This is a genomic window from Curtobacterium sp. UNCCL17, from assembly GCF_000686685.1.
Lineage (GTDB): Bacteria > Actinomycetota > Actinomycetes > Actinomycetales > Microbacteriaceae > Curtobacterium > Curtobacterium flaccumfaciens.
This window is the reverse complement of record NZ_JMLI01000022.1, coordinates 1-115,026: the sequence shown is the minus strand read 5'-3', so window position 1 is coordinate 115,026 and position 115,026 is coordinate 1. Positions and strand designations below refer to the sequence as shown.

Below are 115,026 nucleotides of genomic sequence, written 5' to 3'. Positions count from 1 at the left end.
CGGACCCGCTCGGCGGCGGCCACCGCCATGGCGTCGAGGGCGACGGTGTCGACCGTGCCGACGACGGCGGTCAGCCGGAGGTGCTCCGCACGGTCGACGGCCAGGTCGGCCGCGGCGTCGGCGAGCTGCTGGTCGGCCAGACGCGTGGCGTCGCCCGCGGACTCCACCGCCTGGATCGTCGGGTGGTCGTCCTGCGGCGCGGCCACCGACGGGTGCGCCGTCGATCCGCACACCGGGCAGGGGTCGCCGGGAGCCAGCGCGGCACCGAGCTCCCCGGCGAGCCCGGCGATCCGGCGCTCGCGCAGGGAGCGTTCGGCATCGAGCGCCTCGGTGGCCCGACGGCGGGCACCGGCCACGACGCGTTCGGCATCGGCGACGCGCCGCTCGGCGCGGTCGCGCGCGGCCAGGTCGGCGCGGAGCGACTGCACCCGGGCGACCTCGTGCGCGGCGGCGTCGGCGTCGGCAGCGGTCGTCGAGGCGGTCCGGGCGGCCTCGACGATCCGTGCTCGTTCCGACGGCCGGGATTCGAGCGCGGTGTCGAGGGCGGTGAGGTCGTCGGTGAGCCGCGATGCCGTCGTGGTGGCCTCGGCGATCGCGGTGCGCCTGGCATCCGCTTCGGCCTCGACCGCGACGAGGTGCCGGACGTCGGACAGGGCGTCGGTCAGCGTGTCGCGGCGCCGGGCGATCTGCTGTGCGTCGACGGCGCGGAGCGCGTGCTGGTCGCGCAACCGGGCTGCTGCCGCGGCGGTGTCGTCGGCCCGCACGGTCGCGGCGTCGAGGCCGTCGGCCACCGCGGCGACCCGGGCGGCACGCTCGGCCGTCGCGACCGCTGCTCGTGCCTGCTCGATCGCCGGGGCGTCGTCGTCGAGGAGCGCCCGCCGCCGCAGCAGCGCCGCTCGTCGCTCGAGGGCGGCCGCACGGGCCGCGACCGATCGTTCGTGGTCGGTCGCCACCGTCGCAGCGGCAGCCGCAGCCGTTCGGGCTGCCCCGGCGGCGTCGGCCGTGGCGCGGAGGGCCGCCACCGTACCGAGGACGACGGACTCGTCGGCCTCGGCGAGGTCGGCCGCCTGCGCGAACCGGGCCAGGGCGTCACGGACGCGGTCGTCGGCCCCCTCGACCTCGGCCTGCACGGCTCGGCGGCGAGCGGCGAGCTCGTCGGCGGTGCGGTCGTAGACCTGGGTGCCGAACAACGACTGCAGGAGCTTCCGGCGGTCTTCACCCGGGGAGCGGAGGAACCGTGCGAACTCGCCCTGGGGCAGCACCACGGTCTGCAGGAACTGCGCGCGGTCGAGCCCGACGATCCGGGCGATCTCGACCCCGACCTCGGGGATGCGGGACGACAGGGGTTCGCCGGCGACGTCGGTGGGCGCGGCGAGTCGGAACAGCTGCACGGACGCCTGCTGCTTCACCGTGCCGGTCCCCCGCTGCTTCGGGCGGTCGTACTGCGGGGTTCGCCGGACCCGGAACACGCCTGCACCGGTCTCGAACACGAGCTCGACGAACGGTTCGACCGCGGGGTCGGCGTGCTGGCTGTGCAGCCGGTCGGAGCTGGCGTCGGAACCGGCCAGTCCGCCGTACAGGGCGAACACGACGGCGTCGATGATCGTCGACTTGCCGGAACCGGTCGGCCCCTCGAGCAGGAAGACCCCGGACGCGGCCAGCGCTGCGAAGTCGATCGTCACGAGGTCGGGGTACGGCCCGATGGCGCGCAGTTCGAGTCGGTGCAGGTACATCAGCGGTCCCCCTCACGCTGCAGGGCGAGCACCGCGGCCTCGTACGCCTCGGTCAGCACCGCGCGTTCGTCGTCGTCGGGCAGCCCGCCGGTGGCGAAGGCCACGAAGTCGCCGGCGACCTCGACCGGGTCGGACGTCGCGGTGACGGCCCGCGCGGCGGTGGCGGCCGGCCGGTCCGCCGGTTCGTGCGTGATCGCCAGGGCGTGCGGGAAGTGGTCCTTCACGCGGGCGTACATGCGTTCCGGGTGCACGGTGTCGGTCACCGCGACGCGGACCCAGGCGTCGGCATCGGCCCGGAACTCCCCGGACTCGATGGCGTCGATGCTGCCCCGGACGTCGACGAGCCGCCGTGGCACCGGGGTCGGCACGAGCTCGACGGTGACGGCACCCGCCGCGTCGAGGTCGGCGATGGTCACGGACTTCCGCTGGTGCCGCTCGCCGAACGAGAACGCCAGCGGCGACCCGGCGTACCGGATCCGGTCGTCGTCGCCGACGCGCTGCGGGCCGTGCAGGTGCCCGAGGGCGACGTAGTCGAACCCGTCGAACACCGACTCGGCGACGCGGTCGACACCGCCGACGCGGATGTCCTGTTCGCTGTCGCTCGGGTCGGCGCCCCCGACGAAGGCGTGCGCGACGACGACGCTCCGGGTGCCGGCCCGCGTCTCGAGGTCGGCGCGGATCCGTTCGGTGGCGGCGTGCACGACGGCGTGGTGCGAGCGGGCGAGGGGCTCGTCGGGGACCGCCGCCAGGGCGTACCGCGTGAGGTCGGGGTGCAGGTACGGGATGCCGTACACGGCCACCGGGCCGTCGTCGTCGGTGACGAGCACCGGATCGGCCACGTGTGCGGGCTCGGCGAGGATGCGTACGCGCTGCCCCATCACGCCGGCCCCGAAGCCGAGCCGCGCGGCCGAGTCGTGGTTGCCCGGCGTGAGGACCACCGTCGTGATCTCGGCAAGGCGTTCCAGCGCGCGGGAGAGCATGCGGACGGCGTCCACCGGCGGGATCGCACGGTCGTAGACGTCGCCGGCGATGACGACGAGGTCGACCGCGCGCTCGCGGGCGAGGTCGACGAGCCAGTCGGTGAACGCCGCCTGGTGCTCGAGCAGGTCGGCACCCAGCAGTGTGCGGCCGAGGTGCCAGTCGCCGGTGTGCAGGATGCGCATGCGGCCACGGTAACGCCGGCCGGGGACATCCCCGGGCACCTCGCGGTGCCCTGTGGAGGACTCAGGCGGTCACGCAGCTCGCGGACGCCAGGCCCAGCACCGAGACGACCTTGACCCTGACCGTCGGTGTGCTCAGAGCGGTCCAGTTGTTGCCGAGGTTCGTGCGGAGGCGCAGCTCGTACGTCGTGCCGAGGTTGAGGAGTCCGGCGCCGGCGTATGGCATCGAACGGGCCCCGGCGGTGGTCGTGCTGGCCACCTGCATCGTCCCGTTCATCAGGTCGAACGACACCGGCACAATCGCGCCGTTGTCGTAGGTCCAGGCGATCGTCACCGTGTTCGACCCCGCCGGGGCGCAGGTGAGGGTGGGGACACCGGTCGCCGTGCCCGCCGTGAAGGTCGCGGTCGGTGCGACGGTGGTCCGTGACCACGGGGCCGCGTCCGCCGCTCCGGGCAGCAGGACGCCGGCCGCCGCCGCGAGCACGAGCACCGCGGCGCCCCCGCCGACGCGGCGCAGCCGCCGCACGCGACGTGCTCGTCGACGCAGCGCGCGACGGGTGAGGACGCTGGACGCAGCGGTCGGGAGGCTCGTGGCGGCGCCGTTCCGCGCCTCCAGGCCGTCGTCGGCACCGTCTGCCGGACCGGCGGCGTCGTCCGGACCGGCGGCGTCGTCCGGACCGGCCGCGTCGTCCGGACCACCGGCCGCGCCGTCGGTGTCGTCGTCGGCCTCGACGAGTCGCCGGAGCGACCCGTCGATCGTGCAGAGCGCGAGCACCGCGGTCAGGCCGAGCGCGAGCATCGCGACCAGGCCCCACTCCCCGGCGCTGATCCACCGGATCGGTGTCCCGATGAACGGGATGCGCAGGAAGGCGACCCCGTGCACGGCGGAGCGCTCGATCGGCGTGGAGTCCTGCTGGGGGTTGGCGTCGCCCTTCGTGACCATCGTGCCGCGGGGGCCGTCCTCGACGTAGCGGTGCATGCGCAGGTGGTCCGGCTGGTCCGGGTCGTCGGCGAGCAGGACCTTGCCCGTCGAGATCTCGCCCGAACCGACCGGACGCGAGACGACCACGTCACCGGGGACGATCCGCGGCTCCATCGAGCCCGTCATCACGGTGGTCGGCTGCCAGCCGATGAGCGCCGGCGCGGCCGCCCAGAGCGCGAGCCCGAGCAGCGTCGCGACCACGCCCCGGGCGAGGGTGGCGACGACGACGCGCCCCCAGTCGACGGCGTCACGGACCGCTGCGTGCGGTGCGGGACCACCGTGCACTGCGATGCTGCTCATGACTGCCTTCGACCGGGGGCGCGTTGCGGGGAGGGAACGGACGGGGCTGGTTCGGCCCCGGTCCCGGCTCAGCTGTTCTGGGCCTCCCAGGTGAAGCCGAGGGCTGCGGTGCCGCCCTGCACGGTGTTCGGAGCGGTGCTCGAGACCGTGTAGCTGACGCGGTAGACGCGCGTCTCGGACGCGGTGCCGGTCGGGGCCCAGCTGCCGACGCCGGTCGCGTAGTTGGTCGAGGCGGCGCCGAAGCCCGCGACGGTGCCGCTGTAGAGCGAGCCGCCGGTGGCGGCCGGGGTGAAGCCGGAGCAGGAGCCGAAGCCGCCGCCGGTGCCCTGCTCGATGGTCAGGTTGACGTTCGCGGCCAGGTCCTTCGTGGTCGAGACGTTCGTGCCGTAGAGCTTGACGGCCGAGGGCAGCGAACCGGTCGAGGTCACCGCGATGCAGTTCGCACCGGCCGAGCCGGGCTTCAGGTTGTTCGCCGTGAACAGCGCGGTGTTGTTGTCGTCGTCGGACAGGGCGACACTGCCGGCCGTCCAGTTGTTCGTCGGGTTGATGGTGGTCGAGGAGAACGCCGCGTACGAGGCCGTCGAGACGACGACCCCCGAGGCGACGAGGGCGGCGGGGATGGCGATCCAGGCGGCGAGGCGGGCAGCACGAGGCGTGACACGAGACATGGTTGGACTCCGTGAGGAAGAGATCTGATCGGTGGTTCGGACGGGCCCGCGGTGGTTGGTCGCGCTACGTGCCGAGGTGGTACGACGATCAAGCTACTTGGCGTTCAAGCAGCTCACAAGACCTGAGATGTCCCCACTGATGGGGGTATCTTGACGAGTGAGTTACTTGTTGACTGAAGTTCCCACCCTGTACCCGAGAAGAGCTCCCATGACGGACACCGACCCGGTCGTCCTCCCCCCGCATGCACCCGCCGTCCCCGCGGCGCGCGTCGCCCCCACGACGCCGCCGGCACCGATGTCGCCCGACGTCACGGCGCTCGACCCCGTCACCGCCGACACGGACCCCGACGCCGACCTGCCGCGACTGCTCACCGCCTTCCGGGTGCTCCAGATGCAGCACGCACGGGTCCTGCACCACGAGAGCACGATCCGCGGGCTGAACGCCACGGACACCCGCTTCGTGTTCTTCCTCAGCGCCGCCGGCGGCCACGGCGTGACCCCGAAGCAGGCCGGCGAGTACCTCGAGCTCACCACCGGGGCGATGACGTCGCTGATCGACCGACTCGAGAAGCACGGACACCTGGAACGTCGCCCGAACCCGGAGGACCGCCGGAGCGTGCTCCTGCACCTCACGCCGTCGGGCACGGCGGTCGCCCGCGAGGTCGGCGCCGTCTACTCCGACGCGTTCCGGCAGGTCGTCGCACCGTCCGACCGCGCCGTGGTCGCGGCCGCGTTCGAGGGGCTCGGTGCCGCCCTGGAGCGCCACCACCGCAGCACCGCCGTGTGACAGCGGGTGTCACGGCCCGCGCGTAGCGTGAGCGCCATGACCCCCTCTGAACTCCTCACCGAAGCGTTCTCCCGCGTCCCCGAGACGGTCGAGCGGGCCGTCGACGGGCTCTCCGAAGACCAGCTCGCGGCACGGCCGGCCGCCGGGGCGAACACCCTCGCGTGGCTCGCGTGGCACATCGCCCGCGGCCAGGACGTGCAGATCGCCGAGCTCGCCGGCTCCGAGCAGGTCTGGACGGCGGACGGCTGGTACGACCGGTTCGGGCTGCCGTTCCCGGCCGAGGCGCTCGGGTACGGCATGTCCCGCGACGACGTCGGGCGGGTGCGGGCCTCCGCCGAGCTGCTCACCGGGTACCTGCGCGCCGCGCACGAGCGCACGGTCGCGTACCTCGGCACGCTCGGTCCGGACGACCTCGACCCCGTCGTCGACGATGCGTGGGACCCGCCCGTCACGGCCGGCGCGCGACTCGTGAGCATCCTGGACGACTGCACGCAGCACGCCGGACAGGCCGGCTTCGTGCGCGGGCTGCTGTTCTTCAACCGCTGAGCGCGCGCGGCCGCGGTCGCGCCGCCGCTTCGTGAGCAGGAATGGTCGGGTCCGACGTCGCGACCCGACCATCGGTGCTCACCATGTGACGGACGGGAGGCCCGGTACCAGCTGGTACCGGGCCTCCCGTCCGTCACAAGGTGGGTCAGACCCCGGTGGCGCGGATCAGTGACGCCCCGCGGACAGCGCGTCGGCCAGGTGCGGGAGCTCGGTGCGGAACGACCACTGCACGGTGTTCCAGTCGTGTCCGCTCCCCGGGGCGAACGCGACGCTGGTGTCCGCGCCCGCTGCCCGTGCAGCGTCGGCGAGGACGCGAGCGTTGCGGCTGAACGCCCCGTCTGCCGACCCCGCGGTGAACCAGAACGCGTGCCCGTGCAGGTCGTCCGCCCGCATCTGCGCGATCGGACCGGCGGCCTTCCACGCGGTGATCGATCCGCCGAAGGCCCGGTCGGCGCTGTGCTGCGGGTTCTGGTCGATGGGCTGCAGCTCGCTGGACACCGCGAGCACGGCCCCGAACCGGTCGGGGTGCGCGGTGGCGAACTGCATCGCGCAGGTCGCCCCCTGCGAGAAGCCGGCGAGGCCCCACGCACGGCGGTCCGGGGTCACCGGGAGGTGCGCCGTCAGCCAGCGGGGCACGTCCTCGGTGACGTAGGTCGCTGCGTTGCCGAGGTCCGAATCGACGCACATCGTGTTCAGGCCGGGCGCGGAGAGCTGGTCGACGGAGACGACGATCGGCGCTCGGCCGTGGTGGGCTGCGGCGTACCCGTCGAGTGCGCTGCCCATCCGGCCGGCGGTGAACAGGTCGCTCGGAGCCCCCGGTTGGCCGGAGAAGGCGAGGACGACGGGCAGCGGCGCCGGATCCCTGACCAGGGCAGCGGGCGGGAGGTAGACGACGGCGGGCCGTGCGGGGAACCCCGATCGCTCCCCGGGGATCTCGACGGTGCGGACCTCGCCGGTCGTGGGCATGGTGGCGACGGGGGCTGCGGCGAGGTCGAGCTCCGGGAACGGGTCCGTCTGCACGACGGTGCCGAGCGTCGGGTACATCGCGAACTCGACGTTCACCCCGAGGGCGGACGCGAGCAGCGCGGTCGGCACGAGCAGCCCGGCGAGGACGCGGCGCCAGCGACGGCCCTGCACGAGTCCGACGACCGCCAGGGCCAGTGCAGCTGCGGCAACGACGAACCACATCCGGGTGACGGGGCTCAGCGCGACGCCGAACAGGTTCATCAGATCGCTGAGGACCCAGCACACGAGCAGCACCACCGCGGCGGCGACCACCGCGACGGCAGCGCGGACCCCGGCCCGTCGCCACGCGACGCGCGAACGCAGCGCCCCGAGCGCCGGCAGCAGGACGGCGAGACCGAGCACGGCGAACGCCACGTCCAGCGGGACGAGCTTGGACGGCGCCTGCAGCTGGGTGGCGAGCAGCCACTCGGTCGGACTCACTGCTCGGACACCACCCGCGTCGGAGCGGGCTCGCGCACGACCGAGCGGTGTGCCTGCCGCAGTGCCCAGAGGTGCTTCGGACGGAGGCCCGGTACGTACGCGCCGGCCAGGGCACGTGCGACCCGCGGCACGTGCAACGGCGTGGGGACCACGATCCAGAGCGCCTCGTGTCGGGCGCCGAACTTCTCCTTGAAGCGCTGGAGCGACCGGAACCCGTACACCGGCTCGAGGAGCCGGGCGACGAGGACCGATCCGAAGGACACGAGTGACGGTGCGCCGTCGTGGGCGGCGAGCGGCGTGCCGGAGAGGCTGATCATCCGCAGGCCTGCGTCGTGTGCCCGGATCGCGGTCCGGGCGATGAGGAACTCCATGACGCCCGGCATGCCGTCGTCGCCGCGGCGCATGACGTCGAGCGTGTAGCCGGCCAGCACGCCGTGCTCGTACACGGGCAGCCAACTCGTGACCGCGGTCACCTGCCCGTCGGCCGTCACCGCCAGCATGAGTCGGACGTCGGGGTCGTCGAGCTCGTGGAAGCCGCCCAGGGTGAACCCCATCTCCGGCAGTCTCCGGTCGCTCGCCCACCGCGTGCAGATCGCCTCGACCTCGGCACGGTGTTCGTCAGCCAGGGCGTCGAAGGTCGTCCACTCGTCGCGGACCCCCTCACGGTCCGCCCGGTTCGAGGCCGTCCGGAGGTCCTGCCGCTTCTTGCCGCGCAGGTCGAAGGTGGCGACGTCCAGCACCGACTCGACTCCCACGGGCAGCGCGGTCCACCCGTCGGCGGCGAGGATCTGCCGCACCGGGTCGTGCACGCTCGTGAACGCGGGCACCCAGCCGTTGCGGTCGCAGAAGGCCGTGAACGCGGACACGACCTCGGCGCGGTCCGCAGCGCTGCACGCCGGGTCCGACACGGTGAGTGCCACGTCCCCGCGGACCCGGTACGCCACGGCCCCACGTCCGTCCGGGTCCGTCCAGGTGGCGTTGCCGCGCCAGGTGCCCATGTGGCCGAGGGTTCCGGCATCGCCGTCGCGGAGCATCTCGACCAGGGCACCGCGGCCGTCGGTGGCGGCACGGAACCGCGAGCGGACGAGGCGTCCGCGGAGCGCCAGGACCGCCAGCAGCACCATCGCCGGCACGAGCCACGCGCCGAGCAGTGTGACCTGCCACTCGATCGCGTCCAGCCCGAGACCGCGCCACTGCACGGCGTCGTCGGTCATCGGTTCGATGAGGAACACATCGGCGAGGACGGCGGTCAGCGTCACGAGCACGCCGACGGCGAGCACGATGCCCGTCCGCCGGCCACGCTGCACGAGCCAGGCGGACACCAGCAGGAGGAGCCCGACGATGACGACCGCACGGTCGCTCATGGCGTCGGCGAACACCGAGAGCACGCCGTCCGGGTCCGGCACGACCGGGGTCACCAAGGTGCCCGCGCCGAGCGCGATGAGCGTCGCGACGACGCAGGTGCGTGCGCTGACGGTGTCACGCGCGGTCGGCGCGTCGCGACCGGAGGCCCGGCGCACCACGAACGAACCGGCTGCGGTGCCGAGCAGCGTCGCCAGGGCACGGGCGAGGTCCGATCCGTGGCCGGCGAAGAGCACGAGCGTGAGGACGACGGTCCAGAGCGCGGCTCGCGTACGCCACCGGTGCTGCGCGGGCATCGCTGCCGAAGCGGCACCGAGCAAGGCGGCGGCGACGATCGACGGGGCGAAGAGCGGCTGGCCGACCGCGAGTTCGGCGTGTGCCTCGCCGAGCGCTGACCCGATGCTGACGGTGAGCAGGGCTCCGAGGACGCCGAGCGCCGGGGCCACCACGCCGATGACCACCGTGCGGACGGAACCGAGGGACCGTTCGGCGAGCACCGTCGTCACGATCACGAGGACCATGGCGAGGCACGCGACGGGCGGGTGGTGCGGGAAGTCGGGCTCGGCGTGAGCGATCCGCGCGGTCACGAGGAGCGCGGTCGTCGCTGCGGCCACGGAGACGGAGACGGGGAACCGGCGGAGTCGTCCGACGAGCGCTGCGGGTGTCACGTGATCATTGCAGCGGTCCTGCTCGCCCGTGTCATCAGCCGGGGGCATGAGCACGGCGGCTCTGGGTCCTCCGAGAGGATGACCCGGGCGCAAGTGCGGTCTTCGGTCGCACCGTGTGACGGACGGGAGGCCCGGTACCAGCTGGTACCGGGCCTCCTGTCCGTCGTGGGGTCGCGACTAGCGCGCGGCGAGCTCCGACACGATGCCGTCACCGGGTGCGGCCTGCACCAGGTCCGCCTCGATCTCGGCGCGCTCGAGGATGCCCTCGATCTTGCGGATGCGGCCACGCGGGACGATGGTCACGACCGTGCCCTCCTTGCCGGCACGACCCGTGCGGCCGGAGCGGTGCATGTACGCCTTGTAGTCGTCCGGGGCGTCGGCCTGCACGACGAGCGAGACGTCGTCGACGTGGATGCCGCGGGCGGCGACGTCGGTGGCGACGAGCACGTTGACGCGGCCGCTCGTGAGCAGCTGCAGGTTGCGCGTGCGACGCGACTGGTTCAGGTCACCGTGGAGCGAGGTCGCGCGGATGCCGGCGTCCTCGAACTGGTCGGCCAGACGCTCGGCGTAGGCGCGGGTCCGGGCGAAGACGATGGTCTTGCCGTCGCCGGCGACCAGCTCCTCGAGGAGACGGTCCTTCTCGCGCTGCTCGACAACGAGGACACGGTGGTCGATGGTCGAGGACGCCTGGTCCTCACCCGCGACCTCGTGCACGCTCGGCTCGTGCAGGAACTGCTCGACGAGCGCCGCGACCTGGGTGTCGAGCGTCGCGCTGAACAGCAGCTTCTGCGCGCGGTTGCCCTGCGGGGTGACCTCGGCCGTGGCAGAGAGGATCTCCTGCACCGGCTCGAGGAACCCGAGGTCGCACATGTGGTCGGCCTCGTCGAGCACGGAGATGATGACCTCGCTGAGGTCGAGCTTCCCCTTGTTCATGAGGTCCTGCACACGACCGGGGGTGCCGACGATGATGTCGACGCCGCGCTCGAGCGCGCCCTCCTGACGGCCGTAGGGCACGCCGCCGTAGATCTGCGTCGTGAACAGGCCGACCGAACGGGCGATGGGCTGCACCGTGCGGTCGATCTGCAGGGCGAGCTCACGGGTCGGCGCGAGGATGAGCGCACGCGGGGCGCGGCCCATCTTGCGCTTGGTGCCGCCGCCGTGCTCCATCAGCTTCTCGACCAGCGGCGCACCGAAGGCGATGGTCTTGCCGGAGCCGGTGCGGCCACGACCGAGGACGTCCTTGCCGGCGAGCACGTCGGGGATCGTCGCCGCCTGGATCGGGAACGGGCTCGAGGCGCCGAGCTCCTGCAGGGCGCGGGAGATGTTGCCGCCGATGCCCAGGTCACCGAAGGTCACGCCCTCGACGTCGGCCGCGATGGTGGCCTCGGCCTGGAGCTTCTCGAGCTTGACGTCGTCGGCCGGCACGAACTTGCCGCGCTCGGGCTCGTCGAACGAGCGGCGCGGGGCACGGTCGGTGCGGTCGTCGCGGTCGAACTTGCGCGGGGCGCGGTCGTCACGGTCGAACTTGCGCGGGGCGCGGTCATCGCGATCGAACGAGCGACGCGGGCGGTCGTCGTTGTCACGACGGGGCGCACGGTCGTCGCGGTCGAACGAGCGACGCGGGCGGTCGTCGCGGTCGAAACGACGGGGACGGTCGTCGTTGTCACGACGGGGCGCACGGTCGTCGCGGTTGAAGCTGCGCGGAGCGCGGTCGTCGCGGTTGTAACGACGGGGCGCACGGTCGTCACGGTCGAACGAACGACGCGGACGGTCGTCGTTGTCCCGACGCGGGGCACGGTCATCGCGGTTGAAGCTGCGCGGGGCGCGGTCATCGCGGTCGAAGCGACGGGGCCGGTCATCGTTGTCACGACGGGGCGCGCGGTCGTCACGGTTGAAGCTGCGCGGTGCACGGTCATCGCGGTCGAAACGACGCGGGCGGTCGTCGTTGTCACGACGCGGTGCACGGTCGTCACGATCGAAGCGACGCGGGGCGCTGGGCCCCTGCGAGCCGGTTCCGGCGCGACGCGGAGCCTGCGGAGCGTCGGGACGGCCGTGCGAGTAGGGAGCGTCGCGGTTGTAGCCACGGCCGCCACGGTCGTCGCGGTCGGGGCGCCGCTGGCCGCCGCTGTCACGCGGCTCCCAGTTCGGACGGGCCGGACGCTCGCCCTGCGACGCACGGCCGCGACGCTCCTCGGCGTCCCAGCGCTGCTTCTGGCGCGGCTGCGAGGAGTCGGCGGCGCGGAACCCGCGGTGCTTGCTGCTGCGGGCGGCGGGGGTGCCGTTCGGGTGGCGGACGCGGTCGGAGGCGCGGTTGTCCGCGCCGCCCTTGTTGTACGGGGCCATGGCTGCTTTCTCGGGTGCGCAACGTACCGCAGCGCCCGACAGCGACATCGGCGGGGGCTGCTTGCGGAGAGGGGGTTCATCCCGTCGCGAGTCGACGTGATTCCAGCCCTCGAGCAACACACACCCAGCAGAATTTCCGTGATCACAATGTCACGACGTCGAAGGCCGACCGAGCGAGTCTACGCGAGCCGGTGCCCTGACGCCAGCCCCGCGCGGTCCGGCGGCGGCGTGCCGGGCGCGGGACGGGCCTCCAGGCCGGGGTCGTGCGCTCAGGACTCCGCGAGCCGACGACGCTGCTCGGCGACGTCGAAGTCCGCCTTCGGCCACGACAGGTGCATGTCCTCCAGCGCCCGGAGCAGGAGCTGCTGCACGGCGAGGCGGGCGTACCACTTGCGGTTCGCGGGAACGACGTACCAGGGAGCCTGCGGGGTCGACGTGCGGTCGAGGGCGATCTGGTACGCCTGCTGGTAGCGGTCCCAGAGCAGGCGATCGTCGATGTCGCCCGGGTTGAACTTCCAGTGCTTGTCGGGGCGGTCCAGCCGGTCGCCGAGGCGCTCGCGCTGTTCGTCCTTCGAGATGTGCAGCATGACCTTGACGATGGTCGTGCCGGCGGCGGCGAGGCCGTCCTCGAAGGCGGTGATCGCGCCGTACCGACGTTCGATCTCGTCCGGCGCGGCGAGCCCACGGACCCGCTGGGCGAGCACGTCCTCGTAGTGCGAGCGGTCGAACACGCCGAGCTGCCCGGCTGCGGGCAGCTGCTGCTCGATGCGCCAGAGGAAGTCGTGCTCGCGCTCCTCGGCCGTCGGGGCCTTGAAGCCGGCGTAGTGCACGCCGTTCGGGTCGACCGCACCGACGACGTGCGAGACGATGCCGCCCTTGCCCGCGGTGTCCATCGCCTGCAGCACGAGCAGCACCCGCCGCTCGTCGCCGGCGGTCGACGCCGCGTACAGGCGCTCCTGCAGGGCGGCGAGACGGGAGGCGCCGGCGGCGAGGGCTTCGAGGCCGTCGATCTTGCGGCCGGGGAAGCCCGGGGTGCCGTCCGGGTCCACCTGGTCGAGGCGGAACCCGGGTTCGACGCGGAGCAGTGGTTCGGGATCGGCGTTCCAGGCCTTGCGATTGCTCACGGGTCCTCCTGCGGTGCTCCGGTCGGCGGCTGCCGTGCTCATCCTCGCACTGCCGTCCTCCGCTCGGGTGACGTGGGCGGCTGCCGGTGCGGCTAGCGTGGACGTGATGAAGTCCGGCCGCCGCTCAGTGCTCGCGCTCGTCGCCGCGGTCGTGGCGCTCGGCGCGATGGCGTCCTGCAGCACGGACCCGGTCGGCGACGAGAACGCGACGGTGACCGCGGACAGCATCATCTACCCGCTGTCGCTGCGGTACCACGGCATCGACGTGGTGGCCGACGTGCCCTACGGCACCGATCCGTTGCAGCGCCTCGACGTGTGCCTGCCGGCCGACAGCGACCCCGCGACGACGGCGACCCCCACCGCGACGCCGTCCGCCTCGGCCGCCGCCGACCCCGATGCCCCAGCGGTCGGGGCCGCCACCGGACGCCCGGCGGTCCTGATGATCCACGGCGGCAGCTGGTCGCACGGCGACAAGGCGACCGCCGCCTACCGGTCCGTGTGCAAGTACCTGGCGTCCGAGGGCTTCGTGACGTTCAACGTCGACTACCGGCTGGCGCCGACCGACCCGTTCCCGGCCGGGCTCGACGACGTCCGCCGTGCGCTCGACTACGTGTTCCGTCCGGCGACGCTCGAGACCTACGACGTCGACTCCCAGCGCGTGGGCGTGTTCGGCGGCAGCGCCGGCGGCAACCTCGCCGCGATGCTCGCCGTCACCGACCACGACTCCGCCGCGTACGCCGACGGCGACCGGATCCGTGCCGTGGTCGACCTGAGCGGGCCGACGAACCTGACCACCCGGTCCACCGAGCCCGACGGGGTGTCGGCGGCCTTCCAGCGCAAGCAGCTGCTCTACCTGGGGTGCCGGTCGTACGCCAGGTGCCCGGCGGCCACCAGGGCGTCGCCGGAGTTCCAGGTCACCTCGGACACCGCGCCGTTCTTCATCGGGCACTCCACCGACGAGTTCATCCCGATGTGGGAGTCGCAGGAGTTCGCCGCGACACTCCGGTCCCACGACGTCCCGGTGACGTTCGTGGCGGTCGAGGGCACGGCGCACTCGATCGCCCAGCTCGACGAGGCGATGAGCCGCCGCGTGGTCACGTTCCTGCGGACGCAGCTGGGCTGACCGCGCCGGCCGACCGGCTGATCGCCTGACCGCGCAGGGCGTCCGACCGGCCGGCCGCGAAGGGCGTCCGACCGCGTGCCCCGGGTGGGTGCCACCCGGAGTCGGGACTGCCGCTGCCGCGCCCCCGGCCCCAGACTTCGGGGGTGACCGACACCTCGACCCGCCCTGCCCGCGCCGCTGCGACCCGCTGGGACCGCCCGGCGCTGCAGACGTTCGGGGAGCTGCTGCTCGGGCTGTCGTTCGTCGCCGCGGTGTCGTTCGGTGGGTACGCCTCGGTCACCGGGCAGCTGGCCGTCGTGTCGCAGGGCGCCGCCGTGGTGTTCCTCGTGACGCTGACCCTGGTGCTCGTGTCGTGGTTCCGGGCGGTCGAGCGCGAGGAGCGGACCGAGCGCGTCGTCGTCTCGCCCCTCGCCGCCATCGACGCCGAGTACCGCCGCTAGACCGCTTCGCCCGGCTCCGTCTGCCGCGCGGCCCGCCGATCCGCGCGGCGCTCTCGAGCCCGCTCGACCACGAAGTACAGCGCCGGCAGCACCACGAGCGTCAGCAGCGTCGAGGACACCAGGCCACCGATCACGACCAGGGCCAGCGGCTGCGAGATGAAGCCGGACTTGCCGGTCAGCCCGATCGCCATCGGCAGCAGCGCGAAGATCGTCGCCATCGCCGTCATCAGGATCGGACGGAGGCGTCGTGTGGCGCCCTCGATCAACGCCTCGCGCACCCGCAACCCGCGCCGTCGGTACTGGTTGACGAGGTCGATGAGCACGATCGCGTTCGTCACGACGATGCCGACGAGCATGAGCAGACCGATCAGCGACGCGACGCCGATCGGGACGCCCGACGCGATCTGCAGCAGGATCGCGCCCGTCGCCGCGAACGGCACCGACACGAGCAGCAGCAGCGGCTGGAGCAGGCTCCGGAACGTCGCGACCATGATCACGTAGACGATCAGCACGGCGACCAGCACTGCGAGCCCGAGCTGCGAGAACGCCGACGACTGGCTGGCGGCGACGCCACCGATCGAAGCGGTCGCACCCTTCGGCAGGTCGAGCTCGTCGACGGCGGTCGTGACGGACTGCACGGCCGCACCGAGGTTCGTGGCGTCCGGCGTCACGGTGATCGTGGCGGTGCGGGCCGCGTTCGTCGTGGTGACGGTGGTCGGCCCCTCGGACTCCTCGACCCTGGCGACGTCGGACAGCGGGACCGTGCCCGTGCTCGTCGGCACGTCGAGGGCACGGAGTGCACCGATGGTGGTCGGCGGCTCCGGGTCGGCGATGTAGACGTCGAGCGTCGCGTCGTCGATCTCGATGCTGCCGGTGTCCCGCGGCGAGACCGCTGCGGCGACGAGGCCACCCACCTGGGTCTCGGTCAGGCCGAGTGACGCGGCCTTCTGGCGGTCGACCCGGACGGCGAGGAACGGCTCCGCGGCAGACAGGTTGCTCGTGGCGCCCGTGGTGTCCGGGACCGACTGCATGGTCTTCAGCACCTGGCGCGACGCGGTCTCGAGCTGCGCCTGGGTCGGCGCGGTGACGTCGACCTCGATGTCGCTGCTGCCGCCGAACCCGCCGCCGGAGGACGCGATGGTGACCTCGCCGACGTTCTCGATCGACCCGATCGCCTTCCGGGCGTCGGCCTGGATCGTCGGCTGGTCGGCCTCGGCGTCGGTCGTGACGGCGTACTGCACCGAGGCGCTGCCGCCACCGCCGAACGCCGCCTGGATCGACTGGCCGCTCGTGCCGATGGTGGTCTGCACGGTCTCGACGCCGTCGACGTCCTGCAGCGCGCGCTCGACCTTGCGGGCGGACTCGGACTGGACGGCGAGGCTGGAGCCGGCCTTCAGGTCCTGCGTGACCGTGAAGGTGTTCTGCCCCGAGTCGCCGAGGTAGTTCGTGGTGACGAACGGCAGCGTGGCGACCGTTCCGCCGAGCACGATCACGGCGAGCAGGATGACGACGACCGGCTTCCGGACGACCCACCGGAGCACCGGCAGGTAGACGCGGCGCAGACGGTCCGCGGTGCCGGCGTCGTGCAGGTCGGCGGCGGAGGCGAGCGCACCCTCGGAGCGATCGTGCTCGACGTCGGGAGCCGACGGCGCTACGACCGCTTCCGCTTCCGCGTCCGCTGCCGTCGTCGCGTCGCCCGGCTTCGCCTTCGGCGGGCGCAGCCACCAGTACGCGAGCACCGGGACGATGGTGAGCGAGACGAACAGCGACGCGACGAGCGCCAGGGTGACGGTCACGGCGAACGGACGGAACAGCTCCCCCACGAGTTCGGCGACGAAGGCGACCGGCAGGAACACCGCGACGGTCGTCAGCGTCGACGCGGTGACCGCACCGGCGACCTCGCGCACGGCGTCCCGCACAGCACGGCCGCGGTCGACGCCGGGGAGCATGTGCCGCTTGATGTTCTCGATGACGACGATGGAGTCGTCGACCACGCGGCCGATCGCGATCGTGAGGGCCGCCAGCGTGATGATGTTGAGCGTGTACCCGGCGGCGCGCATGCCGATCGCGGCGAGGAGCACCGACGTCGGGATCGAGATCGCGGTGACGAGCGTGGAGCGCCACGACAGCAGGAACACCAGGATGACGATCACCGCGAAGGCGAGCCCGAGCAGGCCTTCCTCGGCCAGGGAGTCGATGGACTGCTGGATGTAGGGCGCCTGGTCGAAGACGACGGTGAAACGGGGGTCGCCCTCGATCTTGTCCTCGATGCCGGGCAGGGCGTCGCGCACGGTCTTGGAGACGTCGACGGTGTTGGCTTCCTGCGTCTTCGTGATCGAGATCGTCAGGGCCTGCTGGCCGTCCACGCGGCTGATCGAGGTGCGCGGCGACTCCGTGATGGCGACCTTCGCGACGTCGCCCAACGTGGTGTCGGTGGGAGTGGCCGCGGTCGTGGACCCGCCCGTCGCGGTGTCACCGGTCGCCCCGGTGCCGGTCGTACCGGTGCCGGTCGTACCCGTGCCGGTTCCGGTCGTGCCGGTGCCGGTCGCACCCGTACCGGTGGCACCCGCAGCCGTGCCGTCACCGGACGGTGTCGTCCCGGCGGCACCGGCGGCACCCGACCCGGACCCGTCCGAGCCCGACGAGCCCGAAGAGCCCGAAGAACTCGACGAACTCGTGAGCGGCAGGGCGCGGATGTCCTCGAGCGAAGCGATCCGCTCGCCCGTCTGCACCGACAGGGTCGAGCCGTCCTCGGTGATGGTGCCGCCGGGGATCAGGGTGCCGTTGTCGTCGAGCGCGTCCGAGATCGCCGTCTGGGTCAGGCCGCGGGCGGCGAGTTCGTCCTGGTTCGGCGTGATGACGACCCGACGACCCGGGTTGCCGAAGACGTCCGCCTGCCGCACACCGTCGAGCTTCTCGAGGTCGGGGATCGCCGAGGCCTGCAGCCGGTCGACGAGCTGCTCCTGGTTGCCGGACGCCGAGACCGCGACCTGCAGCACCGGCAGGTCGTCGAAGGACCCGGTGACGATCTGCGTCTGCACCGAGTCGGGCAGCGACAGCGCGTTCACCGCGGTCTGGATCTTGTCCTCGGCGCTGGCCAGGTTCGATCCGTACTGGAACGACGCCGACACCACGCTCTGCCCGGTAGACGAGGTCGCACTGGTCGACTCGAGGTCCGGGACGACCTGGATCGCCTGCTCGATCTTGGTCGAGACGTCGTTCGACACGACCTCGGGCGTGGCTCCGGGGTAGGCGCTGACGATCGCGACCTGCGGGAACTCGACGCTGGGGATCAGCTCCTGCTTGAGGCTCGAGAGCGCGATGCCGCCGAAGACCGCGACCACGATCGTGACGAGCGCGATGAGGGCCCGGTTGCGCAGGCTGAAGACCGAGAGGAGGTGCACGTCATCGATCCTCGCAGGACCGACCGACGAACGCTCGGCTGGCAGCCAGAACCCGCCGTCGGATCAGGACCGAGGGGCCAGGACCCACCGACGGATCAGAACCCGCCGAGCACCAGGTACGCCCCGAGCACCGCGACCGTCCCGACGACCCCGGTGCCGAGCGCCACCACGCGCGCAACGGGTGAACGGGTGCCGAGGACCCCGATGCCGAGGAGCACCACGCCGACGACGATCTCGACGACCCAGGTCACGTGCCCGGTCGTCGCGGCGACCTGCAGCAGCCCGCGGATCCCCTCACCGACGAGCACCGCGGCCGTCACACCGAGCGCCCCCGCGCGCCACCGGGCGTCGCGGGACCGCACCGCCACGGCGACCGCCCCGGCCAGCAGCCCGGCCGGCACCCCGAGCAGCACCCACGGGTTCGTGATCGACAGCACGTCCGGGAACCCACGCAGGACCGTCGTGGCCCAGTAACCGACGTGCATGAGCTCGAGGAGCACGACGCCGAGCACCATCGCGAGCGGCAGGGCGACCCGGCCCGCTCGTGCTCCCGCCGCCAGGCACAGCAGCGCGGCGACGAGGAACCACGGTCCGGCCGAGTTCGACACGGAGGCGAGTGCGGGCACCGCCTGCCCGAACGACGTCAGGACGCCGGCAAGGGCCGCCCCGCTCAGCGCGATGGTGACCCGCACCACGGCGGGGACCGGCGCGGGCGGGTCGACGGGCGTCGGCACGGCGGAGCGGGTTCCGGCGGACAGGGTCGCGTTCATGGCTCCAGCCTCGCCGGACCCCACCGCCGCCGCATCACCCCGAGGAGCGACAACCCCCGACCCGGCCTCACCCCAGAGGATGACACCGAGCCCCGGCGCACGACACCGAGCCCCGGCGCACGACACCGAGCCCGGCGGACGACACCGTGCCCGGACGACGCACCGCTCAGACCACCGCCGCCAACGACCCCCGCACCCCCGCCGGCTCGCCACCGACCCGCTCCCACGCACGCGACAGCACGTCGACCAACCGTCCCCGGTCGGCCGGGGCCATCGTGAACGGCACCCGCAGGAACCGCTCGAACCCGCCGTCCGGCCCGAACACCCCGCCCGAGGCCAGCACCACGCCCTCGGCCCGGGCGGCGAGCACGAGCGCGCTCGACACCGGCCGCCCGAGCCCGACCCACGTCGTCAACCCGCCCGCCGGCGCCGGGACGTCCCACTCCGGGAGCCGCGCCCGGAGCGCCCCCACGACCGCGTCGCGACCTTCACGCAGGGACGCACGCCGCGCCTCCAGGACGGCCGCCGTGCGCGGGACCAGCTCGCGCACGACCAGCTGGTCGAGCACGGGGGTGCCGAGGTCGCCCGTCGGGCGGGCGAGCAGCAGCCGCTGCAGCAGCGCCGGGTCGGCACGGATCCAGCCGATCCGCAGCCCGCCCCAGAAGACCTTGGCGGCGGAACCGATCATCACGACCGACGCCCCCGTCGGGTCCGCCGCTGCCAACGGCGGCGACGGCGAGCCGTCGATGCGGAGCTCCCCCATCGTCTCGTCGGCGATGACGGTCGTGCCGACCGATGCCGCGACCGACAGCAGGAGCTGGCGGGTCGATGCGGACATGGTCGCACCGGTCGGGTTGTGGAGCTCGGGCATGACGTACGCGACGGAGGGCGCGGTCCGACGCAGCGTCGTCTCGAGCGCGGCGGCGTCCCACCCCGTCCGCGCATCGACGGGGACGCCGACCAGGCGGCCGCCGGCTTCGCGGAAGGCCTCGTGCGCGTGCGGGTAGGTCGGGGACTCGACGAGGACGGCGTCGCCACGGCGGACGAGCACCCGCGCGAGCAGGGCGATCGCGTGCTGCGCGCCGATGGTGACGATGACCTGGGCGGGCTCGGTCGGCAGCCCGCGCTCGGTGTAGCGCGCGGCGATCGCGGCGCGGAGGCCGGGGTCGCCGACGGTGTCGTAGCCGATGCCGGCGAGCGCGGCGGGCACGTGCCGGACCGCCCGCTCGACCGCCTCGTCGATGCCGGGGGCCGCGTGCAGGGCCGCCTTGCGCAGGTCGAGCAGGTCCCCCTCGACGACCCCGCCCAGGCGTTCGGGGTCGGGCCGGCCGACCAGGTCACGGGGCAGGTGGACCACGCTGCCGGAGCCACGGACGGACACCAGGAACCCGTCGGAGCGCAGGCGGGCGTAGGCGTTCGCGACGGTGGTGCGTGAGACGCCGAGGGCTGCGGCCAGGCCGCGCTCGGCCGGCAGCCGGACACCCTGGGCGACCCGCCCGTCGATGACGAGGACCCGGAGGGCATCGGCGAGCGCCTCGTAGGCCGGCGCGTCGGTGCTCGCGCGCCAGTCGGTCAGCAGGTGGGCGGCGGCGCGGGCACTGATCAGGACAGGGGGCACGGGTCCACGGTAGCGCGATTGGCTCTCGACCAGCAGGCCAATCTGTCGGGACGATGGCCACATGCCCCGCCGCACCGCTCTCACCCTGCGCTTCGTCCAGCTCTTCGTCGGACTGTTCCTCTACGGCGCCTCGACCGCACTGCAGGTCCGAGCGGTGGTCGGCGTGAGCTCGTGGACCGTGCTGACCCAGGGGCTCGAGAACGTCGTGCCGTGGTCGTTCGGCGTCATCACGGTCGTGTCGAGCGGCGTCATCCTGCTGCTGTGGATCCCGCTGCGTCAGAAGCCGGGCATCGGGACGCTGCTGAACGCCCTGGCGATCGGGCCGAGTGCGGACCTGGTGCTCTGGCTGGTGCCGGAGCCGTCGGGGATCGTCGCCCGGATCGGGCTGTTCGCCGCGGGACTCGTGCTGCTCGCGATCGCGACGGCGTTCTACATCGGTGCGGGGTTCGGCACCGGGGCGCGGGACGGCCTGATGGTCGGGTTGCACCAGCGGCTCGGCTGGCCGATCTGGCTCGCACGGACCCTGGTCGAGGTCACCGTGGTGATCGTCGGGTGGGTCCTCGGCGGGGACGTCGGTGCCGGCACCGTCATCGCGGCGTTCGCGATCGGCCCGATGGTCCAGCCGCTCATGCCGCACTTCCGCCGGTTCCCGTGGAGCCCCGAGCGCACGGCCGCAGCGCGGGACGTCACTGCACCCGCCGTCACACCCGCCCTGGAGGCCCGCCCCACCCCCGCCACGCCCGCTTCGTGAGCAGGAATGGTCGGGTCCACGGCGCCGACCCGACCATTCCTGCTCACGATCGCCCGAGCGATCGCCCGGCGCTCGCCCGACGATCGACCGGCGATCGCCCGGCGATCGCGTGCGACCCCTTGCGGCCATGGGGAACGCGATATAGCGTGACCTCCACAGACGCGATACATCGCGAGTTTCAGGAGGCAACATGGCGCAGGAGAAGTGGCTCGTCGACGAGCCCAAGGTCATCGACACCGGCATCGTGCGCACCGTGCGTGTCGGCCTCGTGGGCGGGCAGGTGGACGTCGTCGCACACGACGAACCCACGGCCCGGGTCGAGATCCACAGCGTGTCCGGCAAGCAGATGCTCATCGAGGTCGACGGCGACACCCTCACCGTCGACCACCCCCAGGTCCGGTGGGACGACCCCATCGGGTTCCTGAAGTCCTTCCGCGGCAAGGCCCACGCCGACGTCAGCATCCTGGTCCCCCGCGACGCCGGCATCACGCTCGGTGTCGTCTCGGCCGGTGCGCTGCTGTCCGGCACGAACCGCGGAGCCACCCTCAACACGGTGTCCGGTGACCTGGTCGTCGACGGTGTCGCGGGCGACGTCACGGTCAACGCCGTCTCGGGCGCGACCACGATCCGCGACCTCGACGGTGCGCTCGCGGTGCACACCGTCTCCGGCGACGTCGTGGCCACCGGCGAGATCCCGCGGTTCCAGGCCGACGGTGTCTCGGCCGACGTCGTGCTCGACCTGCACGGGGTCCCCGAGTCCGCCCGCGTCAACACGGTGTCCGGCTCGGTGAGCGTCCGCCTGGCGGACGGCGTCGCCTACAAGTGCACGGTGAACACCGCGACCGGCAAGCTGCAGTTCGACGACGCCGAGATCCGCGGAGTGCGCGGTTCGTACGTCAAGCAGGGCGGCGAACTGTCCGGCCAGTGGCTCGACCTGCGGGTGAACTCCGTCTCCGGCGACATCGCGGTGCTGCACGCCCCGCCGGTCGCCGAGCCGGCACCCCCGACGACACCGACCACCCCGTCGACCACCCCGACGAACGAGAGCGAGGTGCCCGAATGAGCCCCGTCTTCGCCCACGGCCACCTGCGCCTCTACCTGCTCGTCCTGCTGGCCGACCACCCGATGCACGGCTACGAGCTCATCCAGGCACTCGGCGACCGCTTCGGCGGCACCTACGTACCGAGCGCCGGCACCGTGTACCCCCGGCTCGCGAAGCTCGAGGACGACGGCCTGGTCACCAAGACCGCCGACGGCCGCAAGACCGTCTACGCGATCACGGACGCCGGCCGTGCCGAGCTCGCGGCGCGTGCCGACGAGATCGCCGCGGTCGAGTCCGGCGTGAGCGACTCGGTGAAGTCGTTGGCCGACGGCGTGCGCGCCTCGGTCGGCGAGGCCATGCGCTCGCTCCGTGCCGACCTGGCCGCCGCCGCCGAGAGCCCGGCGACAGGTTCCGCCGAGGAGCCCGTGTCCGTGCCGTCGGACAGCGCCCGCGCCCTGCGCGAGCTCGAGATGGCCCTGTCGTCGTTCCGGCAGCAGGTGCGTGCGGACCTGCGCCGCCGGGCGACCCGCGGCACGCTCGGTGCGGACACCGTGACGCGTCTGCGTGACGGTCTGGAGGCCCTGCGCAAGTCGCTCTGACGGCCGACGGCCGACAGGCGGTCGCGACCACGGGCCTCCCGGCCGCCGTCCGCACCGACTGTCGGCCCGCCGCGTGCGCGGGGCTGCCGGCACCTCAGGAACCCGGCAGCCGCGTCGGCGGGAAGCCGGCGAACGCGTCGGCCGCCGCCAGGTCCTCCCCGTGCTCGACGCGCGCCACGGTGGTGCGCACGGCCGCGAGCTGCCGGGCCAGGCGGTCTCGTTCGTGCTCGAGCCACGTCAGGTGTGCCGTGAGCGCGGCGACGTCGTCACCCTCGTCGTCGAGCCGTCGCGCGATCTCGGGAAGTCCGAGTCCGAGCCCGCGCAGCAGCAGGATGCGCTGCAGTCGGACCAGCGCTCGGTCGTCGTAGCGCCGGAGCCCACCGGCGCCGACGGCCGTGGCCGGCAGCAGTCCGACGGCCTCGTAGTGCCGGAGGGTCCGACTCGAGACACCGGCGGAACGCGCCACCTCGGTGATGACGTGGGGAGCTTTCGCAGCTGGGTCGTCCGGGCCTGTCGATGCGCTCATGCTGGTGACTGTAGTGCTTGACGCTGCGTCAACCGCACGGGGTGCACGGCCCCCAGGGTGGAGCACCAGTGGGCAGCCGGGAATATGCGGCAGGCGAACCGTGTTGACTCGCGCCCGGAACTGAGTAGGTTTGCCGCTCGTGACGAACGAGATCCGGTCGTTGAAAGCACGACTGATCGGGGATCCCCTCCCCTCTGAGAAGCTCGAAGGACAGCTCCTCCCGAAGCACCTGGCCCTGCCGATCTTCGCGAGTGACCCGCTGTCCTCTGTCGCGTACGCGCCGCAGGAACTCCTGATGATCCTGCTGCTCGGCGGCATGGCCTTCCTGACGTTCGCGCCGTGGGTCGCCGCACTCGTCGTGCTGCTGCTCGTGGTCGTCGTCGCCTCGTACCGACAACTCATCAAGGCGTACCCGTCGGGTGGTGGCGACTACGAGGTGGCGCACCGGAACCTCGGCGAGAAGGCCGGGCTCGTCGTCGCGAGCGCGCTGCTCGTCGACTACGTGATGACGGTGGCCGTGTCGGTCGCCTCCGGTGTCGACAACATCATCTCGGCGCTCCCGATGCTCGACCACTTCCGCGTCGAGCTCGCCCTGCTGTTCGTCGTGCTGCTCGCCGCCGCGAACCTGCGGGGTGTGCGGGAGTCGAGCAAGGCCTTCGCGATCCCGACCTACCTGTTCGTGGCGAGCGTCTTCGTGATGGTCGTCACCGGGCTCGTCCGGGTCGCCGCCGGCAACGCCCCGGTCGCCGAGTCCGCGGCGTACACGGTGCAGAACGTCGAGCACACCACGCAGGCGGCGTTCATCCTGCTGCTCCTCCGCGCCTTCGCCTCGGGCTGCTCGGCCCTGACCGGCGTCGAGGCCATCGCGAACGGCGTGCAGGCGTTCCGCCGTCCGAAGATCAAGAACGCGCAGGCCACCCTGGTCGCGATGGGCGGCATCGCGATCGTCCTGTTCATCGGGCTCATCACCCTGGCGTTGGTGTCGCACGTGCACTACGCCGAGCGTGCCTGCGACCTGCAGGGCTTCGCGAACTGCGCCACCACGCCGCAGCGCTCGCTCATCGCGCAGATCGCGGCCGCGACCTTCGGCAACAACTCGGTGCTGTTCTTCGTGATCCAGGCGACGACGGCCGCGGTCCTGCTCCTCGCGGCGAACACGGCCTTCAACGGGTTCCCGCTGCTCGGCTCGATCCTGGCGCGCGACTCGTACGCTCCGAAGGCGCTCTCGACCCGCGGCGACCGGCTCATCTACTCGAACGGCGTCATCGTCCTGGCCCTGGTCGCCGCGGCGCTGCTCGTGGTCTACCGGGCGAACGTCACGAGCCTCATCCAGCTCTACATCATCGGTGTCTTCGTGTCGTTCACGCTCGGACAGACGGGCATGGTCGTGCACTGGACACGACTGCTGCGGGCCGATCGGGACCGGGACGGGGCGCCCGCCGCCGACGGCGAGCCACCCGTGAACCGCGGGCAGGTCGTCCGCTCCCGGACGATCAACGCCATCGGTGCGACCTTCACCCTCGTGGTGCTCGTCATCGTCACGATCACGAAGTTCACCCACGGCGCCTGGCTCGTGTTCCTGATCATGCCGGTGCTGTACGTGCTCATGCTCGGCGTGAACCGCTACTACCGCGACGTCTCGCACGAGATCGAGGCCGACGTCGAGACGAAGTTCGGCGCCACCGGCGACCACGCGATCGTCCTGGTGAACAAGCTGCAGAAGCCCGTGCTCAAGGCGCTCGACTACGCGGTCGCCGCGGAGCACGCGAGCATCGAGGCGGTGCACGTCGCGATCGACGACGCCGAGTCCCAGCGCCTGCGCGACCAGTGGGCGGAGTACGGCATCCAGGTGCCGCTGACGATCGTGCCGAGCCCGTACCGCGACATCTCGATGCCCCTGATCAAGTACATCAAGGCACACCGGGCCGAGCACGGCTCCGAGGTCGTCACCGTCTACACCCCGATCTTCATCGTCGGGCACTGGTGGGAGGGTCTGCTCCACAACCACCGCGGCCGCCGCATCCGCAAGAAGCTGCTGCTCGTGCACGGCGTCACCGTGGCCCTGGTGCCGTGGCTGCTCGACTCGTCCGAGCTGCTCTACGGCCGCCGTTCCCGCCCGCTGCCCGGCCAGGAGCGCCGCGGCGAGCCCATCCGGCCCCCGCTCCGCCGCCCCGCGCAGCCCGGTTCGTCGGCCGAGGCCGCGGCCTCGGCTTCGGCTTCGGCTTCGGCCGAGGACCGCCTGCTCCGGTCCGCCGAGCGCAACAGCATCCAGCCGCGCCGCGCGACCCGTCCGGCCGGCCCCGCCGAGGGCATCGACCCCGCGCTCTGCACGGGAGAGATCCACGCCCTCGTGCCCTCGCCGCCGCGACGGGGAGCCGACGAGTCGTAGCATGTGGCCCCATGACCATCAGTGACCTGCGGACGTTCGCCACGTTCGACGGACACGGCGGCAAGGTCTCGAAGCGCGTCGAGGTGCTCGACCACGAACCGCCGGCCGGCAGCCCGCTCGAAGGACTCGTCGCCGTGCGCGGCGAGCACCCCCTCGGCGCGCGCGACGAGCGCGCCGCCGACGAGTCCGCCGCGCTCTCCCGCGGCGTCCCGAGCGTCGGCTGGGTGGACCCGGCCGCGCTCCGCGACTGGTACCGCCCGGACCGCGTCGTCCTCACCCGGCTCGAGGCGCGACAGTCCGGCATCGAGCCCGGTGTCTACGCCGACTCCCGTGGGCACGGTCGCGTCCGGATCGACGGCCTGGAGGCTCACCTCGCCCCCGACGGTCGGCCCGCCTTCCGCGCACTGGCCGGCCCCACCGCCGAGCCCGTCGTCGACGTGCCGCTGCCGACCGACCAGGCCGTCCGCCTGGTGGCGGTGACCGCGGTCGACGAGGGACTCGAGGTCGTCACGGCCCCGGTGTCCCCGTTCCTGCAGCCCGGCGAACACCCGGAGTACGGCGACGACGTGGTGGGGCTGCCCCCACGTCCGGCGAGCGGGCACGTCCGGGTCACGGCGTCGGTGCTGCTCGACGGCGAGCTGCACGAGGTCGACCGGATCGACGAGCGTGCGGCGACCATCTGGATCCGGCGGGACGACCGCGTCGTGCCGATCGCCACGAGTGCCGTCGGGGCCGACCTGGTGCGGTACGCGGCGACAGCGGTCTGAGCCGCTTCGGTGCGTTTGCGTGCCGTCGTGCGCGCTGTGCCGTTGTGCGCGCTGTGCCGTTGTGCGCGCTGTGCCGGTGAGCCGCTTCGGGGGACGCCGCTGCTGCGTGTCGTGACGGGGGTGCGGCGTACCGTCGCGGACATGAGTGACGCAGACCGCGACCAGCAGCAGACCCCGGACGCACCGATCCAGGGCGAGACCCTCGGCGGCCCCCGACCCGACCCCTCCACCGACGCGAGCAAGGACCCCGAGCAGTGGGTCACCGGCGACGAGCCCATGACCGGACCGCAGCGCAGCTACCTCGACACCCTGGCCCGTGAAGCCGGCGAGGAACTCCCCGCCGACCTCACCAAGGCGCAGGCGTCGGAGCACATCGACCGCCTCCAGCAGCAGACCGGCCGCGGCGCCGATTCCTGAGAAGCGGTCCGCCCTTCGGCGGACCGCTGTCTGGGCATGCTCTGGGCATGTTCTGGCGAAGCGCGGTCAGTCCCCTGTTCGAGGACGATCGATGACGCGTCACCGGCTACCTTCGTGGCCATGCGAACGACATCGACCTCCATCGGCCTGACCGCGCTCCGCATCGTCCTCGGGGTGGTGTTCATCGCCCACGGCGCCCAGAAGTTCGCCCAGGGCATCCCCAACGTGGTGCAGGGCTTCTCGGGCATGGGCGTCCCCCTCGCCGAGGTCGCAGCCCCCCTCGTCGCCGGCCTCGAGCTCGTCGGCGGCATCCTGCTCGTGCTCGGCGTCGCGACCCGCGTCGTCGGCGTGCTGCTGGCCGTCGACATGGTCGTCGCCGGGTTCCTGGCCCACGGCACCGCCGGCTTTTACTCGCAGGACGGCGGGTTCGAGTACGTGCTCGTCCTCGCGGTGGCGTCCCTCGCCGTGGCGCTGACCGGGCCCGGCCGATTCTCGCTCGATGCCCTGGTGCTCAAGTCGTCGCGCCGTCGTCGTGGCGTCGAGGAGCCCCTGCCCGCCTGAGCCGCGCGCTTCGGCTCGTCCGGTGCGAGGTTCCGTCGCCCGTGCGAGCTCACGAGGCCCGCACCGGGAACGGAACCTCGCACCGTTCACGCGGCCCCTCGCACCGTGCGAGGGGCCGCAGCGTCGTCAGCCCGCCAGTGCGTCCATGACCTGGCGGGCGATGCGCCGTCCGGCCCGGTTCGCACCGATGGTCGATGCCTGGGGGCCGTAGCCGGCCAGGAACAACCGCGGCTCCTCGCCGGACCGGCCGTCCTCGACCACCACCCCGCCCGCCGTGGTCCGCAGGTGCAGCGGCGCGAGGTGCCGCAGGTCGGCGCGGAACCCCGTCGCCCAGATCACCGCGTCGGCGTGTACATGGGTGCCGTCCGCGGTCCACACGCCGGTCTCGTCCATCCGCGTGAACATCGGCTCGTCACGCAGCACGCCGCGGTCGATGCCGGCGCGGATCCGCCGCGACACCGGGACCCCGGTACCGCTGACGATGCTCGGCAGGACCTCGCCGGCGCGGGCGGCCCGGTCCTGTTCGTCGACGGCGGCCACCGCGGACTCGACGTCGAGCGACGCGGTCCCGGCCCAGACCATCGGGCGGCGGGTGAACCACCGCGTCGAACGGGCGACGCCGTCGAGTTCGAGCAGGAATCCGATCGCGCTCGTCCCACCGCCCACCACCACGACGTCCTGGCGGGTGAACTCGGTGGCGCTGCGGTACTCGGTCGTGTCGACCTGCCGCCCGCGGAACACGTCGCGCCCCGGGTACCACGGTACGAACGGGGTGCCCCACGTGCCGGACGCGTTCACCACGACCTCGGCACGGATGCGCGTGACGGCGCCGTCGGCGCTCCGGGTCGTGACGCACAGGCCGCCGTCCGCCGGAACGTCGCTCGCCACGCCGTCGTCGCCGTCGATGCGCGAGACGGACGTCACCGAGACCGGGCGCCGGACCCGCAGGTCGTAGTGCTGCTCGAAGCGTCGGTAGTACTCCCCGACGACGTCCCGCGCGGGTCGTGACCGGTCGGCGTCGTCGAACTCCAGGCCCATCGCGCGCATGCCGGGCAGGTCGTGCACACGGTGCGCCGACCCGAGCCGCAGCGCCTCCCACCGGAACTGCCACGCCCCACCGGTGCTCGGTGCGCGGTCGAGGATCACCAGGTCGCTGCCGGGGACGAGCCCGAGGCGACGCAGGTGGTATCCCACCGAGAGCCCCGCCTGCCCCGCACCGATCACCACCACGCGGGCGTGCTGGTCGACCGGGGTCTCGAGGGGTTCCGTCATCACTTCGATTCTGCTGTGCGGGCCAGCCGTCGCGCGACGTCCAGATCGAGGTACATGGTAGAGTGATCGGCAGATTTCAAACCACGAACCGTCTGGTTCCCCGAGTGATCCTCCGTCATTCGCCAGGACCGGACCAGAGCCGAACGAGGGGGTCACGCATGGGGCGCGGCCGTCAGAAGGCGAAGCACACCAAGGTCGCCCGTGAGCTGAAGTACTTCAGCCCGCAGACGAACTACGGTGCGCTCGAGCAGGAGCTCTCCGCCGGACAACACTCCGACGAGAACTACGTCGACCGTTGGGCGGACCAGTACGGTCCGGAACCGGCGGAAGACGAAGACGAGTTCGAGACCCAGGCAGACCAGAACAAGTCCGCCTGACCTCTCTCGCAGTCACGCCGCGCAGCCCTCGGGCAGCGCGGCGTTTCCGCGTGCCCGGACACGGGGCGCGCCCAGACACCGAGTGCGCCCGAGCACGCCTCGGCGCGCTCGGGTCCCCGGCCTCCAGTGGTCACGACTCACCGCGTGTATGACGCCGAGTGGTCACAAACCGTCGGTTGCAGGCCCGCCAAACGACGGTTCGTGACCACTCACGCACGCACCACGGGGAGTGCCGGCACACGCCACGCCGGCGGCAGGGGCCACCCGCACTCGCCACACTCCCGGTGCCACGACCCGTTGCCGCGCCCGTTGCCGCGCCCGGGTCCCCGGCCTCGAGTGGTCACGACTCACCGCGTGCATGACGCCGAGTGGTCAAGAACCGTCGGTTGCAAGCCCGCCAAACGACGATTCGTGACCACTCACCGCACGCACCACGGCGGGTCCCGGGACACCCCACGCCGGCGGCAGGGGCCACCCGCACTCGCCACACCGGTGCCACGCCCCGTTGCCGCGCCCGGGTCCCCGGTCTCGAGTGGTCACGACTCACCGCGTGCATGACGCCGAGTGGTCAAGAACCGTCGGTTGCAAGCCCGCCAAACGACGGTTCGTGACCACCCACCGCACGCACCACGGCAAGGCGCGGCCCGGCACGGCACGGCACGGCACGCCACGGCACGGCACCGAGCGGGTCAGCCCGCGTAGCTCCCGACGAGCCGGACCGCGCCGCCGTCGACACCCTTGGCGCCCTGCTCGAACCCGGTCAGGTCCCGCGCGGACGTGGCGATCGTGCCGACGGGCCACGTGGGCATGCCGGCGGCACCGAGCGAGGCGATGACCTCGGCAGCGGCCCCGGCCGAGACGACGGCGAACATGCCGATGCCCAGGTTCCAGGTGCCCTCGGTGTCCTCGATCGGGGTGCCGGCCATGTCGGCCAGGACCCGGAAGACCGGGAGCGGCTGCCAGGTGGAACGCTCGACCTCGACCCAGGAGCCGACGGGCAGCACGCGCGCCAGGTTCGCGGCGATGCCACCACCGGTCACGTGCGAGAGCGAGTGCACCGCGCCCGGGTGCTCCTCGAGCAGCGCCAGGAGCGGTGCGGTGTACAGGCGGGTCGGCTCGAGCAGGGCTTCGCCGACGGAGACCGCACCGCCGAAGCCGACGCCGCTCAGCTCGGGCAGCTGGTCCGTGAAGCCGACGCCTCGCGACGACAGGATGTGCCGCACGAGCGAGTAGCCGTTCGAGTGCAGGCCCGACGACTCGATCGCCAGGACCACGTCGCCGTCCTGCACCAGGTGCGCTCCGAGCTGCGCGTCGGCCTCGACGACACCCGTCGCCGCACCGGCCACGTCGTAGTCGTCCGGGCCGAGCAGCCCCGGGTGCTCGGCGGTCTCGCCGCCGACCAGGGCGGTGCCGGTCTCCGAGCAGCCGCGGGCGATGCCGGCGACGATGTCGGCGATCCGGCCGGGCACGACGCGACCGCAGGCGATGTAGTCGGTCATGAACAGCGGCTTCGCGCCGACCACGACGATGTCGTCGACGACCATGCCGACCAGGTCCTGCCCGATGGTGTCGTGCTTGTCGATCGCCTGCGCGATGGCGACCTTGGTGCCGACGCCGTCGGTCGAGGTCGCGAGCAACGGGTGTGAGAAGTCCTTCAGGAACGAGACGTCGTAGAGCCCGGCGAACCCGCCGACGCCACCGAGGACCGAGGCGTTGTGGGTGGCCGCGACCGCGGACTTCATCAGTTCGACGGCCAGGTCACCGGCAGCGGTGTCCACTCCGGCTTCGGCGTACGGGTTGGGCATGCGGAGTCCTTCGCGGTGACATGGCAGACTTGTTCGGTACCCCCCGATTCTACGGTCTGGAGCACACCCGCGAATGTGCGGCATCGTCGGCCTTGTTGCGCAGGGCCCCGCCAACCAATCCATCTACGACGCACTGCTCCTCCTGCAGCACCGCGGGCAGGACTCGACGGGCATCGCCACGGTCGAGGGTCACGTGCACCACATGCACAAGACCCGCGGCCACGTGCGTGAGGCGTTCCGGACCCGCGACATGCGTGCCCTCCTCGGCACCATGGGGCTCGGACACGTCCGCTACGCCACCAAGGGCGCCGCGACGAACGAGGAAGAGGCCCAGCCGTTCTACGTGAACGCGCCGTACGGCATCGTCCTCGTCCACAACGGCAACCTCACCAACACGCGGGAACTCACGCGTGAACTGTTCGACATCGACCGTCGCCACCTGAACACGACGAGCGACACCGAGCTCCTGGTGAACGTGCTGGCGCACGAGCTGCAGGGCCAGGTCCGCGGCGCGAACCTCGACCCGGGTCAGGTCTTCGACGCCGTCGAGCGCGTGCACGAGCGGGTCGAGGGCTCCTACGCCACGATCGCGACCATCGCCGGGCACGGGCTGCTGGCCTTCCGCGACCCGTTCGGCATCCGCCCGCTGATCCTCGGCCACAAGTTCGACGAGGCCGGGCAGCCGGAGTGGGTCGTCGCGAGCGAGTCGCTCGTGCTCGAGTCCGGCGGGTACGAGATCGTCCGCGACATCGCTCCGGGCGAGGCCGTCTTCATCGAGATGAACGGCCAGATGCACGCCCGCCAGTGCGCGAAGAACCCGCGCCTGGTGCCGTGCTCGTTCGAGTACGTCTACCTGGCACGTCCCGACTCGGTGATGAACGGCATCTCGGTCTACGACGCGCGTCTGCGCCTCGGCAACCGTCTCGCCGACACCATCGAGCAGTACGCGCCGACCGGTGACATCGACGTGGTCATGCCGATCCCGGACTCGAGCCGTCCGGCGGCCATGCAGGTCGCCCGAAAGCTCGGCATCGAGTACCGCGAGGGCTTCTACAAGAACCGCTACGTCGGCCGCACCTTCATCATGCCGGGGCAGGCGGAGCGCAAGCGTTCGGTGCGCCAGAAGCTCAACGCGATGTCGTCCGAGTTCAAGGGCAAGAACATCCTGATCGTCGACGACTCGATCGTCCGTGGCACCACGAGCCGCGAGATCGTCGAGATGGCCCGGGCCGCCGGCGCGAACGAGGTCACGTTCACGAGCGCCGCTCCTCCTGTCCGGTTCCCGCACGTCTACGGCATCAACATGCCGACGCGCGCGGAGCTCATCGCGCACGACCGGAAGATCCCGGAAATCAACCGCGTGCTCGGCAGCGACCACCTGATCTACCAGGAGGTCGGGGACATGCGCGACGCCATCATCGAGGGCTCGGACGTGACCGACCTCGAGATGAGCTGCTTCACGGGCGAGTACGTCACGGGCACCGTGAGCCCGGAGTACCTGTCCTGGGTCGAGGCCAACCAGCTCAGCTGAGTGGGGGTCGCGATCGCGACCACCAGACGGACGGGAGGCCCGGTGCCAGCTGGCACCGGGCCTCCAGTCCGTTGATCGGGAGCGGCTACGGCCGCTGGTCACCGTGGTCGTCGAGCTCACCGTCGACCGTCTCGGGCGGCAGTTCGACCTCGACGCGCTCCGCCGTCAGGCGGGCCGAACGCCGGGCGTAGACCCGGTCGAACACGACGGCGACGACCGCCCCGATGAAGGCGCCGATCGTGACGCCCCACAGGCTGAAGTAGCCGACCAGGCTGCCGAAGCTGGTCTGGTCCCGCTGACCGCCGAGGTTCATGGTGAGGGCGACCACGACGAGGGTCGCGAGGAATCCGAGCACGGCACCGCCGACGATGAACACGCCGAACTTCGGTGCACGGCGGATGGTGACCTCGTCGGGGCTGGCGACCGCGCTGGGAGCCGGCGCCGGCGTGGGGAGCGGCTGCTCGTCGGGTTGATCGGTGTTGCTCACCCGTCCATTGTCCCCCACTGTGGGACGTCCCGCGGCCTGTGCGCGGCGACCGATCCGGGAGAGGATGGTCGCTACTGGTCGGTATCCCAAGCGGAGGAGGTGTGTCGGATGCGCGAACGAACCGCACCCGCCCGCCGACGCCGACCGACCGCCCCCGCCCGCGTGGCCTGGCCCGTCGCACAGCGCGTCGAGGAGGACCGCGCCGTCGCCGTCGTGGCCGAGCACCGGTGGAGCGTCGCGCTCGTCGGTGCCCCCGGCATCGGCAAGAGCACCGCCGCGGCGAGGGTCACCGACCGCGTCGCCGGTCGCGACGGCACCGGCCGCACCGTCGTCGTGCCGATCACGGCGGTCGCCGCGAGCCGGTCGATGCCCTTCGGTGCCGTCGCCGAGCGCTTCGGCGAGCTGCCGGCGTCCATCTCGGAGCTGTCCGACGACACCGGTGCCGAACAGCGCCTCCGGGCGATCGAGGACCTCGTCGACCGCGACGTCCTGCTCCGCGTCGACGACGCCGACCACCTCGACGCGATCTCCGCGCGGTACGTCGCCTGGCTGGTCCGCCGGCAGGGCGCCCGGCTCGTCCTGACCTGCCGCGACTTCACGGCGCTCCCCGAGCCGCTCCGCGCGCTGTGGCAGGACGACCTGCTCGAGCGCATCGACCTGCAGCCCCTGGCGCTGCACGAAACCGCGGCGCTCGTCGCCGAGGCACTGGGCTCGCCGCTCGAGAACGCCTCGGCCGAGCGCGTCCACCGCGCCACCGCCGGCAACCCGCTGTACCTGCGCGAGGTGGTCCGCGCGGCACGGGTCTCCGGTGCCCTCGACCACACCGCGACCGGGTGGTACTGGCGCGGACGGGTGACCGCGTCGGACAGCCTCGCCGACATGTACCGCACGGAGCTCGGGTCGCTGCCGGAGGACCTGCGCGACGTCGTCGACATCGTCGCCCTCGCGGACCCGATCCCGCTCGCGCGCCTGCTCGGCCTGGTCACCGGCGGGGACGTCGACCGCGTCGTCGCGCTCGGCCTGGTCCGCATCGACTCGCTCGAGGACGGCGCCGCGGTCGTCCGGCCGTCACACCCGCTCGTCGGCGAGGTCATCCGGACCCTGGTGCCGGTGGCCCGGCGCACGGCACTCTTCGCGCGCGCCAACGCGTTCCGCACCGACCGGCCCGAGGGTGCACCGCCCGCCGCACGGCTGCGTGCCGCGCTGTGGTCGCTCGAGTGCGGGGTCCTGCCGTCGGTCGACCAGCTGCTCGACGCGGCGCAGGTCGCCGTGCGGCTGCAGGAGCACGAGAGCGGGATCGCCCTGGCCTCGGCAGCGCTCCGCACGACGCTCACCCCCACCGAACAGGTCGCGGCGCACTGTCTCCGCTCGCTGGCGTACTCGTACTCGGACGGCCGTGAAGCCGGCCGCGCCGACGCCGAAGCCGCCTGGGGCGCGGCGAAGCGGCACGTCGGCGACGTCACCGACGAGGCCGTCATCGAAGCGTGCGAGACCCTGGCGAACATCCGCCAGTTCCACGACGACGACGTCACGGCGGCGGTCGCCCTGACCGATGCCGCCGCGCGCCTGGTGGTGTCCGACGAGGCCGTCGAACGGCTGCGGCTGCTGCGGATGGCGCACCAGGGCTGGGGTGGGGACTTCGCCGAGGTCCGGGCCGAGATCGAGCGCAGCGGCATCGTGGACGCCCCGACGATGCCGATGTCGTTCCTCGCCGTCGCACCCTGCGCCGTGATGGCGCTGGCGACCGCCGGCCGACTGGACGACGCGTCCGCGCTCGGCCACCGCGCCCTGGCCACCGCCGTGGCGCACGTCGAGGCAGCGCCCTGGAGCGTGGGCGAGAACTCCTCCGTCCTGCACCAGGTGCAGATGTGGCGCGGCGACCTGGACGACCTGATCATCGAGGTGCCCGCCGGGCGGTCCAGCCCCTACCTGAAGTACGACTTCACGCTCGAGCTCATCGGCCAGGGCAACCTGGCGATCGCGCAGCGCCGCTGGGACGACGCCGTCGCAGCGTTCTCGGCGGCGTGCGAACGGTACGACATCGCCGACCACGGCGGGTTCGCGGCCTACCCCTGGGCACGTCTTGCCCTGGCGCACGCCTACGCAGGACGCCCGGAAGCAGCCTCGGGTGCACTCGAACGGGCACGGACCACCCCGCAGCGGGCGATGCGCATCACCGGCGAACAGGTCGCCGTGTCGATCGCCTGGACCGAGGCCGTGCTCGGCAACCCGGCCGGGCTGCAGCACGCTGACGAGATCATCGAACGCAGCACGGCCAACGGCTCGTGGACGCACGTGATGTACGGGTACGCCCTGCACCACGCGGTCGGCATGTCGCAGGGGCGCGACTCGACCGGCTCGCTCGAGCGGATGCGCGACGCCGCCACCCGCGTCGACGGACCACTCGCCGCCGCCGTGATCGAGTACGCCGACGCCGTTCGTGCCGACGACCGCACGCGGGTGATCGCGGCGCAGGGCGTGCTCGCGGCGCACGGGGTCTCGGTGGCCGCCGGGCGCTCGAAACCGCCGCTGACGAAGCGCGAGTACGAGGTCGCCGAGCTCGCGGCGCAGGGGCTGAGCAACCGGCGGATCGCGGAGTCCCTCGGGCTCTCGACGCGGACGATCGACGCGCACCTGTCCCGTGTCTTCGCGAAGTGGGACCTGCACGCGCGGTCGGAGCTCAGCGAGCTGCTCTGAGCTGCTCGGCGTTCGGCATCGGCTGTCGCACACGCAAGAACGTTGCGGATTGCAGCACGACGCGCCGCCACGATTGACACGTTGTGTGGAACATCGCGTACCTTGGTGCCTGTCGCCGGGTTCGGACCCGTTCGGGTCGGGTCCGAATCCCGGCGACTTCAAGCTTAGGAACCAGGTCGATGCGGGCGCATCGGTAGGCACTACCTAATTCGCGCGGGTCTCCTCCGCAGGCGCCTTCGGCGTGGGTGGGTCTGGTTCCTGCGGGTCTGGTTCCGGCGGGTCAGGCGCCGGGGCGGGCAGCCGGACCGGCAGGAACGCCGTCAGGTCGGCGCGCGAGCCCGAGGCGCTGACGCGCGACTGCGCGACCGCCTCGGCCCAGGTCAGCTCGCCCGACGCGAGCGCCAGCCACGTGGTCGCGTCGGTCTCGACCACGTTCGGCGGCGTGCCGCGGGTGTGCCGGGGTCCGGGCACGGCCTGGACGGCGGCGAACGGCGGCACCCGCACCTCGACGCTGTTGCCCGGCACCTCGTCCGCCAGGCACTGCAACGTCCACCGCACCGCGGTCGCGACGGCCGGACGGGCCGTCTCCCCACGACGCACCGCGGCCAGTGCCGCGCGCCCGTCGGCGTCCTCGATCCTCCTGGGTGGCATCTCCACAGGCTAGCCCTCGCATCGCGGGCGGCGAGTCGGGCTGGGTAGGGTGATCGGGTGCGAATCCTCGTCCTCGGTTCCGGTGCCCGCGAGCACGCGATCATCACGGCCCTCCTCGCTGAGCATGCGGGCCACGTCATCACGGCAGCGCCCGGCAACGCCGGCATCGCCGCCGACGTCGAGACCGTCTCCCTCGACCCCACCAACGGTGCGCTCGTCGCCGAGTACGCGATCGAGAACGACGTGGAACTCGTCGTCGTGGGCCCCGAGGCCCCGCTCATCGCCGGCGTGGCCGATCCGGTGCGCACCCGCGGCATCCCGGTGTTCGGGCCGGGCAAGGCCGCCGCGCAGCTCGAGGGCTCGAAGGCGTTCGCCAAGCGGATCATGGGAGAGGCCGGTGTGCCCACCGGGCGTCCGGTCTACGCCGGCACGGCAGACGAAGCCGTCGCCGCGATCGACGAGCTCGGTGCCCCGTACGTGGTCAAGGCCGACGGGCTCGCCGCCGGCAAGGGCGTGCTCGTGACCGACGACCGCCAGGCTGCGATCGACCACGCCACCTACTGGCTCCAGCACGGACACGTCGTGGTCGAGGAGTTCCTCGACGGCGAAGAGGTCTCGTTGTTCTTCCTGAGCGACGGGCACGACGTCCGCGCGCTCAGCCCCGCGCAGGACTACAAGCGCCTGGCCGACGGCGACCTCGGACCGAACACGGGCGGCATGGGCGCGTACTCGCCGCTGCCGTGGCTCGCCGAGCGCTGGCCGTCCGAGCAGGCCTTCGTCGACGAGGTCACCGAGCTCGTCGCGCTGCCGACCGTCCGCCGCCTCGAGCACGAGGGCACGCCCTTCGTCGGGCTCCTGTACTGCGGCCTCATCGTCACCGAGCAGGGCGTCCGCGTGATCGAGTTCAACGCGCGCTTCGGTGACCCGGAGACGCAGGTCGTGCTCCCCCGCCTGGCCGCGCCGCTCAGCGAACTCCTGCTGGCCGCCGCGACCGGGCAGCTCGGTGCCGTCCCCGCACCCGTGTTCCGCGACGAGGTCGCCGTGACCGTCGTCCTGGCGAGCGAGGGCTACCCGGAGAACCCGCAGACCGGTCGACCGATCACCGGCATCGACGACGCGAACGCCCGCGACGGCGTATCGGTCGCACACGCCGCCACCGGCGTCCTCGACGACACGCTCGTGGCCACCGGTGGCCGGGTGCTCAGCGTCGTGGCGACCGGGTCCGACTTCGGCCAGGCCCGCGAGCGCGCCTACGCCGGGCTCGGCGACATCACGCTCGACGGCGCGCAGTTCCGCACCGACATCGCCGCGAAGGTCGCGAAGTGACCGCCCCCGCGCCGATCGCCGGCTGGCGGCACGTCTCGTCCGGCAAGGTGCGCGAGCTCTACGTGCCCGAGGGCACCGCTGACCTGGCGAGCGCGTCCGAACTGCTGCTCGTCGCCTCGGACCGGGTCAGCGCGTACGACTTCGCCCTCGAGCCGCCGATCCCGGGCAAGGGCGAACTGCTGACCCGCCTGTCCCGGTTCTGGTTCACCCAGCTGAGCGACGTCCCGAACCACATCATCGGCCCCTCCTCCGGTGGCACCCCGGTGCCCGCCGAGGTCGAGGCACGGTCGATGCACGTCATGCCGCTCACGATGTTCCCCGTCGAGTGCGTCGTGCGCGGGTACCTGGTCGGCAGCGGCTGGGCCGAGTACCAGGAGACCGGCAGCGTGTGCGGCGTCGCGCTCCCCGCCGGGCTGTCCAACGGCGACCGCCTGCCGGAACCGATCTACACGCCGGCGTACAAGGCAGCCCAGGGCGAGCACGACGAGAACATCTCGTACGAGCAGACCGTCGACCTGGTCGGTGCCGAGACCGCCGCCACCCTGCGCGACCTCTCGCTGCACGTCTACACCGAGGCCGCGGCCATCGCCCTCGAGCGGGACGTCGTCATCGCGGACACCAAGTTCGAGTTCGGGCAGGACGCCACCGGCCGGATCCGCATCGCCGACGAGGTCCTGACGAGCGACTCCAGCCGCTACTGGGACGCCCGCTCGGCCGACCGCACCGACTCGTTCGACAAGCAGATCGTGCGGGACTGGCTCAGCGCGCACTGGGACCGCCAGGGCACGCCGCCGGTGCTCCCGGACGAGATCGTCGAGCGCACGGCTGCGCGCTACGCCGAGCTGATCGAGCGCCTCGGCGCCTGACGCTGCGCCCAGTCCGACGCGTAGCGAGGCGCGGCGCGTGGCGTGGCGTGGCCCGAACGGTCACGACACCCCGCTCAGCTCCGTCGAGCGGTCACGAACCGTCGGCTGAGGCCCCGCCAACCGACAGTTCGCGACCACTCCGCGGCCCACCCATGACACGTCGCGACCACTCGCCGCGCCGGTACCCGGTGCCACCCGAACGGTCACGACACCCCGCTCAGCTCCGTCGAACGGTCACGAACCGTCGGCCGAGGCCCCGCCAACCGACAGTTCGCGACCACCCGCCGGCCCACCCATGACACGTCGCGACCACCCGCCGCGCCGGTACCCGGTGCCACCCGAACGGTCACGACACCCCGCTCAGCTCCGTCGAACGGTCACGAACCGTCGGCCGAGGCCCCACCAACCGACAGTTCGCGACCACCCGCGGCCCACCCACGACACGTCACGACCACTCGACCGGCGAAGACCCGGCGACAGTTCTCGACCGGTCAGGCCCCGAGCGCCTCGCGCGCCACCACGACGACGGTCAGGTCATCGCCCGGGTCGTGCTCGGCGACGCGTGCGCGCACCCGCTGCAGGAACGTCTCGACGTCCGGGGACTCCCGGTACAGCGACCCGAGCTCGGACAGCGACGCGAGTGTGGAGTCCCAGAGCTCGAGCGCGCCGTCGGTCACGACGATGAGCACGTCACCGGGCCGGAGCACGAGCGAGCCGGCGGCGCGGGGCATCCCGGCGGGGTGCAGCCCGATCGGCAGGTCCGACGACCGCAGGATCCGCTCGGCGCCGTCGTCACGGAGCTGCAGCACGAGCCCGTGGCCGGCGTCGGCGAAGTCGAGGCGCCCGGTGGACGGGGTCAGCCGACCGTGGAACATCGTCGCGAAGGACTCGGCGCGGCTGAGCTCCGGGGCGACCTGCGCCTCGAGCTCGGCAACGGCGGTGCCCGGGTCCTGGTCGCCGCGGGCGAGCAAGCCTCCGCGGATGTTCGCGGCGAGGAGCCCGGCGGACATCCCCTTGCCCATGACGTCCGACACGGTCAGGTGGATCGAGTCCTCGCCGGAGCGGTGCCAGTCGTGGAAGTCGCCGGAGACGAGCCCGTGCGGGATCGACATCCCCGTGATCCGGTACCCGGGCACCTGCACCGCGGCCGGCTGCAGGCCGTTGAGCACGGTGCGCAGTCGGTCCTCGTCGGCTCCGGCCAGGAGCTCGCGCTCCGCCCAGATGCCGAGTTCCTGCAGCAGTTCGAGCTCGTCGGGGTCGAGGGTGCGGGGCTCGGGATCGATCAGGCAGAGGGTGCCGATCTTCAGGTCGTCGTCGCCGGCCCGGAGCCCGACACCGGCGTAGAACCGGACGTTCGGGTCACCGAGCACCATCGGCAGGTCCGCGTACCGGGCGTCCTCGCGGGCATCGGGGACCACCACCGGGCCCTGCTCGCCCAGGGTGCGTCCGCAGAACGTGTCCTGCAGCGGGATGACCGGGCCGAAGGCGGCGTCGCTCTGCTGCGACTTGATCGTCAGCGTGGTCTCGCCAGCCAGGTTGAGGAACGAGCCGGAGACCCCGAGGGCCTCGCGTGCGATCCGGGTGATCCGTTCGAACCGTTCCTCGACGCCGCCGTCGACCACGTCGAGTGCCGCGATCAGGGCCGCTCGCCGGACGGCATCGGCCCCGGTCGGCGCGGGCACGGACATCGCGGTTTCCGGCTGCATGCTCCCACGGTAACGCGCTGAACGGACAGGGCCTGGCCCCAGTCCGGAGGGCGCAGATCGTCGGGCGCGTCGGCGTACCCTGGTCGTCGTGCTCCGAGTCGTCCCCGCAACCGTCCTCGGCGTGGCCGCGCTCCTGGCCCTCGCCGGCTGTGGCGCCCACGACTCCACCGGCCAGGTGTCGGTCACGGTGTCGTCGAACGCCGCCGACCACCCCTACGAGGTCAAGGTGTTCGCCTCGACCGGCAAGCTCTCCGAGCACCAGCGGGTGTTCCCGGGCGGAACGGCCGACTTCGCGGGTGTTCCCCTCGGCCAGGTCACGGTCCGCGCCGGCGACCTCTGCCCGCAGACGACCAAGGTGTCCGACGGCACGGTCGCGACGGTCACCCTGACCACGACCGGCTGCTGACGCCGCCCGCCACCACGACGGACCGCTGACCCAGCGCGTCGCCCCGACGGGCCGCTGACCCTGCCCGTCACCCCGACGACGGGCCGCCGACCCCCTCCGCGACCAGGTGCTCGACCCGCGGCTCGCCCGCGACCTCGCGCACCGACTGCAGGGTCCGCGCGTCGTCCCCGGTCTGCCGGACCTCGTGCTGGTCGACGTGCTCCTGCCACGACCCCACCCGGAACGCCTCGACCCAGGCGTCCGGCCCGTTCGCCGCGTCCCGGTACAGGTTCCAGTCACGGGCACCGGTCCGCCGCCGGCTCCGCCCGAGCCGTCCGGCGCGCGCCCGGAACTCGTCGACCGCGTCCGCCGGGACCGTCCAGTGCAGCAGCACGAGGGTCTCCCCCGTCGCCGCGCCGTGGTCGTCCGGCACGAACACCTCGTCGCCGAACGGCATCGGCGTCACGGCGCGCTGCCGGTCGGTGAGCACCGGGAACCCGGACACGAGCAGCAGCGCGGCGCTGAGCGCGGTGACGACACCCGCTCCGGCGAGCACCCCCGTCACCCCGAGGGGCGTGGCGACGGCGCCGGCGAGCGCCGCACCGATGGCGGTGCAGCCGAAGAGCACGAGCTGGTAGGCGGCGAGCCCGCGGGTCCGGACCCAGGCGGGCAGGAACGCCTGAACGGTGCCGTTCAGCGTCGTCACCACGGCGATCCAGGCCACCCCGCCGACCAGCAGCGCGACGAGCACGACCGGCAGCACGGGGACGAGCGCGACGACCGCGGTGCAGACGCCGAACACCACCGAGGCGACCCCGACCGTGCGGCCGATGCCGAGCCGCGCGCGGACCGCCGGCATCAGGAACGCCCCGCCGACCGACCCGGTGCCGACTGCGGCGAGCAGCAGTCCGTACCCACCGGAGGACAGGCCGAGCGGGCCGTCGGCGACGAGCGGCAGGAGTGCCCACAGCGCGTTCGCGGGCACCATGAAGACGGCGAGCTGCACGAGCAGCCGGCGGACGACCGCCGCGTGCAGGACGTACCGCAGCCCGGCGCGGGTGGCGTCGATGAACGGCTCGGCCCGCGTCTCGGGGCGCTGGTACCCGCGCCAGGCGACGAGCACCACCAGGAAGAGCGCGAACGACAGCGCGTTGGCGGCGAACACGAACGGCACGCCGAGCTGCGCGATCACCACCCCGGCGAGCGCCGGTCCGATCGCCCGGGCGACGTTGACGCCGACGGAGCTGAGCGCCGCGGCGTCGGTGATCGCGGCGCGCGGCACGATCTCGGGCACGAGCGCCTGGTACGCGGGCAGCTGGAGCGCCGAGGCGGTACCGAGCAGGAACGTGACGGTGAGCAGGAGCGCCGGGGTCATGTCGCCGGTCGCTGTGAGCACGGTCATCACGACGCCGACGACCACCTGGAACGCCTGCACGCCGATGAGCAGCCGCCGCCGGTCGACGAACTCGCCGATCACCCCGGCGGGGATCCCGACGAGCAGCACCGGCAGGCTCGACGCGGTCTGCACGAGGGCGACGACGACGGGTGCGGCGTGCTCGTCGACGAGCAGCCACTGCGCGCCGACGGTCTGCATCCAGCTTCCGATGTTGCTCACGAGCACCGCGATCCACAGGGCGCGGAAGACCGGGATCGCGAGCGGCGCCAAGGCGCCGCCGCGGGGTGCGGGGGTGGTGCGTTCCGTGGTCACGTCGCCTCCTGGGGTGGAACGAGGACATCCTGGAGGCGCGGTGCGCGTCGGGCGCACGCCGCGCCTCCAGGGGTGGTCGCGTCAGGCGGCGGCGTCGGTCGCGCTGGTCGCGGCGACGGCGCGCTCGATGACGTCGGCGACGTCCTTCGGGTGGGTCTGCATGACGAGGTGCGGGGCGGCGAGCTCGGTCACGTCGGTGATGCCGGCGCGGGAGTAGCCGAAGCGCTCGACCTCGGGGTTGATGGTGTGGTCGTCGGACGAGACGATCGCCCACGCGGGGGTGGTCTTCCACGCGGCGGCGGAGGCCGGTTCACCGAAGGCGGCGCCGGACAGCGGGCGCTGCGAGACCGCCAGGACCTCGGCGACGCGCGGGTCCACCCCGGCGGCGAAGACCTGCGGGAACGCATCGATCGCGACGGAGACGTCGGTGCCGTCCTCGGCGCCGGCGACCGGGTACGGCGTGTACACCAGGTTCGCGGCGAGGTCGGAGTCGGGGAACCCGCCCTGCAGCTGCCCGAGGCTCTCGCCGACCTCGAGCACGTAGCCGGAGACGTAGACGAGTCCGACGACGTTCTCGGCCTCGCCGGCGACGGTGATCACGGCGCCGCCGTACGAGTGCCCGGCGAGGACGACCGGCCCGTCGACGTGCTCGACGACAGCGCGGATCGAGGCGGCGTCCTCGGCGAGGCTGCGGTTGTAGACCGGCGGGACGAGCACCGTGTGGCCGCGGTCGAGCAGCTCCCGGGTGACGGGCGCCCAGCTGGCGGAGTCGGCGAACGCGCCGTGGACGAGGACGATGGTGGGTGCAGCCATTGCGGGTCTCCTTCGTGACGAACGTCTGGGGTGGTGCGGGGACCGGGGGTCCCGGCGTCGTCACGCTAGGGCTGCGGGCGCTGCGCCGTCCTGTCCCTGTCGTTGCCCGTCACCCCCGACGACAGCGCGCGTCGACGCCCCGGGAGCGACGCGGGGTGCCCTCGGACGGCCGGACGCACCGTGCCGGGGTCCCCCTGCGGGGCGGAGGCACGGCGACGGGGTCCCCGCCAGGGCCCCCTTCTCCCCCCTGCTCCACTGCCCGGCCGGTTAGCGTGATCGCATGGAACACGAGGACGGCACGACGACGACGTCGGCCCAGGACTTCGTGGACGCGCTCGCCGAACCGATCGTGGTCTTCGACCGGCACCTCGACGTGGTGGCGGCGAACCGGCTCGCCGGGGCCCTGTCCGCGTCCCTCACCGTCGGTACGAACCTGGCGCGGTTCACCTTCCTGAACCCCTGGGTCGAGGACTCGGTCGACGGCTGGGAGGCCGAGGCGCACCGCACCGCCGCGATGCTCCGGGATTCGCTGGACGAGCACGACGCCGACGACCGGTTCCAGGAGCTGCTGGGCGAGCTGATGGCGCGGAGCACGACGTTCGCGACCGAGTGGGCCGGCGGCGCGGTGCGGCCGGCCCGACGCGGGGAGTCGACGTTCGAGAACCCGCTGGTGGGCAGGATCGACCTGCGGTGGGAGCAGCTGCGTCGGCTGGAGGACCCCGAGCACGTGCTCGTGGTGTGGACGGCAGCGGACGAGGAGTCCGCCGCGCGGCTCACGACGCTCCGGGGACTGCTCGACGAGGACGCGTCGACCGCCTGACCGGGAGCGCTGCGAGCGCGGCGACCGCTGCGACCGCTGCGACCGCAGCGACCGCAGCGACCGCAGCGACCGCAGCGACCGCAGCGACCGCCTCGCTACCCCACCGCGGTCTCGCCCGCGACCGGCTGCCGGCGGGCGGTGCCCTGCTGCACCTGCGCGGCGAGGTACGCGACGGCCGCGGCTGCGGGGGTGCCGGGGTCGGCCCAGAAGGTCACGAGCACGTGCGAGCTGCCCGGGATCGCGAGGTTCTGCCAGCGGAACTCGACCCAGCCGATCGGGTCGATCCAGTGCCGCGAGACCCCGGTGCGCTGCACGGCGACGTCGTGCCGCGCCCAGATGCGGGCGAAGTCCGGGTCCTCCAGGGTCAGGGTGCCGACGATCTCCTGCAGCCGGGGGTCCTCGGGTTCGGCGTGCAGCCGGAGCGCGGCGACGACCCGGTGTGCGGTGCGGTCCCACTCGGCCGCGTGCTGCCGGGACGCCTCGGAGAACATCTGCAGGACGAGGTTCGCGCCCGGCTCCATGTACCCGGGGCCGAGGGCGCTCGCCAGGGCGTTGGACAGGATGATGTCCTGGTTGCGGTCCATCACGAACGCCGGGGTGTGCGACCACTGCGCCAGGAGCGACCGGACCGAATCGTCGAGCCCCGGCGGCACGACCCCCTCGGGGCGGCGGCGTTCGGCGTGTGCGAGGCGACGCAGGTAGTCGACGGCCTCGTGGTCGAGCCGCAGGGCCCGGCCGAGCGCCACGAGCACCTGGTCGGACGGCTGGTGGTCACGGCCCCGTTCGAGCCGCAGGTAGTACTCGGGGCTGATGCCCGCGAGCCGTGCGACCTCTTCGCGGCGCAGGCCGTCCACTCGTCGTCCGGGCTCGCGGGTGAGGCCGACGTCCTCGGGCTGGACGAGTGCCCGACGGGCGCGGAGGTACTGCCCCAGTTCGGACCGTCGCGCATCCACGCGAGCAGGATAGCCGGAATCCGCAAAGAACGCGAGAACTACCGTTCTCTAGGTGTGCCGCCCCGCGCGATGGTCTGGTGCGGCTGCTCCCCGAACCGCTCCCGGTAGTGCGCCGCGAACCGCCCCAGGTGGGTGAACCGCCACCGCCGCGCGACCTCGCTGACGAGCAGCGCGCGGGACCCCGGCCGCCCCAGCTCCAGGTGCACCCGGTCGAGCCGGACCTCGCGCAGGTACTGCATGGGGGTGACGCCGAGACGACGGCGGAACAGGTCCTGCAGGCCGCGCTCGCTCAGGTCACAGGCCGCTGCGACGTCCGCCACCGTCAGCGTCCGGTCGGCGTGGTCGTGCACGAAGCCGATCGCCCGCCGCATCCGGTCCGCGACGTCCGATCGCGACCGGGCGAAGGTCGACAGGACGACGGTCGCGATCCGCCGGTTCAGGGCCGCACGGTCGTCGACGGGCAGGGCGGGGTCGAGGATGCGCCCGGAGGCCTCGCGCAGCAGTGCGCGCAGCGGTTCGAGTGCGGGATCGGCCGCGTCCGGCTGCCCGAACACCGAGGACTCCCCCGTGTCGCCGAGCAGCGACGGCGACAGGTGCAGCAGCGTCGTGGCGGTCGCGTCGGTCTCGAACCCGTACGCGACGGACGCCGAGAGCATCATCGGCCGCTCGGCACCGACCTCCCAGTGCTCGCCGTCGTCCGCGGTCAGGCTGGCCCGGCCGTCGGCGAGCCAGAACACGACGTGGTCGGGGCGCGGACCGATCGTCCCCGACCGCTTGCCCGGTGTCGCGATCCGGTGGATCGACAGGTCGTCGTCCCCGCCGGTCTCGTAGCGGAAGCCCTCGTCGTCCGCGGTCACGGCGTCGGGACCCGGTCCCACTCGTCGCCGTAGCGGGACAGCACCGACCACCGCGAGATCGGCCACGTGGTGACGAAGGCGCGTCCCACGACGTCGTCGACCGGCACGGTGCCGTGCACACGCGAGTCGGCGGAATCGTAGCGGTTGTCGCCCATCACCCAGATGCGCCCCTTCGGCACGGTGATCTCGAAGTCCTTCCCGGCGACACGGTCCGATCCGCGTTCGAGCACGACGTAGGGCTCGTCCACCGCGTGCCCGTTCACCGACAGGCGGCCCCGGGCGTCGCAGCACGACACCGTGTCGCCCGGCAGGCCGATGACGCGCTTGATGAGGTCGTCGCCCTGGCCCATGCCGAGCCAGCCGCCCGGGTCCTGGAACACCACGACGTCACCACGCTGCAGCGGGACGACCCCGGGCACGAGCTCGTTGACGAGCACCCGGTCCCCGACGAGCAGCGTGTTCTGCATCGAGGCCGAGGGGATGTAGAAGGATCGGACCAGGTACGCCTTCACCAGGAAGGACGCCAGCAGCGCCACGACGACGATGATGACGAGGTCGCGCAGGAACCGCAGACCGCCGCGCTTCGGCTCGCTCTCGGGCGCGGGTTCGGAGTCGGGTCCGGCGTCGGCGTGCGTGTCGCTCAATGCGTCAGCACCACCTTGACGAGACCGATCACGAACGCCACTGCGGCGAGCACGATCCCACCCCACAGCCCGAGGAACGTCGGCTGCTTCCCGCTGAACCGCTGCATGAACACGCCCACCAGCCCGATGCGCACCACCAGGATGACGGTCGCCGCGATCTGCGCCCACTCCGCCGGCAGCCACCCGATCCAGGCAGCCGCGTAGAGGACCGCCGGGATCAGGCCGGAGGTCGCGATCGGGTTGGCGTTCCGGACGATCGTCGCGACCGAGTCGCGGCGGGCAGCGCGGTCCGCAGCGGACTCCTCGCCGTCGTCGCCGAGCCCGTGTGCGACCAGGTGCGCGAGCACGTGCGCCAGGTAGGTCAGCACCGCGGTCGCCAGGACGGTCGCCACCGCGGCGCCGTGGTGGATCTGCTCCGGGTTCACCGCGATCGCGACGGCGAGCACCGTGATGTTGCCGTAGATGTACGACGACATCCGGTCGCGGACGTGCTCGAGCGGCAGGTCACGGGGGTCCGGGCGACCGCCGCGGGGTCCGCGCCCCGGTCGGGAGGGCCGTCGTGTGCGTGGCATCCGTCCATCTTGGCCCCCGTGGTCGGCCGTCCGCCGACAGGACACCGGATGCGATGGTCACACGGGTGGCCGGTTCCGGCAGACTGGGTGCCGATCGGCGCGACGGAGCGCCGGACAGGAGGCACGCATGACGTCCGCACGACCACTCGCCCTGGTGACCGGGGTGGGCCGCAGAGCCGGCATCGGCGCAGCGCTCGCCACCCGCCTGGCGACCGACGGCTGGGACCTCGCCATCTCGTGGTGGGGACCCTACGACGACCGCGTGAGCGGCGGGGCGGACCCGGACGGGGTCGAGTCGGTGGTGCAGGAGTGCGAGGCGGCGGGAGCACGGGTGACGCGCCTCCCGGTCGACCTGGAGGACCCGGAGCAGGCGGCCGCGCTCGTCGGCCGCGCCGAGACGGAAGCCGGCGCCCCCGTCACCGCACTCGTCATGTCGCACTGCGAGTCCGTCGACTCCGACCTGCGCACCACCACGGTCGAGTCGTGGGACCGCCACTTCGCCGTGAACGCCCGCGCACCGTTCCTGCTCGTACAGGCCTACGCGGTCGGGCTCGAGCGTGCCGGGGACGCCGCTCCGCGCGACCGACGTCGGATCGTCGCGCTGACGAGCGACCACATCGCGTACAACCTGCCGTACGGGGCGTCGAAGGGCGCGCTCGACCGGATCGTGTTCGGCGCCGCGAAGGAGCTCGGCAGCCTCGGCGTCAGCGCCAACGTGGTGAACCCGGGCCCGAACGACACCGGCTGGATGTCCGACGAGGTCAAGGGGTGGGCCGTCGAGGGCACCCCGCTCGGTCGGCTCGGACGCCCGTCGGACACCGCCGCGCTCGTCGGGTTCCTCTGCTCGGAGCAGGGCGCCTGGGTGAACGGGCAGCTGCTGAAGTCGGACGGCGGGATCTCGAACAGCGCCTAGGGCGTTCCATTTGGTTGACGCGTCACCGAATTGGTTGACGCGTCAACCAAACGGGCGCACACTAGGTGCATGCAAACGCACGAACTGCTCGCCGCCGACACCGGGATGGGCGCCGTCACGCTCCGCGTCGCCGACCTCGACGCGATGATCCGGTACTACCGCGACGGCGTGCGGCTGTCGCTGCTCTCCCAGGACGGCGGCGTCGCCGTGCTCGGCCGAGGCAGCACGCCGATCGTGGTCCTCGAGCACGCCCCCGCGATGCGGCACGCCGGCCCCCGCGAGGCCGGGCTGTTCCACACGGCGATCCTGTTCGACACCCGCGCCGACCTGGCAGCCGCGCTCTACTCAGTCGCCACCCAGTACCCGGCGGGCTTCACCGGCAGCGCCGACCACCTGGTGAGCAACGCGTTCTACTTCACCGACCCCGAGGGCAACGGCGTCGAGCTGTACTGGGACCGTGACCGCACCGAGTGGTCGTGGACGCACGGCATGGTCGACATGGACACGAAGTACGTCGACCCGAACGCGTTCCTGCAGTCCCACCTGACGCAGGAGGCCCTGGACACCGCCGCGGCACGCCCGGGCAAGGTCGGCCACGTGCACCTGTCCGTCGGCGACGTCGCCACCGCACGCTCCTTCTACGTGGACACCCTCGGCTTCGAGACCACCGCCGGCTTCGGCGAGGCACTGTTCGTCAGCGCCGGCGGCTACCACCACCACATGGCGATGAACACCTGGAACTCCCGCGGCGCCGGGCGGCGACAGCTCGCACTCGGCCTGGGGCTCGTGCGCATCGAGGTCCCCGCCGCCGACGACCTCGGTGCCCTGACCGAGCGCATACGGCACGGCGGCGTGGAGCTCGCCGACGACGGCCGGACCGTGGCGTTCGACGACCCCTGGGCGAACCGCATCGAGGTGACCACGCCCGGTCGCGGGTAACGCGTCGCGACACTTCGCGCTGACCGACACCTCACGCGCGCCCGGACCCGCGAGGTGTCGCGCAGCGCGAAACCTCACCACACCGGCCGCCGGACCGGCAGGATGGACCCGTGACTGACGACATCCGGTGGGAGGTGGTCGAGGAGAGCACGCTGTCGCTCCCCGACCACGAAGCGATCGCGGCGCTGCTCGGGCAGGCCTTCCCCGACTGGTCGCACTGGTACGTGGGCAGCCGGAGCTGGTCCGGCATGCAGCCGGAACGCCGGGTGCTCGCGCACGACGCCGACGGGGTCGTCCTGGCCCACGTCGGCATCCGCCGCATGTACATCTCCGTCGGCGGGCAGGATCTCCTGGTCGGCGACACCGGCCTGGTCGCCGTGTCGCCCCGACTGCAGGGCACCGGCGTCGGCCGCGAGCTGATGACCCGCACCGCCGCGGTCCTCGAGGGACTCCGCGTGCCCTTCGGGTTCCTCGGCGCGGGCGAGGACCGCATCCCCTTCTACGCGAAGCTCGGCTGGCACGAGTTCCCCGAGGCCGTCGGCACCTTCTCGGCGTTCACCGCCGAGGGCGCGGGCGTCAGCAACACCGAGCAGGGCGGCTGGATGGCGCTGCCGGTGGCAGCGCAGCTCGAGGACTGGCCGGACGGACCCATCTGGCTGAACGGCCAGCAGGTCTAGACGCAACGACCGACGGACAGGAGGCCCGGTACCAGCTGGTACCGGGCCTCCTGTCCGTCAGGTCGTCCAGCGGGGCTTACGCCTCGACCGCGACCTTCTCCGGGTCCTCGTTGGAGCCCGGCGCGCTCGGCGCGACCGCGGCGCGCACGCGCGCACCCAGGTCGGCGTCGACGTTCGTCCAGTAGGCGAACACGCGCTCACGCAGGTCGTCGCGCGTCACCTTCGAGACGTGACCGGCGATGTTGCCGACCAGGCGCTCACGGGCGGCGTCGTCCAGGACCTCACGGACGAGCGTGCCAGCCTGGCCGAAGTCGTCGTCCTCCGGGTGCAGGGTCGCGGCGGAACGCTGCAGCGCACCGTCGGACTCCCAGCCCGGGGCGTCGTCGGTCGCGTTCGGGTCGGCGTGCGCACCACCGAGCGAGTTCGGCGCGTACACCGGCACCTCGGACTTCTGGAAGTCGAAGCGCATGCCGCCGTCCTTCGAGTACGAGTGGACCTCGTTCTTCGGGGCGTTCACCGGGAGCTGCGCGTGGTTCGTGCCGACGCGGTAGCGGTGTGCGTCCGCGTAGCTGAAGATGCGCGCCAGGAGCATCTTGTCCGGGCTCGCCGCGATGCCGGGCACGAAGTTCGAGGGGGCGAAGGTCGCCTGCTCGATCTGCGCGAAGTAGTTCTCCGGGTTGCGGTTGAGCTCCATCGTGCCGACCTCGATGAGCGGGTAGTCCGCGTGCGGCCACACCTTCGTCAGGTCGAACGGGTTGAAGCGGTAGGTCGCGGCGTCCTCGTAGGGCATGACCTGCACCTTGAGGGTCCAGCGCGGGAAGTCCTGACGCTCGATTGCGGCGTGCAGGTCGCGGATGTGGAAGTCCGCGTCCTCGCCGGCGATGCGATCGGCGTCCTCCTGCGTCAGGGTCTTGTGGCCCTGCTCCGTGATGAAGTGGTACTTCACCCAGAAGCGCTCGCCCTCGGCGTTGATCCACTGGTAGGTGTGCGAGCCGAAGCCGTCCATCTCACGCCAGCTCGCCGGCAGGCCGCGGTCGCCCATCAGCCACGTGACCTGGTGCGCCGACTCGGGCGACAGGGTCCAGAAGTCCCACTGCATGTCGTGGTCGCGCAGGTGCGAACCCGGCAGGCGCTTCTGCGAGCGGATGAAGTCGGGGAACTTGATGCCGTCGCGGATGAAGAACACCGGGGTGTTGTTGCCGACGAGGTCGTAGTTGCCCTCTTCGGTGTAGAACTTCAGCGCGAAGCCGCGGGGGTCGCGCCAGGTGTCGGGGGAGCCCTGCTCGCCAGCGACGGAGGAGAAGCGGGCCAGCATCTCGGTCTGCTTGCCCGGCTGCAGGAACGCGGCACGGGTGAAGCGGGAGACGTCCTGCGTGACGGTGAAGGTACCGAAGGCGCCGCCGCCCTTGGCGTGCACGACCCGCTCCGGGACGCGCTCGCGGTTGAACTGGGCGAGCTTCTCGACCAGGTAGTGGTCGTGGAGCGCGAGGGGGCCGTCGGCCCCGACGCCCATCGAGTGCTCGTCGCTCGAGACGGGGGCGCCGCTGTTGGTCGTGGTGGTCGGGGTGCCGGTCGGCGTGTTCTGGTCGGACACGGTTCCTCCTGGAGGTGGGACGTTGGTTCGGTCAGGGGTGCTCGGGTGGTTCGGGGTCCGGCGCGTCGTGCGGCCGGTGCGGTGGGCGGTCGCCGTCAGGCGGGCGTGGGGGCGCTGGGTGCCTGCGCGCTCGCGTCGGGCGCGTCTGGGGCGTCGCGCTCTGCGTCGTCGCGCTCTGCGTCGTCGCGCTCTGCGCCGTCGCGCTCTGCCGCTGCGCAGCGTTCGCAGATGCCCCAGTAGGTGACCTCGGCGGTGGTGACCGCGAAGCCGTGGGTCTCGGACGGCGTCAGGCAGGGCGAGTGGCCGACCGCACAGTCGACGTCCTCGATCGCGCCGCACAGGGTGCAGACGATGTGGTGGTGGTTGTCACCGGTGCGGCGCTCGTACCGGGCAGGGCTGCCGGCCGGTTCGATGCGGCGGACGAGCCCGACGCCGGTCAGGGCGTTCAGCACGCCGTAGACGGCCTGGTGACTGGTGGTCGGCAGCTCCACGGCGAGCGCGGTGACGATGTCGTCCGCGGTGGCGTGCGGCATCGAGTCCGTCGCGCGGAGCACCGCGAGTCGTGGGGTCGTGACCCGGAGCCCCGAGGAACGGAGCAGATCGGCGTCGGCGTCCATGCTGAGCCTTTCTTTTGCAGGAATCAAGACAACGCGTTCACTGTACACGAGCTTCTGCTGCCGACCAGCGAGGACCCACATGCCGCTACCGGAATACGAAGTGTCACGATCCGGTCGCGATCAGCTGGGACGACCCTGGACCGACCGTTCTGCACGCTAACGTCCGGACATGTCCACGAGCCAGGGTCTGCCTGAACAGGCGAACAGCACCGCGGACGTCCGGGGGATCATCGCGAAGCGGGACCTGGTCGTCGACCTCATCCGGACGGCCTGCGTCGTCCTCGTCGTCATCGTGCACGTCACGATGGTCGGCGTCGCCGCCGATGACCAGGGGGTGCGGGTCACGAGCCCGCTGCAGGAACTCCCCTGGTACGTCGCCGCCACCTGGGTCGGGCAGGTGATGCCGCTGTTCTTCGTGGTCGGCGGGTTCGCGAGCGCCGTCGGCTGGCGCAGCACCGTCGCCCGTGGCGCGCCGAGCCCCGCCCGCGACTACCTGGCCACCCGCCTGGTGCGGCTGTTCCGGCCCGCGGTGCCGCTGTTCGTGTTCCTCGCGCTCGGGCTCGGGGTCGCCACGGCCGCTGGGACGCCGCCGGAACTCCTGGCCGAGGTCGCGTTCGGCATCGGTTCGCCGCTCTGGTTCCTGGCCGCCTACGGCATCACCCAGTGCTGCGTGCCCGTGATGATGCGCCTGCACGAGCGAGCACCGTGGGCCACCCTTGCCGTGCTGCTCGTGCTCGCCGGGGCGGTGGACGCCGTCCGTCTGGCCACCGGGGTCGCCGAGGTCGGGCTGCTGAACCTGGGCCCGGTGTGGCTCTTCGCGCAGCAGCTCGGCTTCCTGTGGGCCGACGGCTGGTTCGCTCGCCGGTCGAAGGTGCTCCTGCTCGGCATCGCCGTCGCCGCGTACGCCGTGCTCGTGCCGATGACCTCGGTCGGGCTCTGGGCACCGGACATGCTGCAGGACCTCAACCCGCCGATGCTCCCGCTGGCGTTCCTGGCGATCGCGCAGGCCTGCCTGGTCCAGCTCGTGCACGCTCCGCTCACCAGGCTCATGCGCACGCGGGCCGCACTCGGGGCCGTGTTCGTCCTCGGCCGCGACGGCATGACCATCTACCTGTGGCACCTGCCGCTGTTCATCGCGCTGAACGGCGTCGCCCTGCTCGTCGGGGTGCCGTTCCCGGCGCCGGGCTCCGGTCCGTGGTGGGCGTCGCGCATCGTCGCACTCGTGGTGGTGCTCGCCGTCGCGATCGGGGTGGCCAGGGCCCTGCGCTGGTTCGACCGGCCGCTCCCCCGGCTGCTGCCGTCGGCCGACCGTCCGTCGTGGCCGGTCGTCGCGTTCGCCGCGCTCTGCACGATCGGCCCGGCGTTCCTCGTGATGCAGCTGCACCTGTCGTTCGGCGTCGCGCTCGTCGGTGCCGTGGCCGTGCCGGTGGGCGTCTGGCTGCTGTCGCGGACCGTTCCGGCACGCGGGGTCGCCCGGATCTGAACCGGTTCTCACCGACGCGGGGCCACGACGGACCCCCGCCGGACGTCGGGCGGACGGAGGATGGTTCCGGCGGCGCGAAGGACGAGTCCGCCTGATCCCCAGGAGGCTCCCCACGCCGTCGACACCCGAGTTCTGGAGCACCTGGCGGTTCGATCCACTGGCGGCGGTGCTCCTCGTCGTCGCCGCGGTCGCCTACGGCCGGTGGGTCGTCGGCGCGGCTCGACGGGGTGCCCGGTGGCCGTGGTGGCGCACGCTCGCCTTCGCCACGGCGCTCGTGCTGTTCGGCGTCCTGCAGTTCGGCATCGTCGGCGTCGACGACGAGCGGTTGCGCTGGGCCTTCGTCCTGCGGGCCGCCCTGCTGTTCTTCGCGGTCCCCACCTTCGCCGCGCTCGGTGCGCCCGTCGCACTGCTCCGGATCGGAGGCCCGGCTCGCCTCGCGCAGGTCGCCGACGCGGTCATGGGGTCACGTCCGGTGCGCCTGCTCGGCAACGCGATCGTCGCGCCGCTGGTCGCGCTCGCGCTGTTCGCCGTCCTGCTCACCCCGTTCTCGGCGGTGATCCGGGAGTCCCCCGCGTGGGCCGCCGTCATCACCGTGGCCGTGCCGGCGCTCGGGTTCGGCCTGCTCGCGCCCCTGTCCGAGGTCGGCGTGCTCGTCTCGTCGACGTTCGCCACGGCCGAGTTCCTGCTGGCGTTCGTCGAGCTCGTCGTCGACGCGGTGCCCGGCATCGTGCTGCGGATCACGAACCACGTGCTCGACGGGTCCCTCGTGCCGGTGGTCGGGCGGGCCTGGTACCCGTCGCCGCTGCAGGACCAGCACCTGGCGGGCGACCTGCTGTGGTTCATCGCCGAGGTGGCGGACATCCCCGTGCTCGTCGCCCTGTTCATCCGGTGGCAGCGGACCGACCGCCGCGAGGCTCGGGCCGTCGACGCCCTGACCGACGAACAGATGGACGAGCTGACCCGAGCGCACCTGCAGCGCCGCCGCTGAGCGTCGTGATGTCCCGCGTTCCACTTCGTGAGCAGCAATGGTCGGGTACCCGAAGGCGACCCGACCATTCCTGCTCACGAAGTGCGCTCGTGCCCTACTTCGACGGGGCCCCCGCGGGCTCGGCGTCGGGCTGCGTGGTCACCGAGCCGGTCTGCTGCCAGGCGACGGTCTGCTTCGGCTTCGCCAGGAACAGCGCCGCGACGATGGCCACGATGAGCACGATCGCCGGCAGGTAGAGCGACTCACCCATGGCCTTGGAGAACGGCTCGAGCAGGAAGCCCGGCAGTGCGCCGACCTGCTGCTCCGCGCCACCGGCCGTGGCCCCACCGGACGACGCCGGGAAGTTCGCCGTGATCCGGGCCTCCATCAGGGCGGCGATGCCGGCGGAACCGAGCACGGCACCGATCTGGCGCGTGGTGTTGTAGACACCCGAGCCGGCACCGGCCAGCTTCGGCGGCAGGTTGCGTGTCGCCGAGACGGACAGCGGTCCCCACATGCAGGCGTTGGCGAGGCCGAGGAGCGCGCTCGGCAGGAGCACCCAGCCCCACTCGGCACCGCTCGACAGCAGGGCGCCGAACCAGAACAGGCCGACCGAGAAGCAGGCGAGCCCGAACGAGGCGACCCAGCGCGGGTTCCAGCGGTTCAGGTTCTTGCCGACGATCGGCGCGAGTGCGGCGGACAGCACGGCCTGCGGCACGAGGAGCAGTGCGGCCTGGGTCGGCGAGAAGCGCAGGACGTCCTGGGCCCACAGCATGATCGGCAGCGCGAACGAGGCGATCGCGACACCGACGGCGGTGATGGCGACGTTGGCCAGCGTGAAGTTGCGGTCCTTGAACAGGCCGAGCGGCAGCAGCGGCTCGCCCTTCTGCACGCCCTGCCAGACGACGAAGCCGGCGAGCACCACGAGGCCGACGATGATGAGCGACCACACCGAGATCGGGCCCGCGATGACGCCCCAGTCGTAGGTCTCGCCTTCCTGGATGCCGAAGACGAGCAGGAACAGGCCCGCTGCCGACAGGAAGATGCCGAGGTAGTCGAAGCGGTGTCCGTGACGCTCGAACGACGGCACGAAGCGCTGCGCGAGCACGAACGCCACGACACCGACGGGGACGTTCACGAAGAAGATCCACTCCCAGCCGAAGCCGTCGACGAGCAGGCCGCCCACGATCGGGCCGACGAGCGACGCGACACCGGCGACGGCGCCCCAGAGGCCCATGGCCGCGCCGCGGTTCTGCGGCGGGAAGATGCGCGTGATGACCGACATGGTCTGCGGGCTCATCATGGCGGCGCCGAGGCCCTGCACGACGCGGGCGACGATCAGCACCTCGATCGAGCCGGCCAGGCCGCACCACAGGCTGGCGAGCGTGAAGACCACGAGGCCGATCTGGTACATGACCTTCGGGCCGAAGCGGTCGCCGAGCCGGCCGGTGATGAGCAGCGGCACGGCGTAGGCGAGCAGGTAGGCGCTCGTCACCCAGATCACGGAGTTGATGTCCGCGTCGAGCTTCTGGGCGATGGTGGGGGTGGCGACCGACACGATGGTCGAGTCGACGAGGATCATGAAGAACCCGACGACGAGTGCCCACAGGGCAGGCCACGGCTTCTTCTCGGTCGTCCGCGGAGGCGTGACGGTGGTCATCGAGTGGTTTCCTTGCTGTTCGTGGTGGTGTCTGCGGACGCGACGGAGGCGTCCCAGGAGATGTGGCCGGCGGCGATCCGGTCGGCCGTGGCGGCGAGCCACTCGATCTGCGTCGTGAGCATGGCACGCACGTACGACACGTCGAGCCAGTACCGCTCGGGCAGGTCCTTCGCACGGACGACCCCGAGGATCTCGTCCGCCTCGTCGCGCTGGGCCCGGAGTGCGACGGCCCGCGCCCGGAGGGCGGACTCGGCCTCGTCGACCGACAGGTTCTCGATCTCGGCGACGGCCAGGTGGAAGACGGGGTACTCCTCGGCCGGTTCGGCGATCAGCCGGACGAGCCCGTCGTGCAGGGCCGTCCACCCGTCGTCCGTGATGGCGTAGGTGGTGCGTTCCGGACGGTTGCCCGCCCGGTCGGTCCCGACGACCTCGGCGAGGCCGAGCTCCACCAGGCGGCCGACCTGGTGGTACAGGGTGCCGGGCCGGACCTTGACGTTCCGGCCGTCCCGGCGGTGCGTCATCGTCTGGAACATCTCGTAGGGATGCGTCGGCCCCTCGGCCAGGAGCCCGAGCGCGGCGAACGCGAGTGGCGTGAGCGACGGCACACGTGCCTCCAGTCCGCTTGTTCGTTGTTGACTATTCGGCTTGGAATATACGCGTTGGAACAGACGTGAGCAAACGCACAGCAAGGGCCCGCCTGGAGGCCCGGGGCCGTCCCGGCGTGTCGCGCGCGCCCCGTAGACTGGTCGCGTCCCCCCACCCCTGAAGTGCTGGAGAGAACACGTGCCAACGATCGTCGTCGAGGTCATGCCCAAGGCCGAGATCCTCGACCCCCAGGGGAAGGCCGTGGGCAACGCCCTGGCCCGCCTCGGCAAGGCCGACCTGACCAACGTCCGCATCGGCAAGCGCTTCGAGGTGACCGTCGACGGCCCCGTCGACGACGCCAAGCTCGCCGAGGTCCGTGACATCGCGGCCGACGTCTTCTCGAACGCGGTCATCGAGGACGTCGTGTCCGTGACCGTCGAAGGCCAGTGACCCGGATGCGCATCGGCGTCATCACGTTCCCCGGCTCGCTCGACGACCGCGACGCCCAGCGCGCCGTCCGTCTCGCCGGCGCCGACCCCGTCGCCCTGTGGCACGGCGACCACGACCTGCAGGGCGTCGACGCCATCGTGCTGCCCGGAGGGTTCTCGTACGGCGACTACCTGCGTGCCGGCGCGATCGCCGCGAAGGCCCCGATCATGGCCGAGGTCATCGACGCCGCCGGCAAGGGCATGCCCGTGCTCGGCATCTGCAACGGTTTCCAGATGCTGGCCGAGGCCCGTCTGGTCCCCGGCGCGCACACCCGCAACGCGCACCAGCAGTTCATCCGCCGCGACCAGAAGCTCCGCGTCGAGACCACCGCGACCGCCTGGACCTCCGGCTTCAGCGCCCAGCAGGAGATCACCATCCCGCTGAAGAACGCCGATGGCCGCTTCGTCGCGGACGCCGACACCATCAAGCGCATCGAGGACAACGGCCAGGTCGTGTTCCGCTACGTCGGCGTGAACCCGAACGGCTCCATCGACGACATCGCCGGCGTCTCGAACGAGCGCGGCAACGTCGTCGGCCTGATGCCGCACCCCGAGCACGCGACCGAGGCCGGCTTCGGCCCGGACACCCCCGCTGCGATGGCCTCGGGCACCGACGGCCTGACCTTCTTCACCTCCGTGATCGAGCACGCGCTCGTCAAGTGACAGGGAACAACGACACCGTGACGACACCCGTTCGCCCGAAGCCCGACACCGTGCAGGACGCGGCAGCCACCCCCGACAAGGAGCAGCCGTACGACGCGCTGGGCCTGAAGCCGGACGAGTACGCCCGCATCAAGGAGATCCTCGGCCGCCGCCCCACCTCGGGCGAGCTGGCGATGTACTCGGTGATGTGGAGCGAGCACTGCTCCTACAAGTCCTCGAAGAACTACCTCCGTCAGTTCGGCAAGAAGGTCACGCCGGAGATGACGAAGAACCTGATGGTCGGCATGGGCGAGAACGCCGGTGTCGTCGACGTCGGCAACGGCTGGGCGGTGACCTTCAAGGTCGAGTCGCACAACCACCCGTCCTACGTCGAGCCCTACCAGGGCGCGGCCACCGGTGTCGGCGGCATCGTCCGCGACATCATCTCGATGGGCGCCCGCCCCGTCGCCGTGATGGACCAGCTCCGCTTCGGTGCGATCGACCACGAGGACACCGCACGCGTCGTGCACGGCGTCGTCGGCGGCATCTCGTTCTACGGCAACTGCCTCGGCCTGCCGAACATCGGCGGCGAGACCTACTTCGACCCGGTGTACCAGGGCAACCCGCTGGTCAACGCCCTCGCGGTCGGCGTGCTCCGCCACGAGGACCTGCACCTGGCGAACGCGTCCGGTGCCGGCAACAAGGTCGTCCTGTTCGGCGCCCGCACCGGTGGCGACGGCATCGGCGGCGCGTCGATCCTGGCGTCCGACACCTTCACCGAGGGTGGCCCGACCAAGCGTCCGGCCGTGCAGGTCGGCGACCCCTTCGCCGAGAAGGTCCTGATCGAGTGCTGCCTCGAGCTGTTCCAGAAGGACCTGGTCGAGGGCATCCAGGACCTCGGCGCCGCGGGCATCTCCTGCGCCACCTCGGAGCTCGCGAGCAACGGTGACGGCGGCATGCACATCTCGCTCGACGACGTCCTGCTCCGCGACCCCACGCTCACCGCCGAAGAGATCCTGATGTCGGAGAGCCAGGAGCGCATGATGGCGGTCGTCCGCCCCGACAAGCTCGATGAGTTCCTGAGCGTCGTCGGCAAGTGGGAGGTCGAGACCAGCGTGCTGGGCGAGGTCACCGGCACCGGCCGACTCGTCATCGACTGGCAGGGCCAGGAGATCGTGAACGTCGACCCGCGCACCGTCGCCGTCGACGGCCCGGTCTACGACCGCCCGGTCGCCTACCCGACCTGGATCGACGCGCTGCAGGCCGACACCGCCGCCTCGCTCGACCGACCCGCTGACGGCCCCGCGCTGAAGGCACAGTTCCTCAGCCTGCTCGGTTCGCCGAACCTGGCGTCGAAGAACTGGGTCACGAACCAGTACGACACCTACGTGCTCGGCAACACCGCGCTGTCCTTCCCCGACGACGGCGGCATGATCCGCGTCGACGAGGAAACGGGGCTCGGTGTCGCCATCGCCACCGACGCGAACGGCCGCTACTGCCAGCTCGACCCGAAGCAGGGTGCACGTCTGGCCCTGGCCGAGGCCTACCGCAACGTCGCCGTCACCGGTGCCGTCCCCGCCGCCGTCACCGACTGCCTGAACTTCGGCTCCCCCGAGAACCCGGAGGTCATGTGGCAGTTCTCCGAGGCGGTCGAGGGCCTGGCCGACGGCTGCATGGAGCTCGGCATCCCGGTCACCGGCGGCAACGTGTCGTTCTACAACCAGACCGGCTCGACCCCCATCCACCCGACGCCCGTCGTCGGCGTGCTCGGCATCATCGACGACGTCGCCAAGCGCGTGCCGTCGGGGTGGCAGGACGACGGCCACAACATCTACCTGCTCGGCACCACGAGCCTCGAGCTCGACGGTTCCGCGTGGGCCGGCACCGTGCACGGGCACCTGGGCGGGCGTCCGCCGGCGGTCGACCTCGAGCGCGAGAAGGCCCTCGCCGAGCTGCTGTACGCGGCGTCCGGCGAGCAGCTGCTCACCAGCGCGCACGACCTGGCGGACGGCGGCCTCGGCCAGTCCCTCGCCGAGTCGGTGCTCCGCTTCGGCATCGGCGCCCGCGTGGTCCTCGACGAGCTCGAGACCCGCGACGGCATCGACACCGCGACGGCCCTGTTCTCCGAGTCGACCGGTCGCGTGATCGTGACCGTCCGCCGCGAGGACGACGTGCGGTTCCAGGGCATGTGCGACGGCCGGGGCTTCCCGGTGCTGCGCATCGGCGTGACCGACGCGACGTCGAGCACGCTCGAGGTCCAGGGCGCGTTCGAGGCCACGGTCGACGAGCTGCGCGGCACCCACGCCGCGACGCTGCCGGCCCGTTTCGGCGACGTGATCGTCGAGGACGTCACCGAGGGGTACGTCGGCCGCGGGCCGCTCGACTCCGACGGTGCCTTCTCGCCGCGCACCGACGCCTAGGCCCGGCTCGCGGATGCCGATCGTCACCCTGCCCTTCGCCGAGCTCGTCGACCGGTTCGGCCCCGTGCCGGACGGCATCGAGCTGGACGTCTGGGACGTCGAGTCGCCGTACGGTCGCCCGGACGACGTCGCGATCACGTTCCTGCCGTTCTACTTCGAGGGGCGGCACCGCTGGCAGTTCGTGCACGACCTGCCCGAGCTCCAGCTGCTGCAGCTGCCGAGCGCCGGGTACGAGCACGCCGTCCCGCACGTGCCGGGTCACGCGCAGCTGGCGAACGGTCGCGGCATCCACGACGACGAGACCGCCGAGCTCGCGGTCGGTCTCGCGCTGACGTCGCTCCGTGAGATCTCGGCGTTCCAGGTCGACCGTGCCAACGGCGTCTGGGACGCCCGCGAGACCCGATCGCTCGCCGACCGCCGGGTGACCGTCGTCGGTTACGGGGCGATCGGGTCCGCGATCGCCACCCGGTTCGAGGCGTTCCGCACCGAGGTGACGGTGGTCGCCCGGACCGCTCGCGAGCAGGACGGCCGGCACGTGCACGCGTTCGGCGAGCTGCCCGAACTCGCCCCGGCGACCGACGTGCTCGTGCTCATCGCGCCGCTCACCGCCGAGACCGAACGCCTGGTCGACGCGGAGCTGCTCGGGGCACTGCCGGACGGCGCCCTCGTGGTGAACGTGGCGCGCGGCAAGGTCGTCGACACGGACGCCCTGGTCGCCGAGCTGCGGTCGGAGCGGCTCTTCGCGGCCCTCGACGTCACCGACCCGGAGCCCCTGCCCGCCGGACACCCGCTCTGGACGACGCCGAACACCGTGCTGACCCCGCACGTCGGCGGCAACACCGACCTGAGCGTGCCGCGGTCGATCGAACTCATGCGAAAGCAGGTCGCCGCCCTGGCCGAGGGTCGCCCGTTCGAGAACCTGATCGAGTTCTAGCCGGCTGGTCCCGGCGTCAGAGCGGGACGACGCAGCTCGGGGTGCCGACCGGGATCTGCGCGACGGCCTCGCCGGGCATGCCCTCGGCGTCGAGCGGCAGGACGGCAACGGCGTCGGACATCTGGTTCGCCACCAGGACGAACCCGGGCACCCGCGCGAAGTGCCGCGGCCAGACTCCACCGCAGGGCACCGACGCGACGACCGCGAGCCCGCCGTCACGTGCGTCGAGCACCACGAGCAGGTCGCGCCCGCGCACCGCCACGTACGCGCGGCCGGCCTCGTCGACCTCGATGTGGCTGAGCAGCGACTCCCCCACGGCACCGTCGAACGTGGGCACGGCAGCGATCGTCAGGAACGACCCGGAGTCGTCACGGCGCAGGCGGTGCACGTGCCCGTCGAGTTCACCGGCGACGAGCAGGTCACCGTCGATCCAAGCCATGTGCCTCGGGCCGGCGCCGGGTGTCACGTGGTGCACGCGGAGTGCCTCGATCGCGGGGACCCCGTCGGCCGACACCGCGACGCGGAACTCGTGCAGGGCATCGCCGCCGAGGTCGGCGACGAGCACCGTGCCGTCCGGGGTGGCGATCGACTGGTGGGCGTGCGGGCCGTCCTGGCGGTCGTCGTCAGGACCCGTGGCGTCGGGCAGCACGGCGACCGCGACGGCTTCGGCCGGCACGGAGCGCTGGTCAGCGTCCCCGTGCAGCACCACGCCGTCGCTGGCGGTCACCGAGGCGGCGTGCGACTCGGCCGGGGCGAGGGAGATCGCCGTGACCGTACCGGAGACGTAGTTCGTGACGACGAGCACGCCCGAGGGGTCGACCCGCACGTGGCACGGGGCGTCTCCGCCGGCGGGGGCGTCCCACAGGTGCTCGAGTGCGCCACCCTGCAGCCGGAAGGCCGACACGGCGCCGTCGTTCGTCTCGGAGACCGCGTAGACCCGGTCACCCGAGACGGCGAGGAACGAGGGGTCGTCGAGCACCGCGACGGTCCGGGGTGCCGGGACGGCTCCGATCGGTCCGGCGTCGACCAGCGAGATGCCCGTGGCGTTCCCGCCGCCGGTCGCCGTGTACGACCCGATGAGCAGCGACGGCAGCTCGGCGCTCATTCGTCGCGGCCCGCGATGCGCTCGTGGTGGTGGATGACCTCGGCGACGATGAAGTTGAGGAACTTCTCGGCGAAGGCAGGGTCGAGGTGGGAGTCGGCGGCGAGCGACCGGAGCCGTGCGACCTGGATCCGTTCGCGGTCCGGGTCGGCGGCCGGCATGCCCGACTCGGCCTTCAGGTGCCCCACGCGCTGCGTGTACTTGAAACGCTCCGCGAGCATGTGGATGACGGCGGCGTCGATGTTGTCGATGCTCTGCCGGATGCTCCGCAGTTCGGCGACGGCGCTCGCGTCGGCCTCGGTCGGGGTGACGTCGTCGTTCATGGTCCGAGCCTACTGGCGGACGTGCAGCAGAACCCGGCCCGCTGCTGCGAGAATGTGCACATGTCGGTCCTGCTGGTGATCTCGGGCGTCTGTGCGGTCCTCGCGGGCCTCATCCACGTGTACATCTTCTTCCTCGAATCGGTCATCTGGACCAGTCCGCAAGCGCGCCGGATCTTCGGCATCGCTTCCGAGACCGAAGCCGTGGCGACCCGCTCGCTCGCCTTCAACCAGGGCTTCTACAACCTGTTCCTGGCGATCGGGGCCATCCTCGGCGTCGTGCTCGTGCTGGCCGGCAACACCGTGAGCGGCTGGACCCTCGTGGTGTTCTCGACGGCGAGCATGCTCGGTGCCGCGGTGATCCTGCTCGGCTCGGGTCGCAAGTACGTCAACTCCGCGTTCAAGCAGGGCACGCTCCCCCTGATCGCGCTGCTCTTCGCGCTGCTGGGCTCCACCATCGGCGTCTAGCCCCGCTTCCCCTCCCCCGAACTGCGAAAGCGACAGGGTGCCACCGGACATCGGCGGCACCCTGTCGCTTTCGTGGTGCTGACCAGCGGAACCGGCCAGCAGCGACGACCAGCCCTAGCCGAGCTTCTCCTCGAACTGCGCCGGCAGCTTGTCGAGCGCCCACTCGATCGCGGCTGTGGTGCCCATCGAGAACGCCGACGAGACGTCCTTGTCGTCGAAGACGATCGCGTGCCCGGCCTCGACCGACGGCACCTTCTGGAACAGCTTGTTCGACGAGGCCTCTGACGCGTCGACGTAGATCGGCAGGATCAGCGTCAGGTCGGCGTCGAGCAGGTCGAGGTTCTCGTCGGACAGGTGCACGGAGAACTCCTTGCCGGCCTGTTCGTCGATGGCCTTCGGGATCTCGAAGCCCAGGTTCCGCATGAAGGTCGAACGGCTGTCGGTGGAGGCGTACGCCCCGAAGCCCTCGGAGCTGTACGCACCGACGACGGCGGTCTTGCCTTCGAAGTCCGGGTGCGCCTTGCGTGCGGCGGCGTAGGCGTCGTCGAGGCCGGAGAGCAGCTTCTTGCCCTCGGACTCCTTGCCGAGCGCCTTCGCGATCATGGTCGTCTGCTGCTCGGTCGAGGCGAGGTAGTTCGCGCCGCCCTTCGGGATCGCCACGGTCGGCGCGATCGCGGAGAGCTTGTCGTACCGCTCCTTGTCGCCCGAGGACTTCACGTCGAGGATGACGTCGGGGTTGAGCTTGAGGATGTCCTCGTAGCTCGGCTCGAGCGTCTGGATGATCTTCGGCGACTTGTCGTACGCACCCTTGAGCCACGGACCGACACCGTCGCCGCCGAAGGCGAGCCAGTCGCTCGCACCGACCGGCTGCACGCCGAGCTCGAGCGCGGTCTCGGCGTCGCCCCACCCGAGCGCGACGACGCGCTTCGGTGCCGACTCGATGGTGGTGGTGCCGAGGCCGGTCGTGATCGAGACCGGGAACGCGGCGTCGGACGACCCCGACGACGCCGAGTCGGTCGAGGAGCCGGAGCCGGACGCACAGCCGGCGAGGACGAGGGACGCTGCGACGACGGCGCCGGCTGCGGCGAGCACGCGTCGGAGACGCAAGGGAGAACGGTTCACGAAGGGTAGCCTAACCTAACGGGGTGCTCAGGAACACGGCTGGCTAGGCTGGGTGACCGTGGCGTTCACCGATCCAGGCCGCACGCACCTCGCGGTGCTCGGCTCCCCCATCGCGCACTCGCTCTCGCCCACGCTCCACGCAGCGGCCTACGATGCGCTCGACCTGCCCTTCACCTACGGGAGGCACGAGGTTGCGTCCGGCGAGCTCGCCGCGTTCGTCGCGGGGCTGGGTCCGGAATGGCGTGGCCTGAGCCTCACGATGCCGCTCAAGCGCGAGGTCCTGCCGCTGCTCGACCGCACCACCCCGCTCGTCGACGAACTCGGGGTCGCCAACACGGTCGCGTTCCGCCTCGAGGGCTCCACGCTCGTCCGAGCCGGCGCCAACACCGACGTGCAGGGGCTCGTCCGCCCGGTCGAGGCACTCGGACACCTGCCCGGCGAGGCCACGATCCTGGGCGGCGGAGCCACTGCGGCGAGCGCCCTGACCGCTGCCGTGCGGCTCGGGGCGTCGCTCGTCCGGGTGTTCGTCCGTGACCCCGCGAAGACGCGCGCGCTGGTCGACCTGGCCGTCCGGCTCGGGGTCACGCTCGAGGTGCACCCCCTGACCGAGCTCGCCGGCACGCACCACGGGTTCGTCCTCTCGACACTGCCTGGCGGCGCCGCCGACCCGCTCGAGTTCCGTCCGTCGGGGCCGGACGCCGTCCTGTTCGACGTCGCCTACGAACCGTGGCCCACCGTGGTCGCCAGCCGCTGGACCGACGCCGGGGGCCGCGTGCTGAACGGCCTCGACATGCTCACCGAGCAGGCGATCGGGCAGATCCGGTTCTTCCTGACCGGTGACGAGGACGAGCTGCTCCCCGACGAGGCCGGGGTCCGCCGGGCGATGCGCACCGCGGTCGACCTGCCCGCCGTGATCGGCAGCTAGCCGGCGCCGGCAACCCTCGATCAGCCGCGGGACCGCGCCTCGGCGTCGAGCAGCGCGACGGAGACGTCCCACAGCCGATCGGCCTGGTCAGGATCGAGTGCCCAGGGCAGCACGCCGTGCAGGCCGTCCTCGATCCGCTCCACCACCGCTGCTTCGTGGCAGTCCTCGAAGTACCGACCCGTGACCCCGTCGAGTTCCGGTGCGGTGGCGAGCAGGACCGAAGTCGCGGCTCCCTGCTCCGGGGACTTCACGGCGTCGGCCGCGGCGATCTTCGTGGCGGCCAGGACCTCCGGGTCCCAGTGCTTCTGCAGCCCGGTCCAGATCCCGCCGGGCATGAGGGCGTTCGCGGTGATGCCGTCGGCGGCCCACCGGCGGCTGGCAGCGACGGCGAACAGCACGTTGGCGGTCTTCGACTGCCCGTACGCGAGTCCGGGCTCGTAGCGACGCCGGCGGAAGAACAGGTCGTCGAACACGACGGGCGAACCACCGTGTCCGCTCGACGACACCGAGACGATCCGTGCCGAACCCGAGGCAGCCAAGGAGTCGTGCAGCCCGAGCGCGAGGGCGAAGTGCCCGAGGTGGTTGGTCGCGAAGTGTGACTCCCACCCGGCGGGCGTGTACGACTCGGGCGCGTCCATGATGCCCGCATTGGCGACGAGCACGTCGAGCGGCCCCGACCACGCTGCGGTGAAGGCCTCGACGGAAGCCGGACGGTCCAGGTGCAGCTCGACGACGGCCGGCGCTTCCGTCCCCGTCGTCCGGGCGATGTCGTCCGCCACCCGTCGGCCGGCATCGACGTCCCGCACCGCGAGCGTCACGCGCGCCCCGGCTCCGGCGAGCGCTCGGGAGGTCTCCACGCCGATGCCGGACGCAGCACCGGTGACGATCGCCGTGCGCCCCGACAGGTCGAGGCCGTCGACGACCTCGGCGGCCGTGGTCCGGTCGCCGAAGCGGGTGAGGTCACGTGCGGGCATGTGGGCTCCTGTCAGCTGGCGTGGTGCGCAGTCGTCAGGCGACCACGCCGTCCACGTAGAACCATCGTCCCTGCTCGCGGACGAAGTCGCTCGTCTCCTCGAGCGTGCCGCGCTCGTCGTCGGAACGCCACCACGCGCGGAACGTGACGGTGCCGTGGGAGTCGAACGGGCCTCCCGAGGTGGTCGCCAGCACGTCCAACCGGGTCCAGCGCTGGGTCGGGTCCAACTCGAGACCCGCGGGGCGGGTGCGCGGGTGCCAGGTGAGCAGCAGGTACTCCGGCAGGCCCAGCGCGAAGGCGCTGAAGCGGGAGCGCATGAGCCGTTCCGCGGTCGGCGCCACGGCCCCGGCATGCAGGGGGCCGCAGCACTCCCCGTAGGGGTTGCCGCTCAGGCAGGGGCAGCGCGTCGTGTCGGTGACCACCGGCCGAACGCTAGTCGACGATGGACAGCGTGACGGTGATGTTGCCGCGGGTGGCGTTCGAGTACGGGCAGATCTCGTGTGCACGCTCGGCCAGGCGCTGGCGCTGCTCCTGCGGGGCGTTCGGGGCGTAGACGTCGAGTTCGACCGCGAGACCGAAGGCGCCGTTGCCGGTGCCGCCGATGCCGACCTCGGCGGAGACCTCGGCGCCGGTGGTGTCGACCTCGAGCTCCTTGCCGGCGGCGTGCAGGGCACCGAGGAAGCACGCGGCGTACCCGGCGGCGAAGAGCTGCTCGGGGTTCGTGCCCTCGCCGCTGCCGCCCATCTCCTTGGGCGGGCGGGTGTCGAGGTCGAGCCGGTCGTCCTCGCTGCGGACGTGTCCGTCGCGGCCGCCTCCGGTGGCGTGGGCAGCGGCGGTGTAGACGATGTCGAGACTCATGGTCCGAGGTCACCGTGCTCGCCTGGACGAATCCTGAGCGGCAGCACCACGTCGCGGGTGCGGTGGCTCCGGGCGGGGAGCGCTCGGGCGTGTCCGGGTGGAGGCGGCGGAGGCGAGCGTCCGGGCACGCGGCACCCTCAGCAGGTAGACATGATGGATGTTCACGCTCGGGTGGCAGGTCTTCCGCCGGCACGTCACGGACGTGCTGGATCCGGCACGCGTCCGTCGCGCTGCCCGGTGGTCCGGGTTCGCGGCGGTCGTCGCGCTGGTCGGCATGGCCGTCCTGGAGGCGCGGGTCGACTGGACGGGGACCGCCCCGGTCCGCGGCGTGGTCGCGATGGTGCTGCTGACGCTCGGCGTCGGACTGCTCACCTTCGCGTGCATCCCGACGTGGCAGCCGCCGGACCCCTCGACCACGATCAACGGTCGGCAGGTGCGGCCCTCGTGGCAGCTCGCCGCGCGGGGCGCCACGCAGCTCTACGTGCAGCGTCGTCCGGTGCCGGTCCGGCCGGAGCACCGCGACGTCGTCCGCACCGACACGGTCCTGCTGCGGCGGGGGCTGATCGGCACGCTCGCCCGGGCCGCACCGTTGCTCGGTTCGGCTCTCGTTGCTGTCCTCGGGGTGTTCGTCCTCGGGCTCGCCACCTGGTTCCACGTGCTCTGGATCGCGGTCCACGCAATCGGGCTGTCGGAGTACGTCGTCCGCCTCGGCCGCTCCGAACGCGCCCGCCTGGCCGCCGAGTCCCTCGACCCGGTCCCGGAGACGCCCGCACCCGAGACCCCCGCCCGCCCCACTTCGTGAGCAGAAGCGGTCGAGTCGCTGTGGGGCACTCGACCATTCCTGCTCACGAAGCGTGAACGGCGCACCCCGACGCGCACCACTGTCGGCGGCGACGGGCACACTGGGCACATGTGTGGAAGGTTCGTCGTCTCCGACACCACGGCCGATCTGTTGCCCGAGCTCATGGGCGAGCTCGCCGCCCGGACCGAGCACGTCGACGAGGACACCGGCGAGGTGCACCCCGGCCTCGCCCCGAGCTGGAACGTCGCCCCGACCGACCCCGTGTACGCCGTCCGCCAGCGGCACGGCGAACGGGAGCTCCCGCAGATCAGCTGGGGCTTCGTGCCGAGCTGGGCGAAGGACTTCCAGAAGCAGCGCCCGAAGCCGATCAACGCCCGCATCGAGACGGTCGCGACGAGCGGCATGTTCAAGCGGGCCTTCGCCACGAACCGCTGCATCGTCCCGGCGCAGGGGTACTACGAGTGGGTGGTGCGCGAGGACGGCAAGGAACCCCACTTCGTGCACGAACCCGGCGGCGCCCTGGCGATGGCCGGCGTCGTGAGCGCCTGGCCCGACCCCACGAAGCCCGAGGGCGACCCGGACAAGTGGCGCCTGTCGCTCGCGATCATCACCCGTGACGCCCACGTCGCCCCGGGCGAGGTCCACGACCGCATGCCGGCGTTCCTGACGCCCGACGGCTACGACGACTGGCTCGGCGGCGACCTGCACGCCGACGACCTGCTGGCCCTGCTCGACCACGAGTCGCTGACGGTGGCCGCTGGCCTTGCGCAGTACGAGGTCTCCCGCACGGTGAACAGCGTGCGGAACGACGGACCGCAGCTCATCGCGCCCGTCGCGTAGGCGGCCGCGCCCCGCGCGCGGACAGGAGGCCCGGATCACCGCAGCGGGTCTGCTGCGGTGATCCGGGCCTCCAGTCCGGTGCCCGTTACGGACGTGCGCTGCGGCGGATGCCCGGCACGACGCGGACCGCGATCCGTCGCCGGGTCACCAGGAGCACGCCCGCCAGCATGAGCGCGAGTGCCGCGAGCCCGAGACCGACCAGTCCGGTCACGCCCGTGAAGGCGAGCTCGGTGCCGTGGACGAACGCGGCGAGCCCGGTCGGGAACGTGACCGTGACGGTCGCGGTGACCGTCTGACCCGCACTGTCGGTGATGGTGTAACCGACGAAGGTGGTTCCGGTGAAGCCGTCCTGCGGGGTGAAGACGACCCGGCCGTCGCGGATGGTCCACGTGCCCTGGTCGGCGACGACCACACGGTCGGTCGGTGTGCCGGACTCCGGGTGGAGCAGGTGCAGCGTGCCCGACTCGAACGTGGCGCCGCCGGTGGCGGAGTCGTTGTCGAGCGGATCCACGACGACACGGTGTCCGACGATCCCGGTGGCGGAGTCGTCGGTGGCGACCGCCGCGGCGACCACGGTCATGGTCGCGGTGGCGGTGGCCGTCTGCCCCGAGGCGTCCGTCACCGTGTAGGTGAAGGTGTCCGTGCCGGTGAAGCCGGCGGCCGGGGTGTAGACGTACGCGCCGTTCCGCTGGATCGTCACGGTGCCGTGGGCGGGCTTCCGGGCCGGGGCCGCGGTGAGGCCGGTGCCCTGGTCGTCGGCGAGCAGACCGTGGCGGGCGTCACGGGCGACGGGCGTGCCGGACACGGTGTGCCCGGTGTCGTCCGCTGCGGCGATGCCGACCGTGATCGTGACGGTGGCGTCGACCTGCTGCTCCATCGAGTCCTGCGCACGGTACGTGACGGTGTCGGTACCCGAGAAGCCCTTCGCCGGGGTGTAGACGAACGTGCCGTCGGCGGCGATGGAGGCCTTGCCGTGCCGGGCCTGACCCACCGCGACGACCGTCAGGGCGTCACCGTGGTCGTTGCCGAGCACGCCGTGGCCGGCGACCCGGACGGTCTTGCCGGCCGTGGTCGTCGTCTTGTCGTCCTTCGCGACCGGGGCGACGTCGATGATGACGCGCGCGAACGCCGCGGTGCCGTCGGAGTCGTTGGCCGAGTAGGTGAACCAGTCACGGCCGGACCAGTTCGACGTGGGCGTGTAGACGTACGAACCGTCCTTCTCGAGCGAGAGCTTCCCGTTGAACGGCTTCGTCTCCATGGCGGCCCAGAGCCCACGGCCGGAGTCGCCGACCAGCACGCCCCTGTCGGCGGACATGCGCATGCTGCGGTTCGTCGACATGGTGTGCCAGTGGTCGACCGCGGCGACGCCGACGACGACCGTGACCGTCGCGGTCGAGGTCCGTCCGGCGCCGTCGGTCACCGTGTACTCGAACGTGTCCGCACCGGAGAACCCCTTCGCCGGGGCGTAGACGAGCGAGCCGGGCTCGGTGCCCTCGGTCACGGTGCCGTGCTCGGCGCGGCCGTGCGCGGTGACGGCGAGGCCGGTGCCGCGGTCGTTGCCGGTCAGGGTCGCGCCGCTGATCGGCAGCGCGGTGTTCGCCGCGGTGCGCAGAGCGTCGGCGACCGCGGTCGGCGTGACGGTCACGGTGACGGTCGCCGTCGCGGTGCCGCCGGTCGGGTCGGTCACCGTGTAGGTGAACGTGTCCGTGCCGGAGAACCCGTCGGCGGGCGTGTACGTGACCGAGCTGGCGCCGGTCGCGCCGCTGTCGGTTCCGCCGGCCGTCGTGCTGCCGGTGATCGTGGCGGTGCCGTGGCCGGGCTTCGACACCGCGGTGACGGCCAGCTTCGTGCCCGAGTCGTTGCCGGTGACGGCGACGTCGACCGGGGTCGCGGCGCTCGTCGTCGCGGTGTCCGCTGCGGCCTTGGGGGCGACGACGATCGTGACGGTGCCCGTGGTGGTCGTGCCGGAGCCGTCGGTGACCGTGTAGTCGAACCCGTCCGGGCCGGAGTAGCCCGGCTCGGGCTTGTACGTGTACGAGCCGTCCTCGTCGACCGCGACCTCGCCGTGCGAGGGCTCCGTGTGGTCGGTGACCGCCAGGTCGGTGCCCTTCGCACCGTCGAGCAGGCCGGTGCCGGCCGGCACGGTGGTGGTGGCGTCGGCCTCGGCCGAGGTCGAACCGCCGCCGGCGACCGGGGTGACGGTGACCGTCAGGGTGCCGGTGTTCGTGGCGCCCGACGGGTCCGTCACCGTGTAGGTGACGGTGTCCGTGCCGGAGAAGCCGTCCTTCGGCGTGTACGTGATCGTGCCGTCGTCGTTGCGGGTCGCGGTGCCGTTCTTCCCGTCGGTGACGGACACGACGGTCAGGCCGGTGCCGTGGTCGTTGCCCGTCAGGGCGCCGGAGGTGACCGTGGTGCTGCCACCCGCCGCGACGGTGACGGTGTCGGGCTCCGTGCCGGGGCGGACCGTGACCGTGACGGTGCCGGTGGTGGTGCGGCCGGCGGGGTCCGTCGCCGTGTAGGTGAAGGTGTCCGTGCCCGAGAAGCCGTCCTTCGGCGTGTAGATGTACGAGCCGTTCGCCGCGAGCTCGACCGTGCCGTGTGCGGGCTGCTGGTCGACGGTCGCGGTCAGGCCGGTGCCCCGGTCGTTCGCGAGCACGCCGTCGCCCTTCGCGACGGTCAGCGTCGAGCCGGCCGTGGCGGTGGCGGTGTCGGCCGTGGCCCATGGGCCGACGACGACCGTGACCGTGCCGGTGGTGGAGCGGCTGGCGGCGTCGGTCACCGTGTAGGTGAAGGTGTCCGTGCCCGAGAAGCCGTCGGCCGGGGTGTAGACGACGCGGCCGGTGGCGCGGTCGAGCGTGACGGTGCCGCGGGCGGCGCCGGTCTCGCCGGTGCCGGCGCCGGTGCCGGTGCCGGTGCCGGTGCCGTTGCCGGCGGCCCCGCCTGGGGTCACGTCGGTCACGGTCAGCCCCGTGCCCCGGTCGTTGCCGGTCAGGGTGGCGGCGTCGATCGTCAGCGCCTCGTCGGCCCGGGTCGACACCGTGTCGGCGGTCGCGACGGGTCGCACGGTGATCGTGACGGTCGCCGCACCGGTGGTGACACCGCTGCCGTCGGTCACCGTGTAGGTGAACGAGTCGGGGCCGGACGCGCCGACGGTGGGCGTGTACTCGACCGAGCCGTCCGCTGCGACGACGGCCGTGCCGTGGGACGGACCGGTGACGATCGTGGTCTCGAGGTCCGAGCCACGGTCGTTGCCCTGCACGTCGATCGTCAACGGGGTGCCGGAGTCGGTCGACGCGGTGTCGGCGCCGATGGTCGGGTTGACCGTGATGGTGACGGTCGCGGTGCTCGGCGAGCCGGAGCCGTCGACGGCCGTGTAGGTGAACGCGTCGGGGCCGGAGTACCCGTCGGTCGGTGTGTAGGTGAACGTGCCGGTGGCCTTGTCGAGCGTCAGCGCACCGTGCGAGGGGGACGTGTTCGACGCCACGGTGAGCCCGGTGCCGGAGTCGTTGCCGAGCACACCGGTCGCCCGGGTGCCGGCGGTGGCCGTGCCACCCGCGGCGACCTTGACGGTGTCGTCCTGTGCGGCCGGAGCGACCTGCACGGTGACCGTGACGGTGTCGGTCCCGCCGCTGCCGTCGGTCACGGTGTACGTGAAGGAGTCGGTGCCGGAGAACCCGGGTGCCGGGGTGTACGAGTACGAGCCGTCCGGTCGCACCGTCGCCGAGCCGTGGGCGGGGGCGCTGCTGCCGGTGACCGTCAGGCCGGTGCCCAGGTCGTTGTCGAGCACGTTGCCGGTCGTCGTCGACCCGGCCGTCGCGGCGACGGCGTCGGCCGTCGCGGTGGGCAGCACGGTGAGCCGCACGGTCGCGGTGACGGTCTCGCCGGAGCCGTCCTTCGCCGTGTACGTGAACGAGTCCGGGCCGGAGTACCCCTTGTCGGCGCCGTAGGAGAACGACCCGTCGGGGCCGATCTTCACCAGACCGTGCGACGGCTGGCCGCTGCCGGTCAGGGTCAGGTCGGACCCGCGGTCGTTCGTCAGGACGCCGTCCGCGGCGTTCACCTTGAGCACGGTGCCCGCGTGCACGCTGTACGCGTCGTCGGAGCCCTTCGGCGCGACGGTGACGGTCACGGTGCTGGTCGAGGTCTGCCCGGAGGAGTCCTTCGCCGTGTACTGGAACGTGTCCGAGCCGGAGAACCCGCCGGCCGGGGTGTACGTGTACGAGCCGTCGGCGGCGACCGTGGCGGTGCCGTGCGCCGGCGTGGTGTTCGAGACGACGGACAGGCCGGTGCCGCGGTCGTTCGCGAGCACGCCCGAGGCGGCCGGCACCGAGAGCGCCGTGCCGGTGGGGGTCGTGGCGGTGTCGCTGCTGGTGGAGACGTGCGTGGCCTTCAGCGTGTTCGTGAAGGTGACCAGGACGTCCGTGCCGTCCGCGGTGGTGGCCGCCGGGAACGTGAAGGTCCCCGTGGTGCCGGTGCCGCTGGCGACGGTCGTGCCGGTCGTCTGGTCCACCGCCTTCCACGTGGTGTCGTAGTTCGCCGGGTCGGTGGTGCCCGCGGCGGTCTGCTTGACCGTGTACTCCTTGTTCGGCGTCGTCAGGACGGCGCCTGCCTTCTGCGCCTGCACGCCCGTGGCGGAACCGGTCGTGGTGCCGGAGACGCCCGCGGTCGCCGGGTCGATGCCGCCGCCGCTGATGGCCAGGGCGAACTGGTCGCCGCTGCTCCAGCGCTGGTCGACGCTCGCCGCACCCGTGACGGTGTCGGCGTAGTTGCAGCTCGCCAGGTCACTCGCGGCGTAGTTGCCGACGATGGGGAAGCTGCGGACCTCCTTGCCCGAGGTCGGGTCGAGCTGGTAGATCGTGGTCGTCGCGACGCTGTTGGTCGTCACGGTGTTCGAGACGTAGAGGTAGCCGTCGGACGAGAACGCGATGCCGGGGCTGTTCGTGCTCGCCGGCAGGGTCGCGATCTCGGTCGTGCTCATCGCCGTGGTGCCCGCGGTCGCCGGCACCTGGTCGACGTTGACGCGGTAGACCTTGTTCGCCGCGACGACGAAGAACAGGCCGCGCGAGCTGAACGCGAAGTCACCGTTGGCGTTCGCGGTGTCCGCGGCGTTGCGCTTCGTGAGCCCGTCGATCTGACCGACCTGGCCGAGGTACTTGCCCGTCGACGGGTCGTACGCGCCGAGCCACCCGGTGTTGTCGCCGTAGTAGTAGATCCCCGTCACCGGGTTGACCGCGCCCCGGATGACGGGGCGCGTCTTGTCCGTCGCGACCGGGTCCGATGCGACACCGGTCTTCGGGTCGAACTGCCGCAGGGTCGCGGTCTGGTTGTTCGACGCCGCGAACATCGAGACGCCCTCGCGCGAGATGCCGAGACCGTTGTTCGCGCCGGTGCCGAGGTTCGTGACGTCGGCGGTGGTGCCCCGCGAGGCCCCGGTGCTGATGTCGACCGCGACGACCTTGCCCGTGCCGTCGACCGCGTACAGCGTCTCCTGCGGGGTGCAGACCATGGCGCCGTCCTTCGTGGCGCTGACGGCCGAGGCCGGCGCAGCCGCGACGACCGCCGAGGTGGCGGTCAGCCCGGTGCCCACCAGGAGTGCCGCACCGAGCACGGCGACCGCGCGCAGGCCGGGTCGGCGGGTGGCAGGGGTGCCGGCAGGACGGTCGGGACCGTCGGTGGGCACAGCGGTGCCCGGGTTCGTACGCTGCATGATCACTTTCGGGTCGAGACGATGCGGGCACCGAAACCGACCGGAGGATCAGGGAGAACGGTCGTTGGCGCCAGGTTGATCCTGGCAGTTCCTCGGGTTCTGATGGGGACAACCGGGGTCCCCAATAGGGGGGACCACTCGTTCAGGGGCCACGCCGCGGCCCGGCACCTGACCGCGCCCGTCACGGTCCGATCGCGCCCCGGGCACACGGGAGAACCCCCGCCGGCAGGCCGGCGGGGGTTCGAGGATCAGGGAGCGATCAGCAGCGGATCAGGCGGTCGGACGGATGACGTCCGGCAGCAGCACGTGCAGGCGCTCGGCCAGGCGAGCCTTCGCCTCGTCGAGGGAACGGAAGTCCCCGACGTACTCACCGAAGGTGTCGGCGACGAAGAAGTGGCTGCCCTGACGGTCGACGGTGCCGCCGTAGTAGCCGCCGTAGTTCGCGACCCACAGGCCCGTGTCGGCCTGGGCCCACGAGATGCGGACGGGGGCTGCCTGCACGGGAGCGACGACCTGGGCCTCGATCTCGGCGATGACCTCGATCGTCTGGGTGTCCAGGGTCACCTCGGCCTGCTGGCGGTGGGCGACGGTCGTGCTCATGGTCCTGCTCCTTCGTGCTGTGCTGCGTGCTGGGTGGTGCGGGCGTCGCGGTCGACGCCGGTGATGTCGGTGTCCGCTGTCGTCACTCGACCGGCCGGATCACCGGCGGGAGCATGACGTGCAGCTGGTCCTCGAGCTTGGTCTGCGCCTCTTCGAGGGAGGAGAACTCGCCCACGACGAGCCCGAAGGTGTCGGAGGCCACGTAGCGGTCGTCGCGCTTGTCGACGCTGCCGCCGAAGTACCCGCCGTAGCCGGCGATCCACTCGCCCTGGTCCTCCTGCACCCAGGTGACCTTGGCGCGCTTGGGACGCGTCGAGAGCGCTGCATCGGCTTCGAGGATCGCGATGGTGTCCACGGTGTCGGTGTCGAGGGTGACCTCGGCCTGCGTCGCGTTGTTCACGGTGATGCTCATGTCGCTCTCCTTCACGATCCGGGGTACATCTGCTGACACCAGAACGCTACGAGAAGTGCCGAGGGGATCGCCAGCCAGGCCCGTCGATTCACGGGTTTCGTCAATGCCATCCATCGGGCAGCCCCGGATTTCCGGGCAGGTGCGTCGCACTTCCGGGGTACAGCGTCAGGATCGGGGTACTCGTTTTCCGGATCGCCGCGATCGGGGGACGAAATGGTGCGGACACCTGCCTGGAGGCGCGACTCGCTAGCGTCGGCACGTGACCTCCGACAAGCCCCGCGTCGACTACCGCGCCCCGGCCACCTGGCGCAGCCGTCGATTCGCGACGGGGCTGGCGATCGCCTACGGCGTCGCCCTGGCGCTCGTCGGGTTCTGGGGCTCCCCCGTCGACGCCGCAGGAGGCCCGTGGCTCACCCGCGCCCTCGCAGCCGCGCACCGTCACGGCCTGCCGGAGCGCATCGACTACGCCGCCGTCGAGTCCCTGGCGAACGTGGTCTACTTCGCGCCGCTCGGACTGCTCGTGGTGCTGCTCACCGGAGCGCGATGGTGGTGGGCCGCCATCGCCGCAGGGCTCGTCGTCAGCACGTGCATCGAGACCGGCCAGGCGCTGTTCCTGCCCGCCCGCACCGCGACCATCGACGACGTCGTCGCCAACGGCGTGGGGGCGGTCCTGGGGGCCGTGGCAGGGGTGCTGCTGCTCAGCCGGGCGGCACGGCGTCGCTGACAGCGGCCCCCGCGCACGACGAAGCCCCCGGAGCAGATGCTCCGGGGGCTTCGTTCAGTGCGTTGCGACTCAGACGGACTCGCGCTGGCGGCGGACCGAGCCGCGGACCAGCAGGAGGCCACCACCGAGGACGACGGCGCCGCCGGCAACCCAGATGGCGAGCATCGAGATCGTGGAGCCGGTGAAGGCGAGGGTGCCGTCGCCGGCACCAGCGGCCGGCGCAGCAGCGGCACCGTCAGCCGGAACGACCGTCAGGGCCGAGGTGGCGACGTTGCCCGAGGTGGCGCCGGTCGCGGTGAGCGAGTAGGTGCCCGAAGCGCCCTGCGGCAGGGTGACCGAGACCGAGGCGGCGCCGTTGGACGAAGCCGTGTAGGTCTTCGAGACCGTCGTGATGGGCAGCGCGCCCAGCGTGACGGCGCCAGCACCGGTGACCGAGACCGTAACGGTCTCGTTCGGCACGAACGAACCGGCGGCGAAGCCGACGACCGCGGTGCCACCGGCGATGGCCGGGCCGGAGACGCTGACGTTCGAGGCGGGCACGTAGCCTGCGGCGTTGGCGGCGGTCGGGATGGCAACGAACGCAGCAGCAGCCAGAACGACTGCAGCGATGATCTTCTTCATGGAGGAGTCCCCTAGTTGCTGATGGCTTCGCGCGGATGAAAGTGCGACCAGCCCCAGTTACTTGCAGGCGCGATTGCGAAGTTCGCTCAATCTACCGGGGATTCACAGCTCGTGACCAGCGGTTGTGTAACAGAGCGGTGAACACCCGGCGTCGACACCGCGTCGATCGGAGTGCGGCCCTGCCCGGACGGCCCCACCCACTCAATCCGGATTTTCGTGCTTTTGCCTGGTGAGAGCAGCGTTTGGAACTGTGCAACGGGGTGCTTTCCGTCCATCGCGGTCTGCGGCGACGCAGGCCGCTCATCCTGAGACGAGGTGACGTACACCCCCGAAGAGGGGGCGTACACGGCGACATTTGTCCGCACAGCGCCGCGTGCCACGCCGAACGCACCGGCACCCGTCACGTAGTCGGGCAGGGTCGTCGCGGCATCAGCGGGTGCCGCGTTCTTCAAGGTGACCTCGACCGTCCACGTCGGCCGGCCATCCTTCCGGCACACTTGACTACCAACGGAGACGGTCTTCTCGAGGTAGTAGTCCATCTTCGCCCCGGTCGCGTCGTTCAGGTAGACACCGAACTGCTGCGAGCTCGAGTCGCTGATCGGCAGCCCACCCGCGATGGCGGTCCCGACGAGCTCCGACTGCTCGTTCTTGTCGGCGCTCCAGAGCTTGACCCGTCCCTCGTCGACACCTGTCGTCAGCGCCGCGATGAACTGCTTGGGATCAAAGCCGCCCGCGGACACCTTCGTGAACACCGCGCTGGCTGCTGAAGCGAAGAACAGGTCCTGCACCGCAGGATCGGGGTACTTCGCGTACGCGTCGCTGAGCAGCAGCTGTACCGCATTGTCCGACGTCAGCCGGTCCCCCGTCGGCAGGTCGACCGGTCCGGTCGCCTTCAGGATGTAGCCGAGGGTCACGGGGTCGATCGACAGCACGCCGTCGACCCGCTGCCCGAACTGCCGCTTCCACATCTCCCGCGCCAGCTTCGCCGAGGTGTCGAATCGTGGCGTCAACGTGACGTCCTGGATGAACTCCCCGGTGATCGAGCCGTACAGGCCCTGCGTCTCCGTGGTCAGTGGCAGTACTGGTTTGTCGGTCTGCGGGAAGTCGGAGGTCGACGCCTGCTGACCCAGCGAGATCGCACCGTCCTTCGCCGTGATCATCGCAAGCGCTCCGGGGATGCCGCCGCCTGCGCGGAGCTCCGAGTTGTTCTGAAACATCACGAGGTAGTGTTTCGTGCCGCCCTCGCCGAGCATCGACGGCGCGAGCCGCACGACCTTGTTGGCCGAGTCGGCCTGCGCGGACGCAGACGACAGGGACGACCGGAGTTTGTTCACCGCGTCCGACACCGCCGACACCGTGTTGCTGGTGTCGATCTCCCCGGCGGAACGCGTGGCCGCCCTGAGCGTTGCCGTAGCCTTCGCGACGGCAGGCTGCGCCGCCACCAGCGGCTGGAGGTTGACCTTGCCGGCTTCCGGCTTGAAAGCGTCGACGTCGACGTCCCCGAGGACCCCTGCGACAGGTCGGACGGCGTCGCTGGCAACATCGTCGACCACCACAGCTATCTGTCGGACGGCGCGAAGGTTCCCGCCAACGAGCGGGGCGTGCTCGAAAGCCGCCCACACCGGATCGCTCGTCTTCGATCGCGCATCCGCGGCGCTCAATTCCAGATCGGTAGCAGTCTGCTGCGCTGCCTCAGAGTCGCCCTTCTCGAGCTGGGACCGGAGCGCCGAAACGTGGGCGACAGAGTCTTCAAGGTCCTGCTTGGCGATCATCCCGCGGATGGCGACCCACGCGATCGAGGCAATCACGAGCAAGACGAGGAAGAGGACGCCCCACAAGAACCACCGGGGACGGGAGCCCCAGAGTCGAGCAGCGCGTCGAGACTCGGGATCGTCCGACATGTGGTCAGCTTAGAGGCAGACCCGCTCAGAGCGACATCGGGGTGCCCCGGGGAGGAGAGAGCGTAATGGCTAGATCGATCAGGTCGGCTCTCAGGCTCGACGCCGAGCCGCTCGGCCTAGCGATGGCACGAATTGCCGAGCGCGTCGGACACAAGGCCAAAAGCCGGATTCTCGGCGCACAGGTCGGTGCCGACAAAGCGTACTTCGGACCACGCGCCGTGATTCGCGGGGCGAAACGAATCCGATTCGGGAAACGCTTCGCGAGCGGTCCAGACCTCTGGCTGGAAGCCGTCACCGAGTACGGTCTCAAGCGATACGAGCCCGTCATCCAAATTGGCGACAACGTCGCTCTCTCAGCACGCGTGCACATTTCCGCGATCGATCGCATCGTGCTCGGTGACGGTTGCCTCGTCGGTAGCGGCGTTTTCATTGCCGACCACAATCACGGCACCTACAGCGGCCACGGCCAATCGGTTCCCCAGGAGCCGCCAGCGCTGCGCGAACTCGGCGGCGGTGGGCCGGTCGTGATCGGCGCCAATGTCTGGATCGGGGACAATGCTGTTGTCATCGGACCCGTTCGCATCGGGGATGGCGCGGTCATCGGCGCTAACTCGGTCGTCACGCGGGATGTCGCTGCCGAGACGATCGTCGGTGGCGTCCCGGCGAAACCGCTTAAACGCTGGTCGGACTCAATCCGTTGGGAGCGGGTCTGACGAGAGTCCCGACTCGTTCTCGGACAAAAGGCGGCGCAGCAACCGGGCCTCGAGCAGCAGCGCAACCAGCTCTCCAGCACCAAAGCCGATAACCGCTCCTGCCGCGCCGAAGAAGAACGCCCCAATGAGTGTCAGCGGCATGCCGATGCTCGCGCCCAACACAGTAAATCGCGCCAACTGGCCTGCTGCCCCGAGGCCCAGCAAGCATACGAACCCGAACACCTGCGCGGCCACGAGCACAGCCAACAGGACGCCAAAAGCGGCAGCGACACCCGTCGGAATCTCGACCTGTCCGCCGCTGAGGAGGCCACCGAAAAGTGGGGCGAGCAACGCGAACAATGCACCACCGAACACCGCGATCAGTGTTCCAGCAAGGGCCGCCAGTCGCACCCGACGCAATCGCCCCGCGCCATCGACGGCCGGCACCCATCCCTGCAGATATTGCAAGACCGGCGAGAAGCCAGTGGTAGCGAAGCGCAGGAGCTTGTCGCCGAGCGAGTACGCCGGCAGGGCGGTAGGCGCGAACAGTGCCACGAGCACGGGGGGCAGGGCAGTGACCAGCGCAGAGACGCCAGACAACAACATTCCGTGAGATTGCGCGCTCAGCAATTCGATCGGGTTCTGGCGACTCCGACCTCTACTGCGGCGCGTTCCCCGAAGGTGAAGTCCCGTACCGACTATGCCGAGCAGTACTCCAACCAACTGCGCGGCGGGCAGGCTCCAGAGCGCCGCCCCGGACCACACCGCAAGCGCACCTGCTGCCGCACCGAGCACCCGTGGGATCGAGTCGAATGTGAAGAACGACCACGGCTGAGCAGTCCCGGTGAAAAACCATCCACTGAGAAGCCCAGTCAGACAGTAAGACAAGCAGTTGAGCGCCGACGGAAAGGACTCGGAGTTGACTGAGAAGATCGTGACCCCAACGGCGACCGCGCTGACCGGCAGTACGAGTACGCATCTCGCCCTGAACGACTCAGAGAAGATCCTCCGCCGTTCTGCGGCGTCTGCGGCTGCCACTTCAGTCGGCCCCGTTATCCCCCAGCCGAATCCGATCACGATAGCGCCAGAGGTCCCAACGGCCTGCGCTACCGCGAGACTCGCCCATGCATGGGGGCCGACAGCGGCGATGACGATTGGGATGGTCGTCAGCGTTACGAGCGCAGTGAGCGCCACGGAGAGCCCGTAGCCGCCAATCGTTCCAAGATGGCGAAGGTTGCTCACGGCCAGACGCCCCATCGCCTCGCTCTGCGCGCAAGCCTCATCGGCGAACGTTTCCTGCCTGGAGCAGCCGCTCTCGTAGTGCTGAGAACCCCGGCATCCGCTTCTTCACCAGCCCAAACTCGTCGGGCAGCGCGTACTTGGCGGCAAGCGACGCATCCCCGAGCGTCACGGCGATCCTGCCGATCGCCGCGCGACGCCTCCATCGCCGGAATACTTTGACTTCGCGAGGCAGGAACGGCGACGGTGCCCGCCGACCTTCGGGGAGATCAAGCAGGTACTTCCGATACGCACGTCTAGTCCGCTTGCTGATCCTCTCACCGCCCGCATCTCTGGAGAATCCGTACTCGGGAGTCGCGCCCAGCTCCGCCTCGGCCGACAGAACCGCCTCGGCATAGAGCCGACTCACCTGTCGGAGTGCCGGCAGTTCATCGCCGACGTTTCGTAGGTCCACAGACAGCCGAACACTGATGGCGTCGGGATCACGGGGGTTGAACCCGCTGAAGTGAAGCAACCGGAGTTCATGCCCCGACCTCTCCATGATGAACTTGCCGCCTTCTTCATCGAATCGTCGCTCGTGAAGATTCCACGGGCCGACGTTGTACCCGGAATGACGGAGTGTATGACCGTCGAAGTAGTTTGCTCCAATGTCCACCCACTTCTGGTCGACGAACACACCGAGGAGGGGATAGATCAGACACTCGCGCTCGAGGTGGGACCACCACCAGTCGAGGAACGGTACGGCGGATCGACCGACCGCGCAGAAACCGAGGTTGAAGACGCCTACGGTCAGGTCGTGGCCTTCGGTGATGTGGTCGACGGAACGAGGAATCGGCTCAAGGAAATGCGGTGTCAGTACGATCCCGTGCTTCGCGACGAGATCCGGCAACTCAACCAACGGCGAAACGATCATCATGTCAGGGTCGAGGTAAACGACGGTCTCTGCTTCCTGCAGCAGAGCTTTGAAAAAGAGCGGCTTCACCGACGTCGAGAACTCCACGACATCATAGATCGCAGCGAGCTCGAGGACCGCACGCTCAGAGAGTCCGAGAACTTCCGTCGTCGCAATCCGGAGACCAGGTCGACCAGCCTCCAGGTCGCGACGATCGCAATCGACCACGAGAATCACGAGCTCCTTGTCCGGTTCGACTCGGCGGACGCTGTCGTACAGCGCCAACGCTTGGGGCAGGTAATTTTCTGCTACGACCGTGCAGTAAATCGTAGAATTCATCAACGTGTATCTACCGTATTTCTCTAAGGGTTGGCACTCGTTGCCGCGACCCAGTGCCAACAGGTGCCCCGGTCAGTATTCGAGCAATAAACGCAGAAAGCGCGACGATCAACACCAAAAACACGATGTTTCCCGTATTGAAGAGATAGCCACGCCAGTATTCGAGGAAGCCATACGCCACAACACCAGACATGACAGCCACAACCGAATCGTACTGTCGGAAATGCTGGAAGAGCACAGCCGCCGCGGCAAGGACTAGAAGCGTGTAGACAAGACCCCACCAGCCCCACCGCGCGTAGACGTCCGCAAACGAGGAATTCGCGTTGAGGTTTGGCGCAATGTCCACCTGATAAGCGTAGAATCCCAGATCCAGGGCCGCAGATTTATCGCCCTTCGTGCTCTGCAAGAATGTTGGGAGAATCGACTGCAGCGCGTCCACTGGGGAGACGTCAATGGGGAAACGACCGTTACCAATCGCATCCGCCACGCCAACTGATACCTGACTCGGAGCCCCGACGTAGCTCAGAATCTGATACACATTCATCATGAAAGGATTCTCGACACCGAAGGCGCGGTAGTAATTTGCATTCCGCGTGAAATTGAAAACTGCGAGCACAAGAAAAAGTGAGACGATGCCAACGCCTGCCACGCCCAGCCGTAGCTTTCCGTGCGGCCTGCGGTGGTAGTAAAGAAAGACAAACACGGCAATCGCCATGATTAGGGAAAGTCTCGAACTCAGGAGAACCACTAGCAGGAGCATGATTACGTTAAGCGCCGCAAGCAACCAACTTGCCTTGTGCTCCAGCGCGAGGATGACCCCAACTGGAGCGGCAACAGTGACCGCATACCGCAAAGTTCCGACCGAAGATCCGTCGAGCAGCGCTTCCGAGAGCACATTGGCTTGCGCGGACTGCAGGGCCGCAAGGATCGAGGTCTCGCGCGCGATCAGGTAATACGCACCAACTACACCCAGCAGCGCGAAAAGAGTGAGAATCCGGTAGAAGACGAGTTCGAACTTCGGGTTTCTCTCGATTGCTAGCAGGACCGGTGACGCCTTCCAGCTTCGACCGACCGCTACCCCAAAGCTGATTGCGAGAACGCATCCTAGATACCAGCTAATGAGCACAAAGGCGGCGACCGGAGATAGCTCACTTCGGACTGCAAACCCGCGAAGGTATGTTCCTTCGCCAGGCACCAACCAAGCAACAAGACTTCCCAGGACCGGAACGAGCAGCAATATCCACGGCTGGAACAGCCGGTTCGGACGGATCATCAGTAGCCCACCAGCGTTGATTTCACGTTCTCTGCGACTGCATGCCACGTCCACGGCGGGGCAGCGTCGCTCCGCGGAGCGGACGAGACGCTACTCAATCGGGTGAGAGCGTCAGACCATCCATCCACGCTCTTCGCATCACGAACACTCACCCCGGTCCCTGCGCGAAGGATCTCCTCGACGCTCTCACAACCGGCCCAGAACGCTACCGGCCTGCCGCAAGCCACGGCCTCGGCGGCCGGGAGCCCGAACCCTTCGTGCGTCGACGGCATCAGGAGGCCGATTGCACCCCTGTAGATCGTGGCAAGAGCCTCGTCCCCGATGCCGCTGACCACACGGGCCCGACCTGTGAGACGCCGCGACGCGAGTAGTTGTTCGGCCGCAGAGCGGTCGGCGGTCACCATGACGAGTGAGAACTCCGGGCGAAGGGCGAGGGCGTCGACGATCACCTCAACGTTTTTATGCTCCCGGAGGTTCCCGACGTATACGAAGTAGTCGGTCAAATCCGTCCATCGCGGTCCTTCGGCGATGAACGCTTCGGATACGCCATTGCCCGCGTTCACCACCTCCACCGAGGTAGCGTCGAGCCATTCAACAATGTGTTGCTTCGACGTCTCCGAGACGGTGAAAACCTTTCCGGCCTTGCGAACGGCGGGCTTGACAATTCGGTCGTAGTAGAGCGTCTTGAGCGCCGATCCCTCGGATGGAACCTGTAAATGGATGAGGTCGTGGATGGTTAGCAGCTGCGTGGCGCGGGTGATGCCTGCGTTGAAACCAGGTGCGTATACGACATCGTTCCTCGACAGGCTCATACGCTTCGGGTTGACCGCGTCGATTGGTAGGGGCTTCCGAAGTCGATGTCCGAGATCGGTCCATTCGAGATCCAGGCGCGACACCACTTCACGTGAGTAGCGCCCGATTCCGTGCATTCCGATGCGGCTGGTGTCGACGTAGAGCGTCATGCTTCGGCTCCTGAATCGGTTGTTCCCATCCACGCCAGCAATCGAGCGCGGAAGGTGGCCTCCCCGAACTGTGTCTCGACCCGCTCGGGAACCGCTGTCATGTCTTTCGAGGCTGCCCGTTGGACAGCTTCTGCGAGGACCTGTGCATCGAGCGAATCGACGATGACGCCGCCGTCCACGAGTTCCACGCTCTCGCTCGCACCACCTTCTCGGTAGACGACGACCGGGGTGCCTGCGGCCATCGCCTCAACCGGCATGATCCCGAAGTCTTCGACAGCGGGAAAGACGAACACCGCAGCCCGTCGGTAGAGCTCGCGAAGGAGCGCGTCCGAAGGTCGGTGGACGAACGTCACCGTGACGTCGAGTTCCGCGGCCCGCACTTCGAGCTCGCCACGCGTTGGACCGCTTCCGGCAAGTACCACCGGACGACCAGCAGCAGCGCCTGCCTCGAGTACGAGGTCCAGGCGTTTATACGGCACGAATCGGGAGGCACCCAAGACAAATCCGGCCGGAAGCCCCGCGAGGAGTTCGGTTTCTCCGCCCGACAATCGCTCGCTGCCTGCCCGGATCCTGCTCACGTCGACTGGCGGGTATATGACAGTGGCCTCTTGTCCCCACACGTTTGCGATGCGCTGCTGGATGTACAGGCTGTTCGCGGCGTAGGCAGTGTCGGGCCGCACCGCTCGGAGGTCGAGCCAACGGAAGGCCGGTGCCAAGAGCTTCACGAGCGGGTTCGCGCCTCGGTTGTCCTGCTCTGGCGCCCATATGGTCCGGGCGGGAGTGTGAACGTAGACGAACGACCGGGGGCTGCGGGCCGACCGGCGGCGTCCCCCGATGTGGTGTGCGAAGACGTGCGAGCTGACCAGGACGAAGTCGTAACCATCGACACGGGCCCTCCGCCAGGCACCGGACATGAACGGGAGCGCCAGTGCCTTGCTCTTCCGAATCGGCGATCGCGCTAGCCACGTCTCGTGGATCTTGTGGCCCGAGAAGCGCTCCGGGGCATCGTTCCACAGGGTCACGACGTCGGCATCGGGGAACACACGGCCCATGGCCTCGGCGACGTTCTCTGAGCCCCCATGCGGCGCAATCCACTCGTGTGCAATAAGGCCTGCCATCAGTGCGCCTCGTTTCCAGGCGCCAACACCGCGCGCACGGTCTTCCACAGGATGACGAGATCGCCGGTCATCGACCAGTTCTCCACGTAGTAAAGGTCGAGACGGATCGCGTCCTCCCACCCGAGCGAAGATCGGCCGCCGACTTGCCACAGTCCGCTCATGCCTGGCTTCAGCAACAGACGCCGACGGGCGGCATCGTCGTAGAGGGCGACCTCGCCCTCGCGCTGCGGACGAGGGCCTACGAGGCTCATGGTGCCGAGGAGAACGTTGAACAGTTGAGGGAACTCATCGAGCGAGTGTTTCCGCAGGAAGTGCCCGATCGACGTCACACGAGGGTCGTTCTCAACCTTGAATAGAGGTTTGTCGGATGTGCCCTGCTGCGCCAGGAGCGCTGCGAGTTCATCATCGGCGTTCAGTCGCATCGATCTGAACTTGAGCATGTCGAACGGCTCGCCATTCTGCCCGACGCGCTCTTGTCGGTAGAAGACCGGCCCCGCGCTCGTCAGCTTGACCGAGAGCGCGAGGACAATCAGCACGGGTGAGAGCGCGGTGATGAGGGCCGCAGATCCGACGAGGTCGAACACGCGCTTCATGAAGTGCGTGGACCCTTCGTAACGCGGCATTTCGACATGGATGAGCGGCAGACCAGCGACTGGACGGGTGTGGATCCGTGGGCCATTGATCTGCGTCAAGCTCGGCGCCACGATCAGGTGCTGGCGGCCGCCCTCGAGACCCCAGCTCAGCTCACGGACGGCTTGCGCACCGAGCTCCTCGGAACTCGTGACGGCAACCGTGTCAGCACCAGTGGTGTTCAACGCCTGGAGCGCGTCCGGTATCCGGCCGACGATCGGGATGGTGGTACCTGCCACGGGCTCCCCAACGACACCGTCCGGCACGCACGCAGCGACAACCCGATAGCCCTCCTCCGGATGCCGTGCAAGTTCACCGGCGAGGTGCGCGACGCTCGGCGTCGAACCGACGAGTAGCACCCGCGCGGAGTAGCCACCGCCCTGACGTTGGGCGTTGAGCCACTGCCGCCAGATCCATCGGCTGAACATCAAGACGAGCGTTCCAAGCGGGAATGCGATGAATATGTACCCGCGAGCCAGATCGATCTTGAAGACGTAGGCGATGATCGCCACGAAGGCAAAGAGTCGGATCGAGGCGTCGACGATCCTGCGGTACTCGGCCGAGCCTGTGCCGATGTACCGGTGGTCTCGAGTGTCGTAGAGCGCGAGGACGATCAGCCACGCGGTGATGATCGCTACAGAGACCGCCGTGTAGCCGATAGCGAGGTCGGCGACGCTGCCACTGACCGCGACGCCCGCACTGTCGAGCCCGAACCATGCGATCTGCACGCCGAAGACCACCCAGACAAGCACGAGCACGTCGGAGATCACGAGACGTCGGGCGTAGCTCTTCGCCCACGGCACGGCAGCGGTGGACTGGCGGCTCGTGAGGGTCACCATGTCGCGCCGTCGTCCTTCGACACGAGTACATCATCGCCAGCCCAGAGCCATACCGCAGGAGCCGCACGAGCCACGGCGAGGGCACCCTCGATGTCGGCGTCGGTTGCACAGCCGACGACGGTGCTCTTCGTGGCTGGGGTAACGGCCACCGCGGCCATAGACCCGATCTCGACACCGGGGCACTCCGACGCTCCCACGCGAGCGAGAAGGTAGGAGTCGCCGTCGTCCGCCAGGGATCGCAGACCGGAAACAGGCACGCCGACCCATTCGCCCCCACCGGACCGCCACTGCACCGCGTTGGTGCAGACGATCGCTGTGGTGAACTTGCCTTGGTACGCCTGGGCTGGATCGGCGCAGGGGGACTCGACGATGCCGGTCGACAGTACGAGCCCAGCGGGTGCGATGCCAGCGCCGGCATCACCCGCAACTCCGGACTTCCAGGTCGCACCATCGTCGTCGGAGGTGCGCACAGCGGTCTCGCAGTCGTCACCGGTGCCGATGACGACGGAGACGCTCCTCGTGCCTGCGCGGAGCGCCAACACGGCTCCGGAACCAACCCCGACATCGACCGGAGCCCACGTTGTTCCACCGTCTGTGGTGTGCTGCAGCACCCCATCGGTGCCGCCACACACGCCGCTCGACGCCCGCCATGCCTCCAGGCTGTCCACTGCGGACAGCAGACGGCGGCCGGGCGTGGCCATCCGGGCGGGATCCGATGTGGCGGACGCGGACGGTTTCGCCGTGCTCGAAGCAGACGGTCGAGGCGTGCTGGAGAACGTCGGCACCGGGCCGGGCGTCCCGTTGGAGGCTGGCGCAGTACGTACCAGCGCCAGGGCGACGAGCAGCACGTCGACGATCACCAGGACCACGACGATCACGGCGACCCAGACGAGCGTGCGGCGCGAGAAGACGCTGCCGAGGCTTCGGGATCCTCGGCGGGCTCTCACGCGGCGACCACCGTCAACGCTCGGCTCCACGGAATGCGCCGATACGGCCGCGCTTAGGGGGCTTCGGCATGGGAGCGTCGTCGTCCTGCAGGCCGTAGCCGTACGCATAGCCGTAGCGGCCGTAGCCGTACGCGCCCGGCCCCTTTGTCGGCATCATCGTCATGACGAAACCAGCGATCGGAGCGCCGACGTTCTCGAGCGCGCTGACCGCGCCAGCGAGCTGCCCCTTATGCGTGTGGCCGGAGGCGACGGCGACGATCGCGCCGGAGGCCTTCTTCGCCAGGATCGCGGCGTCGGTGACGGGGAGCAGCGGCGGCGCGTCGAAGAGGACGTAGTCGAACTGTTGCTCAAGGCCCGCGATGAGGTCCTGCATTGCGCGAGAGCCGAGCAGCTCGGACGGGTTTGGCGGAATCTGACCGGCGGGCAGGACGACGAGGTTGCCGCGGCCCCACGGCACGGCGACGTCTTCGACGGTCGCGCGTCCGATGAGCACGTCGGTCAGGCCAGCGTTGCCCTCGAGGTCCATGTAGGTGGCGACCTTCGGGCGTCGCAGGTCGGCGTCGATGAGGATCACCCGGAAGCCGGCACTGTCCAGCGCGATGGCGAGGTTCGCGACGGTGGTGCTCTTGCCCTCCGACTGCACGGACGAGGTCATCACGAAGGTGCGCGAACCGGTGCCGAGGTCGAGGAACTGCAGGTTGGTGCGGAGGGTACGGAAGGACTCGGCCCGGGGACTGCGCGGGTCGACCTGCACGATGAGCGGTCGCTCCGACGCCTTGTTGTCGTACGCGATCCCGCCGACGACGGGCTTGTCGCTGATCTTCTCGACGTCGGACTCCGTGCGGATCCGGTTGTCGAGCGTCTCCCGCAGCACCGCGACACCGACCCCCAGCGCAAGGCCGACGAGCAGACCGAGGACGACGTTGACGGGCACGTTCGGGCTCACCGGTGCGTTCGGGACCTGGGCTTCCTTGACGCGGGTGAGCTTGACGGTGCTCGTGCCCTCGGCGTCGGTGGCCTCGATGTTCTGCACGACGTTGGTGAGGCTCTCCGAGGTCGCGTTCGCGATGTCGGCGGCCTGCTTCGCGCTCGTGTCGTTCACGGTGATCGAGATGAGCGTCGTGTTCAGCGGGGCGTCGGAGGTGACGATCTCGGCGAGTTCGTCCGACGTCATGTCGAGCTTGAGGCTCGAGATCACCGGCAGCAGCACGATCGGCGTCTCGACGAGGTTCGAGTAGGTCAGGACGCGCTGCTGCGTGAAGGTGTTGCCCTGCGCCAGGTCGCTCGCGCTGCCGCTGGTCTGCGTCGACACGAAGACCTGGGCGGAGGCCGAGTAGACCGGCTGCTTGAGCAGCGAGAACCCCGCGGCGGCCGCCACCCCGATCAGTGCCAGCACCAGGATGAAGACCCATCCCTTGCGCAAGACCGCGATGTAGTCGCGTAGCTCCACGCGGCATCCTTCCCCGAATGTCGCCGAGTCCTGCAGTCCCTGTCACAGGTCGAACGGGATCGTCCCGACGTTCGGCAAGGAAATAGTGCCACATGGATGAGTCTCGCTCGGGGTCGTCCGACGTCGAGTCTCGTTCTCAGTCCCGTACGGTGTCGACATGCACCCCGAACAGGACGCACCGGCAGCCACGCGCACGTCCCCAGCCGTTCGGGACATCCAGGTCGTCGTCCTCGGGCTCGTGGTCGCAGCCGTGCTCTCCAGGTTGGTGGCGAGCGTCGCCCGGATTGGGGGTGTTCCGTCTCCGCTGGTGCAGGTGCTCCTGGCCGACCTGGCCGTCTGGGTGCCGCTCGGGCTGGCCGTCGGGTGGATCGTCCGCCGGTCCTCGCCCGCCGCGCTCGTCCGCCGACTCGGCCTGGGCTGGGCGGATGCGATCGCCGCGGTCGGCATCGTGATCATCTGCCGAGGCCTCGATGCTGCGCTGTCGATCGCGTTCTTCGGGGCGACGGGGCTGGCCCCGCAGCTGACTCTCGGAACGCCTGACACCGTGCTGCTCGTGGTCTCGGCGATCGGGGTGTGCCTGGTGAGTCCGGTGCTCGAGGAGATCGTGTTCCGAGGGCTGCTGCAGCGTCGCCTGGCAGCCGAGCTGACCCCGCGGACACGGTTCCTCGCCGTCGTGGTGACGGCGTTGGCCTTCGCCGTCATGCACGTGGTGATCGGGAGCCCGGCATCGTCGGTCGCGGGTTTCGAGGTCTTCCTGACGACGTTCGTGTTGGGGCTGCTCACCGGCACGCTCGTCGCGATGACCGACCGCATCGGCGGCGCGATCCTGGCGCACGTGCTGTTCAACGCGGTCGCGGTCGTCGCCACCTGGCCGCGCTGAGCGGCCAGCGCTGCGTCCCCAGATGGGGTCAGGGGCGGTCGTTCGGCAGCCAGGACCACTAACCTGCACTGAGCATGACTCGCCCAACCAGCATCGTCGACAACCCTCTCGTCCGTCAGGCTCCGATCAGCGGCCTGTTGGCGCTGTCGGCGTTCCTGAGCGTCGTGATGCCGACGCTGGCGATCACCCAGCACCACCTGTTCGTCGCGAGCGTGGTCGGCGTGGTGGTCGCGACGCTGATGAGCGCGATCCCCACGCTCGTGCGCAGCGCGGCCTGGGTGGTGCCGGTCCTGCTCACCGTCGACTTCCTGACGATCGCACTGCTGCGTACCGGGACGGGCTCCGGCTCCTCGCTGTTCACCGCGATCGTGGTGCTCCCGGTGGTCTGGTGGGCGTCGCTCGAGAACCGTCGCACCGTGCTCTTCGCGATCGCGGGCATCGTGCTCGTGATCCTCGCGCCCTACGTCCTGACCCCGTCCGACGCGCCCGGCGCGAGTGAACTCGTCCGCCTGGGCATCCTCGTCGTCGTCTTCGGCACCGTCGCCGTCGTCGTGCACGAGCTCTCCCGTCGCTCGCGCCTGAACCTGCGGTCGGCCGAGGCACGTGAGGGCAAGGTCCGCGCCGAGATCGACCGGGCAGCGGCGGTGCAACGATCCCTGCTCCCGACGACGACCGGCCGCATCACCGAGGACGTCGTCGTCGCCGGTGCCTGCCTGCCGGCCCGGAGCGTCGGTGGCGACTTCTTCGACTGGTACCCGACGCCGACCGGGGTGGCGGTGAGCCTCGGCGACGTCATGGGCAAGGGCGTCGGCGCGGGGCTGATCGCGGCCGCGGTGCGCGCGACCCTGCGCAGCGCCCGGACCGTCGAGGACCCCGGCGAGGCGCTGAAGCGGGCCTCCGACGGGCTGACCGCCGAAGGTGTCGGGCCCGACCTCGCCTTCACCACGCTGTTCCACGCCCGGATCTCCGACGACGGCGCCCTCCAGTGGGCGGACGCCGGGCACGGGCTGAGCTTCGTCCTGCGCGCCGACGGGCACGTCGACCGGCTCCGGTCGGGCGACATGCCGCTCGGGCTCGGCATCCGCGAGGAGTGGGCGACGACCCAGGGCGCCCTCGAACCGGGTGACCTGCTCGTCTCGTTCAGCGACGGCGTGCTCGACCTGTACGACGACCTCGACGACACGATCGAGTCCGTCGCCGCCATCGCCCGCGCCGGCCGCGACCCGCACGCGGTCGTCCTCGCGCTGTCGGCCCGCGCCGACGAGGTGCCGCACGACGACGACGTCACGGTGATCGCGATCCGCCGGCAGCCCGTCGAGGTGGACACGGAGCGACCGCTCGCGATGCACGCCGACTGACGGCGCAGAACGAGTGCACGGCGACTGACGGCGTGGAACGAGCGCACGGCGACCGACGGCTCGGAACGAGCGCACGGCGACCGGCGGCGCTGAACGAACGCCGGCCTGCCGGGATTGGTACGCGCCGCCGCTCGAACCCGAATCGTGCGGCGACGCGTGCAGACGGTGAGCGTCTGCCCTCGGACGCCCTAGCGTCCTCGGTCTGTGGGGGCGGCCCGACGGGCCACCCGGAGGGTCAAGCGACCCGGTCGAGGTCCCAGAGGGGCGGCACGTACGCGCGGGACCAGCCCTCGCGCAGGCGGGTCACGGCGCGGTCGAAGGCCTCGAGCAGGTCCATCTCCGGCCGCACCATGGACTGCAGCTGCAGCCCCTCGTAGGTCGCGAGCAGCTGCTCCGAACCGCGCGCCGGCTCCATCGTGCCCGGCTCACGGCCGAGCAGGACGTCGCGCTCCAGGGCGTGCTGCACGAAGGCGTGGAACCGTCGCCACCGCACGTGCAGCATCGGTGCGAGCGGGTGCTCGGGCGACGCCGCGATGTTCAGCGTCGCCGTCAGGAACCGCATGAGCGACGGGTCGGCCACGTTCGCGGTGACGATCGCACGCAGGAACCGGATGGTGCCGTGCTGCTCGGCCAGGGGCATGAGCGGGACGGTGCGCTCCTCGTTCCACCGGTCGATGGTGGCGAGCAGCAGGCCGTCCCAGCTCGGGAACGTGCGGCCGACGACGTCGGTGTCCACACCGGCCGCAGCCGCGACGACCTCGGGAGTCACCTCGTGCAGCGGACGGGAACGCAACGCCGTGATCATCCCGTGGATGACCTCACCCCGCAGGGCGGTGTCGTCGGAGGTGGTGACCGGCGGCGTTTCGATGTGCATGCATACACTGCACCAGCCCGGAGCGACCGTGCACAGTCCCCCGAACGGGAACGCGCGTTCCCCGGACAGGCCCTACGGCTGGTCCGGCACTGTCACGATCCGGTTCTGGTACGCCCACACCACGGCCTGCAGCCGCGACCGCACCCCGAGCTTCGGCAGCATCCGCGCCAGGTGCGACTTGACGGTCGACACCTCGAGCACCAGGGCGGCCGCGATCTCCTCGTTCGACATCCCCTGCGCCAGCAACAGGAGCACCTCGCGCTCGCGGGCGGTCAGCACGCCGTCGGCCCGGTCGCCGGACACCGGTTGCAGGCTCCGCCGTGACACGAACTCCCGCAGCACCCGTCGGGTCAGTGCCTGGTCGAGCGTGCCGTTGCCGGCGGCGACCTGTCGCACGGCCTCGACGATGGTGTCCGGCTCGGCGTCCTTGAGCAGGAACCCGGAGGCACCGGCCTCGAGCGCCCCGAACACGTAGTCGTCCAGGTCGAACGTCGTCAGCATGAGCGCGGGGATCGCCGGATCGGCGTCCGGCGCACAGAAGATCCGGGCGAGTTCGATGCCGTTCATCACCGGCATCCGGATGTCCAGGCAGGCGACGTCGGGTCGCGTCTCGCGCGCCAGCGCGAGCGCCTCGCCACCGTCGGCGGCCACGCCGACCACCTCGATGTCCGGCTCCGCGCCGAGGAGCGCGGACACCCCGGCGCGGACCAGTGGCTGGTCGTCCGCGACCAGCACGCGGATCACGCGACCACCCCGGTGCCGTCGGCGGCCTGCGCGGGTGCGGCAGGTGCCTCCCGGCCGAGCGCCAGCTCCACCAGCCATCCGCCGGTCGCGGTCGGGCCGGTCTGGAGGCGCGCCCCGACCAGGTCCGCCCGCTCGCGCATCCCCCGCAGGCCGTTGCCGCCCGAGGGAGAGGTCCCCGCTGCCGGGACGGTGGCGGGTGCGTTCTCCACCCGGATCACCACCCGGGTCGCGTCACGGTCGTCGATGGTGACGGTGCACGGGGCGGACGGGGCGTGCAGGGCGGCGTTGGCGAGTGCCTCCTGGACGGTGCGGTAGGCGGCGAGCTGCGCGAGCGGGCCGACGCCGTCGGCCAGCGGGTGGTCACCCGGCAGCACGTCGAGCCGGACGTCACTGCGGAACCGCGCGCGTTCGGCCAGGTCGACGATGCCGGCGACCGTCTCGACGGCGCGCTCGGCTGGAGCGTCGTCGCGGAGCAGGCCGACCAGGCGGCGGAGGTCCTCGAGCACGGCGGTGCTCTGCTCCCGTACCTGGCGGGCGCCCTCGTGGGCACGCTCCGGGTCCGCGTCGATCTGCCGGTCGATGACGGCGGCCATCAGCGCGATGCCGGACAGGTGGTGCGCGGCGATGTCGTGGAGCTCACGGGCCATCGCGGCGCGTTCGCGGGACACCGCGGCGTCGACCAGGGCGTCCTGCTCACGGTTCACGGCGCTGGCCTCGGCGGTGCGGGCGACGCGGACCTCGCGGCGGGACTGCACCAGCAGGGTGACCAGCAGGGGCAGGCCGACGGCACCGATCGCCTGCAGCACGCCCTGCCCGAGCGACCCGGCCAGGCCCGTCGAGAAGTCCCCGCGGAACGCGCCACCGGCGACGGCGGACAACACCGCGCTGCCGGCGGCGACGAGCGCCCCGGCGACCAGGAGCGTCGGCCACAGGCGGGCCAGCGGGACACGGAGTGCGGCGAGGACGACGGCGACGACCACGGGCAGTGCGGTGAGGCCGAACACGTCGAACGACTCCGGGGCGAGCGCCGCGACCACCACCGGTAGGGCGGCGACCACGATCAGCACGGTGCGCGGTGCCCGACGGGCGGCGAGCAGGGCGGCCGACTGCACCACCAGGCCGCCGGCCAGGATGCTCCACGCCAGGGTGAACGGTGCGGGCGCCCGCAGCGCCAGGGCGGCACCGTCGGGCTCGAGGGCGTCCAGGGGCGGCAGACCGAGCAGCAGCCCGAGGGCGACGACGGCCGAGCCGAGGGCGACGACGACGTCGACGCGGCGGGCGCGCCGTGCTGCCGGCTCAGCCGGTGCGCGCAGCGCGTCGTGCTCAGCGGGTGCCATCGTTGGATCCTACGAGGCGGGCGTGGGTGGGGACCGGTGCGTCGAGGGGCAGGGCGCGTCGGGCGGGGTCGTAGCCCAGGCGGCCACGGGTCGCGACGAGGAGCACCGCGGCGGCGATCGTCGACATGATGGTCAGGCCGATCATCAGCGTGCCGGCGGTCATGCTCGGGTACATCTCGGGGAAGAGCGTCGAGATCGTGTTGTTCACGCCGACGTGCAGCAGCAGGGCCAGGGGCAGGCTCTCGCGGGTCTTGTTGAAGACCTGGATCATCACGACGTTGAAGGTGATGGTGAACAGGGCGAACACGACGGGCTCGCTCCAGTGCGCGTTCGGCCAGCCGCCCCAGTCGCTGAAGTACAGCGGCATGTGCCAGAGCGCCCAGATCGGGCCGAGGATCGCGGCGGCACCCAGGCCCCCGAAGCGGTGCTGCAGGCGGGGCAGGGCGAAGTCGCGCCAGCCGGGCTCCTCGCTCAGGCCGGTCGAGAACAGCTGGATGACCAGCCCGGGCACGAGCATGGCGAAGGCCAGGGCCGAGGGGGCCCGCACGTCACCACCGGCGAACGGCAGCGCGGACACGACGATCAGGGCCGGCACGACGACGAGCGCCAGCGCGTACCAGTACCAGGCGACCCGCCAGCGGAACAGCCGTCCGACCCAGCGGCGGAGGCCCGCGCGACCGTCGGCGACCGCGGTGACGATGAACGCGCTGCCCAGCGGGCCGAGGAGCGCCCCGGGCAGGACGCCCGTGAACTGAGCGCTGCCCAGGACCTCGGGGAAGTGGATGTCCCACACGCCCATGCCGTGCGGCGACAGGATGTACGGCACCCACGCGAGCCAGCTCAGGCCGAGTGCCATGGTGAAGAAGGACACGAGCGGGTGCCGGGCGATGAGGCCGCGGACACCCCCTCGGTCGCGGGCTGCGGTGCCGGCGGCGGGCCGGACTTCGGTGGTGTTCGTCATGTACACGACGCTAGGAACCAGCGCGCTCGGGGACGACCGGCTTCGGGATGCACCTGCGGGAGTTCCATCGAAGGATGCAAGAGCCGTTCGGGCCCTGGTTTCGCCTGGGTGATGAACACGCCGTCGTCATCGCTCAACGCCCCGTCGTGCTCGAGACGCCGCAGTATTCGGAGGCGTCTCATGCGCTCGGCGGCGTCGGGGGAAGACACCGGCGTCCCGAGCGGCGCACTCGCGCCCGGACGGACGCCAGGCCCGGTGCCAGGTGACACCGGGCCTGGCGTCCGTCAGTGGTCAGACCACGGCGCGCAACGCGTCCGCGATGCCCGTCAGCGCCACGTCGAGCTCGTCAGCGACGCGCTGGTGGGTCGCCGTCGAGCGACGGTAGGGGTCGTCCACGTCGTCGTCGGCCGGGTCGGCGGGCGGCGGGACGGTGCCGCGCAGCCGGGCGACGCGTTCCACGAGCTGCGGGGTCGTCACGTCGGCCAAGTCACCGGGCTCGAGGCCGGCGAGCACCCGCGCGAACTGCTTGATCGTGAAGGTCCGCTTGGACGCCCGGGGCGCCAGGGAGACGGCGGCTGCACGGTGCGACCGCTCAGCGGTCAGCACCAGGTCGGCCCGCTCGACGATCTCGGCCGTCAGGTACCGCGACCGGTGGGCCGAGGGGTCGCCGCCGAGCCGCACGGACTGCTCGGCCGCGGCGGCGTCCATCGGGGCGCCGTCGTCGGCGATGGTACCGGCCGACTCGACCACGAACGCCGGAGCGCCCGGGCCGAGCCGTGCCGTCAGGACCTGCGCGCCGAGCGGGGACCGGCAGATGTTGCCGCTGCAGACGAACAGGATCCGCATCGTCACGCTGCGTCGGTGCGTTCGCCGGCGCGCTGGTCGGCACGCTCGTCGTCGCCGAGCAGGTCGTGCCGCACGACGATGGCGTCACGGCCGGGTCCGACACCGATCGCGGAGATCCGTGCGCCGGACATCGCCTCGATCGCCAGGACGTAGTCCTGTGCGTTCTTCGGCAGGTCGTCGAAGGTGCGGGCTCCGGTGATGTCCTCGGTCCAGCCGGGGAACTCCTGGTACACCGGCTTCGCGTGGTGGAAGTCGGACTGGTTGACCGGGACCTCGTCGACACGGACGCCGTCGACCTCGTACGCGACGCACACGGGGATCGTCTCGAGCCCGGTCAGGACGTCGAGCTTGGTGAGCACGAAGTCGGTCACGCCGTTGATGCGTGCCGTGTAGCGGGCGATCGGGGCGTCGTACCAGCCACAGCGGCGCGGGCGGCCGGTGGTGGTGCCGAACTCGAAGCCGTTGGCGCGCAGGAACTCGCCCGACTCGTCGAACAGCTCGGTCGGGAACGGACCGGCGCCGACGCGGGTCGTGTACGCCTTGACGATGCCGATGATCCGCTCGAGCTTGCCCGGGCCGATGCCGGAACCGGTCGCGGCGCCACCGGCGGTCGCGGACGACGAGGTGACGAACGGGTACGTGCCGTGGTCGACGTCGAGCATCGTGGCCTGGCCGGCTTCGAACAGGACGGTCTCGCCACGCTCCAGGGCACGGTGGATCTCGAGGGCGGTGTCGGCGACCATCGGGCGCAGGCGCTCGGCGAACGAGAGCAGCGACTCGACGACTTCTTCGGGGTCGATCGCGCGGCGGTTGAAGACCTTGACCAGCAGGTGGTTCTTCTGGTCGAGCGCTGCCTCGACCTTCTGGCGCAGGATGTTCTCGTCGAAGATGTCCTGGATCCGGATGCCGACGCGGTTGATCTTGTCGGCGTAGGTCGGGCCGATGCCGCGACCGGTGGTGCCGATCTGGCGCTTGCCCAGGAACCGCTCGGTCACCTTGTCGACGGTGCGGTGGTAGTGCGTGATGACGTGGGCGTTGGCCGACACGAGCAGCTTCGAGACGTCGACGCCGCGGGCGCGCAGGGCGTCGAGCTCCTGGAACAGCACCTCGAGGTCGACGACGACGCCGTTGCCGATGACCGGGGTCACGCCGGGCGTCAGGATGCCGGAGGGCAGCAGGTGCAGCGCGTACTTCTCGCCGCCGACGACGACGGTGTGGCCGGCGTTGTTGCCGCCGTTGAACTTCACGACGTAGTCGATGCGGGAGCCAAGGAGGTCGGTGGCCTTCCCCTTGCCCTCGTCGCCCCACTGGGCGCCGATGATGACTGCTGCGGGCATCTGGTTCTCCTCACGTTGGCGGAGGACCGCACACGGCCGTCCGGGCCGGTGGTCCACCCGAGTCTATCGGCTGGTCACCTGCGCGTCACCCGCTGTGACGCCCTGTGGACGGTGGGCCGCTTGTCCACATCCGGCGCAGCTGGGTGTCCGTCCGGATCGGTCGGAGCACGGTCGGACCCGTCCAGATCCACCAGGGAAGGAGCACGACATGAGCAGCATCGGAGACAAGGCGAAGGACTTCGCCGACAGCGACAAGGGCGAGAAGGCCACGGACGCCGGCCTCGACAAGGCGGGTGACGCGGCCGACAAGGCGACCGGCGGCGGGCACGGCGACCAGATCGGCAAGGCCGAGGACGCGGCCGACGGCAAGATCGGCAAGTGACGTCCGAGACGCCACCGACGTACAGACGGGAGGCGCGGTGCCAGCTGGCACCGCGCCTCCCGTCTGTCGGTCGGTGCGTCCCGGATCACCCGGCCGACCCCGGATCAGCTCCGGAAGAAGTCCTGGTACGACGGGTCACCGACGGGCTGGGAGTGCCCGGGCTCGGCCAGGCGCTGCTCGATCATGGCCTGGATCACGTCCGGCGGAGTGAGTCCACGACGGCGCCACTCGACCGGGTTGGACCGGAGCTGGTTCAGCGTGTTCTGCATGGGAGCAACACTGGCACCACGTAACTAGTTTGTCTAACTACCTGTCCTGTACACGCACCGGCGAGACGTGACTCCTGCACGAACAAGAGGTGCCGAGCCCGATCCGGGCCCGGCACCTCCTGGTCACCGTGTCGAACGGCGGATCAGCGCGCCACCTTCGCGGTCGGCGTCGACGTCGCCGTGCCGTCCTGGTAGCCCGTCGCCTTCGCGACGACCGTCACCGAGATCCGGTGCCCCGCGTCCGCGGAACCGAGCGTGTACGACGAACCCGTGGCGTTCGTCACGGCCTTGCCGTCGCGCAGCCACCGGTACGAGTAGGTGACGCCCGTGCCGTCCCACTTGCCGTGGCCCGCCTTGAGCTTCGACCCGACCTTCGGCGTGCCGGCGATCGACACCCCGCTGCCCTTCTGGAGCTGCAGGGTCGGAGCCACCCAGGTCGCGGCGACACTCTGTGCCTGGCTGCCGACCGCGTTGCCGAGGTGGAGCAGCAGGACCCGGGCACTCGCGACACCGGGCGACCGGGTGACCTGGAGCGAGCCCCGGTCGGCGAAGACGACACCCGTCGACGAGCCCTGTGCGAAGGCCAGGGGCGGCTTCGCCGGGTTGAAGGCCACCGCGGTGGTCTCGTCCACGATCGACGAACCGCTCGTGGCCGCGGCCGGAGCGTAGGCCGACTCGGTCAGGACCGAGTACGTGAACGTCGACGTCGCACCGATCAGCGCGGCATCCACCGTCAGCACCTTCACCGTGCTGTCGAAGGTGTTCACGTCCTGCCCGGGCGCACCGCCGTTGAGGGGCTGCGCGTCGACGGTCTTGCCGGTCGCGAGGTCCACCGTCGTGGCGAGGGTGGCGTCGATGGTCGCCGACTTCGCGTCGTAGACCAGGTAGTCCGGCTCACCGTCGCGGTCCGTGTCGATCAGCACCTCGACGTTGGTCACGGCGCCGGGGTTGGCGTCGGGTCCCGCGGTCTGGATGCCGAACGCCAGCGTGCCGGAGGCCTTGTCGAAGCTCGCCCCGTAGGCCCGGACGTCCGCTGCCCGGAGCGACTGCGACGCCGACCCCTCCGCGAACGTCTCCTGGGGGTCCGTCCCGCCGAGCACGAACGGCGCGACCGCCGCGTGGTACCCCGTCGTCGCCGTCCCCTGGTCGACCACCCGGCCACGAAGCGGCAGGTCGGCGGTCTTCTGGGAGCCGGTGTACGTGATGCCCGCGCCGCGGACGGCGCTCACGGGCTTCGGCGCGACGTACGTGCCGACCCGCAGCGGATCGGTCGTGGTGTCGGTCGGGGTGAAGGTGACGAGCCCGGTGGCCGCCGCGACGAACTCGCGCTGGTACCCCTTCTGGACCGACTCCTGGGTGGGGTCGATGACCCGGCGGAGGGCCGTCGGGTCGGCGATCGTGAACGTCAGGTCCACGACGGCACCCCGGCCCGGCTGGACCGTGACGCGCTTGGTGCTGAGCGAGAACGCCACACCCGGCTGGGACACCCGCGGCTGGTAGGCCACGTCGTAGGTGTGCGCGGTCGAGCTGGTGTTCTCGACGAGCAGGGACCGGGTCTCGGTGGTCTTCTCGGCGACCTCGACGACACCGAACGAGGCGGTGACGAGCTGGCCGTTCTCGACGCTGCGGACCGTGGTGTCCGCCGTGACGGCCTGCAGCGCGTCGACGCGGCCGGTGCCCTGGCGGAGCAGGGTCGCGGTGCCGTCGCCGTCCTTGACGTCGTGCGTCGCCGTGTTCATCAGCGCCGCCTTCACCTGCGGGGCGGACCAGGTCGGGTGCGACTGGAACGTCAGCGCCGCGATGCCCGCGACGTCCGGCGTGGCCATCGAGGTGCCGCTCATCGACATGCGGCCGTCACCGGTGCCGTTGGCCGCCGAGATCACGTTGACCCCGGGGCCGGCGATGTCCGGCTTGACGATGTCGGCGAACGACCCGTGCACGCCACGGCTGGTGAACGACGCGAGCGTGTTCACGGCATCCGCCTCGATGGCGACCTCGAAGCCCTTGAGCTCGTCCGCGAAGCGCACGTGCAGGGTCCCCGCCTTCGCGGTGGCCTGGAGGCTCGCCACACTCTTCGCGGTCAGCTCGGCACCCGGGATGGTCGCGTTGCCACCGATGCCTGATTCGAACGTGTCGAGCGTGCCCGCCAGCAGGACACCGACGCCACCGGCAGCCTCGACGTTGTTGAAGCGCACGGCGGAACCGCACTCGAGGGCGGCATCCGTCCACTTCAGCCAGACGACCTTGCCCGCGATCTCCGCGGCGTCAGCGGCGCTGAACGCTGCGCAGCCGTCGATGTTCGTGGTCGGGACGACGACGTCGCCCTCGACGGGCAGGGTGCCCTTGAAGTTGGACGAGTACTGCGAGCGGTAGGTCTTCGCGACGTCGGCCGGCGCGGTGACCTGGACGCCGTCGTAGAGCGACTGGCCGGTGGCGCTCGCGGCGACGGTGAGCGCACCCTCGGCGTTGCCCGGCGAACCACCGATGTCGGTGAAGTCGTCGGCGTTGCCCGAGGCGATCACGGGGAGCACGCCGCGAGCGGTCAGTGCGTCGATCTTGGCGTTGTCGGGGTCGTCCGGTGCGCCGTAGTCGGAGCCGAGCGACAGGTTCAGGACGTTGATGTCCTTGCCCTGGGTGAGCGCCTGGCCCACCCAGTCGAGCGCGGCACCGGTGACGTCGGTCGAGCCGCCGTTGTCGCCGAAGACCTTCAGGGCGTACAGGCCGGCCTCGGGCGCGGTGCCCGGGCCGATCCACATGTCCTGCACCTGCTGCGTCGTGAGCTTGGTGTAGTCGCCGTCGAACCGCTGCTTGTCGGCGGTCAGGCCGTAGCCGGCGATCGACCCGGACACGTGGGTGCCGTGGTCGCCGCCCTTGCCGTCGATCGGGTTGTCGTCGGGAGCCGGCACCGGGTCGTAGGTGTTCGGGTCCGTCGGGTCGGCGTTGTAGGTCGCACCGGCGAAGTCGTACCCGCCGAGGAACTTCGACGCGTCGTACAGGCTGGGGTCCGGGGCGCCGCCGCTCGCGTTGGCCAGGGCCTGCTGGTACGCCTCGGTGGTGCCGGGGCCGCCGAAGTCGGCCTGCGTGTAGTCGAGACCGGTGTCGAGGACGGCGACGTTGACGTCCTTGCCGGTGTGGCCGGTCTGCTGCCAGGCGTCGAGCGAGCGCGTGTAGACGTCGCTCGCGGCGTTCTTCGGCGTGACGCCGTCGGCACCGGGGCGCACCAGGCTCGGGTCGACGCCCGAGGGAGCGGCGTCGGCGTTCTCGTTGACCGTCGGCTCGACGATCTTCTTCGGCGTGAGCGGGATGATGCTCTCGACGTCGGAGCGCTCCGCGATCTGCCGGAACGCGTCGACGTCGGCGACGACCGCGACTCCGGGGACGGTGTACTCGGTCGAGTAGAGCTCGGCCGCCTGGGCGTCGGCGCGCTTGACGGCCGACCGCACCGCGGCGACGGTCGACTGGATCGCCTCGACGCGGTTCTTGGCTGCGGAGGACTGGGTCCGCGACTTCGTCAGGTCCCCGCCCTTCGCCTTGGCGTCCACTTCGAGGGCGCCCTGGCCGGTCGTGCGCACGAACGCGGCGACGGTCTTCGTCGGCTTGGCGTCACGGAGCGGGGCGGAGAGCTTGAGGTCGGCCACCGAGATCCCGGCCGGAGCTGCGGAGGCCGCGCCCCCGACTGCGAGACCGCCACACGCGAGGGCCGCGACGGCGATGCCGGCGGTCAGGACGCGGGTGAAGCGATGGGGTGTTGGGTTCGGGTCGGGAATCGGTGTTGCACGGTTCAAAGAGGGCACTCCAGGCTCAGTCCGTGGTTCGCATGAGATTCCTGTGAAGCTATGCGTTCGTTCTCAGGCTGGACAGTCCGCTCTTTGGGGGACTCCCCTCGTCCGGGGCACGGAACCTGTTAAGTTGCACACCTATGTGCACGTTATTACGATGGGGTGCGTGATCACCACCGAGCAGCCCTCGCGCGCGCCCCGCCGCGACGCCACGGAGAACCGGGCAGCCCTCCTCGACGCGGCGAAGACCTGCCTGCAGCAGGACCCTGATGCCTCGATCGAGACGATCGCCGCCTCCGCCGGCCTCTCGCGTCGTGCGGTGTACGGACACTTCCCCTCGCGCGACGACCTGGTGCGCGAGGTCGTGACCGCCGGCGCCGCCCGGATCGCCGCCGCCATGCCCACCACCTCGGACCTGCAGGAGCTCCCGCCGGCCGCACGCCTCGCCGCCATCGCCGTGACGCTCTGGAGCGAGGTGTCGCACGTCCGCTCGATGGCCCGGGTCGCCGTGCGCACCCCCTTCGCCGAACCCGTCGCCGAGGTGTTCGCCCCGTTGCGCTCGCAGGTGCGCCAGGCGTGCGCGCTCGGGATCGCCGACGGCGCCATGCGGGACGACGTCGACCCCGAGACCCTCGGCCGTCTGGTCGAGGGTGCGTGCATCGCCGTCCTCGACGAGGCCACCCGTTCCGGCACGAGCGACGAGGACGGACGGCGCATGGTGGTGGTGTCCGCGCTGGGCATGGCCGGCATCGACTGGCGCACCGCACTGCTCTCCGAACCCGCTGCTCCCGCCTCTGCCCCGAAGGACCACGCATGACGCTCGAACTCGACCACGTCGGCATCGGCGAGGATCCCGGCGCGCCCCTGCCCGTCGTCTCCGCCGTCGCTGCCCCCGGACTCCCGGGGGTCCTCGCCGTCGAGACCGAGCAGGCACCCGTGCTCGCGTCACTCGTCGCCGGTGGCCGCATGCAGCCCGACTCCGGCCGCCTGCTGCTCGACGGCCACGAGGACCCGGCAGCCATCCGGCGCGCGTTCGCCCTGGTCGACACCCCCGGGGTCGCCGAGCCCTTCCCGGTCATGACCCTCAAGCAGATCGTGCGCGAGGAGCTCGCGTTCGCCGGGCAGCGCCCGAACCGTGAGCACGTCGACACCGTGCTCGACGAGCTCGGACTGCGGGACTACGTCGACACCGCCGTGCAGCGGGTGCCGACCGCCGTGCGCGTCCGGTTGCTCGTCGAACTCGCCCTGCTCCGCGACGGTGTGACCGGCATCGTGATCACCTCGCCCGAGCGGCACGGCGGCGCCGTCGAGGACTGGTTCCAGGTGGTCCGCGACGTCGCACGACGGGGCGTGACCGTGGTCCTCGTGACCTCGAAGGCGGCCGCCACGACCGTCGAGCACCTGCTCGACACGATCGACACGCACGACGACGTCGAGACGCAAGACGACGTCGCGACGCACGTGACGCCCCAGACCGAGGACCCCGAGGACGTGGCCCGAACCGACGGAACCGAGCCGGGCCTCCCGGCCGCTCCTTCCGTCACCGAAGCATCCGCAACCGTCCCGACGGAGGCACAGAAGTGACCACCACCTCGCTCGTCCGCGCAGAACTCGCGCGGCTCACCGCGACCCCGCTCGCACGCCTGGCGTTCATCGCGCTGATGATCGTGCCGCTGCTGTACGGCGGCGCCTACCTGTGGGCGAACCGCGACCCCTACGCGAAGCTCGACCAGATCCCCGCCGCGATCGTGAACCTCGACGCCGGCGCCACGCTGGACGGCGAGCACGTCGACTACGGCAAGGACGTCACGAAGGAGGCCATCGACGGCGCCGACTTCAAGTGGACGAAGACGAGCGCCGCCGATGCCCGCTCCGGCGTCCGGAACGGCACCTACGACTTCGTCGTCACCATCCCGCACGACTTCTCCGAGCACCTGGTGTCCGCGCAGTCCGACGACCCGACGCAGGCGAAGCTCGTCATGACGACGGCCGACACGAACTCGTACCTGGCCTCGACCATCGCCGAGCAGGCGGGCAAGACCATGCGCACCGCCGTCGCCGAGCGCGTCGGCAAGCAGGCGGCGAAGACCCTGCTCGTCGGGCTCGCCGATGTGCGGGACAGCCTCGGCGACGCCGTCGACGGGGCCGATGAACTCGCGTCCGGAACCGCCAAGGCGGACTCGGGCGCGCATCAGCTCGCCGACGGCACCGGCAAGCTGTCGTCCGGCGCGGCGGAGCTCGCGTCCGGCACGGCCGACCTGCCGTCGCAGACCCAGCAGCTGAACAGCGGGGCGCAGCAGGTGGCGTCGGGGGCGTCGACCCTGGCGTCCGGGCTGGCCAGCGCGCAGCAGCAGACGGCTGCGCTGCCGTCGCAGACGCAGCAGTTGAACAGCGGGGCGCAGCAGGTCGCGGCCGGCAACGAGCAGCTCGCCGACACGGTCGACTCGTACAGCGCCGACGTCGAGTCGCTCCGACCCCTCGACGCCGAGACCGTGATCTCGGGCATCACCGACAACCTGCCCGAGGGTGTCGAGCTCACCGAGGAACAGCAGGCTGCCCTGCAGTCGACCGTCACCGACGCCGTCACCCGGGTCAACACCGCCGGCGCCTCGGCGAAGAGCACCTACGAAACGACGAAGTCCTCGGTGGACAAGCTCCGTGACGGCTCCGCACAGGTCGCGGCCGGCACGTCGTCGCTCGCCTCCGCGGCGCCGACGCTCGCGTCCGGCATCTCCTCGGCGGCGAACGGGGCATCCACGCTCGCATCGGGGGCCGCCCAGGTGGCGGACGGCACGTCGAAGCTGGCCTCGGCCGCTCCGACGCTGTCATCCGGTGCGTCGCAGCTCGCGACCGGTGCGAAGACCGCCGACCAGGGCGCGTCATCACTCGCGTCGGGGCTCGACAAGCTCACGACCGGGTCGTCGAAGCTCGCGTCGTCGCTCGACGAGGGCCGCACGAAGATCCCGGCGTCGAACGCCTCGGAGCGTGAGTCGCAGGCCTCGGTCATCTCCGACCCGGTCAAGGTCGGGGACGACAACGTCGCTGCCGCGTCGAACTACGGTGCCGGTCTCGCGCCGTTCTTCATCTCGCTCGCGGCCTGGATCGGCATGTACGCGCTGTTCCTCATCCTCAAGCCGATCTCCAAGCGTGCGATCACGGCGGTGCGGAAGCCCCTCGCGGTGGTGTTCGGCGGCTGGCTGACCCCGGCGCTCCTCGGCCTGGTGCAGATGGTGGCGCTGTTCTTCATCGTGCGCTTCGCCCTCGACCTGAACGTCGTGCACGTCGGCGACACGATCGGCATCATGGTGCTGGCCTCGGCGACCTTCGCGGCGATCATCATGGCGCTCAACGTGCTGCTCGGATCGGTCGGGCAGTTCCTCGGCCTGGTGCTCATGCTCGTGCAGCTCGTCACCGCCGGTGGCACGTTCCCGTGGCAGACGCTGCCGGGGCCGTTGGCGGCGCTGCACTTCGCGTTGCCGATGACGTACTCGGTCGACGCGATCCGGCAGACGATGTACGGCGGGAACCTCGGCGCCGCGTGGTCCGACGCGGGCGTGCTGCTCTGCTGGCTGCTCGGGGCGCTCCTGGTGTCCTTCGTGGTCACGGCGCGGCAGACCCGTTCCCGCACGCTGCGCGACCTGCGCCCGAGCCTGATCGGGTAGCGGGCGCGGCCGCGGGGCGCAGGCGCGGCACGCTTCGTGAGCAGAAGAGGTCGGGTGACATCAGGTCACCCGACCTCTTCTGCTCACGAAGTGCGTTCGCCGAGCGGCTGGTGCACCATCCCACCGCCGAGGGTGCTCAGGTCGTCCGTCGGCAGGGCAGTACGGGCGTCCGCGTCGAGCACGGCGGACGCGTCGTCGAGGGGGTGGAACCCGATGCGCTCCCCGGCGGACAGGTCAGCCGGCGACCCGGTGTTCCGCGACAGGGCCCAGACCACGTGGTGCCCGGGGTCGTGGAGCGCCACGGTCGCGAGCACCAGTCGCGTCAGGTCGTCGGGCGAGGTCCACATGAGCAGCCCCCGGGTCGTCGGCGGCAGCGCCCCGAACGCACCGATCCGCGCGGACACGATCGACATCTCGTACCGATCGGCGAACAGGCTGCCGAGCAGTTCCATCGCCGCCTTCGTCACGCCGTAGTACGTGTCCGGACGGGGCAGCCGGTCGCCGGGCACGCTCCCCGGCTGGTCGAGGGGTTCGGGCACCAGCCCCACCGCGTGGATCGAGCTGGCCTGCACGACCCGGAGCACCCCGGCGGCGGCCGCCCGTTCGAGCACGTTCTTCGTGCCGGTCAGGTTCGCCGCGATCAGGTCGTCCCAGGCAGCCTCGGTCGGGATGCCTGCCAGGTGCACCACGGTGTCGACCCCGGCGAGCGCATCGTCCAGCGCCGCTGGGTCGTTCACCGAACCGGGCACGAACCGTTCCCCGGCGACGATCGGATCGTGGGGCCGCTGTTCGTCGAGCAGCACGAGGTCGTGTCCCGCGGACCGCAGTCGAGGACGCAGGGCGCTCCCGATCCGTCCCGCGGCTCCGGTGATGAGCAGCGTCGCCATGCCGCGGACGCTACCCCCGGTGCGCGACCAGCGACCTCAGGTGTGCGACCGCGCCGAACGCCGGGGTGTCGAGGTCGGACTTCGTCCACCGGACGACCGCCCAGCCGACTCGTTCCATCTCGCGGTAGCGGCGGAGGTCGCGGCCCCACTGCTCGGCATCGGTCCGGTGGTGGTCACCCTCGTACTCGATGACGATGCGCTGCTCCGGGTAGGCCAGGTCGACACGGCCGACGAACCGACCGTCTTCGTCGAGCACGTCGACCTGCAGGTCGGGCTCGGGCAGCCCCGCGCGGACGATCGCCAGTCGCGCTCTGGTCTCCTGCGGCGACCCGGCACCCACCCGCACGAGCTCGAGCGCCACGCGCAGTCGTCGGACACCCGATCGCGCGCCGGCCAGGGCGACGGCGGCAGCGAGGTCGTCGATCGTCGTCCCGCACCGTCGTTCCGTGACGATGGCGTCCCCGAGTACGACGAGCTGGTCGACCGAGAGCACGGCACCGCAGTCCACCCACAGCGCCGCGGGCGTGCTCGTCGGCATCCCCCACCGCTCCGTCACCCGGGCACGGTCCGGTGTGATGCGGTGCCCGACGACCCCGCGGCGGCGCGGTTGTGCGATCGGCACGGGACTCGTGACGTGCACCGGTCCGTCGTCGGCGAACGGGACCGGCAGCTGCCAGAGGACCGCCGCCGAGACGTGACTGATGAACTGCCCTGGAACCAGGACCGGCCGGAACGCCCGGATCCGGTGGACCGGGTCGGGCGGACGGTCACGTGCCCATCGGATCGACCGGGTCGGCCGGATCAGGTCACGCCGTCGGAGTCGTTGTCGGGAGACGCCCGCGCGGTCGGCGGCACCGACGTCGAACGTGCGCCCGCGCAGCGGTGTCGGAAGTGGTCGTGCTCGCATGACCACCACGTTCGCTCCCCGCGCCCACCGCCCGCGCGCCGAACGCGACTTCTGTGCACAACGCACCCCGGGCCTCCCGTGTGGAGGACCAGCCACGCGCAGATCGTGAGCAGAAATGGTCGGGTCGCCGCCCCGCACCCGACCATTTCTGCTCACGAAGCGAAACCGCCACCACGATCCCACGACCCCGCCCGGCCCATGTCACGTCAACCGCTACGATCGACGCACGAGCCAACGGAGGTCGAAGCGCATCATGGGAGACGGCAAACCCGCGACCATCTACGACGTCGCCGCACGCGCCGGGGTCTCGAAGTCCCTCGTCTCCCTCGTGCTGCAGCGCTCCCCCCGGGTCAGCGACCAGCGCCGGGCCGCCGTGCTCAAGGCCATCCAGGAACTCGACTACCGTCCCTCCACCGCGGCCGTCTCCCTCGCCGGCACGCGCAGCCGCACGATCGGCGTGGTCCTCGACGACTTCCGCAACCAGTGGTTCGTGGACCTGCTCACCGGCCTGCGCGAGAGCCTGCAGGACCAGGGACACCGGCTCGTGGTCGCCGACCGGTTCCTCAACACGGGGCTCGATGCCTCTCCGGTGGAGGGCTTCCTCTCGATGCGCGTCGAGGGCATCGTGATAGCTGGCGAGCCCACCACGGACCTCGCGATCCCGGCCTCGATGCCGCTCGTGATCGCTGGCGGCCGGGTCGCGATCCCCCGCGCCGACACCGTGGCGAACGACGACCACGCCGGTGGCGGCATCGCGGCGCAGCACCTGCTCGACCTCGGCCACACCCGCCTCGGGTTCGTCGGTGCGAGCTCGGCGGCCTCGGCCGAACGCCAGGCCGGGTTCGCGCAGGCCGCGGCGGCACGCGCGTCCGTCGTCACGACGGTGCTGCCGGGAGAACCCACCGAAGAGGCCGGTTCCCGCGCCCTCGGCATGCTCCTCGACGAGCACCCGGACGTCACCGCGGTCTTCGCCGCGAACGACGTGATGGCTCTCGGCGCACTGTCCGAACTCGCCGAACGCGGGTTGCGCGTCCCCGAGGACGTCTCCGTCATCGGGTACGACGACACCCCGGTGGCCGCGATGCGCTACGTCGGCCTGACGAGCATCGACGACCGCAGCGTCGAGATCGGCCGCGGCGCCGGCGAGCGCCTGCTGGCCCGGATCGCCGATCCACGGATCGCTGCCACGGAACTCCTCGTCGAACCCCGTCTGGTCGCGCGCCGCACCACCGCCGCACGCTGACGGGGCAGCCCGGGCCCCGGCCTGGAGGCCCAATCTGCCTCCGCCCCGCCCGCTTCGTGAGCAGAAATGGTCGGGTTCAGCGCCCGTGCCCGACCTTTTCTGCTCACGAAGTCGCGCCGGGCAACTCCGCGTGCTGGACGACCCAGCTGTGCATGACGATCGCCGCGGCGGCCGACGCGTTGATGCTCCGCGTCGACCCGAACTGCGTGATCTCCAGGTGTGCGTCGGCACCGGCGACCGCCTGCTCGGTGAGCCCGGGGCCCTCCTGCCCGAACAGGAACACGCAGCGCTCCGGGATCGTCGCGGTCTCGATGCGCTCGGCACCGGGGGTGTTGTCGATGGCGACGACGGGACGCTGCTCCTCGGCCATCGCGGCGAGGAACGCCTCGACGTCGGGGTGGTACCGGACGTGCTGGTACCGGTCGGTGACCATCGCTCCGCGCTTGTTCCACCGGCGTCGCCCGATGATGTGCACGGTGCCGGCCAGGAACGCGTTGGCGCTCCGCACGATCGACCCGATGTTCAGGTCGTGCTGCCAGTTCTCGATCGCCACGTCGAACGCGTGCCGGCGGGTGTCGAGCTCGGCGACGATCGCGTCCATCGACCAGTACCGGTAGCGGTCGAGCACGTTCCGGGAGTCCCCCGCGGCCAGCAGCTCCGGGTCGAGCCGCGGGTCGTCGGGCCAGGGTTCCGGGTGCGGCCCCACCCCGTTGGTCGTCAGCTCGTGCGACGGTTCGGGCGCTGTGGTCACCCGACCAGCGTACGGCCGAGGTCAGGCGGCGTGGACCGGGTGGTCGATGCGCGACTCGATGCCGGCGATCAGGATGTCGAGGCCGAGCGCGAACCGGTCGTCGTAGGAGTGCTCGCCGAGGATCTCGCCCACCAGCCGGTGCCGCTCGGGGCGTCCGGCCTCGGAGTCCCCGCGCCCGACCTGCACCCCGGCGTGCCCGACCACGAAGTCGTAGACGACGAAGAATGCGTACATCGCCTCGGCCGGCGGCAGTCCGGCGTCCTGCAAGGCACCGACGACCTTCGCCACGACGGCGTCGGACTCGGTCGAGGCGAGCGGGGCGCGCTGGCTGTGCGACTCGAGCACGAGCGGGTGGGTGCGCATCAGGTCGCGGAACGTCGTGGCGAAGGTGCGGACGACGGCGTGCCACTCGTCCGGCCAGACGAAGGTCGCGGTGAACTCGTCGACGGTGCGGCGGACGAGTTCGGCGTGCAGGTCGTCGAGGCCGCCGATGGTCCGGTGCACAGTCATCGGGGCGACGCCGAGCCGCACGCCCAGTGCCCGGAAGGACAGGCGGTCGAGGCCGTCCTCGTTCGCGATGGTCGTGGCGGCGTCGATCACCTGCTCGCGGGACAGCACGTTGGGGCGGCCCCGGCGTCGTCGCGGCGTCACCTCGAGCTCCGTCTCCGACACCGGGGTGGGTCGGGGCGCGGTGGGCGGGGTTCCGGGTTCGACGAGCACGAGGGGCCTCCTTGATTCGGTACGTGTCCCGAAAAGCGTAGGGCAAAAGCCGACCGCGGTTCGGTGTCTCGACCATCTCGGGTCTGGCAGCAGCGCGCAAGAGCCGCTCCGGGCCTCCCGGCCCTTTCTGAGCGGACCGTCAGTGGGGCCGCGGCGACTGCCTCGCCGCGGCCCCACTGCTCAGCGCTGGCTCGATCCGCGGGTGCGACGTCTGCGCGCCGCGAGGAGGCCACCCAGGGCCAGGAGCAGCACCGCTGTCACCGCCGCCAGTCCGAGTCCGTCGGCTCCGGTGAACGCCAGCCCGCCGCGTGCCGGGTCGCGGGATCCGTCGCCGGTACCCGCCGCCTCCGCGTCGTCACGGCCGCCGGGTGTTCCCGAAGACCCGGCGCTCCCGGCGTTCCCGGCGTTCCCGGCGTTCCCGGGATGTCCGGGCGTGCCGGGCACTCCCGGGCCACCTGGCGTCACCGGCGGTCCGGTCGGTGTCTCCGTTGCGGGCAGGAGCCCCGCGTCGACGGTGCGGTCCTGTTCGATGTACTCGAGCTGGCCCTCGTCGGAACGGATCGCGGCGAGTTCGACGGGGGCGGTCACGCCGGAGGCGTCGGCGTCGGAGTCGATCGCGCGGTCGTCGCCGACGAGCTCCTTCGTGAACTCCCGACCGTCCGGTGCCGTCCAGTGCACGCTGTACGAGCCGGGGCGCAGGTCGTCGAAGGTGTACTCGCCGTCGCCGTTCGTGGTGGTGGTCCGGCGCACGGCGTCGCCACGGTCGTCCGAGCCGGTGAGGCGGACCGAGACGTCCGCGATGCCGGCTTCGTCGTCGTCCTGCAGACCGTCGCCGTCCTCGTCGGACCACACGAAGTCGCCGATCGAACCGGCCACGACGGTGACCGTCGCCGGGTTGGACTGGACCGGGAGCGCGAGGTTCGAGGCGCGGAGGCCGAACCGGTTCGTGTACGCGTCACCGTCGCGCTGGCCCGCCGTCGCGACCACGACCCGGTGCGTGACGGTCTCGCCCACTCCCACGGGGGCGGTCCGCAGGATGCGCGCCGCCGTGACGTCCGCGAGCCCGGCGGGGCACCCCTCGGTGCCGAACGCCGACACCGAGCACCAGGTGGTGGTGCCACCAGCCTGGTTCGACGGGTCAGCGGCGTCGAGCACGACGTCGCGCGGGGCGCGGCTCGTGTAGCGGACGCGCTCACCGGCTGCGGCGGCGACCGCGATCGGCTCGGCGAGTCCGACCGTGCCGTGGAAGGTGGAGTTGCGGGTGTCCCCCCGGTACGGAAGGACGTCGATGACGTCCAGCCCGTCGATCGGGGTGGCGTCGGTGTTCGTGTACCCGAGGTCCCACTCAAGGTGGTCCCCCGACACGACGACCGGCTCGACGGCGGTCTTCTCGACGCCGACCCCGCCGGTGGCGACGACCTGGACGGCGCGCTGGGCGTTGCGGAAGGCCTGCGGCGACTTGTCCGTCGGCGAAGCGATGTCCGTCACGTTGGTGATCGCCCCCGCCGGGGCGAGCTTCGAGACGGCGGCGGTGTACGTGATCGGGTCGATCGCCTCGTTCGGCCGGACCGCTGTCGTCCAGGTGAGACGCTGGACGTCGTTGCCGTCGTCGTCCTTCGTGGTGTCGATCTCCGGCACCTCGGAGGCACTGCCGGCGACGTAGGTCACGTGGTTCGGCAGCACGTCCCGCACCGTCACGGAGGTCTCCTTCCCCGTGGTGTTGCCGTTCGTGAGCGACGGGTACAGGGCGTAGTCGACGGTGTCGCCGGCGACGGTGAAGGTGGTCTCGTCGGGGGTGTCGGCCGCGTCGTGGCCGGGGTCGACGATCTTCTTCTGGATCCGGGCGAGGTTCTCGGTGAGGATGACGCTGTCGGACAGGGGACCGGCACCGAGGTCCGCGTCGGACCAGACGTCGTGCGCCCAGCGCTCCGAGCGGTCACCGAACCACGCGTGACCGAAGTCGTAGGCCCGCGTGCCGTCCGCGGCGTCCTCGGTGGTGACGTAGCTGTAGAGCGTGCCGTCACTGCCACCGGGGACGTCACCGGTCGCGCGGACCGCTCCGACGGCGTCGATGCCGCCGGGGACGTCTTCCGGCTGGTCGTACCAGGGGCCGTCCTCGTCGTCGCAGGTCGCCTTCTGGCCCGCGGAGGGAGAGGCCATGTCGTACGCGGCGTACTGCACCTTCGCGCTGGTCATGCCGCTGGTGAACGCCGCGACCCCGCCGCCGCCCACGCGGGTGACGTGCTGCGTCTCGCGGTCGAAGGTGTCGCAGAGGATCGCGTTCTCGAACGACGCCAGCCCCCTGTTGGAGGCGCTGACGTCGCTCCGGAGCAGCGTGCCCGGGGTGGCCCACGGGTCACCGTCACGAGCAGAGCCCCGCTCGACGGCCTGCCCGTCGCCGATGACCCGGAGGAGCCGCTTCTGCGCGGAGCCGTCTGCGTACTCGAGGACGTTGCGCTCGGCGGAGTTGTCACCCGTCGGTTCCGTGCCGCCGGGGAAGTTCGGCGCTCCGCTGACGGACGTGGTCTGCAGCGGCGTGAAGGTGTTGACCGACTCGACCGAGGTCCCGGTCGGAGGGTTGCGCATCCAGAGGCTGATGTAGCCGCTCACGAAGTAGGGCTTGGCGCCGCCGGCGATCGGCCCGTTCGTGAGGCTCCTCGAGGGGACGTGCTCGGGGTCCGTGACCGTCCCGGTGATCGTGACGTCGACCGCCCGGCCGGGGGCCGACTGCTCGCAGGAGAACGCACCGGAGTCCGTGACCGCTTGCTCGCCGCCGCCGCTGCCGCCGGGCAGGCCGCCCATCCGCCAGTCACCCGGCTCGTTCGGGCCGCAGACGGGGTTGCCGCCGTTCCACAGGACCGCATCGGAGGGCACGGCGCCGAGGATCTGGGAGAGGTCGTCCGTGAACGTCATCGGGCCGGCGCTCTTCTCGAACCCGAGGAGCCCCTGTCCGGGCACGAGCGGCTGCCAGTCCACGGCGATCGGGTAGATCAGCTGCAGCCCCTTCGTCGTTCCGTCCGGACCGGTGACGTCGGTCCGGAGCGACGACGCGTGGACGTTCTTGCTCAGGTTGTAGCGCGCGGCTGCGGACACCGTGACGGCGTCGGCGACCGCGGTCACCGGGCCGTTCTCGGCCTCGTCCGCGGTCGCGGTCACCGGGACGGCGAGCGTGTCGCCGTTCTGCAAGTCGCCCGAGACGTCGAGGACGATCGACACGAAGACCGTCCGGCCTTCTCGGAGTGTGCCGATGTTGCAGGTCAGTTCATCCCCGGAGACCGCCGAGCCGGGGCTGACGCAGGTGGTCGGGACCCCCGCCCACGAGGTGCCGGCGGGAGCGGTCGCGGTGAAGCGTTCGTTCGTGCTGGTGCCGTCGTTCGAGTTGAGTGAAACGCGGTACGTGATCGCGTCCATCGTGCGGACGATGCCGTTCTTCTCACTTGCGTCACCACCGGCGCCGTCCGTCGGCGTGAAGGGGCCGTTGCCGTCCTTCGTGACGTCGATCGCGACGGCGACCGTGCTGTTCGTCGCGGCGGATGCGGTGCCGTCGGGTCCTTCCGGTCCACTCGCCGTCGCCGAGGCGGTCGGCAGGGCAAGACCGAGGACGACGCCAGCGGTGGCCAGCGTCGACACGGCGATGCGCGCTCTACTTCGAGATCGCATGGGTCTCCTTGTTCTCGCGAGGCTGATGTCCCGCAGATCGTGGGGACGAGGACCGCCCCGACAGGCAGCGTACGCACACATTGCATGCCACATCGATTATTCATGTTCTGAATATCGTTGATGGTGATCGCCGGGCACCGGGACGGTGGGCACGAATCCCCGCGCAGTAAGGTGAGGCCCATGGCGACCCGAGACGACGTCGAGTGCTGGCTGACCGACATGGACGGCGTGCTCGTCCACGAGAACCAGGCGCTCCCCGGCGCCCCGGAGCTCATCCAGCAGTGGCTCGACGACGGCACCGAGTTCCTCGTGCTGACGAACAACTCGATCTTCACGCCGCGTGACCTCAGCGCCCGGCTCCGCGGCTCGGGCCTGCACGTGCCCGAGGAGCGGATCTGGACGAGCGCGCTCGCGACCGCGGACTTCTGCAAGTCACAGATGCCCGGCGGCTCGGCGTTCGTCATCGGCGAGGCCGGCATGACGACCGCCCTGCACGAGGCCGGGTTCATCATGACCGAGACCGCTCCTGACTACGTCGTCGTCGGCGAGACCCGCAACTACTCGTTCGAGGCGATCACCAAGGCCGTCCGGCTCATCCGCGCCGGCGCCCGCTTCATCGTGACGAACCCCGACGCCACCGGCCCGAGCGCCGAGGGGGTCCTGCCGGCGACCGGCGCCATCGCCGCGATGATCGAGAAGGCCACCGGCAAGCAGCCCTACGTGGTGGGCAAGCCGAACCCGATGATGTTCCGCTCCGCGATGAACCGGATCGGGGCGCACTCCGAGAACACCGGCATGATCGGCGACCGCATGGACACCGACGTGCAGGCCGGCATCGAGGCGGGGCTGCACACCGTGCTCGTGATGACGGGCATCAGCGACCAGGCGGAGATCGACCGGTACCCGTTCCGCCCGAGCGAGGTCATCTCCGGCGTGCACGAGCTCGTGCGCACCGAGCCCTTCGAGGTCGAGCTCTAGCGCAGGGCGAACGAAGTCACCCGGAACCGCACGTCGTACGGCCCGGGTGACTTCTCACACCGCGATCTCTCGGACCACTCAGACCTCTCGACGGCGACGGCGCAGCCAGACCGACAAGAGCATCACGGCCCCCGAGCCGAAGACGCCCAGGGCGATCGCGACCGTCCGTGCGATGTCCGCCCCCGTGTACGCCAGGTCGGCCGGCAACGGTGCGACGACGAACCGGGCCTCGACCTCGTTGGACCGCACCTCCACGGCACCTCGAGGACCCACGGCCCCGTCTTCGCGCGCCACCGAACCAGTCGCGACCGCTTCGAACAGGACGTGACCGACGGTGACGTCGCCGTCGGTCACCTGACGCGGGGTGCTCGCAGTGCACGCGGTCTGCTCACCGGGGGCGAGCTCCTCGGCTCGGCAGGTGATCACACCGGCCTCCACGCTCTGGACCGAGATCGAACGGGCGACCAGGTTGCTCGTGTTCGTCACCTCGTAGGTCGACGCGATCTCGTCGCCGGATCGCACCGGTTTGCCGTCACTCGGCGTCCAAGCTCCTTCGAGGAACAAGGCCGAGCGTGCATCGAGGCCGACCGTGACGGAGTCGTCCGCCGTCACGGACTCACCGTTCGGGTCCTTGCCGCTCGCGGTCTCGACGAACGTCACTGCACCGAGCTCGATGTCGTCTTGTGTGAGGGCATGGTCCGGCACCGTGCACGAGGTCGATCCGCCGGGCACGAGCGGTTCCGCGGAGCAGGTGACGGCGAGCTCGGGTCGGCCCTGGAT

Annotated in this window: 101 protein-coding genes (1 of these 101 only partly in view); 41 read left to right on the top strand and 60 right to left on the bottom strand. The window is 71.1% G+C overall.

Annotated features, from left to right (window positions below; all coding sequences use genetic code 11):
* The 4 genes from BR70_RS0104295 to BR70_RS0104280 form a co-directional block, all read right to left on the bottom strand.
* Nucleotides 1-1,733 carry the 5' portion of an AAA family ATPase gene (locus BR70_RS0104295; protein ID WP_027465055.1) on the bottom strand. The gene continues 1,258 nt to the left of window position 1, outside the view, so 1,733 of the gene's 2,991 nt are visible here — the first part of the coding sequence; it begins with the start codon at nt 1,731-1,733; its stop codon lies beyond the left edge, outside the window.
* Complete coding sequence (locus BR70_RS0104290; RefSeq protein ID WP_027465054.1) at nt 1,733-2,896, bottom strand: metallophosphoesterase family protein; 1,164 nt, start codon at nt 2,894-2,896, stop codon at nt 1,733-1,735. Before BR70_RS0104290 ends, BR70_RS0104295 begins: the two co-directional genes overlap by 1 nt.
* A 61-nt stretch (nt 2,897-2,957) precedes the next feature.
* The gene (locus BR70_RS0104285) at nt 2,958-4,175 is read right to left on the bottom strand and encodes a S24/S26 family peptidase (protein WP_027465053.1); all 1,218 of its coding nucleotides are present in this window, start codon (nt 4,173-4,175) and stop codon (nt 2,958-2,960) included.
* A gap of 68 nt (nt 4,176-4,243) precedes the next feature.
* A complete protein-coding gene (locus BR70_RS0104280) occupies nt 4,244-4,843 on the bottom strand; it encodes a hypothetical protein (protein WP_027465052.1) in 600 nt (199 codons plus the stop codon).
* A gap of 208 nt (nt 4,844-5,051) precedes the next feature.
* Between BR70_RS0104280 and BR70_RS22115 the strand changes: the two genes are divergently transcribed.
* Both BR70_RS22115 and BR70_RS0104270 read left to right on the top strand, forming a co-directional pair.
* Nucleotides 5,052-5,630 (top strand): MarR family winged helix-turn-helix transcriptional regulator, encoded by a 579-nt coding sequence (locus tag BR70_RS22115; RefSeq protein ID WP_051596630.1) that lies wholly within the window; start codon nt 5,052-5,054, stop codon nt 5,628-5,630.
* Nucleotides 5,631-5,666: 36 nt separating this feature from the next.
* Complete coding sequence (locus BR70_RS0104270) at nt 5,667-6,176, top strand: mycothiol transferase (protein ID WP_027465051.1); 510 nt, start codon at nt 5,667-5,669, stop codon at nt 6,174-6,176.
* A gap of 165 nt (nt 6,177-6,341) precedes the next feature.
* Here the strand turns inward: BR70_RS0104270 and BR70_RS19510 are convergent, their stop codons facing one another.
* The 4 genes from BR70_RS19510 to BR70_RS0104250 form a co-directional block, all read right to left on the bottom strand.
* Entirely contained in the window at nt 6,342-7,622 is a 1,281-nt protein-coding gene (locus BR70_RS19510) for an alpha/beta hydrolase (RefSeq protein WP_051596629.1), read from the bottom strand.
* Nucleotides 7,619-9,652, bottom strand: coding sequence for a bifunctional lysylphosphatidylglycerol flippase/synthetase MprF (locus BR70_RS19505; RefSeq protein ID WP_051596628.1), 2,034 nt, complete (start codon nt 9,650-9,652; stop codon nt 7,619-7,621). The genes BR70_RS19510 and BR70_RS19505 overlap by 4 nt, the downstream gene beginning before the upstream one ends.
* Before the next feature lie 177 nt (nt 9,653-9,829).
* Nucleotides 9,830-11,995 carry a DEAD/DEAH box helicase gene (locus BR70_RS0104255; protein ID WP_027465050.1) on the bottom strand — a complete coding sequence of 722 codons (2,166 nt, stop codon included), beginning with the start codon at nt 11,993-11,995 and terminating at the stop codon, nt 9,830-9,832.
* A 269-nt stretch (nt 11,996-12,264) separates the two neighbouring features.
* A complete protein-coding gene (locus tag BR70_RS0104250; RefSeq protein ID WP_027465049.1) occupies nt 12,265-13,119 on the bottom strand; it encodes a polyphosphate kinase 2 family protein in 855 nt (284 codons plus the stop codon).
* 106 nt (nt 13,120-13,225) lie between these two features.
* Between BR70_RS0104250 and BR70_RS22110 the strand changes: the two genes are divergently transcribed.
* Entirely contained in the window at nt 13,226-14,242 is a 1,017-nt protein-coding gene (locus tag BR70_RS22110) for an alpha/beta hydrolase (protein ID WP_155896770.1), read from the top strand.
* Nucleotides 14,243-14,385: 143 nt separating this feature from the next.
* Nucleotides 14,386-14,682, top strand: a complete 297-nt coding sequence (locus BR70_RS0104240) for a hypothetical protein (protein WP_027465048.1) — start codon at nt 14,386-14,388, stop codon at nt 14,680-14,682.
* On the opposite strand, the gene BR70_RS19495 is transcribed toward BR70_RS0104240, so the two are convergent.
* The 3 genes from BR70_RS19495 to yczR all read right to left on the bottom strand — a co-directional run bounded on the left by BR70_RS19495 (nt 14,679) and on the right by yczR (nt 20,474).
* Nucleotides 14,679-18,086: an efflux RND transporter permease subunit gene (locus tag BR70_RS19495; protein ID WP_231495641.1), complete on the bottom strand. Its 3,408-nt coding sequence runs from the start codon at nt 18,084-18,086 to the stop codon at nt 14,679-14,681. The two genes, BR70_RS0104240 and BR70_RS19495, sit on opposite strands and share 4 nt — an antisense overlap.
* Before the next feature lie 95 nt (nt 18,087-18,181).
* Nucleotides 18,182-18,856 (bottom strand): DUF6518 family protein, encoded by a 675-nt coding sequence (locus tag BR70_RS0104230; RefSeq protein ID WP_027465047.1) that lies wholly within the window; start codon nt 18,854-18,856, stop codon nt 18,182-18,184.
* A gap of 166 nt (nt 18,857-19,022) precedes the next feature.
* Nucleotides 19,023-20,474 carry a MocR-like transcription factor YczR gene (gene yczR, locus BR70_RS0104225; protein WP_231495640.1) on the bottom strand — a complete coding sequence of 484 codons (1,452 nt, stop codon included), beginning with the start codon at nt 20,472-20,474 and terminating at the stop codon, nt 19,023-19,025.
* 61 nt (nt 20,475-20,535) lie between these two features.
* Between yczR and yczE the strand changes: the two genes are divergently transcribed.
* From yczE to BR70_RS0104210, 3 genes are all read left to right on the top strand, one after another.
* A complete protein-coding gene (gene yczE / locus BR70_RS19490) occupies nt 20,536-21,225 on the top strand; it encodes a membrane protein YczE (RefSeq protein WP_081827243.1) in 690 nt (229 codons plus the stop codon).
* 190 nt (nt 21,226-21,415) lie between these two features.
* Nucleotides 21,416-22,288 (top strand): DUF4097 family beta strand repeat-containing protein, encoded by an 873-nt coding sequence (locus BR70_RS0104215; RefSeq protein WP_027465045.1) that lies wholly within the window; start codon nt 21,416-21,418, stop codon nt 22,286-22,288.
* Nucleotides 22,285-22,866 (top strand): PadR family transcriptional regulator, encoded by a 582-nt coding sequence (locus BR70_RS0104210; RefSeq protein ID WP_027465044.1) that lies wholly within the window; start codon nt 22,285-22,287, stop codon nt 22,864-22,866. Before BR70_RS0104215 ends, BR70_RS0104210 begins: the two co-directional genes overlap by 4 nt.
* A gap of 94 nt (nt 22,867-22,960) precedes the next feature.
* On the opposite strand, the gene BR70_RS19485 is transcribed toward BR70_RS0104210, so the two are convergent.
* The gene (locus BR70_RS19485) at nt 22,961-23,392 is read right to left on the bottom strand and encodes a MerR family transcriptional regulator (RefSeq protein WP_081827242.1); all 432 of its coding nucleotides are present in this window, start codon (nt 23,390-23,392) and stop codon (nt 22,961-22,963) included.
* Nucleotides 23,393-23,522: 130 nt separating this feature from the next.
* Between BR70_RS19485 and BR70_RS0104200 the strand changes: the two genes are divergently transcribed.
* The 4 genes from BR70_RS0104200 to BR70_RS0104185 all read left to right on the top strand — a co-directional run bounded on the left by BR70_RS0104200 (nt 23,523) and on the right by BR70_RS0104185 (nt 27,526).
* Entirely contained in the window at nt 23,523-25,781 is a 2,259-nt protein-coding gene (locus BR70_RS0104200) for an APC family permease (protein ID WP_027465043.1), read from the top strand.
* Between the two features lie 11 nt (nt 25,782-25,792).
* Complete coding sequence (locus BR70_RS0104195; RefSeq protein ID WP_027465042.1) at nt 25,793-26,548, top strand: hypothetical protein; 756 nt, start codon at nt 25,793-25,795, stop codon at nt 26,546-26,548.
* A 141-nt stretch (nt 26,549-26,689) separates the two neighbouring features.
* Nucleotides 26,690-26,965, top strand: coding sequence for a DUF3072 domain-containing protein (locus BR70_RS0104190; protein WP_017886246.1), 276 nt, complete (start codon nt 26,690-26,692; stop codon nt 26,963-26,965).
* Between the two features lie 120 nt (nt 26,966-27,085).
* Nucleotides 27,086-27,526: a DoxX family protein gene (locus BR70_RS0104185; protein WP_027465040.1), complete on the top strand. Its 441-nt coding sequence runs from the start codon at nt 27,086-27,088 to the stop codon at nt 27,524-27,526.
* A 126-nt stretch (nt 27,527-27,652) separates the two neighbouring features.
* On the opposite strand, the gene BR70_RS0104180 is transcribed toward BR70_RS0104185, so the two are convergent.
* Nucleotides 27,653-28,798, bottom strand: a complete 1,146-nt coding sequence (locus tag BR70_RS0104180) for an NAD(P)-binding domain-containing protein (RefSeq protein ID WP_081827241.1) — start codon at nt 28,796-28,798, stop codon at nt 27,653-27,655.
* A gap of 158 nt (nt 28,799-28,956) precedes the next feature.
* Between BR70_RS0104180 and BR70_RS0104175 the strand changes: the two genes are divergently transcribed.
* Nucleotides 28,957-29,175: a DUF3073 domain-containing protein gene (locus tag BR70_RS0104175; RefSeq protein ID WP_017886249.1), complete on the top strand. Its 219-nt coding sequence runs from the start codon at nt 28,957-28,959 to the stop codon at nt 29,173-29,175.
* Nucleotides 29,176-29,864: 689 nt separating this feature from the next.
* Here the strand turns inward: BR70_RS0104175 and purM are convergent.
* Nucleotides 29,865-30,980, bottom strand: coding sequence for a phosphoribosylformylglycinamidine cyclo-ligase (purM, locus tag BR70_RS0104170; protein WP_027465038.1), 1,116 nt, complete (start codon nt 30,978-30,980; stop codon nt 29,865-29,867).
* Between the two features lie 73 nt (nt 30,981-31,053).
* Between purM and purF the strand changes: the two genes are divergently transcribed.
* Nucleotides 31,054-32,511: an amidophosphoribosyltransferase gene (gene purF, locus BR70_RS0104165; RefSeq protein ID WP_027465037.1), complete on the top strand. Its 1,458-nt coding sequence runs from the start codon at nt 31,054-31,056 to the stop codon at nt 32,509-32,511.
* Nucleotides 32,512-32,596: 85 nt separating this feature from the next.
* On the opposite strand, the gene BR70_RS19480 is transcribed toward purF, so the two are convergent.
* Nucleotides 32,597-32,998, bottom strand: coding sequence for a hypothetical protein (locus BR70_RS19480; RefSeq protein ID WP_051596625.1), 402 nt, complete (start codon nt 32,996-32,998; stop codon nt 32,597-32,599).
* Between the two features lie 108 nt (nt 32,999-33,106).
* Here BR70_RS19480 and BR70_RS0104155 point away from each other — a divergent pair, with 108 nt between their 5' ends.
* The gene (locus BR70_RS0104155; RefSeq protein ID WP_155896769.1) at nt 33,107-35,695 is read left to right on the top strand and encodes a helix-turn-helix transcriptional regulator; all 2,589 of its coding nucleotides are present in this window, start codon (nt 33,107-33,109) and stop codon (nt 35,693-35,695) included.
* 204 nt (nt 35,696-35,899) lie between these two features.
* Here BR70_RS0104155 and BR70_RS19475 read toward each other — a convergent pair whose 3' ends face one another.
* Nucleotides 35,900-36,346, bottom strand: a complete 447-nt coding sequence (locus tag BR70_RS19475; RefSeq protein ID WP_231495639.1) for a sterol carrier family protein — start codon at nt 36,344-36,346, stop codon at nt 35,900-35,902.
* Between the two features lie 57 nt (nt 36,347-36,403).
* Here BR70_RS19475 and purD point away from each other — a divergent pair, with 57 nt between their 5' ends.
* Both purD and BR70_RS0104140 read left to right on the top strand, forming a co-directional pair.
* Nucleotides 36,404-37,672 (top strand): phosphoribosylamine--glycine ligase, encoded by a 1,269-nt coding sequence (gene purD / locus BR70_RS0104145; protein WP_027465035.1) that lies wholly within the window; start codon nt 36,404-36,406, stop codon nt 37,670-37,672.
* Nucleotides 37,669-38,538, top strand: a complete 870-nt coding sequence (locus tag BR70_RS0104140) for a phosphoribosylaminoimidazolesuccinocarboxamide synthase (RefSeq protein WP_027465034.1) — start codon at nt 37,669-37,671, stop codon at nt 38,536-38,538. Before purD ends, BR70_RS0104140 begins: the two co-directional genes overlap by 4 nt.
* 491 nt (nt 38,539-39,029) lie before the next feature.
* On the opposite strand, the gene BR70_RS19470 is transcribed toward BR70_RS0104140, so the two are convergent.
* Nucleotides 39,030-40,244 carry a PP2C family protein-serine/threonine phosphatase gene (locus BR70_RS19470; RefSeq protein ID WP_051596624.1) on the bottom strand — a complete coding sequence of 405 codons (1,215 nt, stop codon included), beginning with the start codon at nt 40,242-40,244 and terminating at the stop codon, nt 39,030-39,032.
* 88 nt (nt 40,245-40,332) lie between these two features.
* Between BR70_RS19470 and BR70_RS0104130 the strand changes: the two genes are divergently transcribed.
* On the top strand, nt 40,333-40,650 hold the full coding sequence (locus BR70_RS0104130; RefSeq protein ID WP_027465033.1) for a hypothetical protein: 318 nt from the start codon (nt 40,333-40,335) through the stop codon (nt 40,648-40,650).
* 67 nt (nt 40,651-40,717) lie between these two features.
* Here BR70_RS0104130 and BR70_RS0104125 read toward each other — a convergent pair whose 3' ends face one another.
* Nucleotides 40,718-42,337, bottom strand: a complete 1,620-nt coding sequence (locus BR70_RS0104125; RefSeq protein ID WP_027465032.1) for an MFS transporter — start codon at nt 42,335-42,337, stop codon at nt 40,718-40,720.
* 81 nt (nt 42,338-42,418) lie between these two features.
* Nucleotides 42,419-43,150 (bottom strand): alpha/beta fold hydrolase, encoded by a 732-nt coding sequence (locus BR70_RS0104120; RefSeq protein ID WP_027465031.1) that lies wholly within the window; start codon nt 43,148-43,150, stop codon nt 42,419-42,421.
* 280 nt (nt 43,151-43,430) lie between these two features.
* Between BR70_RS0104120 and BR70_RS22105 the strand changes: the two genes are divergently transcribed.
* Nucleotides 43,431-43,970: an MmyB family transcriptional regulator gene (locus BR70_RS22105; protein WP_051596623.1), complete on the top strand. Its 540-nt coding sequence runs from the start codon at nt 43,431-43,433 to the stop codon at nt 43,968-43,970.
* A gap of 95 nt (nt 43,971-44,065) precedes the next feature.
* Here BR70_RS22105 and BR70_RS19460 read toward each other — a convergent pair whose 3' ends face one another.
* Genes BR70_RS19460 through BR70_RS19450 form a run of 4 tightly spaced genes read right to left on the bottom strand, consistent with a single transcriptional unit; the run spans nt 44,066 to nt 46,996 of the window.
* A complete protein-coding gene (locus BR70_RS19460) occupies nt 44,066-44,923 on the bottom strand; it encodes a helix-turn-helix domain-containing protein (protein ID WP_035808052.1) in 858 nt (285 codons plus the stop codon).
* Between the two features lie 38 nt (nt 44,924-44,961).
* Nucleotides 44,962-45,801, bottom strand: coding sequence for a helix-turn-helix transcriptional regulator (locus BR70_RS22100; RefSeq protein ID WP_051596622.1), 840 nt, complete (start codon nt 45,799-45,801; stop codon nt 44,962-44,964).
* Complete coding sequence (gene lepB / locus BR70_RS19455; RefSeq protein WP_081827239.1) at nt 45,777-46,424, bottom strand: signal peptidase I; 648 nt, start codon at nt 46,422-46,424, stop codon at nt 45,777-45,779. The genes BR70_RS22100 and lepB overlap by 25 nt, the downstream gene beginning before the upstream one ends.
* Nucleotides 46,421-46,996 carry a hypothetical protein gene (locus BR70_RS19450; protein ID WP_128781582.1) on the bottom strand — a complete coding sequence of 192 codons (576 nt, stop codon included), beginning with the start codon at nt 46,994-46,996 and terminating at the stop codon, nt 46,421-46,423. Before BR70_RS19450 ends, lepB begins: the two co-directional genes overlap by 4 nt.
* 127 nt (nt 46,997-47,123) lie before the next feature.
* Between BR70_RS19450 and BR70_RS0104090 the strand changes: the two genes are divergently transcribed.
* From BR70_RS0104090 to BR70_RS0104080, 3 genes are all read left to right on the top strand, one after another.
* Nucleotides 47,124-47,909 (top strand): SDR family oxidoreductase, encoded by a 786-nt coding sequence (locus BR70_RS0104090; RefSeq protein ID WP_027465029.1) that lies wholly within the window; start codon nt 47,124-47,126, stop codon nt 47,907-47,909.
* A gap of 69 nt (nt 47,910-47,978) precedes the next feature.
* On the top strand, nt 47,979-48,848 hold the full coding sequence (locus BR70_RS0104085; RefSeq protein ID WP_027465028.1) for a VOC family protein: 870 nt from the start codon (nt 47,979-47,981) through the stop codon (nt 48,846-48,848).
* Between the two features lie 110 nt (nt 48,849-48,958).
* The gene (locus BR70_RS0104080; RefSeq protein ID WP_027465027.1) at nt 48,959-49,525 is read left to right on the top strand and encodes a GNAT family N-acetyltransferase; all 567 of its coding nucleotides are present in this window, start codon (nt 48,959-48,961) and stop codon (nt 49,523-49,525) included.
* A 76-nt stretch (nt 49,526-49,601) separates the two neighbouring features.
* On the opposite strand, the gene BR70_RS19445 is transcribed toward BR70_RS0104080, so the two are convergent.
* Together BR70_RS19445 and BR70_RS19440 are read right to left on the bottom strand one after the other, a co-directional pair.
* A complete protein-coding gene (locus BR70_RS19445; RefSeq protein ID WP_035808050.1) occupies nt 49,602-51,119 on the bottom strand; it encodes a catalase in 1,518 nt (505 codons plus the stop codon).
* Between the two features lie 95 nt (nt 51,120-51,214).
* Complete coding sequence (locus BR70_RS19440; RefSeq protein ID WP_081827238.1) at nt 51,215-51,736, bottom strand: Fur family transcriptional regulator; 522 nt, start codon at nt 51,734-51,736, stop codon at nt 51,215-51,217.
* 169 nt (nt 51,737-51,905) lie between these two features.
* Here BR70_RS19440 and BR70_RS0104065 point away from each other — a divergent pair, with 169 nt between their 5' ends.
* Both BR70_RS0104065 and BR70_RS19435 read left to right on the top strand, forming a co-directional pair.
* Nucleotides 51,906-53,219: an acyltransferase family protein gene (locus BR70_RS0104065; protein ID WP_051596620.1), complete on the top strand. Its 1,314-nt coding sequence runs from the start codon at nt 51,906-51,908 to the stop codon at nt 53,217-53,219.
* 166 nt (nt 53,220-53,385) lie between these two features.
* Entirely contained in the window at nt 53,386-54,207 is an 822-nt protein-coding gene (locus BR70_RS19435) for a cytochrome c oxidase assembly protein (protein ID WP_035808048.1), read from the top strand.
* 94 nt (nt 54,208-54,301) lie between these two features.
* Here the strand turns inward: BR70_RS19435 and BR70_RS0104055 are convergent, their stop codons facing one another.
* Nucleotides 54,302-55,846: a DHA2 family efflux MFS transporter permease subunit gene (locus BR70_RS0104055; protein ID WP_027465025.1), complete on the bottom strand. Its 1,545-nt coding sequence runs from the start codon at nt 55,844-55,846 to the stop codon at nt 54,302-54,304.
* Nucleotides 55,843-56,451 (bottom strand): PadR family transcriptional regulator, encoded by a 609-nt coding sequence (locus BR70_RS19430; RefSeq protein ID WP_051596619.1) that lies wholly within the window; start codon nt 56,449-56,451, stop codon nt 55,843-55,845. The genes BR70_RS0104055 and BR70_RS19430 overlap by 4 nt, the downstream gene beginning before the upstream one ends.
* A 178-nt stretch (nt 56,452-56,629) precedes the next feature.
* Between BR70_RS19430 and purS the strand changes: the two genes are divergently transcribed.
* Genes purS through BR70_RS0104030 form a run of 4 tightly spaced genes read left to right on the top strand, consistent with a single transcriptional unit; the run spans nt 56,630 to nt 60,915 of the window.
* Entirely contained in the window at nt 56,630-56,881 is a 252-nt protein-coding gene (gene purS / locus BR70_RS0104045; protein ID WP_017886272.1) for a phosphoribosylformylglycinamidine synthase subunit PurS, read from the top strand.
* Between the two features lie 5 nt (nt 56,882-56,886).
* Nucleotides 56,887-57,582 carry a phosphoribosylformylglycinamidine synthase subunit PurQ gene (purQ, locus tag BR70_RS0104040; protein ID WP_027465024.1) on the top strand — a complete coding sequence of 232 codons (696 nt, stop codon included), beginning with the start codon at nt 56,887-56,889 and terminating at the stop codon, nt 57,580-57,582.
* A 17-nt stretch (nt 57,583-57,599) separates the two neighbouring features.
* Nucleotides 57,600-59,981 carry a phosphoribosylformylglycinamidine synthase subunit PurL gene (purL, locus tag BR70_RS19425; RefSeq protein ID WP_231495638.1) on the top strand — a complete coding sequence of 794 codons (2,382 nt, stop codon included), beginning with the start codon at nt 57,600-57,602 and terminating at the stop codon, nt 59,979-59,981.
* Nucleotides 59,982-59,994: 13 nt separating this feature from the next.
* Entirely contained in the window at nt 59,995-60,915 is a 921-nt protein-coding gene (locus BR70_RS0104030) for a 2-hydroxyacid dehydrogenase (protein ID WP_027465023.1), read from the top strand.
* A gap of 16 nt (nt 60,916-60,931) precedes the next feature.
* Here BR70_RS0104030 and BR70_RS19420 read toward each other — a convergent pair whose 3' ends face one another.
* Complete coding sequence (locus BR70_RS19420) at nt 60,932-62,020, bottom strand: lactonase family protein (RefSeq protein ID WP_051596617.1); 1,089 nt, start codon at nt 62,018-62,020, stop codon at nt 60,932-60,934.
* The gene (locus tag BR70_RS0104020; protein ID WP_027465022.1) at nt 62,017-62,340 is read right to left on the bottom strand and encodes a chorismate mutase; all 324 of its coding nucleotides are present in this window, start codon (nt 62,338-62,340) and stop codon (nt 62,017-62,019) included. The genes BR70_RS19420 and BR70_RS0104020 overlap by 4 nt, the downstream gene beginning before the upstream one ends.
* A gap of 60 nt (nt 62,341-62,400) precedes the next feature.
* Here BR70_RS0104020 and BR70_RS0104015 point away from each other — a divergent pair, with 60 nt between their 5' ends.
* Nucleotides 62,401-62,805 carry a DUF1304 domain-containing protein gene (locus tag BR70_RS0104015; protein ID WP_051596616.1) on the top strand — a complete coding sequence of 135 codons (405 nt, stop codon included), beginning with the start codon at nt 62,401-62,403 and terminating at the stop codon, nt 62,803-62,805.
* A 114-nt stretch (nt 62,806-62,919) separates the two neighbouring features.
* Here the strand turns inward: BR70_RS0104015 and BR70_RS0104010 are convergent, their stop codons facing one another.
* Nucleotides 62,920-63,927: an iron-siderophore ABC transporter substrate-binding protein gene (locus BR70_RS0104010; protein ID WP_027465020.1), complete on the bottom strand. Its 1,008-nt coding sequence runs from the start codon at nt 63,925-63,927 to the stop codon at nt 62,920-62,922.
* Nucleotides 63,928-63,985: 58 nt separating this feature from the next.
* Here BR70_RS0104010 and BR70_RS0104005 point away from each other — a divergent pair, with 58 nt between their 5' ends.
* Nucleotides 63,986-64,852: a shikimate dehydrogenase family protein gene (locus tag BR70_RS0104005; protein WP_027465019.1), complete on the top strand. Its 867-nt coding sequence runs from the start codon at nt 63,986-63,988 to the stop codon at nt 64,850-64,852.
* 20 nt (nt 64,853-64,872) lie between these two features.
* Here the strand turns inward: BR70_RS0104005 and BR70_RS0104000 are convergent, their stop codons facing one another.
* From BR70_RS0104000 to BR70_RS0103990, 3 genes are read right to left on the bottom strand one after another with little or no spacing between them, the layout of a single operon-like run.
* Nucleotides 64,873-65,826: an SDR family NAD(P)-dependent oxidoreductase gene (locus BR70_RS0104000; protein ID WP_027465018.1), complete on the bottom strand. Its 954-nt coding sequence runs from the start codon at nt 65,824-65,826 to the stop codon at nt 64,873-64,875.
* A 34-nt stretch (nt 65,827-65,860) separates the two neighbouring features.
* Nucleotides 65,861-66,247, bottom strand: a complete 387-nt coding sequence (locus BR70_RS0103995; protein WP_027465017.1) for a YchJ family protein — start codon at nt 66,245-66,247, stop codon at nt 65,861-65,863.
* 10 nt (nt 66,248-66,257) lie between these two features.
* Entirely contained in the window at nt 66,258-66,683 is a 426-nt protein-coding gene (locus BR70_RS0103990; RefSeq protein ID WP_027465016.1) for an organic hydroperoxide resistance protein, read from the bottom strand.
* A gap of 157 nt (nt 66,684-66,840) precedes the next feature.
* Between BR70_RS0103990 and BR70_RS0103985 the strand changes: the two genes are divergently transcribed.
* Both BR70_RS0103985 and BR70_RS0103980 read left to right on the top strand, forming a co-directional pair.
* The gene (locus BR70_RS0103985) at nt 66,841-67,485 is read left to right on the top strand and encodes a hypothetical protein (RefSeq protein ID WP_027465015.1); all 645 of its coding nucleotides are present in this window, start codon (nt 66,841-66,843) and stop codon (nt 67,483-67,485) included.
* A 108-nt stretch (nt 67,486-67,593) separates the two neighbouring features.
* Complete coding sequence (locus BR70_RS0103980) at nt 67,594-68,325, top strand: SOS response-associated peptidase (RefSeq protein WP_027465014.1); 732 nt, start codon at nt 67,594-67,596, stop codon at nt 68,323-68,325.
* Between the two features lie 85 nt (nt 68,326-68,410).
* Here the strand turns inward: BR70_RS0103980 and BR70_RS0103975 are convergent, their stop codons facing one another.
* From BR70_RS0103975 to BR70_RS0103960, 3 genes are all read right to left on the bottom strand, one after another.
* Nucleotides 68,411-74,032 (bottom strand): Ig-like domain-containing protein, encoded by a 5,622-nt coding sequence (locus tag BR70_RS0103975; protein ID WP_155896766.1) that lies wholly within the window; start codon nt 74,030-74,032, stop codon nt 68,411-68,413.
* Between the two features lie 270 nt (nt 74,033-74,302).
* Nucleotides 74,303-74,632: a hypothetical protein gene (locus BR70_RS0103970; RefSeq protein ID WP_027465012.1), complete on the bottom strand. Its 330-nt coding sequence runs from the start codon at nt 74,630-74,632 to the stop codon at nt 74,303-74,305.
* Nucleotides 74,633-74,714: 82 nt separating this feature from the next.
* A complete protein-coding gene (locus tag BR70_RS0103960; protein ID WP_027465011.1) occupies nt 74,715-75,044 on the bottom strand; it encodes a hypothetical protein in 330 nt (109 codons plus the stop codon).
* A gap of 259 nt (nt 75,045-75,303) precedes the next feature.
* Here BR70_RS0103960 and BR70_RS19415 point away from each other — a divergent pair, with 259 nt between their 5' ends.
* On the top strand, nt 75,304-75,768 hold the full coding sequence (locus tag BR70_RS19415) for a VanZ family protein (RefSeq protein WP_051596614.1): 465 nt from the start codon (nt 75,304-75,306) through the stop codon (nt 75,766-75,768).
* A gap of 69 nt (nt 75,769-75,837) precedes the next feature.
* On the opposite strand, the gene BR70_RS0103950 is transcribed toward BR70_RS19415, so the two are convergent.
* A complete protein-coding gene (locus BR70_RS0103950; protein ID WP_027465010.1) occupies nt 75,838-76,389 on the bottom strand; it encodes a hypothetical protein in 552 nt (183 codons plus the stop codon).
* Between the two features lie 86 nt (nt 76,390-76,475).
* On the bottom strand, nt 76,476-78,290 hold the full coding sequence (locus BR70_RS19410) for a DUF4012 domain-containing protein (RefSeq protein ID WP_081827234.1): 1,815 nt from the start codon (nt 78,288-78,290) through the stop codon (nt 76,476-76,478).
* 65 nt (nt 78,291-78,355) lie between these two features.
* Between BR70_RS19410 and BR70_RS23705 the strand changes: the two genes are divergently transcribed.
* Nucleotides 78,356-79,003, top strand: coding sequence for an acyltransferase (locus BR70_RS23705; protein WP_051596612.1), 648 nt, complete (start codon nt 78,356-78,358; stop codon nt 79,001-79,003).
* Here BR70_RS23705 and BR70_RS22735 read toward each other — a convergent pair.
* From BR70_RS22735 to BR70_RS0103900, 8 genes are all read right to left on the bottom strand, one after another.
* On the bottom strand, nt 78,980-80,224 hold the full coding sequence (locus tag BR70_RS22735) for an oligosaccharide flippase family protein (protein ID WP_197019615.1): 1,245 nt from the start codon (nt 80,222-80,224) through the stop codon (nt 78,980-78,982). The genes BR70_RS23705 and BR70_RS22735 overlap by 24 nt on opposite strands.
* 37 nt (nt 80,225-80,261) lie before the next feature.
* The gene (locus BR70_RS0103930) at nt 80,262-81,398 is read right to left on the bottom strand and encodes a hypothetical protein (protein WP_027465007.1); all 1,137 of its coding nucleotides are present in this window, start codon (nt 81,396-81,398) and stop codon (nt 80,262-80,264) included.
* Between the two features lie 64 nt (nt 81,399-81,462).
* On the bottom strand, nt 81,463-82,725 hold the full coding sequence (locus BR70_RS0103925; RefSeq protein WP_081827232.1) for an oligosaccharide repeat unit polymerase: 1,263 nt from the start codon (nt 82,723-82,725) through the stop codon (nt 81,463-81,465).
* Nucleotides 82,725-83,687 carry a glycosyltransferase family 4 protein gene (locus BR70_RS19405; RefSeq protein WP_035808045.1) on the bottom strand — a complete coding sequence of 321 codons (963 nt, stop codon included), beginning with the start codon at nt 83,685-83,687 and terminating at the stop codon, nt 82,725-82,727. Before BR70_RS19405 ends, BR70_RS0103925 begins: the two co-directional genes overlap by 1 nt.
* The gene (locus BR70_RS19400; protein ID WP_051596610.1) at nt 83,684-84,805 is read right to left on the bottom strand and encodes a glycosyltransferase; all 1,122 of its coding nucleotides are present in this window, start codon (nt 84,803-84,805) and stop codon (nt 83,684-83,686) included. Before BR70_RS19400 ends, BR70_RS19405 begins: the two co-directional genes overlap by 4 nt.
* Nucleotides 84,805-86,274 carry a sugar transferase gene (locus tag BR70_RS0103910; RefSeq protein ID WP_027465005.1) on the bottom strand — a complete coding sequence of 490 codons (1,470 nt, stop codon included), beginning with the start codon at nt 86,272-86,274 and terminating at the stop codon, nt 84,805-84,807. The genes BR70_RS19400 and BR70_RS0103910 overlap by 1 nt, the downstream gene beginning before the upstream one ends.
* Nucleotides 86,268-87,152, bottom strand: a complete 885-nt coding sequence (locus tag BR70_RS23100) for a beta propeller repeat protein (RefSeq protein ID WP_155896764.1) — start codon at nt 87,150-87,152, stop codon at nt 86,268-86,270. Before BR70_RS23100 ends, BR70_RS0103910 begins: the two co-directional genes overlap by 7 nt.
* 82 nt (nt 87,153-87,234) lie before the next feature.
* Nucleotides 87,235-88,671: a tyrosine-protein kinase domain-containing protein gene (locus tag BR70_RS0103900; protein ID WP_027465003.1), complete on the bottom strand. Its 1,437-nt coding sequence runs from the start codon at nt 88,669-88,671 to the stop codon at nt 87,235-87,237.
* A gap of 157 nt (nt 88,672-88,828) precedes the next feature.
* On the opposite strand from BR70_RS0103900, the gene BR70_RS0103895 reads away from it, so the two are divergent.
* Both BR70_RS0103895 and BR70_RS19395 read left to right on the top strand, forming a co-directional pair.
* On the top strand, nt 88,829-89,551 hold the full coding sequence (locus BR70_RS0103895; RefSeq protein WP_027465002.1) for a CPBP family intramembrane glutamic endopeptidase: 723 nt from the start codon (nt 88,829-88,831) through the stop codon (nt 89,549-89,551).
* Nucleotides 89,552-89,625: 74 nt separating this feature from the next.
* Nucleotides 89,626-90,909 carry a PP2C family protein-serine/threonine phosphatase gene (locus tag BR70_RS19395; protein ID WP_051596609.1) on the top strand — a complete coding sequence of 428 codons (1,284 nt, stop codon included), beginning with the start codon at nt 89,626-89,628 and terminating at the stop codon, nt 90,907-90,909.
* Between the two features lie 235 nt (nt 90,910-91,144).
* On the opposite strand, the gene BR70_RS0103885 is transcribed toward BR70_RS19395, so the two are convergent.
* The 6 genes from BR70_RS0103885 to BR70_RS0103860 form a co-directional block, all read right to left on the bottom strand.
* Nucleotides 91,145-91,783: a TetR/AcrR family transcriptional regulator gene (locus BR70_RS0103885; protein WP_027465001.1), complete on the bottom strand. Its 639-nt coding sequence runs from the start codon at nt 91,781-91,783 to the stop codon at nt 91,145-91,147.
* 72 nt (nt 91,784-91,855) lie between these two features.
* Nucleotides 91,856-92,527 (bottom strand): response regulator, encoded by a 672-nt coding sequence (locus tag BR70_RS0103880; RefSeq protein WP_027465000.1) that lies wholly within the window; start codon nt 92,525-92,527, stop codon nt 91,856-91,858.
* On the bottom strand, nt 92,524-93,864 hold the full coding sequence (locus BR70_RS19390) for a sensor histidine kinase (protein WP_051596608.1): 1,341 nt from the start codon (nt 93,862-93,864) through the stop codon (nt 92,524-92,526). Before BR70_RS19390 ends, BR70_RS0103880 begins: the two co-directional genes overlap by 4 nt.
* A complete protein-coding gene (locus BR70_RS0103870; RefSeq protein ID WP_027464999.1) occupies nt 93,851-94,825 on the bottom strand; it encodes a CPBP family intramembrane glutamic endopeptidase in 975 nt (324 codons plus the stop codon). The genes BR70_RS19390 and BR70_RS0103870 overlap by 14 nt, the downstream gene beginning before the upstream one ends.
* Before the next feature lie 291 nt (nt 94,826-95,116).
* Nucleotides 95,117-95,671 carry an arsenate reductase/protein-tyrosine-phosphatase family protein gene (locus BR70_RS19385; protein WP_231495644.1) on the bottom strand — a complete coding sequence of 185 codons (555 nt, stop codon included), beginning with the start codon at nt 95,669-95,671 and terminating at the stop codon, nt 95,117-95,119.
* Nucleotides 95,672-95,673: 2 nt separating this feature from the next.
* Entirely contained in the window at nt 95,674-97,008 is a 1,335-nt protein-coding gene (locus BR70_RS0103860; RefSeq protein ID WP_027464998.1) for an adenylosuccinate synthase, read from the bottom strand.
* A 208-nt stretch (nt 97,009-97,216) separates the two neighbouring features.
* On the opposite strand from BR70_RS0103860, the gene BR70_RS0103855 reads away from it, so the two are divergent.
* The gene (locus BR70_RS0103855) at nt 97,217-97,390 is read left to right on the top strand and encodes an antitoxin (protein ID WP_027464997.1); all 174 of its coding nucleotides are present in this window, start codon (nt 97,217-97,219) and stop codon (nt 97,388-97,390) included.
* Nucleotides 97,391-97,494: 104 nt separating this feature from the next.
* Here BR70_RS0103855 and BR70_RS23095 read toward each other — a convergent pair whose 3' ends face one another.
* Both BR70_RS23095 and BR70_RS23835 read right to left on the bottom strand, forming a co-directional pair.
* Nucleotides 97,495-97,659 carry a hypothetical protein gene (locus BR70_RS23095; RefSeq protein ID WP_155896763.1) on the bottom strand — a complete coding sequence of 55 codons (165 nt, stop codon included), beginning with the start codon at nt 97,657-97,659 and terminating at the stop codon, nt 97,495-97,497.
* Between the two features lie 143 nt (nt 97,660-97,802).
* A complete protein-coding gene (locus BR70_RS23835) occupies nt 97,803-101,444 on the bottom strand; it encodes a S8 family serine peptidase (protein ID WP_155896762.1) in 3,642 nt (1,213 codons plus the stop codon).
* A gap of 160 nt (nt 101,445-101,604) precedes the next feature.
* Between BR70_RS23835 and BR70_RS0103840 the strand changes: the two genes are divergently transcribed.
* Genes BR70_RS0103840 through BR70_RS0103830 form a run of 3 tightly spaced genes read left to right on the top strand, consistent with a single transcriptional unit; the run spans nt 101,605 to nt 105,100 of the window.
* Complete coding sequence (locus BR70_RS0103840) at nt 101,605-102,255, top strand: TetR/AcrR family transcriptional regulator (RefSeq protein WP_027464996.1); 651 nt, start codon at nt 101,605-101,607, stop codon at nt 102,253-102,255.
* Nucleotides 102,252-103,022, top strand: a complete 771-nt coding sequence (locus BR70_RS19375; protein ID WP_051596605.1) for a hypothetical protein — start codon at nt 102,252-102,254, stop codon at nt 103,020-103,022. The genes BR70_RS0103840 and BR70_RS19375 overlap by 4 nt, the downstream gene beginning before the upstream one ends.
* Complete coding sequence (locus BR70_RS0103830) at nt 103,019-105,100, top strand: YhgE/Pip domain-containing protein (RefSeq protein WP_027464995.1); 2,082 nt, start codon at nt 103,019-103,021, stop codon at nt 105,098-105,100. Before BR70_RS19375 ends, BR70_RS0103830 begins: the two co-directional genes overlap by 4 nt.
* Nucleotides 105,101-105,183: 83 nt before the next feature.
* Here the strand turns inward: BR70_RS0103830 and BR70_RS19370 are convergent, their stop codons facing one another.
* Together BR70_RS19370 and BR70_RS19365 are read right to left on the bottom strand one after the other, a co-directional pair.
* A complete protein-coding gene (locus tag BR70_RS19370) occupies nt 105,184-105,987 on the bottom strand; it encodes an NAD-dependent epimerase/dehydratase family protein (RefSeq protein WP_035808042.1) in 804 nt (267 codons plus the stop codon).
* Nucleotides 105,988-105,997: 10 nt separating this feature from the next.
* On the bottom strand, nt 105,998-106,894 hold the full coding sequence (locus tag BR70_RS19365) for a DUF559 domain-containing protein (protein ID WP_035808041.1): 897 nt from the start codon (nt 106,892-106,894) through the stop codon (nt 105,998-106,000).
* Nucleotides 106,895-107,147: 253 nt separating this feature from the next.
* On the opposite strand from BR70_RS19365, the gene BR70_RS0103815 reads away from it, so the two are divergent.
* On the top strand, nt 107,148-108,137 hold the full coding sequence (locus BR70_RS0103815) for a LacI family DNA-binding transcriptional regulator (RefSeq protein ID WP_027464994.1): 990 nt from the start codon (nt 107,148-107,150) through the stop codon (nt 108,135-108,137).
* Nucleotides 108,138-108,240: 103 nt separating this feature from the next.
* On the opposite strand, the gene BR70_RS0103810 is transcribed toward BR70_RS0103815, so the two are convergent.
* From BR70_RS0103810 to BR70_RS23560, 3 genes are all read right to left on the bottom strand, one after another.
* The gene (locus BR70_RS0103810; protein ID WP_027464993.1) at nt 108,241-108,888 is read right to left on the bottom strand and encodes a TrmH family RNA methyltransferase; all 648 of its coding nucleotides are present in this window, start codon (nt 108,886-108,888) and stop codon (nt 108,241-108,243) included.
* A 21-nt stretch (nt 108,889-108,909) separates the two neighbouring features.
* Nucleotides 108,910-109,608, bottom strand: a complete 699-nt coding sequence (locus BR70_RS19360) for a TetR/AcrR family transcriptional regulator C-terminal domain-containing protein (protein WP_051596604.1) — start codon at nt 109,606-109,608, stop codon at nt 108,910-108,912.
* A 180-nt stretch (nt 109,609-109,788) separates the two neighbouring features.
* On the bottom strand, nt 109,789-113,268 hold the full coding sequence (locus tag BR70_RS23560) for an SdrD B-like domain-containing protein (RefSeq protein WP_197019614.1): 3,480 nt from the start codon (nt 113,266-113,268) through the stop codon (nt 109,789-109,791).
* A gap of 180 nt (nt 113,269-113,448) precedes the next feature.
* Between BR70_RS23560 and BR70_RS0103795 the strand changes: the two genes are divergently transcribed.
* Nucleotides 113,449-114,246, top strand: coding sequence for an HAD-IIA family hydrolase (locus tag BR70_RS0103795; RefSeq protein WP_027464991.1), 798 nt, complete (start codon nt 113,449-113,451; stop codon nt 114,244-114,246).
* 78 nt (nt 114,247-114,324) lie between these two features.
* Here BR70_RS0103795 and BR70_RS23555 read toward each other — a convergent pair.
* Nucleotides 114,325-115,026: DUF7507 domain-containing protein (locus BR70_RS23555; protein ID WP_035808038.1), on the bottom strand; the 702-nt coding region annotated here is incomplete at its 5' end.

Bases quoted from the DNA above. Each gene is read 5' to 3' on its own strand.
- BR70_RS22115 (WP_051596630.1), top strand. From the start codon at position 5,052: ATGACGGACACCGACCCGGTCGTCCTCCCCCCGCATGCACCCGCCGTC.
- BR70_RS0104020 (WP_027465022.1), bottom strand. From the start codon at position 62,340: ATGAACGACGACGTCACCCCGACCGAGGCCGACGCGAGCGCCGTCGCC.
- BR70_RS0103980 (WP_027465014.1), top strand. From the start codon at position 67,594: ATGTGTGGAAGGTTCGTCGTCTCCGACACCACGGCCGATCTGTTGCCC.
- purQ (WP_027465024.1), top strand. From the start codon at position 56,887: ATGCGCATCGGCGTCATCACGTTCCCCGGCTCGCTCGACGACCGCGAC.
- BR70_RS22105 (WP_051596623.1), top strand. From the start codon at position 43,431: ATGGAACACGAGGACGGCACGACGACGACGTCGGCCCAGGACTTCGTG.
- BR70_RS0104155 (WP_155896769.1), top strand. From the start codon at position 33,107: ATGCGCGAACGAACCGCACCCGCCCGCCGACGCCGACCGACCGCCCCC.
- BR70_RS0104195 (WP_027465042.1), top strand. From the start codon at position 25,793: ATGACCATCAGTGACCTGCGGACGTTCGCCACGTTCGACGGACACGGC.
- BR70_RS0104270 (WP_027465051.1), top strand. From the start codon at position 5,667: ATGACCCCCTCTGAACTCCTCACCGAAGCGTTCTCCCGCGTCCCCGAG.
- BR70_RS0103910 (WP_027465005.1), bottom strand. From the start codon at position 86,274: ATGGTGACCCTCACGAGCCGCCAGTCCACCGCTGCCGTGCCGTGGGCG.
- BR70_RS0104085 (WP_027465028.1), top strand. From the start codon at position 47,979: ATGCAAACGCACGAACTGCTCGCCGCCGACACCGGGATGGGCGCCGTC.
- BR70_RS0104210 (WP_027465044.1), top strand. From the start codon at position 22,285: ATGAGCCCCGTCTTCGCCCACGGCCACCTGCGCCTCTACCTGCTCGTC.
- BR70_RS0103985 (WP_027465015.1), top strand. From the start codon at position 66,841: ATGTTCACGCTCGGGTGGCAGGTCTTCCGCCGGCACGTCACGGACGTG.
- BR70_RS0104285 (WP_027465053.1), bottom strand. From the start codon at position 4,175: ATGAGCAGCATCGCAGTGCACGGTGGTCCCGCACCGCACGCAGCGGTC.
- BR70_RS19475 (WP_231495639.1), bottom strand. From the start codon at position 36,346: ATGCCACCCAGGAGGATCGAGGACGCCGACGGGCGCGCGGCACTGGCC.
- BR70_RS19390 (WP_051596608.1), bottom strand. From the start codon at position 93,864: ATGGCACCCGCTGAGCACGACGCGCTGCGCGCACCGGCTGAGCCGGCA.
- BR70_RS19470 (WP_051596624.1), bottom strand. From the start codon at position 40,244: ATGCAGCCGGAAACCGCGATGTCCGTGCCCGCGCCGACCGGGGCCGAT.
- yczE (WP_081827243.1), top strand. From the start codon at position 20,536: ATGCCCCGCCGCACCGCTCTCACCCTGCGCTTCGTCCAGCTCTTCGTC.
- BR70_RS0104230 (WP_027465047.1), bottom strand. From the start codon at position 18,856: ATGAACGCGACCCTGTCCGCCGGAACCCGCTCCGCCGTGCCGACGCCC.
- BR70_RS0104055 (WP_027465025.1), bottom strand. From the start codon at position 55,846: ATGACCACCGTCACGCCTCCGCGGACGACCGAGAAGAAGCCGTGGCCT.
- BR70_RS0103815 (WP_027464994.1), top strand. From the start codon at position 107,148: ATGGGAGACGGCAAACCCGCGACCATCTACGACGTCGCCGCACGCGCC.
- BR70_RS19365 (WP_035808041.1), bottom strand. From the start codon at position 106,894: ATGCGAGCACGACCACTTCCGACACCGCTGCGCGGGCGCACGTTCGAC.
- BR70_RS0104065 (WP_051596620.1), top strand. From the start codon at position 51,906: ATGTCCACGAGCCAGGGTCTGCCTGAACAGGCGAACAGCACCGCGGAC.
- BR70_RS0103855 (WP_027464997.1), top strand. From the start codon at position 97,217: ATGAGCAGCATCGGAGACAAGGCGAAGGACTTCGCCGACAGCGACAAG.
- BR70_RS22110 (WP_155896770.1), top strand. From the start codon at position 13,226: ATGAAGTCCGGCCGCCGCTCAGTGCTCGCGCTCGTCGCCGCGGTCGTG.
- BR70_RS0104000 (WP_027465018.1), bottom strand. From the start codon at position 65,826: ATGCCCGCACGTGACCTCACCCGCTTCGGCGACCGGACCACGGCCGCC.
- BR70_RS0103950 (WP_027465010.1), bottom strand. From the start codon at position 76,389: ATGAAGAAGATCATCGCTGCAGTCGTTCTGGCTGCTGCTGCGTTCGTT.
- BR70_RS19440 (WP_081827238.1), bottom strand. From the start codon at position 51,736: ATGGACGCCGACGCCGATCTGCTCCGTTCCTCGGGGCTCCGGGTCACG.
- BR70_RS19385 (WP_231495644.1), bottom strand. From the start codon at position 95,671: ATGCGGATCCTGTTCGTCTGCAGCGGCAACATCTGCCGGTCCCCGCTC.
- BR70_RS0104120 (WP_027465031.1), bottom strand. From the start codon at position 43,150: ATGGCTGCACCCACCATCGTCCTCGTCCACGGCGCGTTCGCCGACTCC.
- BR70_RS19410 (WP_081827234.1), bottom strand. From the start codon at position 78,290: ATGTCGGACGATCCCGAGTCTCGACGCGCTGCTCGACTCTGGGGCTCC.
- BR70_RS19450 (WP_128781582.1), bottom strand. From the start codon at position 46,996: ATGCCACGCACACGACGGCCCTCCCGACCGGGGCGCGGACCCCGCGGC.
- BR70_RS0104215 (WP_027465045.1), top strand. From the start codon at position 21,416: ATGGCGCAGGAGAAGTGGCTCGTCGACGAGCCCAAGGTCATCGACACC.
- BR70_RS23560 (WP_197019614.1), bottom strand. From the start codon at position 113,268: ATGCGATCTCGAAGTAGAGCGCGCATCGCCGTGTCGACGCTGGCCACC.
- BR70_RS19395 (WP_051596609.1), top strand. From the start codon at position 89,626: ATGACTCGCCCAACCAGCATCGTCGACAACCCTCTCGTCCGTCAGGCT.
- BR70_RS0104175 (WP_017886249.1), top strand. From the start codon at position 28,957: ATGGGGCGCGGCCGTCAGAAGGCGAAGCACACCAAGGTCGCCCGTGAG.
- purF (WP_027465037.1), top strand. From the start codon at position 31,054: ATGTGCGGCATCGTCGGCCTTGTTGCGCAGGGCCCCGCCAACCAATCC.
- BR70_RS0104015 (WP_051596616.1), top strand. From the start codon at position 62,401: ATGTCGGTCCTGCTGGTGATCTCGGGCGTCTGTGCGGTCCTCGCGGGC.
- BR70_RS0103870 (WP_027464999.1), bottom strand. From the start codon at position 94,825: ATGACGAACACCACCGAAGTCCGGCCCGCCGCCGGCACCGCAGCCCGC.
- BR70_RS19400 (WP_051596610.1), bottom strand. From the start codon at position 84,805: ATGGCAGGCCTTATTGCACACGAGTGGATTGCGCCGCATGGGGGCTCA.
- BR70_RS0104190 (WP_017886246.1), top strand. From the start codon at position 26,690: ATGAGTGACGCAGACCGCGACCAGCAGCAGACCCCGGACGCACCGATC.
- BR70_RS0103975 (WP_155896766.1), bottom strand. From the start codon at position 74,032: ATGCAGCGTACGAACCCGGGCACCGCTGTGCCCACCGACGGTCCCGAC.
- BR70_RS23095 (WP_155896763.1), bottom strand. From the start codon at position 97,659: ATGCAGAACACGCTGAACCAGCTCCGGTCCAACCCGGTCGAGTGGCGC.
- BR70_RS0103970 (WP_027465012.1), bottom strand. From the start codon at position 74,632: ATGAGCACGACCGTCGCCCACCGCCAGCAGGCCGAGGTGACCCTGGAC.
- BR70_RS0103990 (WP_027465016.1), bottom strand. From the start codon at position 66,683: ATGAGTCTCGACATCGTCTACACCGCCGCTGCCCACGCCACCGGAGGC.
- BR70_RS0103925 (WP_081827232.1), bottom strand. From the start codon at position 82,725: ATGATCCGTCCGAACCGGCTGTTCCAGCCGTGGATATTGCTGCTCGTT.
- BR70_RS0104180 (WP_081827241.1), bottom strand. From the start codon at position 28,798: ATGACGGAACCCCTCGAGACCCCGGTCGACCAGCACGCCCGCGTGGTG.
- BR70_RS0103860 (WP_027464998.1), bottom strand. From the start codon at position 97,008: ATGCCCGCAGCAGTCATCATCGGCGCCCAGTGGGGCGACGAGGGCAAG.
- BR70_RS19370 (WP_035808042.1), bottom strand. From the start codon at position 105,987: ATGGCGACGCTGCTCATCACCGGAGCCGCGGGACGGATCGGGAGCGCC.
- BR70_RS0104290 (WP_027465054.1), bottom strand. From the start codon at position 2,896: ATGCGCATCCTGCACACCGGCGACTGGCACCTCGGCCGCACACTGCTG.
- BR70_RS0103795 (WP_027464991.1), top strand. From the start codon at position 113,449: ATGGCGACCCGAGACGACGTCGAGTGCTGGCTGACCGACATGGACGGC.
- BR70_RS0104030 (WP_027465023.1), top strand. From the start codon at position 59,995: ATGCCGATCGTCACCCTGCCCTTCGCCGAGCTCGTCGACCGGTTCGGC.
- BR70_RS0103960 (WP_027465011.1), bottom strand. From the start codon at position 75,044: ATGAGCATCACCGTGAACAACGCGACGCAGGCCGAGGTCACCCTCGAC.
- BR70_RS23705 (WP_051596612.1), top strand. From the start codon at position 78,356: ATGGCTAGATCGATCAGGTCGGCTCTCAGGCTCGACGCCGAGCCGCTC.
- BR70_RS19375 (WP_051596605.1), top strand. From the start codon at position 102,252: ATGACGCTCGAACTCGACCACGTCGGCATCGGCGAGGATCCCGGCGCG.
- purM (WP_027465038.1), bottom strand. From the start codon at position 30,980: ATGCCCAACCCGTACGCCGAAGCCGGAGTGGACACCGCTGCCGGTGAC.
- BR70_RS0104185 (WP_027465040.1), top strand. From the start codon at position 27,086: ATGCGAACGACATCGACCTCCATCGGCCTGACCGCGCTCCGCATCGTC.
- BR70_RS19405 (WP_035808045.1), bottom strand. From the start codon at position 83,687: ATGACGCTCTACGTCGACACCAGCCGCATCGGAATGCACGGAATCGGG.
- BR70_RS0104255 (WP_027465050.1), bottom strand. From the start codon at position 11,995: ATGGCCCCGTACAACAAGGGCGGCGCGGACAACCGCGCCTCCGACCGC.
- BR70_RS0103895 (WP_027465002.1), top strand. From the start codon at position 88,829: ATGCACCCCGAACAGGACGCACCGGCAGCCACGCGCACGTCCCCAGCC.
- BR70_RS19485 (WP_081827242.1), bottom strand. From the start codon at position 23,392: ATGAGCGCATCGACAGGCCCGGACGACCCAGCTGCGAAAGCTCCCCAC.
- BR70_RS19420 (WP_051596617.1), bottom strand. From the start codon at position 62,020: ATGAGCGCCGAGCTGCCGTCGCTGCTCATCGGGTCGTACACGGCGACC.
- BR70_RS0103885 (WP_027465001.1), bottom strand. From the start codon at position 91,783: ATGCACATCGAAACGCCGCCGGTCACCACCTCCGACGACACCGCCCTG.
- BR70_RS0104090 (WP_027465029.1), top strand. From the start codon at position 47,124: ATGACGTCCGCACGACCACTCGCCCTGGTGACCGGGGTGGGCCGCAGA.
- BR70_RS0104280 (WP_027465052.1), bottom strand. From the start codon at position 4,843: ATGTCTCGTGTCACGCCTCGTGCTGCCCGCCTCGCCGCCTGGATCGCC.